The sequence below is a fragment of the Nocardia sp. CA-119907 genome, assembly GCF_050955995.1.
Taxonomy (GTDB): Bacteria; Actinomycetota; Actinomycetes; order Mycobacteriales; family Mycobacteriaceae; genus Nocardia.
The window spans coordinates 9,583,096-9,668,803 of record NZ_CP192091.1 but is presented as its reverse complement, the minus strand read 5'-3'; the positions used below and the strand labels follow the sequence as shown (position 1 = coordinate 9,668,803).

General features: G+C 66.0%; 71 protein-coding genes and 1 pseudogene. 36 read left to right on the top strand and 36 right to left on the bottom strand.

Annotated features, from left to right (window positions below; genetic code table 11):
- Window positions 1-620 precede the first annotated feature (620 nt).
- The 9 genes from rpmH (at window position 621) to ACQP2D_RS43380 (ending at window position 7,844) form a co-directional block, all read left to right on the top strand.
- Window positions 621-764, top strand: coding sequence for a 50S ribosomal protein L34 (gene rpmH / locus ACQP2D_RS43420; protein ID WP_084483849.1), 144 nt, complete (start codon window positions 621-623; stop codon window positions 762-764).
- A 21-nt stretch (window positions 765-785) separates the two neighbouring features.
- Complete coding sequence (gene rnpA, locus ACQP2D_RS43415; RefSeq protein WP_433681682.1) at window positions 786-1,217, top strand: ribonuclease P protein component; 432 nt, start codon at window positions 786-788, stop codon at window positions 1,215-1,217.
- On the top strand, window positions 1,214-1,564 hold the full coding sequence (gene yidD / locus ACQP2D_RS43410; protein ID WP_354960264.1) for a membrane protein insertion efficiency factor YidD: 351 nt from the start codon (window positions 1,214-1,216) through the stop codon (window positions 1,562-1,564). The genes rnpA and yidD overlap by 4 nt, the downstream gene beginning before the upstream one ends.
- Window positions 1,565-1,568: 4 nt before the next feature.
- Window positions 1,569-2,666, top strand: coding sequence for a membrane protein insertase YidC (gene yidC, locus ACQP2D_RS43405; RefSeq protein WP_433681681.1), 1,098 nt, complete (start codon window positions 1,569-1,571; stop codon window positions 2,664-2,666).
- Window positions 2,667-2,762: 96 nt separating this feature from the next.
- Entirely contained in the window at window positions 2,763-3,338 is a 576-nt protein-coding gene (locus tag ACQP2D_RS43400) for a protein jag (protein ID WP_433681680.1), read from the top strand.
- Between the two features lie 117 nt (window positions 3,339-3,455).
- Complete coding sequence (gene rsmG, locus ACQP2D_RS43395; RefSeq protein WP_433681679.1) at window positions 3,456-4,184, top strand: 16S rRNA (guanine(527)-N(7))-methyltransferase RsmG; 729 nt, start codon at window positions 3,456-3,458, stop codon at window positions 4,182-4,184.
- A 665-nt stretch (window positions 4,185-4,849) separates the two neighbouring features.
- Window positions 4,850-5,803 (top strand): ParA family protein, encoded by a 954-nt coding sequence (locus ACQP2D_RS43390; protein WP_433685952.1) that lies wholly within the window; start codon window positions 4,850-4,852, stop codon window positions 5,801-5,803.
- Between the two features lie 65 nt (window positions 5,804-5,868).
- Window positions 5,869-6,897, top strand: coding sequence for a ParB/RepB/Spo0J family partition protein (locus tag ACQP2D_RS43385; RefSeq protein WP_433681678.1), 1,029 nt, complete (start codon window positions 5,869-5,871; stop codon window positions 6,895-6,897).
- Window positions 6,898-7,112: 215 nt separating this feature from the next.
- Complete coding sequence (locus ACQP2D_RS43380) at window positions 7,113-7,844, top strand: GNAT family N-acetyltransferase (protein ID WP_433681677.1); 732 nt, start codon at window positions 7,113-7,115, stop codon at window positions 7,842-7,844.
- Window positions 7,845-7,953: 109 nt separating this feature from the next.
- Here the strand turns inward: ACQP2D_RS43380 and ACQP2D_RS43375 are convergent, their stop codons facing one another.
- The 8 genes from ACQP2D_RS43375 to ACQP2D_RS43340 form a co-directional block, all read right to left on the bottom strand.
- Window positions 7,954-9,150, bottom strand: coding sequence for an N-acetylmuramoyl-L-alanine amidase (locus ACQP2D_RS43375; protein WP_433681676.1), 1,197 nt, complete (start codon window positions 9,148-9,150; stop codon window positions 7,954-7,956).
- Window positions 9,151-9,336: 186 nt separating this feature from the next.
- Window positions 9,337-9,663: a thioredoxin gene (gene trxA / locus ACQP2D_RS43370; protein WP_433681675.1), complete on the bottom strand. Its 327-nt coding sequence runs from the start codon at window positions 9,661-9,663 to the stop codon at window positions 9,337-9,339.
- A 32-nt stretch (window positions 9,664-9,695) separates the two neighbouring features.
- Window positions 9,696-10,682, bottom strand: a complete 987-nt coding sequence (gene trxB / locus ACQP2D_RS43365) for a thioredoxin-disulfide reductase (RefSeq protein ID WP_433681674.1) — start codon at window positions 10,680-10,682, stop codon at window positions 9,696-9,698.
- Between the two features lie 234 nt (window positions 10,683-10,916).
- Window positions 10,917-11,741: a hypothetical protein gene (locus tag ACQP2D_RS43360; protein WP_433681673.1), complete on the bottom strand. Its 825-nt coding sequence runs from the start codon at window positions 11,739-11,741 to the stop codon at window positions 10,917-10,919.
- 101 nt (window positions 11,742-11,842) lie between these two features.
- Window positions 11,843-12,427: an RNA polymerase sigma factor SigM gene (gene sigM, locus ACQP2D_RS43355; RefSeq protein ID WP_433681672.1), complete on the bottom strand. Its 585-nt coding sequence runs from the start codon at window positions 12,425-12,427 to the stop codon at window positions 11,843-11,845.
- 411 nt (window positions 12,428-12,838) lie between these two features.
- Window positions 12,839-17,326: a lipid II flippase MurJ gene (locus ACQP2D_RS43350; RefSeq protein WP_433681671.1), complete on the bottom strand. Its 4,488-nt coding sequence runs from the start codon at window positions 17,324-17,326 to the stop codon at window positions 12,839-12,841.
- Window positions 17,327-17,510: 184 nt separating this feature from the next.
- Complete coding sequence (locus tag ACQP2D_RS43345; RefSeq protein ID WP_433681670.1) at window positions 17,511-20,222, bottom strand: DUF6049 family protein; 2,712 nt, start codon at window positions 20,220-20,222, stop codon at window positions 17,511-17,513.
- Window positions 20,219-20,755 carry an NUDIX hydrolase gene (locus ACQP2D_RS43340; protein ID WP_354960251.1) on the bottom strand — a complete coding sequence of 179 codons (537 nt, stop codon included), beginning with the start codon at window positions 20,753-20,755 and terminating at the stop codon, window positions 20,219-20,221. The genes ACQP2D_RS43345 and ACQP2D_RS43340 overlap by 4 nt, the downstream gene beginning before the upstream one ends.
- A 491-nt stretch (window positions 20,756-21,246) precedes the next feature.
- On the opposite strand from ACQP2D_RS43340, the gene ACQP2D_RS43335 reads away from it, so the two are divergent.
- Complete coding sequence (locus ACQP2D_RS43335) at window positions 21,247-22,677, top strand: CCA tRNA nucleotidyltransferase (RefSeq protein WP_433681669.1); 1,431 nt, start codon at window positions 21,247-21,249, stop codon at window positions 22,675-22,677.
- A 33-nt stretch (window positions 22,678-22,710) separates the two neighbouring features.
- Here the strand turns inward: ACQP2D_RS43335 and ACQP2D_RS43330 are convergent, their stop codons facing one another.
- The 3 genes from ACQP2D_RS43330 to ACQP2D_RS43320 form a co-directional block, all read right to left on the bottom strand.
- Complete coding sequence (locus ACQP2D_RS43330; RefSeq protein ID WP_433681668.1) at window positions 22,711-23,526, bottom strand: hypothetical protein; 816 nt, start codon at window positions 23,524-23,526, stop codon at window positions 22,711-22,713.
- Between the two features lie 211 nt (window positions 23,527-23,737).
- The gene (locus ACQP2D_RS43325; RefSeq protein WP_433681667.1) at window positions 23,738-27,349 is read right to left on the bottom strand and encodes a hydantoinase B/oxoprolinase family protein; all 3,612 of its coding nucleotides are present in this window, start codon (window positions 27,347-27,349) and stop codon (window positions 23,738-23,740) included.
- A gap of 73 nt (window positions 27,350-27,422) precedes the next feature.
- Window positions 27,423-29,096, bottom strand: a complete 1,674-nt coding sequence (locus tag ACQP2D_RS43320; protein ID WP_433681666.1) for a DUF4185 domain-containing protein — start codon at window positions 29,094-29,096, stop codon at window positions 27,423-27,425.
- Window positions 29,097-29,251: 155 nt separating this feature from the next.
- Between ACQP2D_RS43320 and ACQP2D_RS43315 the strand changes: the two genes are divergently transcribed.
- Window positions 29,252-29,806, top strand: coding sequence for a hypothetical protein (locus tag ACQP2D_RS43315; RefSeq protein ID WP_433681665.1), 555 nt, complete (start codon window positions 29,252-29,254; stop codon window positions 29,804-29,806).
- On the opposite strand, the gene ACQP2D_RS43310 is transcribed toward ACQP2D_RS43315, so the two are convergent.
- Together ACQP2D_RS43310 and ACQP2D_RS43305 are read right to left on the bottom strand one after the other, a co-directional pair.
- Window positions 29,796-31,148, bottom strand: a complete 1,353-nt coding sequence (locus tag ACQP2D_RS43310) for an MFS transporter (protein WP_433681664.1) — start codon at window positions 31,146-31,148, stop codon at window positions 29,796-29,798. The two genes, ACQP2D_RS43315 and ACQP2D_RS43310, sit on opposite strands and share 11 nt — an antisense overlap.
- Window positions 31,149-31,184: 36 nt before the next feature.
- Window positions 31,185-31,652, bottom strand: a complete 468-nt coding sequence (locus tag ACQP2D_RS43305) for an NUDIX hydrolase (RefSeq protein ID WP_433681663.1) — start codon at window positions 31,650-31,652, stop codon at window positions 31,185-31,187.
- A 260-nt stretch (window positions 31,653-31,912) separates the two neighbouring features.
- Here ACQP2D_RS43305 and ACQP2D_RS43300 point away from each other — a divergent pair, with 260 nt between their 5' ends.
- A complete protein-coding gene (locus tag ACQP2D_RS43300) occupies window positions 31,913-32,698 on the top strand; it encodes a pirin family protein (RefSeq protein WP_433681662.1) in 786 nt (261 codons plus the stop codon).
- A 115-nt stretch (window positions 32,699-32,813) separates the two neighbouring features.
- Entirely contained in the window at window positions 32,814-33,296 is a 483-nt protein-coding gene (locus ACQP2D_RS43295; protein WP_433681661.1) for a DUF4190 domain-containing protein, read from the top strand.
- On the opposite strand, the gene ACQP2D_RS43290 is transcribed toward ACQP2D_RS43295, so the two are convergent.
- Window positions 33,274-33,825, bottom strand: coding sequence for a hypothetical protein (locus tag ACQP2D_RS43290; RefSeq protein ID WP_433681660.1), 552 nt, complete (start codon window positions 33,823-33,825; stop codon window positions 33,274-33,276). The genes ACQP2D_RS43295 and ACQP2D_RS43290 overlap by 23 nt on opposite strands.
- 132 nt (window positions 33,826-33,957) lie before the next feature.
- On the opposite strand from ACQP2D_RS43290, the gene ACQP2D_RS43285 reads away from it, so the two are divergent.
- The 3 genes from ACQP2D_RS43285 (at window position 33,958) to ACQP2D_RS43275 (ending at window position 37,294) form a co-directional block, all read left to right on the top strand.
- On the top strand, window positions 33,958-34,809 hold the full coding sequence (locus ACQP2D_RS43285; protein ID WP_433681659.1) for a Scr1 family TA system antitoxin-like transcriptional regulator: 852 nt from the start codon (window positions 33,958-33,960) through the stop codon (window positions 34,807-34,809).
- A 10-nt stretch (window positions 34,810-34,819) separates the two neighbouring features.
- A complete protein-coding gene (locus tag ACQP2D_RS43280) occupies window positions 34,820-35,197 on the top strand; it encodes a DUF397 domain-containing protein (RefSeq protein WP_433681658.1) in 378 nt (125 codons plus the stop codon).
- Between the two features lie 69 nt (window positions 35,198-35,266).
- Complete coding sequence (locus tag ACQP2D_RS43275) at window positions 35,267-37,294, top strand: M13 family metallopeptidase (RefSeq protein WP_433685951.1); 2,028 nt, start codon at window positions 35,267-35,269, stop codon at window positions 37,292-37,294.
- Window positions 37,295-37,342: 48 nt separating this feature from the next.
- On the opposite strand, the gene ACQP2D_RS43270 is transcribed toward ACQP2D_RS43275, so the two are convergent.
- The 8 genes from ACQP2D_RS43270 to ACQP2D_RS43235 form a co-directional block, all read right to left on the bottom strand.
- The gene (locus ACQP2D_RS43270) at window positions 37,343-38,422 is read right to left on the bottom strand and encodes an ABC transporter ATP-binding protein (RefSeq protein WP_433681657.1); all 1,080 of its coding nucleotides are present in this window, start codon (window positions 38,420-38,422) and stop codon (window positions 37,343-37,345) included.
- Window positions 38,423-38,488: 66 nt separating this feature from the next.
- Window positions 38,489-39,817: an ABC transporter substrate-binding protein gene (locus ACQP2D_RS43265; RefSeq protein WP_433681656.1), complete on the bottom strand. Its 1,329-nt coding sequence runs from the start codon at window positions 39,815-39,817 to the stop codon at window positions 38,489-38,491.
- 59 nt (window positions 39,818-39,876) lie between these two features.
- Window positions 39,877-40,668: a carbohydrate ABC transporter permease gene (locus ACQP2D_RS43260; RefSeq protein WP_433685950.1), complete on the bottom strand. Its 792-nt coding sequence runs from the start codon at window positions 40,666-40,668 to the stop codon at window positions 39,877-39,879.
- A gap of 71 nt (window positions 40,669-40,739) precedes the next feature.
- Complete coding sequence (locus ACQP2D_RS43255; protein WP_433681655.1) at window positions 40,740-41,669, bottom strand: carbohydrate ABC transporter permease; 930 nt, start codon at window positions 41,667-41,669, stop codon at window positions 40,740-40,742.
- A gap of 335 nt (window positions 41,670-42,004) precedes the next feature.
- Window positions 42,005-42,904: a L,D-transpeptidase gene (locus ACQP2D_RS43250; protein ID WP_433681654.1), complete on the bottom strand. Its 900-nt coding sequence runs from the start codon at window positions 42,902-42,904 to the stop codon at window positions 42,005-42,007.
- 401 nt (window positions 42,905-43,305) lie between these two features.
- Complete coding sequence (locus tag ACQP2D_RS43245; RefSeq protein ID WP_433681653.1) at window positions 43,306-44,706, bottom strand: cytochrome P450; 1,401 nt, start codon at window positions 44,704-44,706, stop codon at window positions 43,306-43,308.
- A 16-nt stretch (window positions 44,707-44,722) separates the two neighbouring features.
- Window positions 44,723-45,946 (bottom strand): serine hydrolase domain-containing protein, encoded by a 1,224-nt coding sequence (locus ACQP2D_RS43240; RefSeq protein ID WP_433685949.1) that lies wholly within the window; start codon window positions 45,944-45,946, stop codon window positions 44,723-44,725.
- Between the two features lie 85 nt (window positions 45,947-46,031).
- Window positions 46,032-46,586 (bottom strand): DUF6764 family protein, encoded by a 555-nt coding sequence (locus ACQP2D_RS43235; RefSeq protein WP_433681652.1) that lies wholly within the window; start codon window positions 46,584-46,586, stop codon window positions 46,032-46,034.
- Between the two features lie 258 nt (window positions 46,587-46,844).
- Here ACQP2D_RS43235 and lppU point away from each other — a divergent pair, with 258 nt between their 5' ends.
- Both lppU and ACQP2D_RS43225 read left to right on the top strand, forming a co-directional pair.
- Window positions 46,845-47,513 carry an LppU family putative lipoprotein gene (lppU, locus tag ACQP2D_RS43230; protein ID WP_433681651.1) on the top strand — a complete coding sequence of 223 codons (669 nt, stop codon included), beginning with the start codon at window positions 46,845-46,847 and terminating at the stop codon, window positions 47,511-47,513.
- Window positions 47,514-47,552: 39 nt separating this feature from the next.
- Window positions 47,553-49,004 carry an MFS transporter gene (locus tag ACQP2D_RS43225; RefSeq protein ID WP_433681650.1) on the top strand — a complete coding sequence of 484 codons (1,452 nt, stop codon included), beginning with the start codon at window positions 47,553-47,555 and terminating at the stop codon, window positions 49,002-49,004.
- A 48-nt stretch (window positions 49,005-49,052) separates the two neighbouring features.
- Here ACQP2D_RS43225 and ACQP2D_RS43220 read toward each other — a convergent pair whose 3' ends face one another.
- Window positions 49,053-49,727, bottom strand: coding sequence for a S1 family peptidase (locus ACQP2D_RS43220; protein WP_433685948.1), 675 nt, complete (start codon window positions 49,725-49,727; stop codon window positions 49,053-49,055).
- A gap of 632 nt (window positions 49,728-50,359) precedes the next feature.
- Here ACQP2D_RS43220 and ACQP2D_RS43215 point away from each other — a divergent pair.
- From ACQP2D_RS43215 to ACQP2D_RS43175, 9 genes are all read left to right on the top strand, one after another.
- A complete protein-coding gene (locus ACQP2D_RS43215) occupies window positions 50,360-51,178 on the top strand; it encodes an MlaE family ABC transporter permease (protein ID WP_433681649.1) in 819 nt (272 codons plus the stop codon).
- Between the two features lie 4 nt (window positions 51,179-51,182).
- A complete protein-coding gene (locus ACQP2D_RS43210; RefSeq protein WP_433681648.1) occupies window positions 51,183-52,046 on the top strand; it encodes an ABC transporter permease in 864 nt (287 codons plus the stop codon).
- 6 nt (window positions 52,047-52,052) lie between these two features.
- On the top strand, window positions 52,053-53,546 hold the full coding sequence (locus tag ACQP2D_RS43205; protein ID WP_433681647.1) for an MCE family protein: 1,494 nt from the start codon (window positions 52,053-52,055) through the stop codon (window positions 53,544-53,546).
- Window positions 53,543-54,586: an MCE family protein gene (locus ACQP2D_RS43200; protein ID WP_433681646.1), complete on the top strand. Its 1,044-nt coding sequence runs from the start codon at window positions 53,543-53,545 to the stop codon at window positions 54,584-54,586. Before ACQP2D_RS43205 ends, ACQP2D_RS43200 begins: the two co-directional genes overlap by 4 nt.
- The gene (locus tag ACQP2D_RS43195) at window positions 54,586-55,581 is read left to right on the top strand and encodes an MCE family protein (protein ID WP_433685947.1); all 996 of its coding nucleotides are present in this window, start codon (window positions 54,586-54,588) and stop codon (window positions 55,579-55,581) included. The genes ACQP2D_RS43200 and ACQP2D_RS43195 overlap by 1 nt, the downstream gene beginning before the upstream one ends.
- The gene (locus tag ACQP2D_RS43190) at window positions 55,578-56,684 is read left to right on the top strand and encodes an MlaD family protein (RefSeq protein ID WP_433681645.1); all 1,107 of its coding nucleotides are present in this window, start codon (window positions 55,578-55,580) and stop codon (window positions 56,682-56,684) included. The genes ACQP2D_RS43195 and ACQP2D_RS43190 overlap by 4 nt, the downstream gene beginning before the upstream one ends.
- Window positions 56,681-57,787: an MCE family protein gene (locus ACQP2D_RS43185; protein WP_433681644.1), complete on the top strand. Its 1,107-nt coding sequence runs from the start codon at window positions 56,681-56,683 to the stop codon at window positions 57,785-57,787. The genes ACQP2D_RS43190 and ACQP2D_RS43185 overlap by 4 nt, the downstream gene beginning before the upstream one ends.
- Window positions 57,784-58,962, top strand: coding sequence for an MlaD family protein (locus tag ACQP2D_RS43180; RefSeq protein ID WP_433681643.1), 1,179 nt, complete (start codon window positions 57,784-57,786; stop codon window positions 58,960-58,962). The genes ACQP2D_RS43185 and ACQP2D_RS43180 overlap by 4 nt, the downstream gene beginning before the upstream one ends.
- 169 nt (window positions 58,963-59,131) lie before the next feature.
- Window positions 59,132-59,842: a hypothetical protein gene (locus tag ACQP2D_RS43175; protein ID WP_433681642.1), complete on the top strand. Its 711-nt coding sequence runs from the start codon at window positions 59,132-59,134 to the stop codon at window positions 59,840-59,842.
- 109 nt (window positions 59,843-59,951) lie between these two features.
- Here ACQP2D_RS43175 and ACQP2D_RS43170 read toward each other — a convergent pair whose 3' ends face one another.
- From ACQP2D_RS43170 to ACQP2D_RS43140, 7 genes are all read right to left on the bottom strand, one after another.
- Window positions 59,952-60,557, bottom strand: a complete 606-nt coding sequence (locus tag ACQP2D_RS43170) for a ribonuclease H family protein (RefSeq protein ID WP_433681641.1) — start codon at window positions 60,555-60,557, stop codon at window positions 59,952-59,954.
- A 10-nt stretch (window positions 60,558-60,567) separates the two neighbouring features.
- Entirely contained in the window at window positions 60,568-61,038 is a 471-nt protein-coding gene (locus ACQP2D_RS43165) for an SRPBCC family protein (RefSeq protein ID WP_433681640.1), read from the bottom strand.
- Window positions 61,039-61,186: 148 nt separating this feature from the next.
- Entirely contained in the window at window positions 61,187-62,365 is a 1,179-nt protein-coding gene (lhgO, locus tag ACQP2D_RS43160) for an L-2-hydroxyglutarate oxidase (RefSeq protein WP_433681639.1), read from the bottom strand.
- Between the two features lie 19 nt (window positions 62,366-62,384).
- Window positions 62,385-63,116, bottom strand: coding sequence for a hypothetical protein (locus tag ACQP2D_RS43155; protein ID WP_433681638.1), 732 nt, complete (start codon window positions 63,114-63,116; stop codon window positions 62,385-62,387).
- Window positions 63,117-63,466: 350 nt separating this feature from the next.
- Window positions 63,467-64,258: a TIGR03084 family metal-binding protein gene (locus tag ACQP2D_RS43150; protein ID WP_433681637.1), complete on the bottom strand. Its 792-nt coding sequence runs from the start codon at window positions 64,256-64,258 to the stop codon at window positions 63,467-63,469.
- A gap of 191 nt (window positions 64,259-64,449) precedes the next feature.
- On the bottom strand, window positions 64,450-65,805 hold the full coding sequence (locus ACQP2D_RS43145; RefSeq protein WP_433681636.1) for a hypothetical protein: 1,356 nt from the start codon (window positions 65,803-65,805) through the stop codon (window positions 64,450-64,452).
- Between the two features lie 143 nt (window positions 65,806-65,948).
- The gene (locus ACQP2D_RS43140) at window positions 65,949-67,694 is read right to left on the bottom strand and encodes a bifunctional 3-(3-hydroxy-phenyl)propionate/3-hydroxycinnamic acid hydroxylase (protein WP_433681635.1); all 1,746 of its coding nucleotides are present in this window, start codon (window positions 67,692-67,694) and stop codon (window positions 65,949-65,951) included.
- Window positions 67,695-68,000: 306 nt separating this feature from the next.
- On the opposite strand from ACQP2D_RS43140, the gene lon reads away from it, so the two are divergent.
- Complete coding sequence (gene lon, locus ACQP2D_RS43135; RefSeq protein WP_433681634.1) at window positions 68,001-70,424, top strand: endopeptidase La; 2,424 nt, start codon at window positions 68,001-68,003, stop codon at window positions 70,422-70,424.
- Window positions 70,425-70,533: 109 nt separating this feature from the next.
- A complete protein-coding gene (locus tag ACQP2D_RS43130) occupies window positions 70,534-72,162 on the top strand; it encodes an FAD-dependent monooxygenase (protein WP_433681633.1) in 1,629 nt (542 codons plus the stop codon).
- Window positions 72,163-72,234: 72 nt separating this feature from the next.
- Here ACQP2D_RS43130 and ACQP2D_RS43125 read toward each other — a convergent pair whose 3' ends face one another.
- From ACQP2D_RS43125 to ACQP2D_RS43115, 3 genes are read right to left on the bottom strand one after another with little or no spacing between them, the layout of a single operon-like run.
- Complete coding sequence (locus tag ACQP2D_RS43125; RefSeq protein WP_433681632.1) at window positions 72,235-72,678, bottom strand: PaaI family thioesterase; 444 nt, start codon at window positions 72,676-72,678, stop codon at window positions 72,235-72,237.
- 22 nt (window positions 72,679-72,700) lie between these two features.
- The gene (locus tag ACQP2D_RS43120; RefSeq protein ID WP_433681631.1) at window positions 72,701-73,261 is read right to left on the bottom strand and encodes a TetR/AcrR family transcriptional regulator; all 561 of its coding nucleotides are present in this window, start codon (window positions 73,259-73,261) and stop codon (window positions 72,701-72,703) included.
- 60 nt (window positions 73,262-73,321) lie between these two features.
- Entirely contained in the window at window positions 73,322-73,921 is a 600-nt protein-coding gene (locus ACQP2D_RS43115; RefSeq protein ID WP_433681630.1) for a DUF1707 domain-containing protein, read from the bottom strand.
- A 123-nt stretch (window positions 73,922-74,044) separates the two neighbouring features.
- On the opposite strand from ACQP2D_RS43115, the gene ACQP2D_RS43110 reads away from it, so the two are divergent.
- Together ACQP2D_RS43110 and ACQP2D_RS43105 are read left to right on the top strand one after the other, a co-directional pair.
- The gene (locus ACQP2D_RS43110) at window positions 74,045-75,115 is read left to right on the top strand and encodes a DNA polymerase IV (protein ID WP_433681629.1); all 1,071 of its coding nucleotides are present in this window, start codon (window positions 74,045-74,047) and stop codon (window positions 75,113-75,115) included.
- Between the two features lie 89 nt (window positions 75,116-75,204).
- On the top strand, window positions 75,205-76,200 hold the full coding sequence (locus ACQP2D_RS43105) for an oxidoreductase (RefSeq protein WP_433681628.1): 996 nt from the start codon (window positions 75,205-75,207) through the stop codon (window positions 76,198-76,200).
- A gap of 164 nt (window positions 76,201-76,364) precedes the next feature.
- Here ACQP2D_RS43105 and ACQP2D_RS43100 read toward each other — a convergent pair whose 3' ends face one another.
- The gene (locus tag ACQP2D_RS43100) at window positions 76,365-78,245 is read right to left on the bottom strand and encodes an ABC transporter ATP-binding protein (RefSeq protein WP_433681627.1); all 1,881 of its coding nucleotides are present in this window, start codon (window positions 78,243-78,245) and stop codon (window positions 76,365-76,367) included.
- Between the two features lie 628 nt (window positions 78,246-78,873).
- Between ACQP2D_RS43100 and ACQP2D_RS43095 the strand changes: the two genes are divergently transcribed.
- Both ACQP2D_RS43095 and ACQP2D_RS43090 read left to right on the top strand, forming a co-directional pair.
- Window positions 78,874-81,789 carry an FAD-binding and (Fe-S)-binding domain-containing protein gene (locus tag ACQP2D_RS43095; protein WP_433681626.1) on the top strand — a complete coding sequence of 972 codons (2,916 nt, stop codon included), beginning with the start codon at window positions 78,874-78,876 and terminating at the stop codon, window positions 81,787-81,789.
- A gap of 329 nt (window positions 81,790-82,118) precedes the next feature.
- Window positions 82,119-83,066: a DNA-3-methyladenine glycosylase family protein gene (locus ACQP2D_RS43090; RefSeq protein ID WP_433681625.1), complete on the top strand. Its 948-nt coding sequence runs from the start codon at window positions 82,119-82,121 to the stop codon at window positions 83,064-83,066.
- A gap of 179 nt (window positions 83,067-83,245) precedes the next feature.
- On the opposite strand, the gene ACQP2D_RS43085 is transcribed toward ACQP2D_RS43090, so the two are convergent.
- Both ACQP2D_RS43085 and ACQP2D_RS43080 read right to left on the bottom strand, forming a co-directional pair.
- Window positions 83,246-83,452 (bottom strand): hypothetical protein, encoded by a 207-nt coding sequence (locus ACQP2D_RS43085; protein ID WP_433681624.1) that lies wholly within the window; start codon window positions 83,450-83,452, stop codon window positions 83,246-83,248.
- Window positions 83,452-83,742: a hypothetical protein gene (locus ACQP2D_RS43080; RefSeq protein WP_433681623.1), complete on the bottom strand. Its 291-nt coding sequence runs from the start codon at window positions 83,740-83,742 to the stop codon at window positions 83,452-83,454. Before ACQP2D_RS43080 ends, ACQP2D_RS43085 begins: the two co-directional genes overlap by 1 nt.
- Window positions 83,743-84,311: 569 nt before the next feature.
- Between ACQP2D_RS43080 and ACQP2D_RS43075 the strand changes: the two are divergent.
- From ACQP2D_RS43075 to ACQP2D_RS43065, 3 genes and pseudogenes are all read left to right on the top strand, one after another.
- Window positions 84,312-85,187: pseudogene (locus tag ACQP2D_RS43075) on the top strand (helix-turn-helix domain-containing protein); the annotation flags it as partial.
- Window positions 85,184-85,381, top strand: a complete 198-nt coding sequence (locus ACQP2D_RS43070; protein ID WP_433681622.1) for a DUF397 domain-containing protein — start codon at window positions 85,184-85,186, stop codon at window positions 85,379-85,381. The pseudogene ACQP2D_RS43075 and the gene ACQP2D_RS43070, both read left to right, overlap by 4 nt.
- Before the next feature lie 14 nt (window positions 85,382-85,395).
- Window positions 85,396-85,620, top strand: coding sequence for a DUF397 domain-containing protein (locus tag ACQP2D_RS43065; protein WP_433681621.1), 225 nt, complete (start codon window positions 85,396-85,398; stop codon window positions 85,618-85,620).
- The last annotated feature ends 88 nt before the right edge of the window (window positions 85,621-85,708 follow it).

Here is an 85,708-nt window from a genome sequence, read left to right as displayed (position 1 = left end):
GCAGTTTCCTCCCCGGAGAAGTAGGCGATAGGAGCAGACGGTCGGGGCATGCGGAGTATCAACCGTGGATAGGTCGATGTTGTGATTCCGCGTACGTCCGTAACCGGTTCGGACGCTGCCGGGTCCCCCATCCGGGCAGCGGCGTGGCACCGTCGGCCCTACGAATATGCCACTCCAGGGGTCTTTCCACACAATTATCCACAGATGTGGAGAACCCTGGGGAAATGTGAAACAAGGTTGCGCTCCGCTGTTATATGGCCCGGACCTGCGGTTCTGCAGCAATCTTCTGGCTACGTACCCTAGTGGGTGGAGCGGCCGACGGCTAGGGGTGTGGACGAACTCACGGTTATACCCAGGATGCGTGAGTCCGGCTCGCGCTCGGGAGCGGGCAGCGGAACGGATGGGCCGAGTTTGACCCGTACTTTGCCGATCAGTACCCTCGTACAGTCACCCCTTGGTGCGGTGGCGGTCTTGTGCTGACCGTGTCAGGTCGTATCGACCTCGTGCGCCAGGACCGACGCGCATCGATGATGACCACTTCGCGATTCATCGCGCACAGACGTATCACCGAACAAGCTTTGGGCGCCGAACGGTGCCCACCTACTCGAGGAGTGTTGACCGTGGCCAAGGGCAAGCGGACGTTCCAGCCGAACAACCGTCGTCGGGCGCGTGTCCACGGCTTCCGTCTCCGGATGCGCACCCGCGCCGGTCGCGCCATCGTTTCCGCGCGTCGCAGCAAGGGCCGCAAGTCCCTCACTGCCTGATCCTCGCTCTCGGACGCTCGGGTGTTGCCTGAGCCGTATCGGTTGCATCATCGTGCCGACTTCTCCCGGACGGTGCGCCGCGGCCAGCGAATCGGGAGGCGAGATCTGGTCGTACACGTGCTCGTGCACGGGTATGACGGAGTCATGGGCGCGAGTGGACGACAGAGCGATGCGGCAGTGGCCGGAGCGTTGGTCCGCGTGGGCGGTCCGCGGTTCGGGTTGATTGTCAGCAAGGCGGTGGGCAACGCGGTGGTTCGACACCGCGTCGCCCGCCGCCTGCGTCATATGTGCGTCAAGGTGATCGCCGAGTTACCCACCGATGTCGATATCGTGATTCGTGCCCTGCCCGGTGCGGCGACCGCGGATTCCGCGGATTTGCTCCGCCAGCTGCGTGGCGCGCTGCGCAAGCTCGATATCGCCCGTCCATCGGCTACCGTGGCCGGTGCGGGATGAGTGCCCGTGCCACCGTTGCTCGGCTTCCCGCGAACACGGTGATTTTCCTGATCGAGCTGTACCGAACGTACGTCTCCCCCATGCGCCTGCCGGTGTGCCGTTTCACCCCGACCTGTAGCGAATACGCGGTGACCGCGTTACGCACCCGTGGCCTGTTCGTCGGCCTCGGATTGACGGTCGTGCGATTGGCGAAATGCGCGCCCTGGCACCCTGGTGGGTGGGACCCCGTTCCGGAGCGCAAGAAACGCGGACGGAACGAGGCAGCCGCCGACCCGGAGTCGGCGCCACACGCTTGTAAAGGATCACCGCGCGCGGTGATCGGCGACACGAACGACGGGAGTGCATAGAGCCGTGCTCGACTTCATTTATTACCCGGTGTCCTGGATCCTCTGGTTCTGGCATCGGGTCTTCGGGTTCGCGTTCGGCGCGGACAACGGACTCACCTGGGCACTCGCCGTGGTGTTCCTGGTGTTCACGCTGCGCCTGGTGCTTTATAAGCCGTTCGTCAAGCAGGTGCGCACCACCAAGCAGATGCAGGAGCTACAGCCCCAGATCAAGGAGCTGCAGAAGAAGTACAAGAACGATCGCCAGAAGATGGCGACCGAGATGCAGAAGCTGCAGAAGGACCACGGCTTCAACCCCCTGATGGGCTGCCTGCCGATCCTGGCGCAGGTGCCGGTCTTCCTCGGTCTGTTCCATGTGTTGCGCTCGTTCAACCGCACCGGCACCGGCATCGGCCAGCTCGGCATGTCGGCCTACGACAACGCGCATACGCCGAACTACGTCTTCAGTGCCGCCGACGTCCAGTCGTTCCTGAGCGCGCGCATCTTCGGCGCACCCATCTCGGCCTACATCACCAGCCCGCCGAGCCAGCTGCAGGCGTTCGCCGATTACGGCGGCGTGCCGACCAAGCTGAGCATCGCGCTGGTCTCCATCCCGCTGATGGTGATCGCCGGTCTGGCGACGCATTTCAATGCGCGTGCCTCGGTCGCACGGCAGAGCCCGGAGGCGGCGGCCAACCCGCAGTCGGCCATGATGAACAAGCTCGCGCTGTGGGTCTTCCCGCTCGGTGTGCTCGTCGGTGGTCCGTTCCTGCCGATCGCCATCCTGCTCTACTGGGTCTCCAACAACATCTGGACCTACGGACAGCAGCACCTCGTCTTCGGCCGCATGGCGAAGGAAGAGGAAGTCAAGAAGCAGCAGAAGCTGGAGCAGCGCGCACAGAACGCGCCGAAGCCGGGCGCCAAGCCGGTCAATGTCAAGAAGAAGCAGTCTCCGTCCGACGCGACATCCGTCGATGCCGGTTCCGATGCGGCCGTTGACGCGGTCGAAGGGGCACCGTCGACGAACGGCACCGCGAAGTCCCCGACCAAGGCGGGACAGCGGCGCTCTGGCGGTCAGAAGCGACCGGGCAACCGTGGGCGACCCAACCAGAAGCGACGGCGCTGACCGATCGCGCGTCCACGGGATCTCTGAGCAACCCTGTTCGCGTTCTCCGATCGGCCCGTCGCCGGTCGCGCGCGATGAGCAGATGAAGGAAATCAAATGACTGTTGAAACCGACGGAGGGGACGCCACTGTGGCGACGACGATGGTGAGTGACGCGGCCAGTCGCGACGCTGACGCGGAAACCGAATCCGCCGACGCCGCGAACGATGCCGAGGAAGCTCTTATCGAAGAGGGCGAAATCGCGGGCGACTACCTCGAGCAGTTGCTCGATGTGCTCGACTTCGACGGCGATATCGATCTCGATGTCGAGGGCGACCGCGCCATCGTGAGCATCGATGGCGGCCGGGATCTGTCGAAGCTGGTCGGCCGCAACGGTGAAGTGCTCGACGCACTGCAGGAGCTGACTCGCCTGGCCGTGCAGCAGGCCACCGGGGTGCGCAGTCGGCTGATGTTGGATGTGGCGGGCTGGCGGGCCAAGCGCCGCTCGGAGCTGAGCGCGCTCGGCACGGCCGCCGCGCAGCGGGTGCTCGAATCGGGTAAGCCGGAGCCGCTGGCGCCGATGACCCCATTCGAGCGCAAGATCGTGCACGACGCCGTCGCGGCGGTCGATGGCGTCAGCAGCGAGAGCGAAGGCGTGGAGCCGAACCGGCACGTTGTCGTGGTGCCTTCCTGACTCCCGCGTTGTGATTGGATAGGGCCTCTGGTCTTCGGACCGGGGGCCTTCTTCATGTCTCGGATACCCGCCCCTCCCCTGCCCCGCCGCCGCACTGAACGACTCGAAGTCGGAAGGATGTTTCACGTGGAACGAGATCTCGGTGGAATCACCGCTCTGCCGGATGAACTGGAGCCCCCAGCCGCGGCCGCGGTGGTATTCGGCGACCGGCTGGATCTCGCGCGCCGGTACTGCGCCGCACTCGCCACGGCCGGAGTTGAACGTGGGCTGATCGGTCCGCGCGAGGTGCCGCGGCTCTGGGATCGGCACATCCTCAACTGTGCGGTGGTTGGTGAGTTGATGGCTGAGGGCACGACGGTGGTCGATATCGGCAGCGGCGCAGGGCTGCCCGGAATCCCCTTGGCGATCGCACGTCCGGATCTCCGGATCACCTTGGTCGAGCCGCTGCTGCGCCGCACCATCTTCCTGAGCGAGTTCATCGAGTCGGCCGGTCTCGACATCACTGTGGTGCGCGGGCGGGCCGAACAATCGGGCGTGATGAAGGAAGCGGGCGGCGCGGATGTGGTGACCTCCCGCGCGGTCGCCCCACTGGCGAAGCTCGCCCTATGGTCCCTACCTCTCCTCCGCGACCATGGGCGGATGCTCGCGCTGAAGGGAGTCAGCGCGGCCGAGGAACTCGAGCGTGACGGCGAGGCATTGGTGAAGGCGGGCGCGGGGAATGCGAAGGTTCTCGAATGCGGCGCCGGACTCGTCTCCACCCCCACTCTGGTGATCAGTGCCGAGCGGCTGCCGCGGGCCGGACGTCCCTCGCGACGCGCAAGCAGGTCGGCACGGAAGTCGAAGTAGCGCTATCCGATTCGGGGCAATGCTCCGGCGGCAGTGTTTCATGTGAAACAACGCGCCGGGCCGCCCCCGGATCGAGACGACATCAAACGCTAAGCCTCACGTGACGTTTCGAACCTGGTGCCATCGTATGGGGAAATCGATGACCCGGATTGCGCCAGCCTGATCGAGCGCGAGAGCGCCCCGCGTGTAGGACATGCTGACGCTCCAGGCGATCGCGGCCGGACGGTCGCGACGCCGAGGTGCGCCCCATGTTTCATGTGAAACAGGATCGGGGCGTCCGATCCACGACTTCATGTTTCATGTGAAACAGCGATTCGGGCGCGTCAACCTTGTGCGCGACAGCGAGATTCGACACAGATTTGCGTGTCCTTTGCGCGATGCAGCGATTCAGCTTTCTAATCGCGCTCAGTGCTGGCAAGCTAGTGAGCGTCGGGCGTGAGCGTTGGTGCCACGGAGGGATGTGGGTGTCACAGCGGCGAGAGCTCCGCTCGGTCGATCGGGCGCCGCGGTCCCGATTGAGCATCATGTTCGATCCGACACAGCTATTGATGACACGGCGCCAAATTTGGTCGGGCGCACGTGATCTGAGGTTCTCGCGTTAGGAGCTGTCTATGTCGAGCGGTCCGGCGAATGTTTCACGGGAAACGACGTCGCGCGTGCCGGGGATGCTGGACTCCAGCACCTTCGACGCGGAGGCATTCGGAAGCACACCGTTCGGGCACATCTCCCCCAGTGAGACCCCGATAGCAGCCGAAGCCCAACGTGCCAGCCAAATACTGCATCCAGGAAAGGTGACAGTGCCGAAACCGCACGAGCAACGGATCATCACCATCGCGAACCAGAAGGGCGGCGTCGGTAAGACGACGACAGCGGTCAATCTTGCGGCCGCGCTGGCGCATACCGGGATGACGGTTCTCGTGATCGATCTGGACCCTCAGGGCAATGCCAGCACCGCGCTCGGTATCGAGCACCACTCGGGCGTTCCGTCGAGCTATGAACTCCTCATCGGCGAGGTGTCGGTGAAGGACGCGATCCAGCAGAGTCCGCACAGCGAGCGGCTGCTGTGCATTCCGGCCACCATCGATCTGGCCGGCGCGGAGATCGAATTGGTCTCCATGGTGGCCAGGGAGGGACGACTCAAGGCCGCCATTCAGGAGGCCAATATCGCCGGGTACGACATCGACTACGTGATGATCGACTGCCCGCCGTCATTGGGTCTGCTCACCGTCAACGCGCTCGTGGCGGCGAAGGAGGTGCTGATCCCGATCCAGTGCGAGTACTACGCGCTGGAGGGTGTCGGGCAGTTGCTCCGCAATATCGGTCTGGTGCAGGCGCATCTGAATCCCGAACTCCATGTGTCCACGGTGATTCTCACGATGTACGACGGCCGGACCAAGTTGGCCGATCAGGTCGCCGAGGAGGTTCGCGGGCACTTCGGTGATGTGGTGCTGAAGTCGGTGATCCCGCGCAGTGTGAAGGTGTCCGAGGCGCCGGGCTACGGCATGACGGTGCTCGATTATGATCCAGGCTCCCGGGGCGCGATGAGCTATCTGGACGCCGGTCGTGAGATGGCCGCGCGGTCGGTGGTTCGGCCGGGTGCGGCAGAGCGGGCGCAGTGATCCAACGGGATCACATGATTGATCGGATCGAGCGTGGTGGCGAACGAGGAAAGGGTCGGTAACCGATGACTCAGGCGAAGAAGGGCGGCTTAGGCCGCGGGCTTGCCGCGTTGATTCCGACGGGGCCTGCGGCCACACCGGGTCTCGGTGCCACACCCGGACTCGGCAGTGCCGCAGCCAATGTCGTCATCGGAATCGACCCGATCGGGCCGCAACCGGCCTCGGCATTCCTGCACCGGGTCCCCGACCCCAGCGATGAGCAGCTGTCGGATGGTGGCGCGACCTATCGCGAGATTCCGCCGGAGCAGATCGAACCGAATCCGAAGCAGCCGCGCCACGTCTTCGAGGAGGAGGCGCTCGCCGAGCTGGTGCACTCCATCAAGGAATTCGGCCTGATGCAGCCCATCGTGGTGCGTCGGCTGGAGCCGGGGGTGGACAAGTATCAGATCGTCATGGGCGAGCGGCGTTGGCGTGCTTGCCAGGAGGCCGGGCTCGCGGCCATTCCGGCCATTGTCCGCGAGACCGCCGACGATGCGATGCTGCGCGACGCGCTCTTGGAGAACATCCACCGGGTGCAGCTGAATCCGCTCGAAGAGGCGGCCGCCTATCAGCAGCTGCTCGAGGAATTCGATGTCACCCATGAGGAATTGGCCGCGCGAATCGGTCGATCTCGACCGGTCGTGACGAATATGATTCGTCTGTTGAAATTGCCGATCCCGGTGCAGCGCCGGGTGGCGGCCGGTGTGCTCTCCGCCGGACATGCCCGCGCACTGCTCGGTCTCGAGGCAGGTGCCGACGCCCAAGAGGTGCTCGCCGCCCGTATCGTCGCCGAGGGATTATCGGTCCGGGCCACCGAGGAAGCCGTCACCCTGGCGAACCGGGATCCGGATAAGGCCGCTCCCCCGACGCCCCGCCGTAAGCCGATTCATATGCCAGGGCTGCAGGATGTGGCCGAGCGGTTGTCGGAGTCGTTCGACACCCGTGTCACCGTGAGCCTCGGCAAGCGGAAGGGCAAGATCGTCGTCGAATTCGGTTCTGTCGAAGACCTCGAGCGCATTGTCGGAATGATGCAGCAGCCGCAGCTCGACACGTGACGGAAGTGGCAAAAATAGCCCTGTGTTCTCGGTAGGCACGAGCCCGACGTCGAAACGTCACTGTGACGGCGCGGAAAAACGGCCACCGGACAGGCTCCTTACCAACAGCACAGCGACGTGGAATGAGGCGGGTTCGCATTGATCGCTTATTCTTGCTGGCGAGTGAAAACAGCGTGAGTGTGGACGAATCGGACAGCTGGAGGCTGAGCAGAGCGGTGTCGACCAGCGTCACAGCACTAACCCTCGGTGGACTCGACAAGCTGCCGGCGCATGCGCGGCGTTGCGTGTTCTGGGAGATTGATCCGGCCCTCGCGGCGACGTCTCGCGAATTCAGTGATCCGGTCTTCGAGAAGGAGGCCTGGCTCTCCACCGTCATGCTGGAATGGGGTTCGTGCGGTCAGGTCGCGAACGTCGACGGCAATGTCGCGGGGTGTGCGCTGTATTCGCCGCCGAGCGCTGTACCGCGCGCCGCCCTCTTCCCCACCTCACCGGTAAGCCCGGACGCGGTCCTGCTGACCACGCTGCGGGCCGAATTCCCCTACCAGGATGCCGACATAGCCAACCAGCTCATAACGGCCGTGGTGGCCGATCTGGTGCGCCGTGGTGTGCGTGCGCTGGAGGCCTTCGGGATTCGCAAGGATCCACCGGCGACGGCGATGTCGGATCGTTCGCTCGGGTCGATGCGATTGATGGAGCGGATCGGTTCACCGGTCCGGGATGCCGCCTCGGCCGGTTCGGCGACCGAATGTTCGCCGGAGACCTGCATGATCGAGGCCGACTTCCTGGAGGACGTCGGTTTCGAAGTGGTGGCGCCGCATCATCGTTTTCCGCGGTTGCGCTTGGAGCTCAACTCCGATCACGGCTGGAAGGAAGATGTGGAGCGGGCGCTCGATCAGCTGCTCGCGGCCGCCTCGCTGACGGTTCCCTTCCGTGTCGGAGCACCCTGAGGCTTCCCGGACAGAACAGTGCGCCCCTGCTGACGGATTGTCGGCAGGGGCGCACTCGTATGGGGCTATTGATCAGTTGATCGTATGTATTGGATCAGAATCTGATTCACTACATGCGGTCGGCGGCAGCCAGCTCCTCGGCCAATAGTTCGGCGAAAGTGTATGTGCCCGTTGGCTGATCGTCCTGCCCGAGCAGGTAGAGCCGCTTCACCGAGATGAGGATGGCTTCGGCGATCACATCGCGCATCCGGGGATTGGTGAGCACCGAAGCGTCGTATTCATTTGTCAGATAACCGATATCGACCTGCACGGTCGGCATCTTGGTGAGCCGCAGCAGATCCCAGGTGCGTGAGTGAGTTCGGCAGTCCTGCAATGAGGTTCGTGCGACGACCTCACGCTGGATGAATCCGGCGAGCACCTGGCCGATCATCGATACCGAGCCGTGCGAATTGCCGAAATGGAAGCTCGCGACACCATTGGCGGACGGGCTCGGATTGGTCGCGCAGCGCAGCGAGATCATCAGATCGGCGTCGAAGGCATTGGAGGTGTCGGCGCGCTCGGCGTCGGTCGGATTGGCGCCCCACGGCCGCGACAGGAAGGTTTCCATGCCGGTGGCGGCCATCCGGCCCTCCAGCCTGCTGGCCAGATCCCAGAGGATCTCCGACTCGTAGACGTCGCCGTATTCGGTCGGCACCGCGAAACCCTTATCCGGGCCGCCGAGACCTGGATCGATGACGATCCGCTTACCGGTCAGCTGTGGACCGGCCCGGTGCACGACCTCCTCCTCGGCGATCCGGTGCGGATTGCCGCCGGTGACGCGCGCGCCGAGCAGTTCGAGCGAACGTAGCGTGTCCGGACCACAGATACCGTCCGCGGCCAGGCCGATCTCCCGCTGGAATGCGGTGAGGGCGTCATGGGTGTGTGGACCGAAGTAGCCGTCGACCCGGTGCACGTAGAAACCGAGGTCCTGCAGCCTGCGCTGCAGGGTTGCCACATCGTCGCCGTAGAGCGGCGCGGAGAGCTGGTAGATCAGCGTGCGGGCGCCGAGCCGGTAGGAGGCTTCCTTGAGCGCCCGGTACGTGGCCGGTCCGACGACGCCGTCGACCAGCAGTCCGCGGTGCTGTTGGAAGGCGCGAACCGCCGAGTCGAGCTGGCGATCGAAGGAGGCGTCGGTGTCCTTCCAGTACTCTCGCGCATCAGTGTGATCGGTTGCGGCGGAATGCGTGTGCAGGAACCCGAGACTTGCCAGGGTGCTCCGAACCTCGGCGACGGCTGGACCGGTATCGCCGTGACGAAGTCGGTGCATGCGTGAGAGCCCTTTCCTTCCGTCAACCCGGGTACCCACTCATGCGATGGCTACACACCTTCGCACGACCGGAGGTCGGTCGATTGTCTCAGACCCGGACCGGAATTCGGCAATTCCCGGCGTCCAGGCATCCTACGGCGCGTCGTGGAATGACGGCGTTGTTTGGACGTGTCAATTTATGAAACGTCAGATAATGCCGTCGAGTTCACGCAAGAGGGCGGCTTTGCCCTTCGCTCCGACGATTTGCTTAACCGGCTTACCACCGGAAAACAGCATCATAGTTGGCAGCGAAAGGATCTTGTAATCGCGGGCGGTATCCGGGTTGGCGTCCACGTCCAGCTTGGCCACGGTGAGCTTATCCGCGTGCGCGCCCGCGATCTCCTCCAGTACGGGGGCGACCATCTTGCACGGACCGCACCAGTCCGCCCAGAAGTCGACGAGGACGGGCTTCTCGCTGAGCAGCACGTCATCGGCGAAAGACGCGTCGGTCACGGTGACCGTGTTTTTGGACATGGGTATCTCCTTGCAGTGCAAAAGTGATGAGATCAGTTGGCGGGCACGGCAACTGGGTTGCCGGCGTGATCCAGGGTGTTCGCGGTGATATCACCCTGTTCGGCCAGCCAGCGCTCGGCGTCGATCGCTGCGCGGCAGCCGGTGCCCGCGGCGGTGATGGCCTGACGGTAGGTGTGGTCGACCAGATCGCCCGCGGCGAAGACGCCGGGCACCTTGGTGGCCGTCGACGGGTGCTCCACCTGCACGTAGCCCTCGTCGTCCAGCTCCACCTGGCCCTGTACCAGCTCGCTGCGCGGGTCGTGGCCGATGGCCACGAACAGGCCGGTCGCGGCCAATTCGGAGGTCTCGCCGGTGCGGGTGTCGCGCAGCGTCAGGCTCGTCACGCTGGTATCGCCGTTGACCTCGGCGACCTCGGCATTGAGTACGAACTTGATCTTCTCGTTGGCCTTGGCGCGCTCCAGCATGATGCGTGAGGCACGGAACTCCTCGCGGCGGTGCACGATGGTCACGGTGTTGGCGAACTTGGTGAGGAAGGTCGCCTCCTCCATGGCGGAGTCGCCGCCGCCGACAACCACGATGTCCTGGCCCTTGAAGAAGAAGCCGTCACAGGTGGCACAGGCGCTGACGCCGCGGCCGAGCAGCTTCTGCTCACCGGGGACGTTCAGATAGCGCGCGGCCGAGCCCATGGCGAGGATCACGGCGTAGGCCTGGTAGGTCTCATCGCCGACGGTGACCGTCTTGATCGGGCCGCTCAGGTCGATGGCATCCACATCCTCGGTGCGGATATCGGCGCCGAACCGCTTGGCCTGCTCGCGCATCTCCTCCATCAGGTCGGGGCCCATGATGCCCTCGCGGAAGCCGGGGAAGTTCTCGACCTCGGTGGTTGTCATCAGCGCGCCACCGAACTGGGTGCCCTCGAAAAGCAGGGGCTGGAGTTCGGCCCGGGCGGCGTAGACAGCGGCCGTGTAACCGGCGGGTCCGGAGCCGACGATGATCAAGTCGCGAACTGCGGTGCTCATGTGACCCTTCCGAGGGAGACTTCGTTAGACGTGACGGTCAACAACAGGGTAAACGGTGTTGTTCCCGCGATTGCGGCCGCTTCCGGCCGCCGGACAGTGGGCTATGACACGTGACGACTGGTTCCGCACGTAACTGCCAGCACTGAACCGATCCGTCGAGCGCCCGTCGGAAAGGCAATTGTCGTGGCACCTACGATGGCGCCGAAGGTTCGGGGAGGCGGAGGAGCCCACTCGCTAACCGATATCGGTGCGTGCCAACTGTTGGGGATCGTCGGTGCCGCAACCGATTCCGACGACCAGTGCGGTGATCTTGTGCGGGCGTGGACCGGTCAGCAGGATCAGGACGGCTTCCTTGCCCTGGAAGGTGGTATTGGTCGAGCCGAGCACGGTGCGGTCGAGGCCATTGGCGTGTACGCAGCGATTCAGGGCCGCCGGGGTGCCGAGCGCGCCGGTGACATCGTTGCGGCCGAGTGCGCTGAGTGCGACGGTGGCGTCGAATTGGTCACCGAGGTCGACATTGCCGGTGGTCGGCTGTGCGGTCGGTGCGACCTCGTGTCCGCGCATGGTCGCCACCGCCACGGCGGCGCAGGCCGCGGCCGCGATGACGGCCGCGGCGGCGGCGAGCCAGCGGAGCCGGCGCGGGCGATGGTCCGCGAGCGGGATCGGTGCGGTGGTGGTTTCCGTGGGTGCGTCGGAGACCGGTGGCTGCTCGGAAACCGTTGCGTCGGAGGTGGATTCGGACCACTCGACGGTCGAGGGTAGGTGGTGGACGGTCGCGACCCGCTCGGTGGGCTCCTCGGCCGGGTCGAGGCCGTCGACGAACTCTTCCAGCCGGGCCGCGATATCGGCGGGCATCGGGTGGATGATGCGCTCATCGCGGCCCAGCGTGCGCAATTCGGCGCTCACGTCGTCGAGCGAATTCAGGAAGCGCAGCGCCTCCGGATCGCTGCGGACCACGGCCCAGAGCTGTTCGCTGAGTTCCGGCGCGACATTGTCGGCGTGCAGGTCGGCGAGCAGTTCCGGCGAGAACGGAGGCTGCGGAACGGATCGGGTCGCCATCGCACCTCCATGGTCCTCGAGTAGGTATCGCGGGGCCCACACGTCGCGGGCACAGCATTTACATCGTCTGGTTGTCCGTCACTATTAATGACGCAGCTCAGCTACTTCCGGTTCCCAGGATCACGCAGAAATTCCAAACGTTCTTGCAGCCGCTGCCGACCGCGCGCGCATCGGCTCTTGATCGTGCCCTCCGGGACGCCGAGCAGCGCCGCCGTCTCGGCGACACTACGCCCCTCCAGTTCCACCGCGACGAGTGCGGCTCGCTGATCCTCCGGCAGCGTGAACAGGGCGCGGTCGATGACCAGCGACATCTCCAGCTCGGCGATATCGTCCCTGGTGTCCTTCGGTTCCGGCATGGTCTCCGGTGACAGCGATACCGCTCGGCGGGTCCTATTGCGCCGGATCCGGTCCAGGCAGGCGTTCACCACGATGGCGTGCAGCCAACTGCGCACCTCGGCCTCGGCGCGAAAGGAGGCGGCGGTGCGGTGCGCGGACAGCAGGGCGTCCTGCAGCGAATCGGCGGCATCCTCGCGGGTGTAGGAGGTGCGCAGGGCGGTCTGCCAGAGGTGGTCGTTATGGCGGCGCAGGAGTTCGGCGAAGGCGTGCCGCTGGCCACGCACATGGGCCTGCAGCAGTTCGGCGTCGGTGAGCTCTTGCGGGACGAACGAACGTTCACGAAACACCACAGGCCGCGCCTTCCCCCCGTGGGAATCGTCGTTCAGTTCGGACGGCAAAACCAACCCCTTGGACAGCTCTCGCGCCGACGACGGACGTGACCGACCATCATCGAAGATTTCGCAGCATCCAGGATCGAACAACCAGAACCCGGGGAGCTCCCCTGCCGAGAGCGCGGGATGATCATATCCTCAGTAACGAAATGGCAGCAACCAGAGCGGTCGGCATGGGGTGCACGCTCAATCGGCGCGATGTGCCCGGGGAATCGACACCGGCGGGCGAATTCGAGGACGCGACAACTGGTTTCGCAAGAACGTAGGTAACTCGTCGAGTACGTCCAGATGTCGGTGGGCACTCGGCGCCGGATCTGTACGCGGGCCTAGCGGGTCTTACTTGTACGGCCTAAATATGCGGTGCGGCGGTCACGCTGCGGCGTCGAAGCGGATTTCGGCGATCGAGGTCTGGAACTGGCCACCGGAGTTACCCAGACCGGTGATCCACACGAGCACATAACGGGCCGCCTGATCGGCGTGGACCGGGATCTCGGTGATGCCGTTCTCTAGTCGTGCCGAGCCGATCAACTGGGTCTGGTCCAGGGTCGGCGATGCCGTCGGCGAGGTGCGGATCTCGACCGAGGTGCCCACACTCGGCGATTCGATCGAGACATTGGTCAGCTTGGCCGGACTCGGCAGTGTGGCCAGCAGCCCGACGCCCTTCTTCAGCGCCGGGAACTGCTGGAAGTACTGATCGGTGCGCCAAGCGGTGCCCGAATCGTGATCGAGCACCGCCCCCGTACCGCCGACATTGTCCGGCGTGCCCTCCGGGGAGAAGACCGTCACGCCGGTCACCGGAACCGGCACCCCGCCCGTGGGCGTACCCGTGGTGCCGCCGGTCGTCGGCGCGGGTCCGGGCGCGCTGTTCGTGGTGAGACCGATATTGCGCTGCTCGTTGAGCGGGGCGTCCGAGGCACCCGGTGCGAAGACACTCACCATCCACCAGATGATGATGCCGACCACCAGCGCGGCCAGGATGCCCAGCCCGACCATGATCCACATCATCCGCTGCGAGCGTTCCCGTTCCGCCGCAAGCAATTCCGGATCGGCGAGCGATTCGTCGGCGCCGCTCTGCGGACGCTGACCGAGGCGCAGTACCGGGATGAAGTCGGTTTTCTGATCGACCACCGAGGCCTGTTCGAGCACATGCTGCACGGTCGCCGCGGTGCGCACACCCTTATTCGATTCCAGCGAGCGAACCGCGACCGCCGAAATCTCGAACGGCACCTCGGGCCGGATCTGCCGCGGCTCGACGGGAGTTCCGTCCGAGCCGAAATCGGCCAGCCGCAATCCGCCGACCGTCGCGGCGGTACCGGTCATACCGCCGGCGCGGATCGGCCAGCGCGCGGTGATGAGCGCGTAGAGCATGGCGCCGAGGCCGCGCACATCGGACTGTGCGTCGGAATCGGACAGCGTGCCGGGGAATGCGAGCACCGCATCACCGGTCGCACTGATCCGGACCCGATCCGGATGATCGATGGACAGCGAACCACCGCCGCGGTGCGCCAGTTCGGCGGCCGAAGCCAGTGCCCGGATGGCTCTGGCGGCACCGATCGGTGACGGCACCGTCTCGGCCATCTCGCGCAGCGACCGACCCGGCGTCCACTCGGCGACCACGATGCCGCCGGAGCTGCCGCGGACCACATCCAGCACGCGGGCCAGGCCCGGCGAATTGATCCGGCCGAGGCGCAGCGTGCGCGACAGGATGGCCTGCGGACCGTCGTGGCCGGAGTTGTCGGTGGCCTTCTGATCGGCGTCGACGAAGGTGAGCGCGACCTCGCGGTCGAGCTTGATATCGAGCGCCTGCCAGAATTTGAGCCCACGGGAACCGCCGTGGCTGGCCAGCAGCCGGTAGCGGCCGCCCGCGACCGATGCGCCCGGAATCAGCTTGGGACCGCGCGGTGTACGTCGACCGGCCGGATCGCCGCCGCCCATCGGCGGCAGCTGCGGCGGGATCGGGATCATCCCGGTGTCGTACATCGGATCGCGCTGCGGTGCCTCCCGCGGTTGCTCACCGGATCCGGGCTCCGAATCGTGCCCCGGCGGCCCGTCGGCCGCCGGGCTCGCGTATGCGGGATCGGAGGCCTCCCCGGTGGACGGAACATCTGTGGAGAGCCCGCCTGCCTTGGTCGCAGCGGATTCGGCGGCTGGGACGCCGCCCGGCGCCGCGTCGTCGCTCACCCTCGTTCCTCCTTCGCCCTGATATGTCGAAGTTTCGGCGAACTCGCCACTTGTGCTTCTCTGCCGAACAGGGTACGGGAACTCACCCATACCGGTGCTGTCAACGGTATGAGCTCTGATCACGGGCAGCACCATGGTCTGGGCATCCATGTACGGGTCGAAGCCCGGGTATGCCACATAGGGCTCGGGCCGCCGGAACACCTGCGTCGCGTATTCGTCCTCGACCGGACCCTCGAGGTCGAGATCCGGTGCGGGCGGGGTGAACCCGAGGCGCCGGGAGATGGCCACGGTGATCGCGACGATCTCTGGAATACCAGCGAGTCGCATCAGCCCGAAAGCGACCGCGAACATGACGATCGCCGATATCGTCACCCGGATCAGCGAACCGGGTCCGCCGGAGAGCCGGTCGAGCCCGAGCACCTTGTCCACGATGAGCATGACCGCGCCGCCCGCGATCGAGGCGAGCAGGACGCGGGTCACCGTGCGTCCGACATTGACCATGCGCAGATCGCCGAGACTCTGGTGCAGCAGATAGCCGCCGATGATGGCACCGGCCAGGAAGCCGAGACCGGTCGCGACACCGAGGATGATCACGACCTGATCGCTGCTGCTCGCGAGGAACGGCGCCAGCGCCGAGAACAGGATCTTGATCGTGGTGATGCCGAGGATGATCCAGGTGGGCGTCCAGGCCTGCTCCCTGGCGTAGAAGACGCGCAGGTGGATCAGCACCAGCGAATACGGGATCAGCGCGAAGGCCGACCAGCTGACCGCCTCACCGAGACGTTCGGCGTCACCGGAGAAGCGGGCGTAGCCGAACAGCGCCTCGCCGACCTGTGGTCCGGCGAGCGTCAGGAAGGTGACCACGGGGACCAGCGCGATCATCGTCAACCGGGTCGCGACGGACAGATCGTCCACCACGGCCGGGGTGTCGTCGGCTGCGGCGTTGCGGCTCAGCCGGGGCATGATCGCGGTCAGCAGCGTGACACCGAGTACGCCGTACGGCAGTTGGAGCAGCAGCCAGGCGTTGGTGTAGATCGCCGGTCCGGCCGCATCGGCCGCCGAGGCGATGTGGTTCGAGACGATCAGCCCGACCTGGCTGATCACCACGTACACGATGATGGCCGAGCCCATCTTGCCGAACTGCCTGAGCCGCGCGTCGATGCCCCACAGCGGACGCAGATCGATATTGTTGCGCCGGATCGCGGGCAGCAGGCTCAGCGCCTGGGTGGCGACGCCGAGTGTGATGCCGCCGCCGAGGACCAGCAGTTTCGGATCACTCATCCGGACCGGATCCAGGGTGATCTCACCCGGTGTCAGGGCGTAGAGGGCCAGCACGACCAGCACGACGACGTTGTTCAGCACGGGCGCCCAGGCACCCGGTTTGAAGTTCTGTCTGGTATTCAGGATCGCCGTGAACAGCGCGGACATGCCGTAGAACAGGATGGCGGGTACCAGCAGATAGGTCAGCGCCGTCGTCAGCTCGGTATTGACCTTGCCGTCGGAGGACACGAAGACCCGGGTCGCCAGCACCGGCGTCGCCGCGGCGGCGAACAGTGTGGCCGCGGCGAGTACCGCGAAGGCTGCGGTCACCAGCCTGCGGACGAAGGCGGCGCCGCCATCGTCGTCCTCTTGTTCGGCGCGCACCAGCGTCGGCACCACCATCGCGGTCAGCACCGCGCCGAGCACGAGCTCGGTGATCATATTCGGGATCAGGTTGGCCGAGGTGTAGGCACTGGCGATGGCCGGGCCGAGCGCGGTCAGCAGCAGCAGCTGTTTGCCGAAGCCGGTGACTCGGCTGATCAGTGTCGCGATCGCGATCGAACCGGAGTCGCGCAGCAGTCGCGAACTAGCGCTCTGCTTGGTGTCGGTGGCGACCGGCTCCGCGGCGGGTTCGGCGGGCCATTCCTGGGTGCGCGGGCGGCTGCCCGGCTCCCGTGGCGGGCGCTGCTGTTCCACCGGGGGCAGCCCCCGATCGACGTGCGGTCGCTCCGGTCGCGGTCGCTCGATCGGTGGCTGCCGCGTCACGGGGGGCTGCGGCGGCGGTGTCTGATAGTTCGGCCGCGGCGCTTGATAGTTCGGCGGCGGCGCGAAACGCTGTGGCGGCACTCGGGGCGGCTGCCCCTGCGGTCCGGGGGCCGGCTGGCCGGGCGGCATCGGGCGCGGCCGGGCCGGGCCGGGTGGTGGTCCGGCCGGGTATTGGCGCTGGCCCGGATGCGATTGCTGGCCAGGATGTGGCCGGGGGTCAGGATACTGCTGGCCGTCCGGGTACTGCTGGCCGTCCGGGTACTGCTGGGGCCGGGGCCCAGGCCGCTGCGGCGGCGCGGATTGGCGGGGCAGTGCGCCCGATGGTGGCGCCACCGGTCCGTTGGGCTGCGGTGCGGGTTGGCGGGGCAGGGCGCCGGAGGGGGGCGCCATCGGTCCGGTAGGCGGCTGGACGACGCGCGGTGCCGGGCGGGCCGGTGGCACCGGACGCGGTGGCTGGCCGGGGCGGCTCACCTGGGGTACGCGCGGCGCATCGCCGTAGCGGTCATCGGGAGTCATATCCGCGTCCTCCGGTTCTTCCGGTGACTGCGCCAGGCGCCGCTCCCAAGGTGCCGCGGGCGCCCGGCGGGCCTGGGGTCCGTCGGGCCGATCAACAGGTCGTTGCCGATGAGCGGATAGGTCATCGTCGCTCATCGTGCCTCCTGCGCCATGCTGTCCCCCCGCCACCCGGCCGATGGCGTCCAGGCTGTTACGCGATTGTCCTCCACGATGCCACGAGAGGTGCCGGGTCGGCACCGATCAGGGGTGGTCGACTGCTTGCGGGTCGGTCGAACAGACTCAGCGACGACAGCCGCGCACGAGCGAGGTGTCGTCGTCCTCATCTCGCCTCCTGCTGCTCCTGTTGCCGTAGTACGCGCTGACGCGCTCGCCGATACCTGTTCACCCGGCGCCGGGTGCCCGGATCGAACCCTTCGTCGGCCGGATCCGGCTGTCCGCGGAACCGGCGCCACAACCGGCGCCCGGCCAACAGGAACAGCAGTATTCCGGCACACGCCGTAATTATCGCCAAGGTCTGACCGTAAGCGTTAGAACGCACCGAGACCGAGGTGGGATTGCCGAGTGCGACACCGTCGGGCGTGGTAAGGGAGATCGGAATGACCAGGTTACGGCTATCGCTGACCTCGGTCGGAATCTGGAACGACCGACTCCCGGTAGGCGGCAGCGTTTCCTCGCCGGGATCGGTGATCTTCGTCTCCGTCGGCGCTTCGATCCGGAACCTGATCCGGATGGCAACCGGCAGCTCGTTGCGGGCGACCAAGAGCAATGGGCTCTGTTCGGAGGCCAGCGTGTACACCCCGCCCGGCGGCAGCACGGTGACCGAACCATAGAGCCGGTCCGTCGTGCGCGTGGTCTGGTCGAGGCGGCGCTGGGCATAGGTGTCCGGCTGCGCCGAATCGCCGGAGCGGCGATCCGAGAGCGTCAGTACGCGCAGCAGATCGTCGCGCAGCGGGGTCAGGAATTGGCGCGGCGTCGGCTCGTTCTCGGGCACCTCGACGAGGGCGCGCATGAGTTCGGTGATGCGGTGTCCCTGGTCGCGGACCGGGACTACGAAGCGATCCGGGACGGCGTCGTGGGCGGCCTGCGGCAGATAGTCGGGTTCGTGCGGCTGCGCGTCGGGCGGCTCGGCGACCAACTCTGCGAGCGTGCGCGGCGTGGCGAGATTGTTGCGCAGCAGCAGCTCGACCTGTTTGAGGATCGCGGTGGCCTCTTCCCGGTTCGCCCCCCACTGCTGGGGTGGCACCAGCAATAACGAACGCGGGCGGTTCGGCTCCGGGTTCAGCGCGGTCCAGGTGATGGCGCCCAGTGCGTCCTGCAGCCGGGCCATCCGTGAGTCGTTGGTGACGTCGTAACGCACCCGGGACGGGGTGAACGACGGTGTCGGCGGGTTGGAGCCGACCGCGGCGAGGGCGGTCGCGGACCAGATGTCGAAGGTCGCCGCGTGCAGGGCCGGATCGGCGGGCGGGGTCACCGGTTGGGTCGCGGCTCCGGGGGGCGGCGTGGTCGCAGTGGTGGTTGTGCCGGGCGCGGATGTGCTGGGCGTCCCGCTGGCCTGCGGTTCCGGTTCCGGAGTCGCCTCCGCCGTACCGTTCGGTGTGACCGGTGCCGGGGCGATTTCGGCGAGGCGGACCACATCGGGGGTGCTCGTCTCCGGCAGCGGCGGACTCGTGGTGTAGGTCTGGTTGGCGGTGCTCTGATTGCCGTTGATGCGTCCGGTGGTCGGCTGTTGCGACGCCGCTGTGGTCCCGGCGGTGCCGAGCGGGACGGCGGCGGTGTCGGCCAGTACCGCGGTGCCGAAACCGTGGCTGCGCAACAACATTCCCGCGCTGTCATCGATGGAGCCGGAATCGGGCACGCTCACCCCGCGCACCGATTTGGTGGCCAGGATCGAATCGACGATATCGGCGGGGGCGTCCAGCGCGCGGGCGGACAGCTCCGGATCGTTGACCGCGGCCAGCGCCGTCACATCGACCTGCGCGAACGGCAGCGCGACCGTGCAGACCGAGGACGCGACCGCGCGCAGCCGGTCCAGCCAGGTCTGGGCCTGCTCGGCACCGGAGCCCGCCCTGGTCGCGCCGTCCGGATCGGACGGGCTGGCCAGCACCCGGTAGCCCCTGGTCATCGCCTGTGCGGTGATCAGCAGATCGGGATCGACCGCGACGCAGACCGCCGAGGTGAGCGTCCGATCGCGAGTGGCCGGATTGGTGCCGAGCACCGATTCCAAGGCGCCGAGCAATTGGTCGAGGCGTCCGCCCTTGCCCAGCGATGCGGCCAATTCGTCGTCGGTGAGCTCGGCCTTCCCATTGACCGAGCCGGGGACGCCCGCCACCAGTCGCGGGCGATCGGCCAGCGGCCAGAGCAGCGTCGTCGCCGCCGGCGTATCGGGCACCGGCTGGGTCGCGGCACCGGAGGCATCGGCCGCTGGCGGGACGCCGAGCACCGGGAGCAGGAACCGGGCATCGTCGAGGCGGGCCTGCGTGCCGTAGGCCGGTTCCCCGTTGACGTTCAACAGCAGCGGATAGACGCCGGGCTTGGTGATATCGAGGGCGGCCGAGCTGGCCGAGTGCAGCGCGATGCTGATCGTGAACTGTTTGCGCTGGCCCGGGCTCAAACGTTCGGCGACATCCTCGAACGGGCCGGTCACGTCGTAGTTGACCTGGTCGAGCCGCAGTGTCGAGCGCAGCGCGCTCGGTGTCGCGACCGCGGCGGCGCGCTGAATGCGGACGCTGATGTCCTCGACCACCCGGTCGCCGATATTGGTCACGGTGCCCGCGACCGTGAGGATCGGGTCGCTGGTCGTGGTCACCGCGGACGGATTCACCGAATCCAGGGTGAGCTTCAAAAATTTCGGCGATGACGAACTATTCGGCGTCGTCGGCTGGGCGGCGGCGTGCTGAGTGATCAACACCGGTAGCGCCGTCGCCGAGCCGAGAATGGTCAGGACCGCCGCGATGATCCGGAACAGGCCCACCCGTCGCCCGGCCACCACCCCCCACGGAATCGCTGCGCGATGCCGAAAAGTCTGGGTCATCGCTTGCCGGTCTCCATCCGGTCGATCATCCGGTTCGCCACTTCGGCGAGGCGCCGCTCATCGGCGTAGGCCAGCCGAGAATCCAGTTCGCTCAATGGAACCCACGCGACCTGTGTGACCTCGACATCGGCGTCGGAGAGTTCACCACCGATGGAGCGCAGCAGATAATGATGCACGGTCTTGTGTACCCGGCGACCCTCGGTGACGAACCAGTAATCGATGCTGCCGAGTTCGGCGACCACGATTCCGTTGATTCCGGTCTCCTCGGCGACCTCGCGGATCGCCGTCTGCTCGGGCGTCTCCCCCTCTTCGATATGTCCCTTGGGCAGCGACCAGAGCAGTCTGCCACGTCGATCGGTCCGCCCGATCAGCGCCGCACTGCGATTCTCGCTCGGCCCGTCCAACCCGTCCACGACAAGTCCACCCGCCGAGGTTTCCCGTACCGTGCGCATGCGCGGTTTCGCCGCGTTGGCGGCCGAACCGCGGCGCCGGGGTTGGCGGCGTCGACTGTTCGCGCGATCGGCCGGAGACACCACGCAATCCTACTGTGCTGAATTGCCGCGCCTCCGGCGCGGCGTGTTGGCGGCCCCCTGTTGTCTCGCGTCCGAGCCGCCGAGACTCGCGACTTCGTCGCATGCGCTTCGACGACCCGGACGCGAGACGGGCCGCCAACGGTCGCTCGTAGGACTCGCTCCGTGGTGGTCGCTGATGTGCGGATCGTTCGACATCGGGCGTACACCGCCCAGTGGTCGCGACTTCGTCGCATGCGCTTCGACGGCTCGGCGCGAGGCGGGCTGCGAACTCCTCCCTAGTCAGACTCGCTCCGTGTGGGCTGGGTATCGCGAGCTGGCGTTGTGCCGATCCGGGGGTGCTGGGTCTTCATGTGCGGCACGCGGTAGCCGGCTTGCCGCATGCGTTTGGCCTTATATATCTGGGGTGGCCGCGTGGGTCGCGCTGGAATATCGGTTGGGCGGGCTCGGTAAGCTGCTACTTCGTGGTTTCGCCCAAGTCCGAGGATGCAGCGTTGGATCGACGTACCCGATTGCTGGCCGCGGCCGCGGTCACGCTCGGACGGCTATCCGATGTGCTGACGCCATTGGGCGAGTTGTTCGCCGCGCGCGGTCATGAGCTGTACCTGGTCGGGGGCAGCGTGCGCGACGCCGTGCTCGGGCGGCTGGGGACCGATCTGGATTTCACCACCGATGCCAGGCCGGAGCAGGTGCAGGAGTTGCTGCGCGGCTGGGCCGATCATCTGTGGGATACCGGTGGGCTGGCCTTCGGCACGGTGAGCGCGTCGAAGGCCGATCAGCAGTTGGAGATCACCACCTTTCGCAGCGATACTTATGACCGGGTGTCGCGCAATCCCGAGGTGACCTTCGGTGATTCGCTCGCGGGCGATCTGGTGCGCCGCGATTTCACGGTCAACGCGATGGCGGTGAAGATCGGCGCCGAGGGGTCGCTGGAGTTCGTCGATCCGCTCGGCGGCATGGACGCGCTGCTCGCCGGCATGCTGGATACCCCTGCGGCGCCGGAGGATTCGTTCCACGACGATCCGCTGCGCATGCTGCGGGCGGCGCGCTTCGTCGCACAACTGGGCTTCGAACTGCATCCGCGGGTGCGGGCCGCGATCACCGCGATGGCGGGTGAGATCGAGCGGATCACCGCCGAGCGGGTGCGCACCGAACTGGATAAACTCATCGCCTCCGCACATCCGATCGACGGCATCAACGTCATGTGTGAGACCGGTCTGGCCCAGCTGGTGCTGCCCGAGGTGCCCGCAATGAAGCTGGAGATCGACGAGCACCACCAGCACAAGGATGTCTACTGGCATTCGCTCACCGTGCTGCAGCAGGCCATCGACCTGGAGGAGGGCGATCCGGACCTGGTGCTGCGCTGGGCCGCGCTGCTGCACGATATCGGCAAGCCCGACACCAAGCGCAATGAACCGGGCGGCGGCGTCAGCTTCCACCACCACGAGGTGGTCGGCGCGAAGATGGTGCGCAAGCGGATGCGAGCGCTCAAGTACCCCAAGCAGTTCACCGAGGACGTGGCGCGACTGGTGTTCCTGCACTTGCGTTTTCACGGCTATGGCAAGGGGCAGTGGACGGATTCGGCGGTGCGCCGCTACGTCACCGATGCCGATGATCTGCTGCTCCGGCTGCACAAACTGGTCCGCGCCGACTGCACCACCCGCAATAAGCGCCGGGCCGCCGCGCTGCGCGGCACCTATGACGAGCTAGAGGCGCGCATCGCCAGGCTGCAGGAGCAGGAGGATCTGGATCGGGTCCGCCCGGATCTGGACGGCAACGCGATCATGGAGCTGCTCGGCATTCCCGCGGGGCCCGAGGTCGGCAAGGCGTGGCGGTTCCTGAAGGAGCTGCGCTTGGACCGCGGACCGCTCGGCCGGGACGAGGCCGAGGCCGCGCTGGTGGAATGGTGGAAGTCCCAAGGCTGAGGTCGCGGGTCGGGAACATGATTCGCAGCCGGGTCAGAAGACGATCAGCGTGGTCCCGGCCACGATCGCCGAGCGGATCTGCGCCAGATCGAACGAACCGGTGATCTGCGGCAGCTCGACCCGGAAGCGCACCAGATCACCCTCGCGGGTGGCGTGCACGATGCGCGCGTCGTTCGGCAGCCGATCCAACAGGATCGCCGGGGCGGTGGGGATATTTCGCGGTATCGGTATGCCCAGCCAGTTCGCCCGCTGGATCTCGACGGTCACCAGGTTGTCGCGGACCTGCGCCTCCACCAATGCGGTGATGCGGCGGCGTCGATGTTTCGCCCGGATCAATCCGGTCGCGTCGATGCCGAGCTGCCAGTCGAGCTGTTGGGTATTGAGCCAGCCGACCAGTGCCTCGGTGGTGACGGTCCCGTTCAGGTCCAACTGCTGTGCCCGCACCTTGGTCGGCACGCCGGGTACCAGGCGGACCCCGTGCGCGATCACGGTGACCTGCTCGATCGGGTGATCATCCCAGCGCATCCTGGACAGCACGGTCTTGGTCTGGAAATGCGCGCCGCGGCGGCGCACCTTGAGCACCTGCAGTGTCGCGTGCAGGTCATGGCCGAGCAGAGTGGCGCTGACCTCTTGGCCGCCGAACCGGCTGAGAATGCCCTCACTCAGCACGGTCATCAGCACGTCCGGCATCAGCGCGGTGACCGTGCCCGCACCGAGGTCGGCCACCGGATCGACCCAGGCGGTGGTGAAGGAAAGCCACTGCTCCAGCAGCGATTGGTCGAAGAGTCGCTTCCCCAAGTCGACGGCCCGCATCGGTGACCATGACGTCGGATCGAAATACGTGGCCATGATTGCTCCGAGCGTACTTGGCGTGGGCGAACACGACTATGTGCGCAGCTGTGACAAAGTGGGCAATACTGCGTATCGACGCAATGACATGATCCAACGCGGCGGCCATTCTGCCGTATCTGCGGATCGATTCGCCTATCTTGTCCGCATCTGCGGAACAATGCTGACACGACGACTCTTTGGCACCGTGATGCGGCCGAACTGCCCGGTTTCAGCTGCCGTATCCCCCACCGCCGGGCGTCTCGATGACCAGCACATCACCGGACTCCAGCTGCGCCGAATCCGCGCCGCGCAACTCCTGCACCGTGCCGTCCGCACGCTCGATCCGGTTGCGGCCCATAGCGCCCGGCGCACCGCCTGCCATGCCATAGGGCGGCACCCGGCGGTGACTCGACAGCGTCGATACCGTGACCGCCTCGGTGAACCGCAGTCGGCGCACGGCGCCGTCACCGCCGTGCCATCGACCCGCGCCACCGCTGCCGGTGCGCACCGAGAATTCCTCCAGCAGTACCGGCAGCCGCCACTCGAGCACCTCCGGGTCGGTCAGCCGGGAGTTGGTCATATGGGTCTGTACCACCGGCGCGCCGTCGAAGCCGTCGCCCGCGCCGGAACCGGAACCGATCGTCTCGTAGTACTGGCTGCGCTCATTGCCGAAGGTGACATTGTTCATCGTGCCCGATCCCTCGGCCTGCACGCCGAGCGCCGCGTACAGCGCGCCGGTGATCGCCTGGGAGGTCTCGACATTGCCAGCGACGACCGCGGCGGGCGGTTCGGGCGCGAGCATCGAGCCGGGTGGCACGATGATCTTCAGCGGGCGCAGGCAGCCGTCGTTGAGCGGGATATCGTCTGCGACCAGCGTGCGGAAGACATAGAGGACCGCCGCGTTCGCCACGGCATAGGGCGCGTTGAAATTGCCGTCCAGTTGCGCCGAGGTACCACTGAAATCGATGGTGGCGCTGCGGTTTTCCCGATCTACGGTGACCCGGACGTGAATGACGGCACCGAGGTCGGTCTCATAGGCGTATTCGCCGGCGTCGAGCGCGTCGATGACGCGGCGCACCGATTCCTCCGCATTGTCCTGCACATGACGCATATACGCCTCGACGACATCGAGCCCGAAGTGCTCGATCATCTTCCCGACCTCGTCCACACCCTTGGCATTGGCGGCGATCTGTGCACGCAGATCGGCGAGATTGGTGGCCGGATTGCGGGACGGATAGGGCGCTTCGGTGAGCAACCGGAGGGTCTGCGCCTCCCGGAACCGGCCGTTCTCGACGAGCAGCCAGTTGTCGAAGATGACCCCCTCCTCCTCGATGCGACGGCTGTTCGCTGGCATCGAGCCGGGGGCGATGCCGCCGATCTCCGCGTGATGGCCGCGCGAGGCGACATAGAAGAGAATCTGGGTGCCCGCGGTATCGAATACCGGCGTGATCACCGTGACATCGGGCAGATGGGTGCCGCCGTGGTAGGGATCGTTGACGGCGTAGGTGTCGCCGGGGCGCATCGTCGCCCCGGATTGCCTGCGTCGGATGACCTCCTTGACGCTGGTTCCCATCGATCCGAGATGTACCGGAATATGCGGCGCATTGGCGACCAGGTTGCCGTCGGGGTCGAACAGCGCGCACGAGAAGTCCAGGCGCTCTTTGATATTCACCGATTGAGCGGTCGACTCCAATCGCGCGCCCATCTGTTCGGCGATGGACATGAACAGATTGTTGAAGACCTCGAGCAGCACCGGATCCGCCTCGGTACCGGCCTGCGGTCCGGTCGCCACCGCAACCCGTTCCATGATCAGATGCCCGAGCTCGTTCAGCACCGCCTGCCAGCCGTCGTCGACGACCGTGGTGGAGTTGTCCTCGGTGATCACGGCGGGTCCGAGCACCGCCTTACCGGGCACCAATTCCGCACGCCGGTACAGGAATGTCTCGCGCCAAGCGCCGTCGGTGTGCAACCGCACGGACTCCGGCTCGCCGGTGGCCTCGGATGGCCCGGCCAGATCGGCCAGATCGGGTGGTTCGGTGAGCCCGGTCGCCTCGACCGAGAGCGCCTCGATGACGATCGGGCGGTCCAGTACGAAGGAGTAGGTCTTGCGGTGACGCTCGACGAAATCCGTTGCCATGCTGGACGGTTCGGTGAGTTCCACGGTCAGCGTGGTGTCGGTGCCGTCATAGCGCAACTGGGCGCGGCGCACGATGCGCACCCGGTGTAGGGGCACATCCTCGCCCAGTAGTTCGGCGCGGGCGACGGCCTCCAGATCGTCGGCGATTTCGCCGACGCGCGACATGGACTCATCGCGCAGCGGCAATTCCACCGATTGCTCCCGCATGGCCGTGGTATCGGCCAGACCGATGCCGAGTGCCGAGAGCACACCGGCCATCGGCGGCACCACCACGGTGCGGATGCCGAGGGAATCGGCCACCTTGCAGGCGAGTTGGCCGCCCGCGCCGCCGAAGGTGGTCAGCGCGTACCGGGTGACATCGTGGCCCTTCTGCACCGAGATCCGCTTGATCGCGGCGGCGATATTGGCGACCGCGATCTCGAGATAGCCCTCGGCGACCTGTTCCGGGGTGCGATCGTCGCCGGTGCTTTCGGCGATTTCGCCGGCCAGTTCCGCGAATCGGTCGCGTACCAGCGCATCGTCGAGCGATTCGGTACCGCTCGGACCGAAGACCCTGGGAAAGTAGTCGGATTGGATGCGACCGAGCATGACGTTGGCATCGGTGACGGTCAGCGGTCCGCCGCCGCGATAACAGGCGGGTCCCGGTACCGCGCCCGCGGAATCGGGGCCGACCCGGTAGCGGCTGCCGTCGAAGTGCAGGATCGAGCCGCCGCCCGCCGCGACCGTGTGGATATCGAGCATCGGCGCACGCAGCCGGACCCCGGCGATCTGGGTGGTGAAGACCCGCTCGTATTCGCCGGCGAAATGTGAGACGTCCGTCGAGGTTCCGCCCATATCGAATCCGATGACACGGTTGAATCCGGCGAGTTCGGACATTCGCACCATGCCGACGATGCCGCCCGCCGGACCCGACAGGATGGCGTCCTTACCGCGGAACTGGCCCGCCTCGGTGAGCCCGCCATTGGACTGCATGAACATCAGTCGCACGCCGGCGAGCTGGTCTGCGACCTGCTGGACATAGCGGCGCAGCACCGGCGAGAGATAGGCGTCCACCACCGTGGTGTCCCCCCGCGGCACGAGTTTCATCAGCGGGCTGACCTCGCTGGACAGCGAGATCTGCGGAAATCCGATATCGCGGGCGACGCGGCCGATCGCCTGTTCGTGCGCGGGATACAGGTGCGAATGCATACAGACCACGGCAATGGCGCGAATACCGCTGTCGTACAGCGGCTTCAGTGCCTCGGCCAGGGCGTCCAGGTTCGGCGGGGTCAGCACCGTGCCATCCGCAGTGACGCGTTCGTCCACCTCGATCACGTGCTCGTGCAATAGTTCCGGCAGCACGATCTCCCGTGCGAAGATCTGCGGGCGATTCTGGTAGGCGATGCGCAGTGCGTCGCGGAACCCCTTGGTGATCACCAGCACGGTGCGTTCGCCCTTGCGCTCGAGCAGGGCGTTGGTGGCGACCGTGGTACCCATCCGGACGGCTTCGATCTTTGCGCCGCCCTGTCCCGCGTCGGCGAGGATTTCCCGAATGCCGGCCACCGCGGAGTCGTCGTAGCGCGCCGGATTCTCCGAGAGCAGCTTATGGGTGACGAGACTGCCGTCGGGCCGCCTGGCCACCACATCGGTGAAGGTGCCGCCGCGATCGATCCAGAACTGCCAGCCCGGTCCGTCCGCCGGGCGTGCGGCGGCGCTGCCCGTCATCGGCGCCACCCGTGCTGAATGCGCTGGTCGGTCACATGCGCACCATACCGAACCGCCGGTGCGTCGACCCGAATCAGCGCGGCGGATCGAGTTCGGCGTGCATCAGATACACGTTGTAGGAATCCCACGCCGAGATGGTGAAGTACAGATCCTCGGCGGTGGACCACGGGTGGATGAAGCCGCCGTAGGCCTTCGGATAGTCGTCGGTCGAGACCAGCGCGACACCGTCGGTCCACGCGCCCTGCGGTGTCGCCGCGGTCCGCATCACGATCGCACTGCGGGCGGAGTCGAGGTAGACCATCTGCCACTGCTTGCTGTCCTTGTCGAACCGCACCGACAGTTCGCTGGCCATGCCGAGAACCAAAGGCGTGGCCTGGTTTTCGGCGCAGGGGGCCCAGCTGCCGCCGACCCAGTACTGGTAGGCGGATTTGTTCAGCACCTCGGTCTTCGGCACCCTGGCCAGGCCGATCACGCCGATCCGGCCATTGGGCGTGCCGAACATGTAGACGTAATCGCCCTGCGGCACCATCGCCGCCACCTGGAAACGGCCGAGTCCGAAGAAGTTGTCCCACTTGGTATGTTGGTCCTTGACCCAGGTGCGGCCATTGTCGTCGGAGTACGCGAGTCCGCCGTAGTTGGTCGACCACAGGCCCGGGATCCGGCTCCAGTGATTCACCGACATATAGCTCATGAACTGGCGCGTTCCGATCGCGAACCCGGAGGTCGGAATGGTCGTCGTCTCCCAGTTCTTGATCTTGCGGCTGGACAGCAATTCGGCCGCGTGACAGCGGCTGTCCTGCACCATGGTGTCGATGCTGAGGCCATCGGCGAGGTCGTGGTCGGTGCTATAGCCGAGCACATTGCTGCGCCAGTCCGGTCCGCCGACACCGCCACTCTGCCAGCCCTCGCCGAAGGTGTCGCCGAAGGCGACGGCGACCTCGCCGGGTTTGGTCTCCCACATGATCCCGAGATCGGTGCCGTCGACCTGCCAGCGCATATCGGTGCGATTCTGCGAACCGTGCCCGGTCACCTGACCGACCAACTCCACCGATTCCACCAGCGGCGGGGCAACAGCCGCGGCCAGCGGCCCCGGCTCGATCGGGTGCACGACACGCGGCGGCGCGGGCTGTGGTTCGGGTCCGTCGCCGCCGGGCACCGGGATCGGAACGGGTTCGATCTCCGGGCGGATCTCTATGCGCGGCAGCTGGATCGATCCGGAACCCGATCCGGACCCCGAACCCGAACCGGACCCCGAACCCGAACCGGACCCCGAACCGGATCCGGAACCCGAGCTGGACCCGGTGTTCGGCGCGGTGTTCGGCGCGGTGTTCGGTTCCGGATCGGTGGCGGGCTCCGGCGGTTTCGGGGTGTCGCGCACATCCGGGCACGGGTTGCGGCACGGGTCATCGGGCAGCGGCTCCGGATCGATCCGGGTGTTGTCCGGCACCGGGTCGGGCACCGGCACCGGCGTGATCTCCGGAACCGGCACCGGGATATCGATCTGCGGGGGCAGCTGGGGCAGCGGCGGAGGCGGTGGTGCGTTCGGGTCCGGCGCGCGGTTCAACGGATCGAATCCGATCTCGCCGCAACTGTTCACCGGCGGCGGCGCCCAGGGATACTGTGCGGCCTGCGCGACGGGCGTCGGTATGGTCAGCGCCCCGGCCAGCAGCAGGCCGAACAATGCGGGTGCACCGGGATAGGTGGCCGCCGCCGCGGATATCCGCGTGCCGCTCGGCCGAAATCCCATCCTGTTGGCTCCCTGTCGATTCGGGTCGATGCAGGATCAACTTACTCGACCGTGCTGTTCGAATGCGGTATCGCGAGCGGGTGCGATGGTATCGAATTCGCAGTGGCTTCGCGCGATGACGGAACCGGATGGGCGGGCGCCGCGTCCAAATAGATATGAACGAGATCGAGTACGTGTTCGGGACCGGCGACGGCACGGTCCACGTCTGGACCAGCCAGGCGGACCTGGATCTATCCGGATCGGGTGTGGGTGACGCGGTCGGACTCGACTTCGATGGCGACGGCCTGGCCGATGACGTGCTGTGGGATTCGCACGGCACCGGCATCGCCGATGTGGTCGGGTTGGATCTCGACGACGATGGCATACCCGACCACTTCTTCACCGATCCGACCGGCAATGGCACCTGGAGTCACGAGATCACCGGCAATCCGGCCGATGCGGACAGTGAACACCTCGACTGGATCGTGCGCACCGATCCGGAACCGGATCACTCGGCCGCCAATGGGTTCGGCGCGGCGCTGCTGAATCATGATGAGCCGCTATTGGATTCGGCGCCGTCGGAATCGCATGCCCCGACGAACAGCATCGCGCAGCGATTCGACGAGGGATGGCGGTCGGGAGACGGGTGGGCACAGGTGGCCGCGCTCGGCGAGCATCGCACCTGGTCTGCCGATGAACCCGGTTACCCCGCAATGCCGTTCAGTGAATGACCGGTGCACGCCGGTTGTTCAGCGCGATGGCCGCGATTCCGGCGCAATAGATTCCGGCGCCGACCAGCACCACGCCGATCGAGCGTCCATCCGCCGGTATCACCACCGCGGTAACCGCGATCGCCGCTACGAACGCGATATTGAAGACGGTGTCCTGCAAAGCGAATACCTGGCCGCGCCTGGTGTCACCGATGTCGATCTGCATCGTCGCGTCACCGGTCAGTTTGATGGTCTGCCCCGCCAGCCCGAACAGGAACGCACCGACGAGCAGCAGTTGATGCGCCCGGTGCGCCGCGGTGCCGGCCGTTGCGATGGCGGTCGGCGTGACCAGCGTCAACTGGACCACGGTCGCGGTGCACAGACCGAGCACGACCGTGCGTGACCGACCCAGGCGTGGAATCAGCAGCGGTGCGACGACCGCCGCGACCAGCATCCCCGCCGCGGTGGCGCCGATGGCGAGCCCGAAACGGGTCAGCCCGGTATTGGCCCCGCCGCCGTCTACCGGCGCCTGCCGCAGCACCAGCACCATGATCAGGGTGTTGGTTCCGAAAACGATCCGGTGCGTGCCGATGCCGACCATCGCGGTGGTGACCTGAACCGCCCCCCAAACCGCCGCCGCACCATGGCGCAGGCCGGTGACGACCGCATGTATCGCACTGTCGCGCATCGCCGTTCCCGGCTCCGGACCCAGCACCCCGGCCCCGAATCCGGCCGCGAGCACCGCGCCGAAGACCGACCAGACCGCGCTGATCGCCACCGCGATCGCCGAGGCGAAATCACCGGCGCCGATCAGTCCGATGATCGCGACCGCGGCGGCGGCACCGACACCGGCACAGCCCGACGCCACCGTGGCGAGCACCGAATTCGCAGGCACCAGCCAGTGCTGGTCCAGCACCCGGGGCAGGGCGGCGGACACACCGGAAAGCACGAATCTGCTGATCCCGACCACGGCCAGAGCCAGCAGCAATAAGGGTGTCGAACCGCTACCCGCCAAGAGCCCGACGCTGACCGCGCCGATCAGAATCGCCCGCAGCACATTGGCGACCAGCAGCACCGCCCGCCGGTCCCAGCGGTCCAGCAGCGCGCCGGCATAGGGGCCGATCAGCGAGTACGGCAGCAAGAGCACCGCGAAGGCGGCCGCGATGGCCAGCGGATCGGTCGCGCGCTCCGGATTGAACAGGATGGCGCCCGATAGCGCCGCCTGGAACATGCCGTCGCCGAACTGACCGGTGAAGCGGACCAGGGCCAGGCGCAGCACGCCGGGACTCTCGCGGAGCGCCGTCGGTAGCGATACCGGTCGCTCGTCCGCGGGAGTGGAGCCTTCGGGGCGACCAATGGACACCTGGGAAGGCTACCCGCCGCACGGGGAAAAGCCCGATCAGCGAATCCCGTCCGTGATCAGCGCGCTGACCGCCGCACGCATATCAGGGGCCATCGGCAGCTCGTCCAGGGTGGCGGCATCGATCCAGGCGAAGGCATCGTGTTCGCCGGGTGCCAGCGCCACCTCACCCGGCTCCGCTTCGACCACGAAGCTGTACTTGCGGACCCTGGCCTTGGTCCGGGTGGCGTAGTCGAAGCCGCCGAGGAAGTCGGTGATATGGCGCACACGCAGACCGGTCTCCTCGAACAGTTCGCGTGCCACGCATTCGGCCAGCGTCTCCCCGGATTCGACTCCGCCACCCGGCAGTTCGTACATTCCGCCGCGATAGTCGTCCGGTACGCGGCGGACTACCAGAAGTTTGCCGTCTCGGAAAACCGCGACGCCGACGACGAAATCGCTGATCCCATCGCGCTGCGCGGCGTTGCGGAGTTGTCGCTCGATGCGGGCCAGTACCTCGGGTCGCATCTGGTCGTCACCTCCGGTTGCGTTGTGGCGCATGGTGTTACGAATCCGCCCTGGGTGCGGGCGGCCGCTTCGGTGCGGTAGCGGCTGGATCACGGTGACGATTCGACGAACCGGTTGGTACTGCTCGCCTGCCGTTCACCCGCCGGTCGCTCGCGTAAAATGCCGAGTGCAGGACAATTTACTAGGAATTCGGAGTACCGCGTCGTAAGTGCTCCTACCCTGAAAGGTGATCGGTGCACGGTCCCGAGAGGAGGACCATGATGTCCACACTCACGACACCACACATCGATGTCCATCGCGGCGGCGATCGCATGAAAACGCGCGTGTCCTGGTTGGATTCGAAGCACTCGTTCTCCTTCGGGGAGCATTACGATCCCGAGAACACCCATCATGGACTACTGCTCGTCAATAACGAGGATATTGTTTCCCCTGGTCAGGGCTTTGAAACCCATCCGCACCGGGATATGGAGATCGTGACCTGGGTGCTCGGCGGCAGCCTGGTGCACCAGGATTCGCTCGGTCACAGCGGCGTCATCTATCCCGGCCTGGCGCAGCGGATGAGCGCGGGCACCGGGATCCTGCATTCGGAGAAGAACGACTCCTGGCGGCTGGACCTCGGCACCGAGCACAACGAGCCCGTGCATTTCGTGCAGATGTGGGTGGTGCCCGACGAGCCGGGCCTGGAGCCGGGCTATCAGCAACTCGAGATCGATGACGAATTGGCGGGTGGCGCGCTGGTGACCGTGGCCTCCGGCCTGCCGCGTTATCGCGACCGGACCGCGATCGCCATCGGTAGCAGTCATTCGGCAATGCACGTGGCGCGGATGGCGGGCACCGGTGATATCGAGCAGTCGGTCGACCTACCGGACGCGCCGTACCTGCATCTGTTCGTCGCCAGGGGCGAGGTGGAGATGGAGGGTGTCGGCCCGCTGTACGCGGGTGATGCGGTGCGGCTGACCAGGTCGGGGGGGCAGCGGGTGATCGCCCGCGGACCCGCGGAGATTCTGGTCTGGGAGATGCACGCGCGGCTCGGCTCGCAGCCCTAGCGATAGCTCGCAGGTCGCTGGGAAGGATAGGCCGGGCTCGGCATTAACATCCCAGGTCAGGTAGTGCGATCAGTAGCCGATTGCCGCGCAAGCGCACCGGTTGAGAGGAAGCCCCATGTCGCAGTATCCGCCGCCAGGTCAATATCCGCCGCCCGGTGACTACCCACACCCGGGGCCGTATCAGGGGCAGCCCAACTACTGGCAGGAATCGCCCAAGCGGACCGGTCTGGCCATCACCACCTTGGTGCTCGGCATCCTCGGCTTCCTGAGTTGCTGGACGCTGATCGGCGGCTACCTGTTCGGCCTGTTCGCACTGATCTTCGGCATCGTCGCGTTGTTCAAGATCCGTTCCGGCCGCGCGGGCGGCACCGGCATGGCCGTCGCCGGTCTCATCCTCGGCGTACTCGCCCTGGTCGCGGCGATCCTGCTCAGCATTGTCGGCTGGAGTTTCTTCGTCGACTCCGGTGGCAAGGACTATCTGGACTGCGTGCAGAAGGCGGGCAACGATCAGACCAAGATCAACGAATGCCGGGATAAATGGCAGCACAGCATCGAGCAGAGCTTCAGCGTGACGCTCACTCCGCGCCCGACCCCGTGATGTGGGTGACCACCGACCGTTCGAGTTCGTGCCCGCCTTTGCTGGCACACGCCCTGGTCGCGGCGATGACATCGCAGAGTTCGGGGCGGTAGTCGCCCTCGGGTGGCGCGACCCAGACCCGGTAGCCGCTGTTCTCGTCGGTCGGCGAGGGCAGCACGATCCGGCTGCCGGGTAATGCCACCGAGGCGCAGACCCGGAACAGTTCCGGGAACAGCGTCATATCGAGATACGAGTTGTCGGTCGGACCGGTGAGGAAGGACCAGCGGCTGGAGCGCGGGTGCGCGATGATCGGTCCGGTGCGCCCGCAGGCGGCCAGCAGGTGGGCGCGGACGCGCTTGCCGAGTACGGCGGGCATGACGACCGCGCCGACCGCGCCGATCTCCAACAGGATGCGCCCGAGTGCGGCATCGACGACGCCGTAGAGTCCGTTGTCCTTGCGGTAGCGGCGACAGCGGGCCAAGGCGTCCTGGGCCGCCGCGAAGTCCTGGGCCGCTGGGTAGCTACCCGGTTCCATTCGCGACGTACTCATGACGAACCTCGCCTCGACTGTGAGTGGATCGACGTGAAAAGCAAAGTTGCCGCTGAATTCGACCATAGACTGGCACAACTGGGATGACAATAGTCACACGCCGAGAAATTCTCCGGCGTAGCATCCTTAGCCATGGCACCCGTTTCCCCCACAGTTGCTCGATGGGAACTGGTGCTGCGTCTGCGGGAATTGCGCGAGCAGCGCGGCTTCGATTCCGCCACTTTCGCCAAGCGGGTCGGCTTCACCCCGGCCAACTGGTCCCACGTCGAGAAGGGGCGACGAGTCCTCACCACCAACTCCATCGGACCGGTACTCGAACTGCTCGAGGTGGACGCCGAGGAGCGCGAGGAGTTGCTTGCACTGCTCGAGGAGAGCAAACAACGCGGTTGGTGGGCCAAATCGTCGGCCCTGATCGGGCCGGAACTGCAGCGGCTATACGGCATGGAATTCGGCGCGCAGAGCATTCGCAGCTATGACAGTCTGGTGTTTCCCGGACTGTTGCAGACCGAGGATTACGCTCGCGCACTCATCCGTGCTGACGTAATGATCCGTCCGGTACAGGTCGAGCAACTGGTAGCCATCCGGATGCGTCGCCAGGATCGGCTGCGCGGTAAGGGGGCGGTCGAGTTGACCGCGGTCGTCGGCGAGGGCACCCTGCTGCAGCAGACCGGCGGTCCGGAGGTACTGCGCGGACAGCTGGAATATCTGGCGAAGTTGATCGAGCAACTCGACAATATCGAGGTGCGGGTCATCCCGTTCGCTGCCAAGGCGGGTGCCGTGCTGGGCGGTTCCAGCTTCCACCTGATCGACTTCGCCGGCGAACAGCTGCCGACCTTCGCCTGGGCCGAGAGCGCCGTCTTCGGCGGGGCGGTCGACGATCCGGAACAGGTACGCGATTTGAGCTTCGCTTATGTTCGCGCGCTGGAGCAGTCGTTGACTCGTGACGAGTCATTGGCCCTGATCAGCCGCTATGCACGAGTGTAAAATCCTGCCCATGGCCACCACCGCTACCCTCCGGTCGGTTTTCACTGACTGGTTCACGTCGACTCGATCGAACAACGGCAATCAATGCGTCGAGGTCCGGTTCGATGGTGACGCGGTGCTCATCCGTGACAGCAAATACCGCCGCAACCCGGCCAACCGCCCCGCCGAAGAGCCCATCATCACCGTTACCGCGAGCCTTTGGACCTCGTTCATCAACCTCCTCAACAGCGGGCGATCGCACAACGAGTTGATCGCGCACACTCTCGCCGACGGCAGCGCCACCGTGCGCCACGGCGACATCACTCTCACCTATACCCCTGAAGAGTGGGATGCCTTCGTCGCCGGAGCGCGCGACGGCGAATTCGACCGCATCATCCTGCCCGCCTGACCGTTCCTCCCCGGCCGTCCGCGCGGCCGGGGCAAACCACGGCGACGGCATTCTCGCCACCTCGGCATACTGGAGATCGTGACTTCCGATCTGAGCAGTCCCTCCGGTATCGATCTGTCCTACCTCGACCAAGCCGTTCGGGTGCAAGACGACCTGTTCGCGCATGTCAACGGCGCTTGGCTGGATACCCACCAGATACCCGCGGACCGCGCGGTCGACGGTGCCTTCCGGGCGCTGTACGACCAGGCGGAACTGGATGTCCAGGCGATCATCCAGAACACGGCTGGCTCATCGGCCGAGCACGGCACTGACGCGCGCAAGATCGGTGATCTGTATTCGAGCTTCATGGACACCGGCACGGTGGCCTCGCTCGGACTCGCGCCCATCGCGGGTGAACTCACCGAGATCCGCGAGATCGCCGATCGCGGCGCCTTCGCCGCGCTGCTCGGCCGGTTGCAGCGCACGGGCGTCGGCGGCGCGCTCGGTGTGTACGTCGACACCGACGATAAGAACTCCAACCGGTATCTCGCGCACGCCACCCAGTCCGGGATCGGGCTGCCCGACGAGTCCTATTACCGGCAGGACGAATTCGCCGCGATCCGCGCCGAGTACATCGCGCATATCGGGCGGATGTTCGCCCTGGCCGCGGCGGAACCGCAGATCGCCGCGCTGCTGCCGGAGGATCTGGCGACGGTCGGGCAACGGGTGTTCGAACTGGAGCGCAAACTCGCGGCCGGGCACTGGGATGTGGTGCGCCGTCGCGATGCCGAACTGAGCTACAACCTCACCACCTACGACGCGCTGGCCGCGGAGAACCCGGAATTCGATTGGCATGCCTGGACTTCCGCGCTCGCCGAGGGCGTGTCGAAGTCCGGACCCGAGCTGTTCGCCGAAGTGGTTGTGCGCCAACCGGACTACGTGCGCACCTTCGCCCAGACCTGGGCCGCCGAATCGCTGGCCGACTGGCAGGCATGGGCGACGTGGCGGCTGTTGCGTTCGCGCGCGGCCTATCTCACCGATCCCATGGTCGAGGAGAACTTCGACTTCTACGGCCGCACCCTCACCGGGGCGCAGGAGAACCGGGAACGCTGGAAGCGCGGTGTTTCGCTGGTGCAGGATCTGCTCGGTGAGGCGGTCGGAAAGCTGTATGTGGCCGAACACTTCCCGCCCGAGGCCAAGGCGCGGATGATCGAGCTGGTCGCGAATCTGCGGGAGGCCTACCGTCGCAATATCGCCGATCTGGACTGGATGGGCCCCGAGACCAGGGCCGCGGCACTGGCCAAACTGGAGAAGTTCACCCCCAAGATCGGCTACCCGGACAAGTGGCGCGACTATTCCGCCATCGTGATCGTGCCGACCGATCTGGTCGGCAACTACCGCCGCGGCTACGCCGCCGAACACGACCGGGATCTGAACAAGCTAGGCGGACCGGTCGACCGCGGCGAATGGTTCATGACCCCGCAGACGGTGAACGCCTACTACAACCCGGGCATGAACGAAATCGTGTTCCCCGCGGCCATTCTGCGGCCGCCGTTCTTCGATATGCACGCCGACGCCGCCGCCAACTACGGTGGCATCGGTGCGGTGATCGGCCACGAAATCGGGCACGGCTTCGACGATCAGGGCGCCAAATACGACGGCGACGGCAATATGGTCGACTGGTGGACCGATGCCGACCGCGCCGAATTCGGTAAGCGCACAAAGGCCTTGATCGATCAGTACAGTGTGCTGTCGCCCAAGGCGCTGTCCGATGACCACACCGTCAACGGCGAGTTCACCATCGGCGAGAATATCGGCGACCTCGGTGGTCTCTCCATCGCTTTGGCCGCGTACCAGATCGCCCTCGAAGGCGCGCAGCCGCCGGTGCTCGACGGCCTGACCGGCTTGCAACGCGTCTTCTACGGCTGGGCCCAGGTCTGGCGCACCAAGGCCCGCGACGAGGAGGCCATCCGTCGTCTGGCCACCGACCCCCACTCCCCGCCGGAATTCCGCTGCAATGCGGTGGTTCGCAATATCGACAGCTTCCACGAGGCTTTCGATGTGCAGCCCGGCGACGAGCTGTATCTGGAGCCCGCGCAGCGCGTCAAGATCTGGTGAGCATCCGACTGCCGGGTCGCCGCTCACGGCGGCCCGGCAGGCCGGGCTTCAGCGCAGGCGTTCCTCGGATTCGGCGTCGAAGAAGAAGACCTCGTCGAGTTTGGGGCGCAGGCGCAGGCGGTCGCCGAGCGCCACTTGGAAGCGGCGGTCCACCCGGGCGACCACCTTGCCGGAGCGGCTGTTCCATTCATCGGTGACGCCGTGGCTGTAGATGAACGATTCCGCGCCGAGCTCTTCGAGGAGTTCGGCGGCCACGGCGAGGCTGTTGTCCGTATCGGTGGTGGCTTCCCAGGATTCCGGACGGATGCCGACAATGACCCGTTCGCCGGTTGCGGTGCGGGGCAGGGGAATGCGCAGCTCACCCAGGACGGCGGCACCGTCGCGGACCGGGGCGTCGAGCAGGTTCATCCCGGGTGAGCCGATGAAGCCCGCGACGAAGGTGTTCACCGGATTGTCGTAGAGCTCGCGGGGTTTGGCGATCTGCTGGAGTTTGCCGTCGCGCAGCACCGCGACGCGGTCACCCATGGTCATGGCCTCGACCTGGTCGTGGGTGACGTAGACGGTGGTGGTGCCGAGCCGCTTCTGCAGTGCGGCGATTTGGGAGCGGGTGCTCACCCGCAGTTTGGCGTCCAGGTTGGACAGCGGTTCGTCCATACAGAAGACCTGTGGGCGGCGCACGATGGCACGACCCATCGCGACGCGCTGGCGCTGTCCACCGGAGAGCTTCGCCGGTTTGCGGTCGAGCAGATGCTCGAGTTCGAGCATTTTCGCCGCTTCCTGGACGCGAACCGCGGTGTCCGCCTTGTTCATTCCGGCATTGCGCAGCGCGAAGCCCATATTCTGCGCGACGGTCATATTCGGGTAGAGCGCATAGCTCTGGAACACCATCGCCACATCGCGGGCGCGCGGCGGCAGCCCGGTGACATCCTTGCCGCCGATCAGAATCCGACCCGCCTCGACCGATTCCAGTCCGGCCAGCATGCGCAGGCTGGTCGATTTGCCGCAGCCCGATGGGCCGACGAGGACGATGAATTCCCCGTCGGCGATATCGAGCTCCAGGCTGTCGACAGCAGGCGTCGGCGCACCGGGATACAGATGCGTCACCCCGTCGAAGTGCACTGTTGCCATGCTGTCACTCCCTGTGTCGGATTCGCGGCGCGCCCGGGCCGGATGCGCGCCGCGGTTGGTCGGTACTTACTTGGGCAGCTTCGGCGTGATCTGTCGATCGATAATGGCCTGTAGTTGGCTGGCCACATTGGCGAAAGCCGTTGCCGGATCGGCGTTCTGCAGACCGATCTGCTCCAGCCCGGTGCCGATGATCTGGTCGCCGCCGGGCACGAATACCCGTGCGTAGTCCTGCGATTTGGTCACCGCGAGCTGCTCGATGGCCACCTTCGACTTCGGATTCTTGGTGAGGAAGTCGACCTCGCTCGGATCGGTCACCGCCGACTTGCGCACCGGCATATATCCGGTGCCCTGCGAGAAGTACGCGGTATTGGCCGCATTGGTGATGAACTCGATGAACTCGAGCGCATTCACCTTCCGCTGATCCGAGATGCGCGATGGAATCGCCAGGCCAGCACCGCCGGTGGTGACGCCCGGTCCGTTGGGGTGCGGCAGGAATGCGGTGCCGAACTCCAGCTTGCCCTCGGCGTTCTTCTGGATGCCCTTCAGATCGCCGGTGGAGGCGATGGTCGAGGCGATGACACCGGTGCCGAAGTCGACGGCGATCTGCGGTTTGATGCCCGCGTACTTCTTGGTGTGGATCATATCGCGCAGGAACTGGCCCGCCGCAATGGTTTTGGGGTCGGTGAACTTCAGCGTCCACTGATCGGAGTAGGCGCCGCCGAAGGTCCAGTTCGGCCCCTGGAAGGTCCAGGCCAGGTAGTTCTTGGCATCACCCCAGCCGTGTGCGAGCTTGCCGTCACCGACCACCGACTGGATCTTCGGGCCCCACTCGTCGAATTCCTGCCAGCTCTGCGGGCCGCGGTCGGGCAGACCGGCCTTCGCCCATACGTCCTTGTTGTAGTAGAACAGCGGTGTCGAGCGCGAATACGGCAGCGCGTAGTGCTTACCGTTGAACACATAGTCCGCGGCCAGCGAATCGACATAGTCGGCCAGCTGCACCCCGGCCTCGGCGAAGTGTCCGTCCAGCGGCTCGATGGTGCCGTTGAGCGCGTAGTTGAACCACCAGACATCCGAGAGCACAACGACATCGGGCAGTTCCCCGCCGGACAGCGCCGCATTGAACTTCTGCGACACCTCCTCGTAGTTCTTGCCCGCGTCGACCAGAACGACCTTCAGGTCCGGATATTTCGCCTGGAACCGGTTGATCAGCTCGGTCTCGAGGTCCTTGGAGGTGCCAGGGTGATTCGACCAGAAGGTGATGGTGTTGGCGTCACCGGACTGCTTGCCGCCACCGCCGCTGCCCGCACACGCGGTCAAGGCGGTACCCGCGGCGAGCGCACCGGCCAGTCCGATGAATCCGCGCCGCGACAGTGCGGGGAACTGTGAAGTGGACACTGGTTTCTCCTAGTTGGTTCCGTATCGCGTAGCGATTCCTCGAAGGGCGGCGGGTGGACTCAACCTTTGACCGCACCCGAGGTGAGGCCCTTGATCATGTGGCGCTGCAGCAGCAGGAATACGACGAGAATCGGCAGCATGGTCAGCAGCGTGCCCGCCATCACCGGTCCCCAGTTGGTGACGCTCGGATTCTCGGTGTTCTGCAACAGAGTGAGGCCGACCGGCAGGGTGGCGACCCTGGTGTCATCCGCCATCAAGAACGGCCAGAGGTATTCGTTCCACTCGTTGACCAGCGTGACCACCGCGAAGGCCACCATGGTCGGTCCGGACATGGGCAGCACCACCCTGGTGAGCAGCCGCCACCAATTGGCACCGTCCATCCGCGCCGCCTCGATCACTTCCGAGGGCAGCGAGAGAAAGTGGTTGCGCATCAGGAAGGTGCCGAAGGCCACCCCGCAGAGCGGAACGATGATGCCCTGGAAGGTATTTCGCCAGCCCAATTGCGCGATCAGGGCGTAGTTGGAGATCACCGTGATCTGGTTGGGCACCATCAGCGCCGCGATGATCACCAGGAACACCACGGTCTTGCCGGGAAAACGCAGGAACACCAGGCCGTACGCGCTGAACACCCCGAGTACGAACTTCACCAGCGCGACGATCCCGGTGACGATCAGCGAATTGCGCAGGAATGTCCAGAACGGCAGCGCGGTGGTGGCCTCCTCGTAGTTCTCCGGATGCCAGCTGTGCGGCCAGTACACCGCGGGCTGGGTGTAGATATCCGGACGCGTCTTGAACGAGGTGATGAAGATCCAGAACAGCGGAACGCCGACGATGATCAGTACGCACACCATCGCGGCGTAGCCGAGCAGGGTGACCGCGCGCTGTCGGCGCCGATACGAAAGTGTCTCGATACCAGCGTGTTTCACTGCTCGCCCCGATCCATGATGCGCACCTGCACCAGCGTGATGACCAGCAGCACGAGGAACATGATGGTGGCCACCGTCGCGCCGTATCCGGCCCGGAAGTTGCGGAAGGACTCCTGGTAGACCTGGTAGACCATGGTCGTGGTGCCGGTGCCCAGCGGTCCGCCGCGCGTCATCACATTGATGATGTCGAAGACCTGCAGCGAGTTCAGCAGCACCGTGATGGACAGGAAGAATGTCGTCGGGCGCAGTTGCGGCAACAGCACTTTGGTGAAGGTGGTCCAGCGGCTCGCGCCGTCCATTTCGGCCGCTTCCATCAGATCGGCGCGAGTGCCCTGCAGTGCGGCCAGATAAATGACGAAGGTGTAGCCCAGGTTCTTCCAGATATAGGTGACCGTCACCATGAACAGTGCCCAGTGCGGATCCTGGTAGAAGTCGGGCACCTTGTCGACGCCGATGCGCTGCAGCACATCCTGGACCAGTCCGAAGCTGGGATCGAAGATGAACTGGAACGCCACACCGATGGCCGCGCCGGAGATGACGAACGGCGCGAAGATGGCCGAGCGGACCACATTGCGCCCGAACAGCTTACGGTCGAGCAGCAGGGCGAGTGCCAGGCCGAGCACCATGCTCCCCACCACCGCGGCCAGGGTGAACACCACCGTGTTGGTGACGATCTGCCACGAATCGTCCCTGCGCCACCACTCTTCGTAGTTCGCGAACCCGATGTAGTTGACGAACGTATCGGAGATATTGAAGTCGGTGAACGAGAGCCGGATATTGTCGGCCAGCGGGCGGTAGACGAACAGCGTCAGCAGCGCCAGATTCGGCCCGAGCAGCACCAGGAACAGCGCATAGTCCTGCCACGGCCGGTGGCGCAGTCCACGCCCCCGCGGCTGCGGCAGCACTCGTTCCGGCCTGGTTCGCACCGCCGCGACTTTACGTCGCGCAGCAAACAGCCGGTTAATGCCGAGCGCCGACCCGCTGAACTTCTCGCGCGCTCCCCGAACCTGGTGCCGGTTGTGCGGTGGCGCGAATGTTTCGTCGCGGGCCGACGGTCGTGTCGGCGGCTGGAATCTGGGCGTACCCGGCGAGTTACCCATGTTCTCCCGAAATCAGTTGTAGCGTTGCGCCACTCGGGAGGTTATCCGGCAACTGGTCTGTCGTCCGGAAAATCCGGAACACCATCTGCTGAACAAAAAGAACTCAGCCCAGGCCGCTTGTGCCTGGGCTGAGTCGGGCTCGGGAGCGTCCGGGTCGGGGCTCAGTCGTTCCAGTCGCCGTAGCCGTCACGCACGTTCAGCGTGCCGCCGTTGGTGTTCTCGACGATGACCGGATCGCCCTTCTTCGCGTTCTCGAAGAACCACTTGGCGTTCTCGGTGCTGACGTTCAGGCAGCCATGGCTGGCATTCGAAACGCCTTGCTGCGCAACCGACCACGGCGCCGCGTGCACGAAGATGCCGCTGTTGGAGATCCGGGTGGCGTACTCGACCTCGACCTTGTAGCCCTCGGGATCGGTGGTCGGCACACCGTAGGTGGACGAATCCATGGTCATCTTGCGCAGCTGTTCGCCGACGAAGTAGGTGCCGTTCGGGGTCTCGTGCTTGGTCTTACCCATCGAGGTCGGCATGGTCATGATCTCCTCGCCATTGCGAGTGATCGTGATGGTGTGGGTGGTGTCGTCGGCGGTGGTGATGAATGCGTCGCCGATCCGATAGGCGGTACGGGTGCCGCCCGCCTCGACGGTCACATCGGTATCGGCGGGCCAGAACTCGTTCGGCCGCCAGCGCACCTGCTTGTCGCTGAACCAGTAGAAGTGTCCGGGCGCCGGATTCGAGGAGGTGATCTTGATGGCCTGCTCGGCGGTGGCGTGATCGGTCACCGGTTCCTTGAAGTTGATGATGATCGGCTGCGCGACGCCGACGGTCTCACCGTCGCCTGGGCTGATGGCCGGCGGCGCGAAATTCGCCTGGACGCCCGGATCGGTGGTGGGCGAGGTCGACGAACCCGAGCCGAAGCCGAGCGGATCGGCCTGTGCGGGCGCGACAGCGGTGACACCGATCGTGGCGATCGCCGCCGACAATAGGACGCCCTGCCGGAGTCGGCGGGCTAGCGCTCCGCGACGAGGAGCAGTCGACGTCCCGGTGTTCAAAGCGGCATGCATAGGTTTCTCGTCCAATCCATCTCTCGTCGACGCCGGTGGCGCAGCGAGATCTCTCATAGCTGTGGTGCGCGCATGGTGGTCCCACGAAGATCGATGTGGAATCCGCCGCGCATACGCCCACGGAAAAACGGCGCGGGGAACATGGAGCACCCCACGGGTATTTATGACGCAACCCGACCCTGACGTCCTTCCTACCGTCCCGAGGCGGTCCGAAGCCAGTGGTGTTTCGGATTAATTCGGTTCGAGCATCAAATGTGGCGTAGGACACATATGCCGTTGTGGGTCACCATCTTTCGTGATAACTGCCGGTCACGACGGTGAATGTCGATGCATTCGAAGGGCGGATCGCCGGCAGTCTCGCGGGATTTGTCAAACTTCTTCGTGACATAAATCACGAATGCTCACGCCACGATTTCGAACGGAATCGACCGATGCGGACCCGTCGCGATGTTGTGTGGCACCGATAGCGGCGCCCGCCCCCGCGCATACCGCGGCGTGAGCCGCAGCCGCACCCGGCCCAGGACCGTGGCCAGCGCGATCCGCAGTTCGTAGTCGGCCAGCGACGCCCCGACACACCGCCGATGTCCGCCGCCGAACGGCGCGAATTCGAACGGCCGGTACCTGCGGTCGAGGAATCGCTCCGGCCGGAACCGCTGCGGATCCGACCACACCGCGGGGTCGGAGTGCAGCAGCGGTACCGCGACCCCCATCGTCTCGCCTGCCGCGAGCGCGACGCCACGCAGTGTGAACGGCGCGGTCAGCCTGCGCAGGACGATCGGCACCGCGGGATGCAGCCGCAGCGTTTCCTGACAGACGGCGTCCAGATACGGCAGACCGGCCAGTTCGAGCGGAGTCGCATCGGGGCCGGCCGCCCGCAGCTCGGCGCGCAGGCGATCCAGCGCCGCGGGTTCTCGATGCACATGGAACAGCGCCCACACCAGGGTCGTCGCGGTGGTCTCGTGCCCGGCGACGAGCAGGGTGCGCAATTGCTCGCACAGCTCGGCATCGGAGATCGCGGTGCCGTCGTCATAGCTGGTCGTGAGCAGCATGTCGAGAATGTCCGTGCGCACCGCGCGGCCGTCGGCCGCTGCACGTCGGCGCTCGATATCGGTCAGGATCAGCTCGTCGAGCCGTTCACGCGCCACCCGGAACCGGTCCCACGGCGCATGGCCGAACACTCCGCGGCGCAGGGCGGGCACCAGCATCAGCGGTCCGGAGAAGGCGGTGAGGAATTCCGCGACGGCGGTGGTGTATTCGGCGCGCCGCTGGTGGCTGTCCACTCCGAATACCGCCTCCAGAATGACCCGCAGTGTGATCGCCCTGGCCGCTGCGCGCGAGTCGATGCGGGTGCCCGGTAGCCAGGCGGGGCGGGATTCGCTTGTGCTGCCGGACATTTCGTCTATGACAGAGTCGCGGATGAGCTCGCCGTAGGCGCGGATCCGGGCGCTGTGGAAGGCGGGCACGAGCAGTGCCCGATCGAGCCGGTGTCGTTCACCGGCGGCCAGAATCAGCGAGGCGGTGCCGACCAGCGGTTCGATCGGATTCGGCCGTGGCGGTTCCAGCAGTTCGATCGGCGCGCGAAAGATTTCGCGGGCGCCGATGGCGGTTCCGGTGAACAGCACCGCGCCGAAGCCGGGAAACCGAACATAGAACGGATCCCCCTCGTTGCCACGTCGCCACCGGAAGTACCGCTCGAAATCGATGCCAGCGGCCAGCGCGTGCGCGAGGACCATCCGGGGTGCGCGCGGCGTCGAATGTGCGCCGTCCAGCGCCGTTTCGGGTGGTGCGTCCGCCTGCTCCATATCTATAGCAACGAATTCACCGCTCGCCCGGTTCGACCGCCCTCTCCGGTTTCGCCCTGCGCGCGATGTGGCTGGCAATGGCGGCCAGGCGCGCCAGGCGGGCGTCCCCGAGCGCGGTCACCGCATTGCCGAGGCGATTGGTGACGAAGGCGATGGACATGCCGAGATCCGGATCGGCATAGGCACCCGAACCACCGAGACCATAGTGGCCGAAGGCATTTCGCGGCTGCTGCTTGGACATCACCACCGGTCGGTGATAGCCGAGGGTGAATTTCAGCGGCAGCCCGAGCACATAGTCGCGGCTGTCGGCCCGCTGCGTCTGGTTGATGAGCTCGATCGTCTCCGGTTTCAGCAATTGCACCGCGCGGATGCCCGGTCCACCGCGTCCCGGAGCCAAGGCCTCGACCCGGCCACCATTGGCAAGCGCCCCATACATCCTGGCCAGTGCGCGCGCCGAGAAGACGCCGTTCCAGCCCGGCATCACCACATCGTGCACGCGCGGATCGCGGACCAATTCGTCGAAATTCTCCGGCATACCCGCCTCGGCGAGCCCGCGCACCGGCCGCACCCAGGACAGCACCGATGACGCGGTATTCCAACGGATTCCGGGCGGGCTCAGATGCGGAAAGATCTTGGCGATCCGGTAGCGCTCGGATGCCGGTACCTGGAACCAGAATTCGTCATAGCCGAGTGGCTCCGCGATCTCGCGCCGCACCAGATCGGTGAACCGATCACCTGTAGCGCGCTGCACGATCTCGGCCACCAGCCAGCCGAAGGTGATGGCGTGATAGCCGGAGGTGCGGATCCGCCGCGGATCGGCCGGGCTCTCGGCCAGTGCCGCGACGACGGCGTCGTAGTCGAGGATGCCCTCGCGGCCGGGGACCAGACCGCGGACCCGATGCAGTCCGGCGCGGTGCGAGAGCACATCGCGCACGGTGATGTCATCCTTGCCGTGCGCGCCGAACTCCGGCCAATACGTCGCGACCGGGCTGGCGTAGTCGATCAGCCCCCGCTCGGCCAGCCGGTGCACCACGGTCGTCGCGACGCCCTTGCCGGTGGAGAAGGTGAGTGCCACGTTGTCGCCGTTCCAGCGGCGATCCTTGGCCGCCCAGCCCGCCCAGATATCGACGACGGGCCGACCGTCGAGATAGATGGCGAGGGCGCCGCCACCGCGCGCAGGCTGGGTGAACATGCCGAAGAAATGGTCGGCGAGTCGGACGAATCTCGGGTCGACGAGCATTTCCCGTGGCGTGCCCGGCCGCCGGTCCGGTGCCGGGATGGCAGAAACCACGGTCGCACCTCCTGCTGGTCAGCGGGCCGAAATATCAGCCTAGCTCGGATTTCGGGGTTTGCCAGCGCCCGAAAGGCGTGGTCAGACAGGTCGTGCCGGTCGCCGAATTCCAGGCGAAGGCCGCCGTGCCGAGGCACACCACCGAACTGTCGGCGGTCGAGACCTGGGCGCGCGAGCCTTCGAAGGCGATCGATATCGCGAACAGCGGTATGGCGGCCTGGGACTTGCCGATGTCGGAATCGGTTGCCGCAGCGGTGATCGTGGTCAGCGCGACCGCGTCCGGGCCGTAGCCGAAGGCGATCGGGATTCCGCCGACCCCCTCGCTGGCACCGACCCCGCCCGCCGCGCCGACACCGAGTGCCGCCGCGCCGGCGGCGGCGTGCGCGTAGCCGACCCCGTCATATCCGGCCGACCGTGCCCGGCCGGAGGTTTCCGCCGCGGCCCGGCATGCGGTGTTTCCGTCGACCACGGTCACATCCGTACCGTTGTCGGACGCGCAATGCACATCGGTTGCTGATGCCACCGCGGGCAGTATGAGCGAGCTGCCGACCGCGGCGGTGGTGTAGGCGATTGCGCTGATCAGCTTCACGGACGGGCTCCTCTCACACCGGAATCCCCACCATACCCAGATCGGTTGCTGGCACACCGATTCCGCTGGTACGCCGCCTTACCGGGGTGATCGGCCGATGTCTCGGCCCGCATCGTGCGGCTGCGGTAGCGAAGCTGTCGACTCGACGCACGCGCGGTCGGTGGTGTATGCATTGCGTGGTATCTCACGCACTGCTAGATCAACTTCGGATTCCGACGGGGGTATGAGTTCGGAGCGTTACAGCCGGGAGGACTGTACGTGTCTCGTCAACTTATCTCGGGTCGCCTCGCGATGGCGGCCGTCGCCGCGGTCGCGGTGGTCGCCGCGCTCTCGCTCGCGGGCTGTGGCAATAAAATTAGCGGCACCGCCCAGCCAGCGATAGGGAACGGGACCATTGATGCGGTCTCGTCCACCAATACTCCGAAAACCTCAGGAGCCAGGCCCACTTCGGGTCGGCCGACGACCGGCGCCCGCCCGACCTCGGGCAAGCCGACCACGACCACCTCGGCGACCAAGGGTGGCAATACCGACTTCCAGGCCAATGTCGGTGATTGCGTAACCCTCGGCGGTACGACCGATAACGCCACCATCGCCAAGGCGTCGTGCGGCAGCCGGGCGTCGAACTACAAGGTGATCGGCAAGGCAGCGACCAGTTCGCAGTGTGTCGCCGACCGCGACTCCGCCTACTTCGAAACCCTCAACGGCACCCAGCAGGGCGCGATCTGCCTGGATATCGACTGGGTTGTCGGCGGCTGCATGGATATCAGCGGTGAGGACCCCAAGCGCATCGATTGCACCGAGCGCGTCAGCCAGGGTGTGAAGGTCACCAATATCCAACAGGGTGCCGACGATGCGAGCGTCTGCGGCAGCAACAGTGGGTTCGAGTACCCGACGCGGCACTTCGTGGTCTGCGTCCAGAATCTCTGACCCGACCGAAAACCGGCCCATGGAGGTTACGTTGGGCCGGTGAGTACGCAAGATTTACCGCGGTTGAGTTCGGCGACCGGCCGCTGGATTCTGCTGGCCACCATCCTCGGATCCTCGGTGGCCTCGCTGGACGCCACCGTCGTCAATATCGCGCTGCCGCGGATCGGTGAATCTCTCGATACCGATGTCGCCGGATTGCAGTGGACGCTCAATGGCTACACGCTGACCCTGGCCTCGTTCATCCTGCTCGGCGGTTCGCTCGGCGATCATCTCGGTCGCCGCAAGGTCTTCGTCTGGGGTGTCATCGGTTTCGCGCTGGCCTCGGTGCTCTGCGGTGTCGCGGTGAATATCGAGATGCTGGTGGGCGCGCGGATTCTGCAGGGGGTGGCGGGTGCGCTGCTCACACCGGGCAGCCTGGCCCTGATCTCCTCGTCCATCGATCAGCGCGATCAGGGTGCGGCGATCGGCCTGTGGTCCGGTTTCGGTGGTGTCGCCGGCGCGCTCGGGCCGTTCCTCGGCGGCTGGTTGATCGAGCTGGCGGGTTGGCAGTCCATCTTCTTCATCAATGTGCCGCTCGCGCTCGTCGTCGTGCTCGTCACGCTGAAGCAGGTGCCGGAGAGTCACGACCCGAATGCCGCTGCGCGACTGGATATTCCGGGCGCGGTGGTGGTCGCGCTGGCCTTGGGCGCGTTGACCTTCGGTCTGATCGACAAGATGGCGCTGCTGGTGGTCGCCGGTCTGCTGCTGCTCGCCGTCTTCGTGGTGATCGAACTGCGCAGCGATCATCCGCTGGTACCGCCGTCGCTGTTCGCCTCTCGGATCTTCACAGCGGCCAACTTCGTCACTCTCGCGGTCTACGCCGCCCTCGGCGGTGTCTTCTTCCTGCTGATCCTGCAGTTGCAGCTGGTGGCGGGGTATTCGCCGCTGATGTCGGGGGTGGCGACGGTCCCGGTGACGCTGATCATGTTGGCGCTCTCCGCGCCCGCGGGCCGCTGGGCGCAGGTGCACGGTGCGCGCCTTCCGATGACAGCCGGTCCGCTGCTCGCCGCGGCCGGACTGGTGCTACTGCTGCGCATCGGACCCGACGCCAGGTATCTGACCGATGTCCTGCCCGGCGTGCTCGTCTTCGGGCTCGGTCTGTCGGTGCTGGTCGCCCCGCTCACCGGTGCCGTACTCGGCGCGGTGCCGTCGAGTGAGGCCGGTATCGCCTCCGGTGTGAACAATGCCGTCGCCAGGACGGCCCAGCTGCTCGCCGTCGCCGCACTGCCCGGACTCGCCGGAATCTCCGGATCCCTCAGCGATCCGGTCGAATTCGACCGGGGCTTCGGCGTCGCGATGTGGATCTGTGTCGGCCTGCTGGTGACCGGGTCGCTGCTGGCCGCCGTACTGCTGCGGGCGCCACGGCACACACCGACGCTGGACAATGTCGACTGCATGCCACAGTGCGGGGTGGCGGGTCCGGCGCTGGCCCCACTCCATAAAACAGAGTGAGCGGGTCGTTCGACCCGCTCACTCGGCATTACTGATCCGGGCAGTCGGCTAGATCGGGTTGAAGCCGGCCCCGATGCTGCCGCGGGCATTGATGTCACCCATGATCGAGCTCATATTGGTGCCGACCTCGGGTCCGAAGCAGGCGATGGCGAGATAGGCGTTCACCATGCCGACCAGAGTGGTGCCGACGACGACCGGCGCGCCGGAATCACCCTCCACCACACACATCTGCGCCCAGGTCTCCATATTCGTGCCGAAGACATCGCCGTAGGCGAGGCCGCAGGTGTTGCCGGTGGTGCGGCCTTCCTTGCAGACGATCATCGGGAACTGGGCCGGGCCGCCGATCCCGGTGATGGTGACGTTGCCGATCCGGTTGACGGGGACCATCTTGGCCGGATCGAACTGGATGATGGCGTAATCGAGGTCGTGGTTGGAGTAGACGAACTTGCCGATCACGCCGGCGCCGCGGTCGGCCTCGGCCCACACCTGAGCGCCGGGGTCGCCGCAGTGTCCGGCGGTCAATCCGACCAGCCGGCCCCCGCCGTCGTAACCGACCGTCGTGACAGTGCATTCGAACTGATTATCGATGATGATTCCCGACCCACCGCCGACAACGGGCGGTCCCGGCGCGGCATCCGCGGTCCCTGACCCCGTTGCGACCAGCGCCGCACCGAGAGCTACGGCGAAGGCGGCGTTGGCCACCTTGGCGAGTTTGCTGAACATGTCCCTCCAGACGTCGGAAGTCCGCACGATATCAATCTGTCGCACCCATCGTGTCAGTATTCGGTTCCGGGCGCGTGTCGTATCTGTCGCGATCCGCTCGCGAGTCGCCTCAGAGGGTACGTGGCGATCGCTCGTGGGTCGCTCGAATGGATCTGCTCTTCGGTGTCGATCGCGGCGGCGAGGCCTCACTTTTCGACATTTCGGATGCAGCGTCTCATTCTGCGCAATAGCGAATCTCTATAACAGTGTGCATCAGAAAGCGCGCAATAGTGTTTCGGTTCTCTTCGAACGGTGATTGCGCGGGCCATTCCAATCGGCCTTTATTTTACATGAATATTATCCGCGCAAATAGTCGAACATGCCATATGCGGGGCAGATAGGGCCTGGTCGAACTGTAACTTGTTCTAGAAGTATCACGGTTAACTTTGGGACCGGTCCCAAGCGACGAGGCACTGCTCATAGCCTTTCTCCAACAGCGGCTTCGATCTATGACTGCAATCACACCGGGATGGTGTGTTCTGCGCTACTCCGTAGTAAGGTGCGTCAAGCAAACAAGTCGTCGGGGTTTGGTTACCGGCGTCGAGAGGGGTTAGCCAGTGCAGTCGACCAAGAGTCCACCAGCGCGGTCACGGATGAGTGACGCGGTCGATTGGACGAAGGCCTACTGGGAAGACCATCCGAAGCGTTCATTGGAGACCTTCGGCAGACAGATCTCGATGGGGTTCGCGGCAGTCGCGGAGTTGTTCATCGCAATATTCCGCCGCCGCTTTCCTTATCGGGAGTTCATCCGTCAGTGTGCCTTCATGTCGAGTGTCGCCGCGGCACCGACGCTACTGGTCGCCATCCCCATCGGCGTCATCGTCTCCATCCAGGTCGGCGCGGTCGCCAGCCAGGTCGGTGCTACCTCGTTCATCGGTGCGGCGAACGGCCTCGGCATCATCCAGCAGGGCGCACCGCTGGTCACCTCGCTGATGATCGCGGGCGCGGTCGGTTCGGCGATCACCGCCGATCTCGGTTCACGCACCATCCGCGAGGAGATCGACGCGATGCGGGTGATGGGAGTGGATCCGCTGCGCCGCTTGGTCGCGCCCCGGCTCGGCGCGGCCATGCTCGTCAGTGTGCTGCTCTGCGGCTTCGTCGTTTTCGTCGGATTCTTGACCGGCTACATTTTCAATATTTTCGCGCAGAACGGCACCCCGGGTTCCTATGTCGGCACCTTCTCCTCGTTCGCCGTCACCATCGATCTTCTTGTCGCACTGGTGAAATCGTTGATCTTCGGGTTGCTCGCGGCGATCATCGCCTGCGATACCGGACTCAATACCCGTGGCGGTCCCGGTGGTGTCGCCAACTCGGTGAACTCGGCGGTCGTCAGTTCCGCGATCATGTTGTTCGGCGTGAACTTGATCATCACCCAGATCTACAACGTTCTCCTCCCCCCACAGGTGGTCTGAGCCGGTGTCTTCAACCTACGTACCGCCGCTGCTGCGGCCACTTCAGCAAATAAAGAAGTCCGCGCAGGCCCCGGTGGACATGGTTGCGCGCCTGGGTCACCAGGTGTTCTTCTTCCTGCGGTCGGTGGGCTCGATCCCGTTGGCGCTGCGGCACTATCCGAAGGAAGTCTGGCGGCTGCTTTCGGATGTCACCTGGGGCAACGGCAGCCTGGTCGTCGGTGGCGGCACCATCGGCGTCATTCTCATCCTCAGCGCGTTCGGCGGGATGACGGTCGGCATCCAGGGCTACACCTCGCTGAATCTGCTCGGCCTCAGCCCGATCACCGGCGCCATCTCGGCATTCGCGACCACCAGGGAATTGGGGCCGCTGCTCGCGGCGCTGGCCTTCGCGGCACAGGCCGGATGTCGATTCACCGCCCAGCTCGGTGCCATGCGGATCTCCGAGGAGATCGACGCGCTCGAGTCGATCGCGATCCGGCCGCTGCCCTATCTGGTCAGCACCCGGATGTTCGCGGCGATGATCGCCATCGTCCCGCTCTACTGCCTCGGCCTGGCCATGGCCTACATCTCGTGCTCGCTCACGGTGCAGCTCATCGGCAACACCTCCAGCGGTACCTATGCGCACTACTTCTACCAGTTCCTGATTCCAGGAGATGTGCTCTACTCGCTGCTCAAAGCGATGGTGTTCGTCGCGATCACCACGTTCATCCAGTGCTACTACGGATTCTTCGCCTCGGGCGGTCCGGAGGGTGTGGGTGTCGCGGCCGGTCGGGCCATCAAGATGTGCATCATTGTCGTGGTATTCGCTGACCTGTTCATGACATTGGCGATCTGGGGCGTCAATCCCGGCATCCGGATCTCGGGGTAGGACGAGATGATCATCGATCCCAGTGGGCGCGGGCCCACCATGCGACAGCTGCTGATCGCGGGCGTCTGCGGACTCATTGTCTTCGCGCTGGTCCTCGGCTTCCTGATGGCGAGGTACCGCGGCTATTTCGTGCCCAAGGTGCATGTGGTCGCCGATCTGAGAACCACCGGTGACGGGTTGCCGAGCGAGGCGGATGTGAAGTTCCGCGGCGTGCTGGTCGGCGCGGTCAAGGAAGTCGAGGTCGCCAACAAGGGCGCGCTGCAGAAGGTGCAGATCGACCTGAAGCCGGAGTTCGCGGGCGACATTCCGTCGAATGTGACCGCGCGGGTGGTGCCGAGCAACCTGTTCGCCGTCACCTCGGTGGAACTGGTCTTCAACGGTCCCGCGGACCAGTACCTGCACGAAGGCTCCGTCATCCCGGAGGACCAGAGCCAGGGCACCATCGCGCTGCAGGACACCCTCACCAACGTGCGGAATATCCTCGCCAAGCTCGACCCGGTGCAGTTCGGCCGGGTGCTCGGCACGCTCTCGCAGGCACTCGACGGCAGCGGCCGGATGCCCGGCTCCACCGTCGAGCGGTTGGACCGGTGGCTCACCTCGGTGGACGCGTCCATTCCGAATCTCGGCGTGCTGCTCGATGATTTCTCGGCCTCGTTCCGCGCGCTCAACCAGTCCGCGCCCGAACTGCTCGATGTGCTCGGCAGTTCGGTGAAGACCGCGCAGACCATCGCGGATCACCGTGCCGCCCTGGTCGCGTTGATCAGCGGCACCGCGGGCACGGTGGATACGGTCAACGGTCTGTTCGCCCGCAACGGTGATATCGGCAAGCAGATCACCGCGGGCACCAGCGATATGTTCGGCGCGCTCGCCTCGGATGCGAATTCGATTCCGGAAACCATTGCCTCGCTGAACAACTCGCTGCGCAAGTTGAGCACGACCTTCCACTGGGGTCCGCAGCGGCAGATGGTCTGGAATGCGGGCGCGACGCTCACCCCGTACCGGCCCTACGAACAGGCGGACTGCCCGCGCTACGGCAACCTGCCCGGCCCGAGCTGCGCCACCGCACCCGAGGTCTCCGATCCCGGATACCTGCCACAGTCGATGATGCCGCGTTCGCTGGAAACGGCACAGGGTCTGGCGAAACTGCCACTGCCCGCCGGCTTCCCGGAGATCCCGGGTCTGACCTCGCCGGGTGATGCGCTCGCGACGGCCGAGCCGAAGCCGGTCAGCCCGTTCGCCGGTACTCCGCTGGAGGGTCTGTTCCCGAATCTGGTGCAGCCAGCGTCGGGTGCGCAGCCCTCCGCCGGTCAGCCCGCGGCCCCGGCCGCGCCCGCGCAACCGGCGAGTGCGCCCGTGACCGCCGGTCCGATTTCGTACGAAGGAGATGCCGCGATCGTGGCGCTGCTCGGTCGTCGGCCGACGACGGCCGAATATCTGCTGCTCAGCTCGGCAATGCGCGGCGGCACCCTGCAGGTCGGCGAAAGCGGTACTGCCAAATGAGCATTCGTAAACCACTGATCGGCTTCGGCCTCTTCGCGATCGTCTCGATCCTGGTCACCGTCGTGGTCTGGAATACGCTCGCGCGGGTCGTGGAGGGTGATACCAACACCTACACCGCGACCTTCAGCGATGTGCTCGGCCTGCGCGAGGGCGATGACGTCCGGATGGCCGGCGTGCGGGTCGGCAAGGTCGAGAAGATCGAGCTCACCCGCGATTCCAAGACCAAGAAGGCCCTCGCCAATGTGACCTTCATCGTGCAGCGCAACCAGACGGTGTACGACGATACGAAGGCGCTGGTGCGCTACCAGAACCTGATCGGCCAGCGCTATATCGCGCTGGCTCCCGGCAAGGCGGCGAGCCCGGCGGCATTGAAGAACAAGGCAACCATTCCGCTGGAGCGCACCGAACCGTCGTTCGACGTGTCCGGACTGCTCAACGGATTCCAGCCACTGTTCCAGGTGTTGCAGCCCGAGCAGGTGAACCGGCTCTCGGAGACCTTCATCCAGGCATTGCAGGGTGACGGAGTTTCCTTGAGCGCGTTCATCTCTCAGGCCGCCACCCTGGCCACGGATTTCCAGCGCCGAGACGGAATTCTCAGCGATGTGATCACCAACCTCAGCGGCGTGATGTCCGGGTTGGCCAAGCGAGGTGATGAATTGGAGACCCTGGTTACCCAGACCCGGGCACTGATCGGCGGCCTGTACGACCAGGGCCAATCGTTGCAGGCGTCCACGGAGCAGATCGCGGATGCGACCAGCGGCCTGGTCGCCATGATGAGCAAGATCCAGCCGAAGCTGGCGACCGCACAGGATTCGACGAGCGCCGCGCTAACGCTGCTGATCGCCAACGGCGCGAAGCTGGACCAGGCCGCGATCGACCTGCCCGCGGTACTGGCCGACATCGGCAAGTTCACCCAGGATGGCGCCTACGCCAACGCGTACTTCTGCAAGCTGGACGTCTCGCTGTACAACATCCTGCTCCCCCGCGGTCTGCTCCCACAGATCGGCGGCAACGGACAGTCGGCGGTGTGCCGCCCATGATGACCAAGATCAAGGACAGGTTCAACAGCAACCGGTACTTCTGGTTGGGTGTGATCGGCGGCATCCTCATCATCGCGCTGCTGATCGGCTCGAGCGTGTACAAGCTGATCGGCGTCGGCGAGAAGACGGTCAAGGCCGAGTTCGTGCAGACCGCCGGGGTCAAGGTCGGTGACAAGGTCAATGTGGCCGGTGTCCCGAGCGGCCATGTGGCCGGCGCGAAGCTCGAGAACGGGCACATCCTGCTCACCCTCAGCGTGGACAACGATGTCAAGCTCGGGCCGGACGCCAGGGCCTCGATCAAGATGGCGACGCTGCTCGGCGCACGCTATGTCGATCTGGACCCGGGTGACGGCTCCGGCCTGAAGAACGGCCGAATTCCGTTGTCCAACACCTCGGTTCCGTACAACCTGGCCGATGTGGTCGAGTACGGCACGCCGAAGTTCGAGGCGCTCGACACCAAGCAGCTGGCCACCTCGCTCGACCTGATCAATAAGCAGATGGGCGATTCGCCCGCGCTGACGGCGCAGGCGCTCGACAGCGTCGGCGCGCTGGCGAAGGTGTTGGATTCGCGCAAGGCGGAGGTCGACAGCCTGCTCAAGGATCTCGACCGGGTCACCAGGATTCTCGGCGATAACCGCAACAGCGTGCTGTTGGTGATCACCCAGGGCGAGGCCATCGCCAACCGGGTGATGGAACGCCAGAACCTGCTGCGGCAGCTGCTCGACAATGTGGCGACGCTGAGCCGTCAGCTGCAGGAGATCGGCGCGGCCAATAACAATCAGCTCGGCCCGACCATCGAGCAGCTGAACACCATGGCGGAGGGTCTGCAGAAGAACAAGGACAACCTCGACCGGCTGCTGCAGATCATGCCCGTGTCGGTGCGCACCTTGAACAACGCGTTCGGCAACGGTCCGTACGGTGAGGTCGGCCTGCCCTGGCTCTTCCCCGACAACTGGTTGTGCTTCGCCCACATGATCGAGGGGTGCCGGGGATGAAACTGACCCGAATCAACCTGCGGCGCTTGGCCAAACCACTGATGATCAGTGTCGCGGCCCTGGCTGTCGGCAGCTGCTCGCTGGTACCGAGTTCGGTGAACAGCGCACTGGGCAACACCATGACGATCACCGCGGACTTCGAGAACATCGCCGGTGTTTTCGAGGGCAATCCGGTCACCGTGCTCGGCCTGCAGGTCGGCAAGATCGACAAGATCATTCCCAAGGGCACCATGGTCGAGGTGCACATGACGATCGATAAGGACGTCAAGATCCCGAAGGATGCGATGGCGGCGATCGTTTCGCCGTCCATCGTGACCGACCGGCACGTCGAACTCACTCCGGTCTACACCCAGGGCGAGACCATGTCCGACGGCGCGCATCTGCCGAAGGCGAAGACCAAGACGCCGGTCGAACTGGACACGATGCTCAAGACCATCGATCAATTCGCCGCGGCGCTGAAGCCGGAACCTGGCACCGAGGGTATCGGCCCGCTCTCCGGCCGGGTGCTCTATCCGATGCTGAACGGCAATGGCGAGAAGATGCGCGACACCCTCAATGCGCTCTCCGGTGCGTTGAAGGTCGGCGTCGACAATAAGGACGCGGTCGCCAGCATCATCGTCAAGCTGAACGAGCTGACCACGATGCTGGCCGAAAACGACCAGTCCGTACGCGATTTCAGCAACCGGATGACGCAGCTGACCGGACTGCTCGCCGATCAGGCCCCCGGTTTGGAGGCCACGCTGCAGCAGCTCAACGACTTCCTGTCCAATACCAGCTCGGTATTCGTGCAGTACCAGGATCAGCTGGGCAGCTCGCTGGCCGGTCTGACCAAGGTGACCGATCAGTTGCGCGCCAATGCCCGCGGCGTCACCGAGGTCGTCGACCTCGCGCCGCTGCTCATGCAGAACCTGGACCGGTCGATGAACCGGCAGCTGGGCTACGTCCGGCTGCACGGCAACCTGCCGACCTTCCTCAACGGTGAACTGCTGAGCGTGTTCTGTGAACGGATTCAGATGCGTTCGGATGGTTGCCGTAGCGGCAAACTCGAGGACCTCGGTCCGGACCTTGGTGTTACGGCGGCACTGCTGGGGATGACCAAATGAGCGACCGGTTCACATTGAAAGCGCGCCGCGCGGTGATCGCGCTGGCCGCGGCCGCCGGGGTGGCCATCACCTCCGGCTGTGGTCTCACGGTGGAGAACCTGCCGCTGCCCAAACCGGGCGTGACCGGTGAAACCTACACCGTGCAAGCGAAATTCGATAATGCGCTGAACCTGCCGGACCAGGCGAAGGTGAAGATCGGTGGCTCCGATATCGGTGTGGTCTCCAATATCAAGACCAAGAACTTCGAGGCCATCGTCGATCTGAAGATCAGCAAGGACATCGAACTGCCGGTCGGCAGTACGGCGGAACTGCGCCAGGCCACCCCGCTCGGCGATGTGTTCGTCGCGTTGTCCAAGGGCAAGGCGGAGCCGGGTGCGCCGATGCTGCACGACGGCGACACCCTCGGCCGGGACAAGACCTCGGCGGGCGCCACCGTCGAGGAGTTGTTGATCTCGATTTCGCTGCTGTTCAACGGCGGTGGCGTGGCCGCGCTGACCAAGCTGACCTCGGAGATGGATTCCATCGTCGGCGGTCGCGGTGATCAGATAGCGCATCTGATCACCGAAATGACCGGCGTGGTGGGCAGTTTGAACGACAACAGCGCGCGCGTGGACAGCGTGCTCGCCCAGTTCAGCTCGCTGGCCAACACCATCGAGGGCAGGCATGCGGAATTGGGTCAGGTCGCCGACACGCTGCCGCAGATGATCGGCGCCATCGCGGAGAACAACCACGCCATCGGCGATCTGCTGCAGAAGATTTCGGTGACCAGCGCGGCGCTCGGCGACTATGCCAATACCTCCAGCGATCAACTGAGCGATCTACTCGACAACGTGCACAAGCTGATGAACGCCCTGTCGCAGACCGAGCAGAACTTCGGTCCTGCCCTGGATGCGCTGCGCGAAATCCGCGGCCCGCTCGACGCGTCCTTCCGCGGTAACAGCCTCGCGGTCTACGCCACTGTCACCAATATCCACAACTTCAGCTTGTTGTCGGATCCGGCGCAGGGCAAGTTCTTCGACGGACGTGATCTCAGCGACTTCGCGGGCAGCCTGATCACCGTCCTGCAGGCAATTCAGGGACGACTGCAGGGGGGTCACCGATGAGTTGGCTCGGCAAACTGATGCAGCGCAAGACGCTGCTGTCCACCATCGGCCTGGTGCTGGTATTCATTGTCGGCGCCAGTTATCTGCTGGTGAGCGTCATGCGGGTGAATCCGCTCAAGTCGACCTATGCCGTCACGGTGAATCTGGACCGCTCCGGTGGTCTGCAGCCGGGCAACGATGTGACCCTGCGTGGCTATCGCATCGGCAAGGTGACCTCGATCGAATTGGTCGATCGCGGACAGTCCATCGCCGCGAAGACCGAAATCGACGCGAAATACAAGATTCCCTCCGACACCAATATCTCGGTGGGCGCGCTTTCCGGCGCCGGTGAGCAGTACATCGACTTCCGGCCGAATGTCGAGCAGGCGCCGTACCTGCGGGACGGTTCGGTCATCACATTCGATGCGGCCAAGATCAAGACCCCGACCCCGATCTGGGCGGTGCTCGACAACTCCAGTGCGCTGATCTCCCAGATCGATCCGGATAAGTTCAGTGTCATTCTGACCAATCTGGACATCGCGCTCAGCGGTGGTCCGGATCAGTTGCGCGGCATGGTGAACGGCATCAGCCTGGCCGTGGCCGGCTTCGACAATCTGCTGCCGCAGACCACGAATCTGATCTCCAACCTGCGCACCATCGCGAACACCACCTCGAACGCGCAGCCCGATCTGCAGACGCTGACCCGCAATTCGGGCCAGCTGTTCGACCAGTTCAACAATGCCAACGCCGAACTGCAGGCGGTGCTGGAGAAGGCACCGGGACAGGTTACGAGTCTCGGTGCGGTACTGGACAAGACGGCCGATCCGATCACCAGTCTAGCGGCCAACTTCGCGGCGATGACGCGGGCGGCGCAGTTGCGGGTACCCGCGCTGCAGGCGTTGTTCCCCTCGCTGAATATCGGGTTGTCCGCGGCCGGTGTGCCCGCGCACGACAACGAGTTCCACGCCGTCGCGGATATCTGGGTTCGGCCGATCTGCCAGTACAAGCACACGCCGATTCGCAATGAGGTGGTCCAGGACGGCTCGCTGCCCAAGTGGAACTACTGCGAGAATCCGCCGCCCGGGCTGCAGGTTCGCGGTTCGGCGAATGCGCCGCGGCCGAATGTGCCGGATAACGGTGCGCAGATGCCGCCGGGCGTGAATCCGAATGACCTGACCCCGCCGCCGCTGCGGTGAGTCAGTTGACACAACGAGCGGTACGTATTCGACGGTGAGTTACCCCGGCCCGGCAGTGATATCCGAGGCCGGGAATACTCCCCCGCAGAGTGCGAACGGTTCGTCCGGTGCGGACCGACAAGGCAATATCGGTGCGCTCGGGTGCGCCGGGAAAGTGCAGGATTTATCGATGTCCACTGATGATGTCGGCGCCGAGAACCAGAACTCGGATGCCCCGAAAGCCGACGTGCCCGCCGAGGACAAGACCGTCGAGATCGGGAAGTCGGGCGATGCAGCTGCCCCGAAGTCCGAGCCGAAACAGGCCATGGACACGTCGGCCAAGGGCGCGGCGCAGCCGGGTCCCCAGAATGGCGGCAAGGAGCGGGGCGCGCTGGTGCCCATCGTCGCCGCATTCGTCGCCGGAGTGCTGCTGGTCGCGGCGGTGACCGCCGTTATCGTCTTCTACCGGCAGGCGAGCAATCGCGGCGACCAGTTGGACGCGCACGAGGCGGCCACCACGGCCGCGTGTGAGTACGGCAAGCTGATCTCCACCTACGATCCGCAGACCATCGACGACTACCTGAAGAAGGTGGACGCCGCATCGACCGGTGAATGGAAAGACCAGTTCGCCAAGCTCGGTCAGGATCTCAAGGGTGTGGTCGTCGACGCCAAGGCCACGTCGTCCACCTACGACATGCAGTGCGGCTTCCAGTCCGGTGATACCGAAAGCGCGAAGGTGCTGGTGGTGATCGGTCAGACGACCACCAATGTGAATATCGCCGCCGCGAACAAACCGCCGAGCAAGGTCGAACTCGTGGTGGTCGCCGGTCTGAAGAAGGTCGGCGACAAGTGGCTCGTCGACAAGTTCGACCTGCCGATCCTCAAGCAGATGGGCAACTGAGCAAGCGCGTCGGCAACCGAATACGAAGACGCCTCCGGGCGGGTGGGAATGGCACCACCCGCCCGGAGGTCTTTTCCGGCGGTCTTGCGCCCGGTCGCGCCCGGCGCTCTCAGAACAGGGTCAATGCCTGAGGTGCTGGTGCGACCGGCTTCCCCGCGGACCGCGGCCGGGAGGTTTTGGCTGCCCTGGCCGAATTGCCGAGGGCGGTGGTCTTTTCGGTCTTGTCCTCTACTACCGGCGGCAGCTCGGGGAGTTCCGCGGTCGGCACCTCACCGGCGGCCGCGGAGGCCGCGGCCTGTCTGGCCGCCTCGCCCGCGAGGGTATCGGCCATCTCGTTGAAGTAATTGCCGACATGTCCACGCACCCAGCGGAACCGGACCGGTCCCGGCCGGGAGGCGATGGCCCGGTCGATCTGCTTGATGAGTTCGACGTTCTTCACCGCGCCGCCGGTGGCGGTGCGCCAGCCATTGGTGCGCCAGCCGAAGATCCACTCCGAGGCGCATTTGATCGCGTATAGCGAATCGCTCTCGATGAACAGCGGTTCCTCGCCGGGATGGGCGACTATCGCCTCCAGCAGCGCGCGCAACTCCGCGACCTGATTGGTTCCGGTGGCGGCTCCCCCGCTGCGCGAGCCGCCCTGATGATTGACCCAAGCCCAGCCGATGGCGCCGCCGGGATTGCGGAGGCAGGATCCGTCGGTGCTCACGATGATCATGGCTGGCACCCTACGCAATCCGACCGACAAGATCGGTACCGTGGAATTCCTCTATCTCCCTTCGCAACTGGGACTCGGTGCGGCGCAGCGCCGAGCGCACGGCGGAATCCACCAGGCGCAGGCACAGGCGGCCGAAGAGCCCACTCGGTGGAGCGTACTCCGCTTCCGAGGTCAGCACCGAGCGTCCATAGCCGAGTGGATCGAAGCGCAGCGTCAAAGTTCCCGACAACCGTCCGCGTAGCGTGTAGCCGATCACCACATTGCGCCGGTATTCGGTGATCTCGCATGTCAGGGTCGGCCGCCACGGACCGAACCTGGCGCGGGTCGTGAAGGCGGCGCCGAGCCCCTGGTCGAGCTCGCCTTTCGGCTCGAACGCGGCGACGCCGAACATCCAATCCGGCACGAACTGATGGTTGTCCGTATAGGTGAAGGCCACCTCGACCGGGGCTCCGACGTCGCTCGCGTACTTGATGTGGCCCATAGGCCCTCCCTGTTGGCTGCCGCTAAAAGTACTACAGCTCTCCTCTTTATTGGAGTGGTTGCCCGGAATTTGGTTGGACAGCTTTCCACATTGGCGACCGGGTGGTCGCTTGGTTTGCTGGGAGGGGCGACTCAGCTACCGAATCGGGTCAGAGTTGGTCGACGATGTACTCGGCGATCGGCATGGCGGAGGTGGCCGCCGGTGACGGGGCGTTGAGCACGTGGACCGAGCGCGGCGTGCGCTCGATCATGAAGTCGTGCACCAGGGTGCCGTCGCGCAGCACCGCCTGCGCGCGGATTCCCGCCTCGCGCGGCCGCAGGTCCGCGACCGTCAGCTCGGGGCAGTACCGACGGCATTCGGCCAGGTAGCCGCGCTTGAACAGCGAGTTGCGCAATTCCCGCAGCCCGGTCCGGACATGCGCGCGGGCAACCCGGTGGAAGCCGGGAAAACCGAGTACCGCACGGACGTCGCGGGCGTCGAAACTGCCCTTGCGATACCCCTCCCTGGCCAGGCCGAGCACCGCATTGGGGCCCACTGTCAGCGCCCCGTCGATTGTCGGACTCAGGTGTACGCCGAGGAACGGCAGTGCCGGATCGGGGATCGGATAGATCAGCGTGCGCACCAATCCGGTTCGGCTGGGCGGTAGCTGGTAGTACTCGCCGCGGAACGGAACGATGCGAAAATCGGTTTGCAGGCCGGCCAGCGCGGCCATCCGGTCGGCCTGCAGACCCGCGCAGACCACCAGGGTGCGCGCGGTCCAGGAGCCCGCGGGGCCGGATGCGGTGACCGCGTCCGTGGTTTCGGTGAGCTCGGTGATCTCCGCGCCGAGCACGATCTCGCCGCCCGCGGCCCGGACCTCATCGGCGAGTGCGGTGGTGACGCGGGTGAAATCGATAATGCCCGTAGCGGGCACGAACAGCGCGCCGACGCCGGTCACATGCGGTTCCCTGCGGGTGAGTTCGGCGGCGTCGACCAGTTCGACATCGACGTCATTGGCGACCGAGCGTTCGTGCAGCGCGAGCATTCGCCCGTGCTCGGCGGCATCGGTGGCCACCAGCAGTTTTCCGCAGACCTCGAACGGTATGTCGTGTGTCGCGGCGAATTCCTTGGTCCAGGCGGCACCCTGCCTGCACAGTCGTGCCTTCAGACTGTCCGGCGGGTAGTAGATGCCGGAATGGATGACACCGCTGTTGTGCCCGGTCTGGTGCGTGGCCAGGGCGCCGGCCTTGTCGACGAGCACGAGGCCAGCGCCGGAGTGGCGTTGCAGAATCCGATGCGCCGTGGCGACTCCGACGATCCCGCCCCCGATGACACAGAAGTCGTACATGGGACGCAGAGTAGGCGGACTACACCACGATGGTGCGGTTCGCGGTCGTCGTGGCGGGATTCGGTGTCGCGTCGGCCGTGGTCGGGGTGTCGGTGGCGGGTGTGGTCGAGTCGTCAACGCTCGGCGCGTGTTTCGCGGTGGGTGCGGGATTGCGCTGGAGCCGGAGTCCGTGTTCGCCGAGGGTCGGATCCGAGAAGGCCAGTGTCACTTCGCCATTGTGCATATCGACCTCGGTGCGCAGCTGGGTGACACCGCCGGGATCGGCGTGGATGCCGAACCGCTCCCGAACCGGTTCGGAGAGCAGGAGATCCGCCAGTGTGGTCAGCGCATCGGTATCCACGGTGAAGGCGACGGAATCCGCGCGGCCGGTGGCCACCTGCGCGCCGACATAGGCGGTGCCGACACGCAGTTTGCCGCCGATTCCGGGGGGCACCGCCGTCGGCGAATCGGCATTGGCCTCAGGGGTTTTCGCGGTGCCGTCCGAGGTCTCGGCGGGAAAACGGGCGAATAGTGCGGGTAGGTCGTGACTTCCGCCGGTCAGCAGCGCATCGGGGAGCTCGGGTCCGCGGTCGGTGCCGATATCCAGGATGTTGCGCGCCGGTGGTGCGGCGATTTCGCCGGTGGTGTGCTGGGTTTCGGCCATCTGGTGGACGATGTAGGCCCCGGAGGCCACGGTGAGGCTGAGGCTGGCGGTGCCCGCGAGGACAATGGCGGCGTGCCGCGCGATCTGGGCAGGCTTGTGAGCTGCCACGATGCGTTCCTTTCCTCCGCCCCTGATCCCCTCGTCGGCACGGCCCGCATCGTTGAAAGCCGTACAGGTGTCCAGATTACAGGGGCGGCGGCAGGCGGCGCCGCATGGGGGAGATCAGCATCACAGTCTCAGGGCGGCCGACACGCTGGCGGACTCGGGCCACTCGGCGTCATTCATGTTTCCACCAGCTGACAAAGGGGTAAATAGACATAGCTGGCGAGCGTCATTCTCGACTGCCACATCGAGACACCCGGCCAACGGCGTCCGGCCGACACGAACGGCGCACCCAAGTGTGGCGCTCGCCCGCTCCGATTCTCCATTGTTGAACCGGGTGGTCGGGTTTCGGCGGGTCAGTCGAACTGACCCGCCGTCCGGCCCGTTCCGGTCGGTCCCGCGAAAGCCTGTGCGATGGTGAGCCATTCGGCTGCCTCCGCACCTACGGTTTCGAGTGCGAGGTCATCGCGGTGGCGGCGCTGCGTCACCAGCAGACAGAAATCCAGGGCCGGACCGGTCACGCGCTGCGTCGCGTCGTCGGCTCCCCACGACCAGATGTCGCCGTCGGGTGCGGTGAGTTCGACCCGGAATTCCTCGACCGGCGCCGTCCTGCCGTGCACGGCATAGGCGAAATTTCTGGTCCGCACGCCGATATGCGCGACCGTGCGCAGCCGGGCGGTCGGTGTTCTGGTCACCCCGAGCGCGTCGGCGATGTCCTGGCCGTGTGCGAAGGTCTCCATAATGCGGGCGCTGACCATCGACGCCGCGCTCATCGGCGGTCCGAACCACGGCAGCTTGGTGCCGGACGGGACCGCGCGCAGGGCGTCGATCAGATCGTCGCGGCCCCGGCGCCAGCGGTCGAGCAGTTCGGCGGCGGGTGCGGTCGCCGCCTCCTCGGCGGCCTCGTCGACGAAGGTCAACACCTTCGGCGCGGCATTCTCGAGCAATTTCGCGAAGCCGTCGGCATCGGCGGCGGCCATGGTGGCGACCTCATCGGTCCAGGCCAGATGCCCGATCTGATGGGCGATGCTCCAACCGGGGGCCGGCGTGGGCTGCGACCAGTCCGCCGCCGCCAGCGCGGCCACGATGCGTTCCAGTTCGGTGCATTCGTCGGAGAAGTCGCGCAGCAGCGCTTCGAGGTCGGCCATCGGTTTCCTGTCTCGTCCGCGGCGTGCTCGAATCCCTACGCAGGCTGCCTCCTCCGGGCCCGTCGCTCGCGCCCGTCGAGGCGCACTACTTCGTACGCCGTCGCGGTTCAGCATCGCAGCGGCTCCGAAAAAATGCAAGCATGCGTGCTTGTATTTGGGACGGACTGCTCCGCTGCCCCGGGTCGGGCCGGTTACCAGCCGAAAATCGTCAGGTGGGCGGCGCCGACCACCAGGCCGAGCAGCGCGCCGTGCAGGTACAACAGCCAGGCATCCTGCTCGACCGAGGCGTAGAACATCTCCATGAACTCCCCCGGGGTGAGGTCCTGGAGCTTGCGCGCCGCGAACTCATCGATCTTCTCGGCCTGTTCGAGGGTGAACGCCTCGTCCTCGATCAGGCTCGGGGCCAGACCGACCGCGGCCCCGGCCGCACCGACCTTGAGATTGTCGAACTGGCGGCGGCCGAAGGCGACGCGCACGATCGAGGTGGTCGGGCCGAGCTGGCGATGGATCTCATCGGAGACCAGCCGCTCGATCAGCTGCCGGGTCTTATCGCCATTGGGGCCCTCGAGCAGTTCCTTGGACAGATTCGGCAGCGTGAGCACCTGGTAGGCGAGGATATGCGCGAGATCGGTGGCCGCCTGCGGCTGCCGCTTGGCCAGCAGCGCCTGCTTCCACAGGTATTTGTAGCGCGGCTGCGGATCACCCGGTTCGAAGACCATTTTGACGGCGATGACATTGACGATCACGCCGATCGCCGCGGAGGCCAGCAGCACGATCACCCAGCCCGGCACCCAGCCGAGCGCCGGAATGGTGTGGTGCACATGCATATACAGTGCGAGCAGCAGGCCGAACGGCGCGCCGAGCAGGCCGATCCGCACCATGAAGCGCAACTCCGGGGCGGCGATGGTGGTGGTCAGATCCTTCAGGATGTACGGGTTTTCCCGCAGATAGCGGATGACGAAGGATTTGATATCGATGAGCTGGTCGACATTGTCGCCGAGCGATTCGAAGGCCCGCTCGGTCAATGCCGGCAGTTCCCGATCCACCCGCTGATAGATGATCTGTTTCATGGCCTTGGGCACGCCGCGCCACAGATCCGGATTCTCCCGATACATCAACTCGTCGACCAGGGGCTGCACCTGCTTGCTCGCGAGTACCGCGATGTAGTCGGCAATACCCTGCAGATCCAGTTCGTGAATGAAATCGCGCGGACTGCCGATGCGCATGAGCGCCTTGTCGACACAAATGCTGGCCATCTTCTCGGCACGCGCCGGAATGAAGCCCTGGAATCCGAACCGGCGGCCGTCGCCGGAGAATGTCGGCAGCACCTGGACCCGACGCGGAAAATACGGATACAACACCTGTAGGCCCGGAATCCGGATGCCGCGAAATACGACGGGCCAGAACAGCATCAGCACACCGGTCCAGTTGGTGAGCCATCCGGCCAGCGCGCTGAAGATGGGGAAGGTGATCAGATCGACGCTGAACTTGGACAGGCCGGTCAGCTGTTCCCAATTGATGAACACTCCGGATGCGAGTGTTGTCATCGTGGGATCCCCCTAAGCCTTAGCGACTGCCTGCGGGTCGCTCGAAAAGATCAGCGGTCCGATATCCCGGTCCTGAGATATCCAGCTGCCAACATTCTCATCGGCTCGGACGGGGTGTCAATGCAGGCCCGTCATCGGTGGGGTTATCGGGCCTGCTCGAGGGGGCGGTCCGCATCCGCCTGCGCATCGGATTCCGCTGGGGTGGGCGGCCGTACGGCCGAACCCATCAGTTGGCGCATGAGTTCCGCGGTCAGTGCGCCGCCGCGGCCGGGTTCGGCTGTGCCGAAGACGTACCTGTCCGGGCGCAGCAGCAACAGACCGCCGATGCCGACACCGGCCTTGGCGAACCACCGGGCCAGCGCTCCGGTGTGGTCTTCGGTATCGGCGAAATCGGCACCGGTGCTGCGGCCATCGCCCGGTTTGCCCTGTGGGCGGCCGCCCAGGGGATAGACGGTGACGAATCGGGTGCCCAATGCCCGCAATGCGGCCTGGTCAGCGGCGCTGAGTACGGTGCGCGGGTCGACGCCGTAGCCGATCAGGGCGAAGCCGATGCCGAGGACATCGTCGAGGCGCTGCCGATGGCCGTCGTAGGTCCGCACATCCGGTTGCGGGGCCAGCGTGCCCGCCGCCCTGCGCAGACCGTGCCGCGGCAGGCCGAGATAGGCGCCGCGGCGGAAGCGCGGCGCGGGCTTCATCTTCGCGCCACGCAACCAGCCGCTCAGACCGGGTAGGCGCATCGCGGTGATGAGCGCGATATCGCGGGCCGCGGCGAGGAGTCTGTTATCGATCGAGACCAGGGTCTTGTTCAGCACCGAAAGATCGATCATCGCCTTGGCGTGCGGGCGGCGCTCGGATTCGTAGCTGTCCAGAATCGCCTGGCTCGCACCGTCTTTGATGATCGCGGTCAGCTTCCACGACAGGTTGTCCGCATCGCGCACGCCGGAGTTCATGCCCTGCCCGATGAACTGCGGGGTCATATGCGCGGCGTCGCCGGCGATCAGGATCCGGCCGTCGCGCCACCGGTCGGCGACGACGGCATTGAAGGTGTAGACGAGCTTGCGCAGCACCTCGACCTCATCCGGATCGACGAAGCGGGCGATACGGCGGCGGACGGTGTCGGAGTCCTCCATCTCCGCTTTGGTCTGGGACTCGCTCAGCATGAATTCGAAGCGATGGTGTCCGTCCGGCTGCGGACAGGACACGATCGGCAGTGCGGGATCACAGACGAAGTTGAAATACGGCAGGTGCCGGAAGGCGTCCACGCCGTCGCGGGCCTTCAGATCCACCACCAGCCAGCGTTCCGGAAAGCTGGTGCCGGTCATATCGATGCCGAGCTTCGTGCGCACCACACTGCGCCCGCCGTCGCAGCCGACCAGGAACTTCGCCCGCACCCGCTCCGCGGTGCGCGGATCGGTCTCCGGTGCGCGGCTGCCATAGCCGGTGCCGCGGCATTCGGCGTGTTCGACGCTCACACTGTTGTCGTCCTGGTCGAAATCGACGACCTCGCGGCCGCGGCGGACGGTGACGTGCGGATAGCGTTGCAGCGCTTGTTCGAGGGTGTTCTCCAGGTACGGCTGGTACAGGAAGTTGGCCACCGGCCAGCCCAGCGGCCGGTCGGACTGGTTGAACTGCGCGAGCAGCCGACCGTCGCCGCGCACCCACTGCACGGTGGAGTCGATATTCATATCCGCGGCGAGTTCGTCCGCGGCACCGGCGGTTTGGAAGATCCGCATGCCTTCGTCGTCGGTGTACACCGCGCGCGCCATGCCGTAGTACTCCGGCTCACGCTCGAGCACCAGCACGCGCACCCCGCGCCGCCCCAGCAGGTTGGCCAGGGTCAGTCCGGTCGGCCCGAGACCCACGACCACCACGTCGTAGTCGGTGTTCATCGCGTGAATCCTCCAGTCGGTTCGGGGACATCCACAGTTTTCTGATGAAATCATCAGCCACGACGACCTTCGCTGTCAAGCAGAGATGATGAAACCATCAGATAAGCAGGCGGAAGTGTTCACGCGTGCGATGCGCCGTGCCACCGGATGCGCCCAGGTGACCCGCCTCACTCGATGGGTTCCAGGTATGGAAGGCGGCTGATGTGGGGGTTATTCGCCGAGAGCGAACGAGCGGAGAGAGCCGGAACAAACGCGATCGCCCTGGGGTTGACTGGGCATCGCTCAACTTTTGGAAGGGTCGAACACGTGACTACACCACAGAACCTGCCGGTGCTGTTCCTGACCGATCCGATCGTGCTGCCGGGCATGGTCGTGCCCATCGAACTGGACGAATCGGCGCAGGCCGCCATCGACGCCGCGCGCGCCGCGAATACCGACGCGGTGCTGCTCGCACCCCGATTGACCGAGGGCTACGCCTCCTACGGCGTCGTCGCCACCATCGAACAGGTCGGCCGGATGCGCGGTGGCGCACCCGCCGCGGTGCTGAAGGCCGAACGGCGCGCCAAGATCGGCCATGGGGTCACCGGGCCGGGCGCCGCGCTGTGGGTCGAGGCCGAACCGGTCGAGACGCCCGCCGCGGACGGGCGCACCAAAGAGCTTGCCGCCGAATACAAGAAGCTGGTCGTTTCGGTGCTGCAGCGCCGCGAGGCCTGGCAGATCATCGACGCGGTCAATCAGCTGACCGATCCGTCGGCGATCGCCGATACCGCGGGCTACGCGCCGTACCTGACCGCGGACGAGAAGCGTGAGCTGCTCGAAACTCCGGACACCGCACAGCGTTTGACCAAGCTGATCGAGTGGACCAAGGCGCATATCGCCGAGGCCGAGGTCACCGAGAAGATCAGCGAAGATGTCCGCGAGGGCATGGAGAAGAGTCAGCGCGAATTCCTGCTGCGCCAGCAGCTCAATGCCATCCGCAAGGAACTCGGCGAGGACGAGCCCGACGGCGCCGACGACTACCGCACCCGGGTCGAACAGGCCGATCTGCCCGATGACGTGCGCGCCGAGGCGCTGCGCGAGGTCGGCCGGCTGGAGCGGGCCAGCGATCAGAGCCCGGAATCCGGTTGGATCCGCACCTGGCTCGACACCGTGCTCGAACTGCCGTGGACGGTGAAAACCACCGACAGCACCGATGTTTCGGCCGCTCGCGCGGTACTGGACGCCGATCACCACGGGCTGGACGAGGTCAAGGATCGCATGGTCGAGTACCTGGCCGTGCGCTCCCGGCGTGCCGCGCGCGGACTCGAGGTCGTCGGCGGCCGCGGCTCCGGCGCGGTGCTGGCGCTGGTCGGTCCGCCCGGTGTCGGCAAGACCTCGCTGGGTGAGTCCGTGGCACGGGCCATGGGCCGCAAGTTCGTTCGCGTCGCGCTCGGCGGCGTGCGCGACGAGGCGGAGATCCGCGGTCACCGGCGCACCTATGTCGGCGCGCTGCCCGGCCGGATCGTGCGCGCCATGAAGGAGGCGGGTTCGATGAATCCCGTTGTCCTGCTGGACGAGATCGATAAGGTCGGCTCGGACTTCCGCGGCGATCCGGCCGCGGCGCTGCTCGAGGTGCTGGATCCGGCGCAGAACCACACCTTCCGCGACCACTACCTGGATCTGGATCTCGATCTGTCCGATGTGCTGTTCATCGCGACCGCGAATGTCATGGAGACCATCCCCGGCCCGCTGCTGGACCGGATGGAACTGATCACCGTCGACGGTTACACCGAGGACGACAAGGTGGCCATCGCCCGCGACTTCCTGGTGCCCCGGCAGCTGGAGCGCAATGCGCTGACCGCGCAGGAGGTGTCGATCACCGACGAGGCACTGCGTGAGGTCGCGGCCAACTACACCCGGGAAGCCGGTGTGCGGCAGATGGAGCGGTTGATCGCGAAGGCGTTGCGCAAGGCCGCGACTCGGCTGTCCGAGGACGGGAGCGGGAGCGGTTCGGCCGCCGACGACACCGTGGTGTCGCTGGGTTACGACACCGAGCTGGGCTACGACTCGTCGGCGGAATCGGAGTCGTTGACCATCGATCTGGGCAATCTGAAGGATTACCTGGGCCGTCCGCGCTTCACCCCGGATTCGGTGGAACGCACCGCCGTCCCCGGTGTGGCAACAGGTTTGGCGGTCACCGGTCTGGGCGGCGATGTGCTCTACATCGAGGCCAATGGCGCCGAGGGCGAGCGCGCGCTCACCCTGACCGGTCAGCTGGGCGACGTCATGAAGGAGTCGGCGCAGATCGCCCTCACCTACGTGCGCTCGCACCTGGCGGAGATCGGCATCGAACCGTCGGTGCTGGATCGCAATATCCACATCCACTTCCCGGCGGGTGCGGTGCCGAAGGACGGTCCTTCGGCGGGCGTCACCATGGTCACCGCCCTGGTGTCGCTGGCGCTGGGTCGGCAGGTGCGCGCGGATGTCGGCATGACCGGTGAGGTCACGCTGAACGGCCGGGTGCTGCCGATCGGCGGTGTGAAGCAGAAGCTGATGGCCGCTCAGCGCGCGGGTCTGAAGACGGTGTTCATCCCGGCCCGCAATGAGCCGGATCTGGACGAGGTGCCCGCGGAAGTGCTGGCCGCCCTGGATGTCCGACCCGTCGCCGATGTGGCCGACATCCTGGCCTACGCCATCGAACCAGTTGCCGAACCGGCCCTGGACACTCCCGTCTTCGCGGCGAGCGCCTGATATTCGGCCGAACGGGCCGTGCACGTGTGCACGGCCCGTTTTTTCGCGTGCATGGTCACCGTGATCGCGACGCAAGGGCGATGCAAGCCCGCGCGCACACGATCGGGACATGACTACTACAGAGCAGACTCCCGTACTCGTTGTCGGCGGCGGACTCGTCGGGCTGTCGGCCGCGCTGTTCCTCGAGTACCACAGTGTCCCTTATGTTCTGGTCGAACGCCGGGCCAAGGCGTCGGTGCTGCCCAAGGCGCGCGGTCTGCACACCAGGACTACTGAGCTGTTCCGCCAGGTCGGGGTGGCGGATCGGGTCGAGCGGGCCGCCGCGACCGCACTGCGGGCGGGCAGCTTCGGCGGTGCCAGCACGGGCACCAGCCTCATCGCGGCCCAGCCGCTGGATATCAGTCATTTGGCGCGGGCAATGACGGCTGCCGATCCCAGTCCATCGCGGTTTTGCTTTCTGCCGCAGGTGCTGCTCGAGCCGGTGCTCGCCGAGCAGGCCCGCGAGCGCGGCGGTGATCTCCGATTCGGGGTGGAGCTGGTCGAATTCGAGCCCGACGATGCCGGCGTGACGGCAACCTTGCGCGACACGGCGGGCACTACTTCGGTGCTCCGGGCCGACTATCTCATCGCCGCCGACGGCGCGGCCAGCCCGATTCGTCGGGCATTGGGTATCGAGGGCTGGGAAGTGCCACCGACGCACCACTACATCAATGTCTTCGCGCGGACCGATCTCACGGGTGTACTGGGCGGTCGCACGTTCAGCCAGTGTGAGATCAGCAATGACACGGTGCGCGGACTCGTCCTGTCCAAGAACAACACCGACGAATGGTCGTTCCACCTCGAATACGATCCGACGCGCGAGAGCGCCGCGGACTATTCGGACCGGCGATGTATCGAGCTGATCCGCGCCGCGATCGGCGTGCCCGATATCGCGGTCGAGCTGCTGGCGCGAAGTGCTTGGGACACCGGCAGTTTCGTGGCCGATGAGTACCGGCGCGGCCGGGTGTTCCTCACCGGCGACGCGGCGCACCGGCACGCACCGTGGGGTGGCTACGGTGGCAATACCGGTGTCGCCGACGCACACAATCTGGTGTGGAAGCTGGCGATGGTCCGCTCCGGCGCGGCCGCGCCCGCACTGCTCGACTCCTATCAGGTCGAACGGTGGCCGCGTGCGATCATCGGCGCCGAACAGGCCAATCTGGGCGCCGACTTCCGCACCCGCTACGGCATCGAAACCCCGGACAATGCGGACCGGATGGCGCGCATGTTGGAGTTCGGGGCGGTGATGTCGCGCTTTCGCTACTCATCGGATGCGGTATCGCACCGGGCCGTTCGAGGCGTCGAATGGGTCGAGCCGCATGTCGATCGGCTGACGGGTCAGGTTGGCACGCGGTTGCCGCACGTGTGGATCGATGCCGAGCAGACCACCTCGACCCTGGATCTCTGCGGGCCCGGCTACGCGCTCCTTATCGCGGGCACCGCTAGAGCCTGGCGTGATGCCGCGGCGCACACCCAGCGGGAGACCGGAATCGACATCGCCGTGCACGGGTTGGCCGCCGAATGGAGTGCCTGCACCGGTCTGCCCGAAGGCGGTGCGTTGCTGGTGCGTCCCGACGGACATGTGGCCGCGCGCTCGGATGAGGGTCTGTACCCGAGGTCGCTGTGCGAAACCATACGGTCGCTCACGGGCTGGTCATCGGATACCGCATCGGCGCTCGACACCAAGGCCACTGCTTGATTTCGAGGTGGGTGGTGCATCGGAGGTTGTGCACCACCCGAAGTCGACCGTGCCGCGAGATGACCCGCGGCGTCAGTTGCCGTTCGCCGCCAGTTCGCGCTCGACGGAACGCGCGGTGCCCTGGGCGACCGCGCACAGGACCGGCTCCGCATCCGCGCTCTCGGCATAGATTTCGCAGGAGACGACGGCTTGGCGGCGCGTCGATCCGGTGACGGTGGCCTCGGCGCGCAGCCGGGTGCCCGCCGCCGGACGCAGGTAGGTGATGGTGAAACCACCGGTGAGGACATTGGCGCCGAGTACCGTACCGGCCGCGAAGGTGAGTGCGTTATCGGCCGCATACGACACCACACCGCCGTGCACGAAGCCGAATTGCTGGCCCAACTCGGGCCGGATGGGAATGATCAGGGTCGCGGCGCCGTCGCCGAATGCGGCGATCTCGGTGCCGACCAGCTGTGCGAACGGCTGTGCGGCGAGTACCTGCCGCGCCAAGTCCAGGTCGAGGGTGATCGTGGGCATGAGGTCTCCGTTGGCGAGTGGTTCAGTTGTTCGTGATGCCCAGCGTCTGCCAGGCGGCGTCGGCGAGTTCACCCGCGACATCAATGGGGGCCGTGCGGATTTCGCCGCCGAGCCAATGCCGGGAGTACTCCTGCGCCGGGCCCAGCCACAGGGCATAGAGGAGATCGAAATCGAGATCGCGCACCGCGCCGTAGCCGGCGTGGGTGCGCCACCAGCGCATGACATTGCGCAGGAATTCCCGGTTGCTCTCGCTCTCGCGCACGCCGGGCGGCCGAGCGGAATTGAGAACCGTTGCGCGGTACTGATTTTCGGTGACCCAACGCAGATGTTCGACGACTCCGGCGGTGACTCCGGCTCGCGCGTCGGTACTTTCGCCGACGACACCCCAGAAGTGCTCCTGATAGTCGGCGAGCGCATGCGCCCATACCTCGCGATACAGGTCCGCCTTGTCCGGGAAGTGGTGGTAGAGCGCGCCGACGCTGGCGCCCGCCGCATCGCGGATCTGGGTCAGTGTGGTCTCCAGCGGCCCCTGTTCCGCGAACTGACGCTCGGCTGCCAGCAGCAACCGATCTCGAATCTTCACAACCAGAATTTAGTTCTGTTTTGCGGACGGCGCAATGCCCGGCCGGTCACCGTGGAACGGTCAGGCAGTCGGACGGGGCCGACGCAGCAGCCAGGCCAGGAAGGATCGCCGCGGCGGGCGCGGATACTTCGCGACCACCGTCCCGGAGCCGATCTCGCCATCGACCCGCAGCAGCGGCGACCCGGGCAGACCGCCCTCGGTCACCTTGTTCTTGATGGCGCCGCTCTTGGCCTGTACCCGATCGAGATCGACCCGCCAGCCGCGCGGCACGATCAGCTGGACGGTGCCGGACCCAACCGATACGTGCACCGCGACCTCGCGATGCGGGCACAGCGCCCGGGTGAAGTCGAATGTGATACCGCCGGAACTGCATTCGGCCGTGATCTCGGCCGGGACGATCCACTCGCCGTCCTTGACCCGCGCGCCACTTCCGGTGCGCAAGTCGATCGGTTCGCGGGCCGCCGCGACCACCGGCAGATCGGCCGTGACGGCGACGAGTTCGGCCGTTGTCTGCGCCGAGTACACCGCGACCAGCCGCTTATCCAGCTCGATCAGGTCGAGCTGGCCCTCGTCGACGGCGAGCTGCAGCTGCCGGGCCGCCACTTCGCGATCGATATCGTCGACCCTGAGCGCGGGCAGGTTGTCCGGTGCGTCGGTCATGCATGCTCCCCTGTTCGTCCTCGGGAAAGCGTACGTCGGTTCGCCGGACTCGTTCCCGCTCCATCAACCGATGTTCGCGGCGAATTTCCGCTACCTGTCATGGCGATGCGGTAAGACGGACATATGCCCAGGTGGCTGTTGCACGTTGATCTCGACCAGTTCCAGGCGGCGGTGGAGTTCCGTCGCCATCCCGAGCTGCGCGGCCAGCCGGTCATCGTGGGCGGCAATGGCGATCCCGATGAGCCACGCAAGGTGGTGACCTGCGCGTCCTATCCGGCCAGGGCATTCGGGGTGCGCGCGGGGATGGCGCTGCGCTCGGCCAAGCGCAAATGTCCCGACGGGATTTTCCTGCCGCTGGATATGGCCACCTACGAGGAGGCCTCCGATGAGGTCATGGCGCTGCTGCGGACCTTCCCCGGCCGCGTCGAGGTATGGGGTTGGGACGAGGCCTTCCTCGCCGCCGATACCGACGATCCCGAGCAGTTGGCGCGCGAAATCCGAAGCGCCATTGCCGAGTTGGATCTGACCTGCGCCATCGGCATCGGCGACAACAAACTCACGGCCAAGCTGGCGACCGGTTTCGCCAAATCCGCGGGCAAATCCTCGGCCGCACCCGCCGATACCGACGGCGCGGCGGCGGGCATGTTCCGGCTCACCGCCGCGAACTGGGTCGAGGTCATGGCGCATCGTCCGACGAATGCGCTGTGGGGCATCGGAAGTCGGATCGCGGCCCGGATGGCCGAACTCGGCATCGAAACCGTCGCCGATCTGATGGCCGCCGACCGACATCGCCTCGCCGCCGAATTCGGCCCGAATACCGGGCCGTATCTGTGGGTTCTCGGTCACGGCAAGGGCGATACCGACGTGACGACCGAACCGCGAGTTCCGGTGGGGCGCAGTAAATCCGAGACCTTCCCACACGATCTGACGGATCCGGCGGAGATCCGGGCCCAGGTCGCGCGCCTGGCCACCGAGGTGGCCGAGGAGATGGCCGCCGCCGGTCGCATCCCCCTGCGCGTCGCGGTGACCGTCCGCACCAATACCTTCTACACCCGCAGCAAGCAGGAAAAGCTGTCCGAGCCGACCACCGATATCGCGATGATCGTCGAAACCGCCCTGCGCATCATCGATCGCTTCGAACTCGATCGCCCGATCCGCCTCCTTGGCGTCCGACTCGAACTGGTTCCCGAATGAGGCATAAGCCTTCGTATCGACACGGCGGACGGGTCGATGTGGTCGCGGGATCTGTCCCGGGAGGCGCCCACGCTCGTATGCTCGTCGGCATGGAGTTCTTGGCGATGGTGGCACACGAATCGGACAGCGGGATCGTGCTCACTCGGCAGCAGGTCGACGAGGACTTCCTCGGGCCGGGCGAAGTCACGATCAAGGTGCATTACTCGAGCGCGAACTATAAGGACGGACTGGCGATCACCGCGGGCGGTGGCGTGGTCCGCAACTATCCGATCATTCCCGGCATCGATATCACCGGTGAGGTCTTCTCCTCCGAGGTCGACGATTTCGCCCCGGGCGACCTGGTGGTGGCGCACGGCTACGATATCGGCGTTTCGCACAACGGCGGTTTCGCCGAATACGCCAGGGTGCCCGCCGACTGGGTGGTCAAGCTGGACGGTCTGGACACCCGCGACGCTGCCGCGCTCGGCACCGCCGGATTCACCGCCGCACTGAGTGTGCAGGGCCTGCTCGATCACGGACTCACCCCGGAGACCGGCGCGGTGCTGGTTACCGGCGCGACGGGCGGCGTGGGCAGCGTGGCCATCGATATCCTGTCCGGTCTCGGCTTCGAGGTAATCGCCTCCACCGGTAAGACCGATGCGGGCGATCTGCTCGCCGAACTCGGCGCCAACGAGGTGATCGGCCGATTGCCGGAGGATCCCGACGCCAAACTCCGCCCGCTGACAAAGGCCACCTGGGCGGGTGCGGTGGACAGCGTCGGCGGCAAATCCCTCGCCTACATCCTCAGTGCCATCGGCTATGGCGGCTCGGTCGCGGTCAGCGGCCTCACCGGGGGCTCGGATCTGCCCACCACCGTCATGCCGTTCATCCTGCGCGGCGTATCGCTGCTGGGCATCGACTCCGCCTATGTCCCGATCGAGAAGCGCCGCGCCCTGTGGTCGCGACTGGCCAATGAGCTACGGCCCCAGCACCTTTCGGCCATCGAGAACTTCGCCCCGATCACCGACGCCGAAAAGGTGCTGCGCGCCATCCAGCACGGCGCCCATTCCGGCCGCACCGTCTTCGGTGTCGCTGGCGAATTCTGATCGCAACCGGAAGCCCGGCACGATGTGATCGAGCCGGGCTCGAGTGTTCGGACGGCCTGCGCCCCGCCGCCGAACAGGCCGCCCAGGACTTCCCGCATCTGCGCTCGGGGCCGCCGCCGAGAACTGGGACCAGGACCCGAGCCGGGCTGCGCGGTGCGCGCGAATCAGGCCGCGACGGTGACCGGTTCCTCCGCGAACTGCGTGCGGTACAACTCCGCATAGCGGCCGTCGGCGGCCAGCAGCTGAGTGTGCGTGCCGCGCTCCACGATTCGGCCGTCCTCCAGCACCAGGATCTGGTCGGCGGCGCGGATGGTGGACAGGCGATGGGCGATCACCAGTGCGGTGCGGCCGTCCAGCGCCTCCGAAAGCGCCTCTTGGACAGCGGCTTCCGAGGTCGAATCCAGCGATGCGGTCGCCTCGTCGAGAATCACCACGCGGGGTTGCTTCAGCAGCAGCCGGGCGATGGTCAACCGCTGGCGTTCACCGCCGGAGAGTCGGTAACCGCGCTCGCCGACGACGGTGTCCAGACCGTCCTGCAGTGATTCGACCAGATCACGCAACCGGGCCCGCTGCAACGCATCCCACAGTTGTGTCTCGGTCGCCTCCGGGCGGGCCAGCAGCAGGTTGGCGCGAATCGTGTCGTGGAACAGGTGGCCGTCCTGGGTGACCAGGCCGACGGTATCGCGGATCGAGGTCGTGCTCAGCGCGCGCACATCGGTCCCGTTCAGCCGCACCGCACCGCCGTCCACGTCATAGAGCCGGGAGACGAGTTGGGCGATCGTGGATTTCCCGGCGCCCGAGGAGCCGACCAGCGCGACGAGCTGACCGGGTTCGGCCCGCAGCGACACATTGTGCAGCACCTCGACCCCGCCGCGGGTGTCCAGCGTCGCGACATCCTCCAGCGAGGCCAGCGACACCTTGTCGGCCGAGGGGTATCCGAAGCTGACATCGTCCAGCTCGACCGCGACCGGACCCGCGGGCACCGCTACGGCATCGGGCGCGTCCTCGATGAGCGGCCGCAGATCGAGCACCTCGAAGACCCGCTCGAAGCTCACCAGCGCGGACATGATCTCCATCCGGGCGCTGGCCAGTGCGGTCAGCGGAGTGTAGAGGCGGGTCAGCAGCAGCGAAAGCGATACCACCGCACCGGCATCCAGCTGTCCGCGCAGCGCGTACCAGCCGCCGAGTCCGTAGACCAGGGCCAGCGCCAGCGCCGAAACCAGGGTCAGCGAGGTGACGAAGACGGTCTGCAGCATCGCCGTGCGCACTCCGATATCGCGCACCCGACGCGCCCGCAGCGCGAATTCCTCGGACTCCTGCTGTGGCCGCCCGAACAGCTTCACCAGGGTCGCGCCCGGTGCGGAGAACCGCTCGGTCATCTGGGTGCTCATGGCCGCATTCAGGCCGGCCGCCTCGCGCTGCATGCCGGCGAGCCGATTGCCCATCCGCCGCGCCGGAACCACGAATACCGGCAGCAGCACCAGTGCGAGCAGGGTGATCTGCCAGGAGATGCGGACCATGACGGCGAGTGTGAGCGCGAGGGTCACCAGATTCGTGACCACACCGGAGAGGGTGTCGCTGAACGCGCGCTGCGCCCCGATCACATCGCTGTTCAGCCGGCTGACCAGCGCGCCGGTGCGGGTCCGGGTGAAGAACGCGACCGGCATCTTCTGCACATGATCGAAGACGGCCGTCCGCAGATCCAGGATCAGTCCCTCCCCGATCCGCGAGGACAGCCAGCGAATCAACAGTCCGAGTGCGGCATCGACCACCGCGAGCCCGCCGATCACCAGCGCGAGGATGACCACCACCCGCGGCGCGGCCCCGCCGACAATGTCATTGACAACCCGACCGGCCAGCACCGGCGTCGCCACAGCCAGCAGTGCGGATATCACGCTGAACAGCAAGAACGCACCGATCCGGCGGCGATGCGGCCCCGCGAACCGCAGGATGCGCTCGGCCGTCGCCAGCCGGAACGGCCGCTGCTCCTGTGGCGCGTTCGCCCGTCGGTACATCTGGCTCCACGCCACCGATTCGATACTCACCTGGGTACTCCCTCTCGCTCCCCACCCATCGAACTACTGGCCACCGACACTAAGACCTCAACAAAGGTTGAGCGCAAGCCGATTCCGCGCCGATTCCGCGCACAGCGAACGGCCACACGCTTTTGTAAAATCCGCACACAGCCTGTTGCCGAATCGACTGTCGCCCCGAAGCCGCCGAACCGCCCGAGCCGCTGAAGCGCCGGGGCTGCCGACCGGAACCGCCAGAACCGCCAGAGTCGCTGCAGCCTCGGGACCGCCGAGCCGGTGAAACCACTGGATCCGCCACTAAGGCGACTCCCTCAGCTGACTCGGCGCGCCTCGTCCGAGATACCGATGCCGAGGGCCGCGCCGAAAGCAATTCCGGTGTTGCACCTGGCAGTCAGGCTGCTGGGCCTGGCGTTGCCGCAGGCCGCTTGGTACCGAGGCACTAGAAGCGTAAGGCGACTGCGCGCCCAGACTCGATCGCATCGGCGAGTGCGCGCAAGACACGCCGCAGACAGAAGGGGATCGTGTCGTAAGGGCCGAAATTGCGCTCGAATTTCGGCACGTCCCGCTCGAATTTGGATCCGGTAGCAGTGCGGATCCCGATAGCTCGCGGTGGTGGCGCGGACGTGCATAGGCTGGCGAGGTGGACGAGGAGCGGCTGGTCGAGGGGTTGCGGCGCACGATCTCGGGTGAGGTCGACGCGTCCGCACGCAGACGCGCGGAGTACTCCTCCGATGCGTCGAACTACCGCGTCCTCCCGACCGCCGTGGTCTTCCCGCGTGCGGATGAGGATGTGGCGCGCACTCTCGAGTTCGCCAGGGACAACGGGCTGTCGATTACCGCGCGGGGCGCGGGAACCTCGGTGGCGGGCAATGCCGTCGGCCCGGGGATCGTGCTCGACTTCAGTCGATATATGAATGCCGTCCGCGAGCTGGATCCGGAGCAGCGGGTGGCACGGGTCCAACCGGGTGTCGTCCTGTCGGAACTACAGCGTCGGGCGGGGGCCTACGGGCTGCGGTTCGGGCCCGATCCGTCGACGCAGAATCGGTGCACGCTCGGCGGGATGATCGGCAACAACGCGTGCGGACCGCATGCGGTGGCGTGGGGGCGTACCTCTGACAATGTGCGTGAGCTGCGCATTCTCGATGGGACCGGTGCGGCGCGGACGCTCGCGGCCGATCTGTCGGTAGTCCCCGGGCTGCCCGAATTCACCAGGGCGAGTCTGGCCGTGCTGCGCACCGAACTCGGCCGATTCGATCGGCAGGCCTCCGGCTACGGCCTCGAACATCTACTGCCGGAACGCGGTTCGGCGGTCGCCAAATCGTTCGTCGGCAGCGAGGGCACCTGCGGCATTTTGCTCGAGGCCACGGTGGCGCTGGTCCCGCTGCCGCGGGCCACGGTGCTCACGGTGCTCGGCTATCCCGATATCGCCAGCGCTGCGGACGATGTCGCGGCCGTGATGGCATGTGACCCGATCGCGGTCGAGGGCATCGATGCGCGACTGGTCGATATCGTGCGGGTTCACCGCGGCGCCACCAGCGGCGTACCGGAACTGCCGCGCGGTAGCGGCTGGCTGTTCGTCGAATCCGTCGCCGATACCGCCGCCGAGGCATATGCCGCCGCCGCAAAGCTCTGCCGGACCGTCGGTGCGATCGATGCCAAGATCGTCACCGATGCCGGTGTCGCCGCGGCACTCTGGCGGATCCGGGCCGAAGGGGCCGGATTGGCCGGTCGCACGCCGGGGGGTCATCCGGCGTGGCCGGGCTGGGAGGACGCGGCCGTCCCGCCGCAGCACCTCGGCGCGTATCTGCGCGATTTCGCCGCGCTGACCAGCGACCACGGTGTGGACGGTCTGCTCTACGGCCATATCGGCGACGGCTGTATCCACGTCCGGCTCGATCTGCCCATTGTCGATGCGCCGCAACGCTTTCGGGCATTCCTGCACGACGCGACCGAACTGGTGGTCCGCTATGGCGGATCACTGTCCGGTGAGCACGGCGACGGCCGGGCGCGCTCGGAACTGCTCTCGACCATGTACTCCCAGGACGCTCTCGACGTATTCGCGGGATACAAGGCACTTCTCGATCCGGACGGGGTATTGAATCCGGGCGTACTGGTCGCCCCGCGTCCGATCGATGCGGATCTGCGGCTGGTCGGTGTGCGTCCGATCGGACGCGCCGGTGGTTTCGCGTTTCCGGAGGACAACGGTGATCTCGCCGCGGCCGTACATCGCTGTGTCGGTGTCGGCAAATGCCGTGCCGATACCCGGGCGAGCGGTGGCTTCATGTGCCCCTCCTATCTGGCCACCGCCGACGAGAAGGACACCACCCGCGGCCGAGCGCGGGTGCTCCAGGAGGTGGTGCGCGGCGCACTCCCCTGGTCGTCCGAGGCGGTCGCCGAATCGCTGGATCTGTGCCTGTCCTGCAAGGCATGTCGCTCCGACTGTCCGGCGGGGGTCGATGTGGCGACCTATAAGTCCGAGGCGCTCTACCGCCGGTACCGGCGCCGCCCGCGCCCGATCGATCACTACACGCTGGGCTGGCTGCCGCGCTGGCTTGCCGGCATGAGTCGGATGCCGCGTGCGGTAAACGCATCGGCGGATATCGGATGGCTGCGCCGAATCGGTTTGCGCGCCGCCGGAATGGATCCGCGCCGCGCGGTTCCGAGGCTGGCGGACCGCAGTTTCCGCCGGATCTGGCGTGAGCTGAGCGAGCAGGCGGATTCATCGAGTCGTCCGCGAGCAGTTCACCCCGCGACCGGGCGAGCGCCAGCAATCGCGTCGACCGACATCGCCCGATCGCCGGAGTCGACCGACGGCCTGTCATCGGCGGACGGCTCGCACGCGCAGGGTGTCGCGTCTCGGGAGGTCATGCTGTGGGTCGATACCTTCACCGACGTCTTCGACCCCGAAATAGGCTTGGCCGCAGTGGAATTGATCGAATCCCTCGGCTATCGCGTGCGCATCCCACAGCGGCGCGTGTGCTGCGGACTCACCTGGATCAGCACCGGTCAGCTCGACGGCGCCCGAGCCCGACTGCGGGCGACATTGAATGCACTGGATGAGCACGTGCGCGGCGGTGGCATTGTCGTCGGCCTCGAACCGTCGTGCACGGCCGTGCTGCGCGCGGACCTGCCGGAACTGCTGCCGGAGGATCCCCGCGCGGCCGCGACCGCCGCGGCCGTGCGCACCCTCGCGGAATTCCTCGCCGAACAGCCGAACTGGCGACCGCCACCGCGGAGCGGACAATCCGTGGTGGTCCAACCGCATTGCCATCACCATGCCGTACTCGGCTTCGATGCCGATCGCCGAATATTAGCCAGCATGGGTACAAATGTGACCGAGGTCACCGGATGTTGCGGCCTCGCGGGAAACTTCGGAATGCAGTCGGCGCATTACGACATTTCGGTCGCGATCGCCGAGAATGGCTTGCTCCCCGCGCTGCGAAACGCGGCCCACGATTCGATCTTGGTCGCGGACGGTTTCTCATGTCGCACCCAGGCGGCGCAGTTGAGCGGCCGCCGCGGGCTACACCTTGCGCAATTCCTGCTCGGCGAGTGAGTGTCAGCTGCCGAACGGCAGGGCGCCGGGCGGAATCTGGTAACCCGAGCTGCCCGCGGAAACCGCACCCCAGGCATTGAGCAACCAGTTGAGCACAGTGGTGATCATTAGAAACCTCCGTTATGGCGACTGCCAGCTGTTTGCCGAACGCAACAATATCGCCCCAGTTATTTGTCGCGTTACAAAATGACGGCGTATCTGGGATTATGTCGGATCTCTATCAAGAATCGCACACTTGGGCCGGAACTCCGGTGCGCCACGCAACATTCCGGCATGCGCAAACAGTGGGCGGGAGGACCGCGCGCAGGCCCTGCGGGCACAATGGGTCCGTGCGCAATCAGACGGCCGAACCGGACCAGAGCCGGTCCGGTCCGACCAGGACGGTCACCGCCGACGGCCCGATCGACCTCGCGCCGACCCTCGCGCCGCTGTCCCGTGGTCGCGGTGACCCCTGTCACCAGGTCACCCCTGACGGTGCGCACTGGCATGCCTCCCGGATGCCGACCGGTCCGGTCACCTACCGCCTCGCCCAAGCCGGTAGTCATGCGGTCGACGCCCGCGCCTGGGGTCCCGGCGCGGCCGAATTCCTCGATGGCCTCGACCACATGCTGTGCCTGGACGAGGACCTGTCCGATTTCGCCCCGGAACATCCGAAGATCGTCGACGCGCACCGCCGCTTCCCCGGACTGCGGATGCTGCGCACCGGCCTGGTCTTCGAGGCATTGGTGCCCGCGGTACTCGAGCAGAAGGTGCATACCGTCTCGGCCCGCGCGTCCTGGCGAAAACTGGTGCGGCAGTTCGGTTCGCCCGCACCGGGGCCTGCGCCCGCCGGATTGCTGCTGCCGCCCGATGCCGATACCTGGCGCCGGATCCCGTCCTGGACCTGGCATCGCGCCAATGTCGGGCCGCAGCGCGCGCAGACCATCGTGCGCGCGGCCCGGCTGGCGGATGCGCTGGAGCGGGCGGCCGCCGAGGACCCCGCGGTGGCCGCGCGATGCCTGCGGACGGTGCCCGGAATCGGTGTTTGGACCGCGGCCGAGATCGGCCAGCGTGCCTTCGGTGATGCCGATGCCCTCTCGGTCGGCGACTACCACCTCGCGGCCATCGTCGGCTGGACCCTGCTCGGTGAGCCCATCGACGATGCCGCGATGGTCGAATATCTGGAACCGCTACGGCCACACCGCTATCGGGCCATCCGCCTGCTGGAGATCAGCGGTTACGCGCACAAGCCGAAGTTCGGCCCGCGCACCCCGCTCACCGATCACACCTGGCACTGACCGGATCCGCTGCTGGACAACACGTTTCGCCAGACCATCCGGCGTACGGTCGGCGGCGTGCCGACGATGGGCCACCGATTCGGCAGTCACCCACCGCAGCACCCGAAGGCAATCCAGCAGCACAGCCGGAACGCCGTGCTGGCGTGTGGTCGAGACGATGGCTGTCGGCTCGGCGGCGCTCATAACTGCAGCGCGCGTTCGTCCAACACACATTTGCCCGCCTCGACCAGTGTCGTGCGGGCCGCGCGGCGGACCCGGCATCGGTCGACGGTGCAGTCGATATGCAGTTGCATTGCGGCGTGGGCTTGTTCGGTCGTCAGCACACCAGGGTCGCTGCCACAGGCCAGGAGCGAGGCGACATGCATATTCAGGTTGGTGAGTTGCATCACGCCACCTCCGCCCGGCGGCGCACCGAGCGGACATGTCGGCTGTATCGGGAGACCGGCCCGTCGTCCCACGGGGCCTGTTGGATCGCCATCCCCAATGCCTCGAGCGGGGTGAGTCCGATCCCTTCGGCGAGATCGCCGACCGCCCCGAGCAGCGCTGGCACCACCTCAGCAACCTGGAGGGCGGCAACCGCTTGGGCGCAGGTCAGTGTGCGCCCGGGCAAATAGGAAACCACCCAGCTCTGGTGTCCGACGCTGCGGGCCCGATGCGGGGTCAAATCGCTGGTCATCAACGACGACGCTATGACACTTACAGCCATGACTCCTCGTTCCTACGTGCGATTCCTGCGACGCTCGCGACGCGCTCCGGCGGCGGTAGCTTGCGTGACCACGGAGGGCGCCGCGAACGTCGCCATCGAATACGGTGTGTGCCCGGAGCTTTCACCAAAGGAGGGGAATGTCGCGTATTCACTCCGGGCACATTCCCAGCACACCACCGTGACATGTCACGAACGACGTCCTTGGTGGATATCCAAAGATTTGGCGCGAATTCCCAGCACAAAACCCAACCGGGAAGGGAGGATTCTCCATAGTGGACGAAAGAACCCTCTGCCCAAGCGAAGTGACGGGGAACCGAGCTTGTGAGGTCGCCCCGGAGCAAACCTTTGGGTCTGTATCCGGGCCCGCGGCGTGCGCTGCGGGTGCGGAGGCGGAAGCCTGCGTGATGACCTAGGGACCCGCGAACATCGCAATTGAATACAGAACGGAGCGTGCTGTGTCAGCGAGTTCGGCAAGACCGTCAGACAGTTCCCGGGATGTCGCACAGGGGAGCGAACCTTCGGACCGACTATCCCCCGACAATGCCGCCTCTACCCTACCCAGACGCCAACTCGGCAGATATCTTCGGGACTGGCGCACGCAGGCGGGCCTCACCATCGCCGAAGCGTCCCGACTTATGGAGTGGGGCGCAAGCACCTTGCAGCGCTTGGAAAAAGGCCAGGCAGATCGCATACGCACCATCGATATCCAAGAGCTGTGCCGCATCTACGGCATCCCGGACGAACTGTCCGACGGCCTGAAGGGCTTGGCCCAGCAGGCCGCGGTCAAGAGCTGGTGGCACGCCTACGGCGACCTCATCCCGGAGAACTTCGACGTCTACGTCGGATTGGAGGCATCGGCCCAGCGACTCAACTCCTACCAATCCGAACTCGTACTCGGCCTACTCCAGATCGCCGACTACGCTCGAGCCCTGAATCGCCTTGGCTATCCCGACGATTCGGATGCCGAAATCGAGCGCCGTGTCCAATTGCGGTTGCAGCGTCAGGCATTGATCACCCGCAAGGCCGCACCGGCGACGGTGGATGTGGTGTTGCACGAATCGGTCCTGCGCCGGGTGGTCGGTGGCGCCAAAGTGATGGCGGCGCAGCTACGTCATCTTGCTGATATCAGTACCCAACCCAATATCTGCCTGCGTATCCTGCCGTTCGCGGCCGGTGTTCCACTCGGGGTTTCCACCGGACCGTTCACGGTTCTGGCGTTCGGAACCGATAGCAAGGGCCAGCCGGTCGAGCCGCCGGTGGTGTACGCCGAGGGCTTCACGGGGGATCTGTACCTCGAAAGACATGCTGATGTACGGCGGTACGATCGTGCGCACGAGTGCCTCCAGCGCAGTGCGCTGGATATTCAACCCAGCAGACATCTGCTACGGCAGGTAGCGAAGGAGTATGTGGCATGAGTTTGGATCTGGTTGGCGCGCAGTGGTTCAAGAGCACCCGCAGCGGCGCGGGTAAGGACTGCGTAGAGGTCGCCTTCCTCGACGGCGGTCGGGTCGGCCTACGCGACAGCAAGAATCCGAGTGGACCCGCCCTGGTCTTCACCCGGGGCGCATGGGATGCCTTCACCGCCGGTGTGGCGGGCGGCGAGTTCTGAGGGAGTTGCGAGGCGTGAGCATCAACAAGGACGCGAATGTGGATCTGTCCGAAGCGATCTGGCGCAAGGCCGGTGATGGCACCGGAAAGGACAGCGTGGAGGTGGCGTTGCTAGCGGAGGGGCACGTCGCACTGCGCGACGGTAAGAATCCCGATGGGCCGGTCCTGGTCTTCACGCCCGGTGAATGGGCCGCCTTCACCGCGGGTGTGCACGATGGGGAGTTCGACCGGCCCGAATAGTGCGACCGGCCCGGCGGATAGCCCGCCGGGTCCAGTCACGTGACGGCAGAGTCGTTGCGATACACGATGATCAGATGTGATCGGGAAG

Coding starts and splice junctions, on each gene's coding strand:
- ACQP2D_RS43165 (WP_433681640.1), bottom strand. CDS start 61,038: ATGGGCCACATCAAGTACGCGAGCGACGTCGGAGCCCCGGTCGAGGTG.
- ACQP2D_RS43400 (WP_433681680.1), top strand. CDS start 2,763: ATGACTGTTGAAACCGACGGAGGGGACGCCACTGTGGCGACGACGATG.
- ACQP2D_RS43320 (WP_433681666.1), bottom strand. CDS start 29,096: ATGGGATTTCGGCCGAGCGGCACGCGGATATCCGCGGCGGCGGCCACC.
- ACQP2D_RS43245 (WP_433681653.1), bottom strand. CDS start 44,706: ATGGAGCAGGCGGACGCACCACCCGAAACGGCGCTGGACGGCGCACAT.
- ACQP2D_RS43115 (WP_433681630.1), bottom strand. CDS start 73,921: ATGACCGACGCACCGGACAACCTGCCCGCGCTCAGGGTCGACGATATC.
- ACQP2D_RS43150 (WP_433681637.1), bottom strand. CDS start 64,258: ATGGCCGACCTCGAAGCGCTGCTGCGCGACTTCTCCGACGAATGCACC.
- ACQP2D_RS43185 (WP_433681644.1), top strand. CDS start 56,681: ATGAGCGACCGGTTCACATTGAAAGCGCGCCGCGCGGTGATCGCGCTG.
- ACQP2D_RS43330 (WP_433681668.1), bottom strand. CDS start 23,526: ATGGCCACGTATTTCGATCCGACGTCATGGTCACCGATGCGGGCCGTC.
- yidD (WP_354960264.1), top strand. CDS start 1,214: ATGAGTGCCCGTGCCACCGTTGCTCGGCTTCCCGCGAACACGGTGATT.
- ACQP2D_RS43195 (WP_433685947.1), top strand. CDS start 54,586: ATGACCAAGATCAAGGACAGGTTCAACAGCAACCGGTACTTCTGGTTG.
- ACQP2D_RS43145 (WP_433681636.1), bottom strand. CDS start 65,805: ATGACAACACTCGCATCCGGAGTGTTCATCAATTGGGAACAGCTGACC.
- trxA (WP_433681675.1), bottom strand. CDS start 9,663: ATGTCCAAAAACACGGTCACCGTGACCGACGCGTCTTTCGCCGATGAC.
- ACQP2D_RS43215 (WP_433681649.1), top strand. CDS start 50,360: ATGAGTGACGCGGTCGATTGGACGAAGGCCTACTGGGAAGACCATCCG.
- ACQP2D_RS43110 (WP_433681629.1), top strand. CDS start 74,045: ATGCCCAGGTGGCTGTTGCACGTTGATCTCGACCAGTTCCAGGCGGCG.
- ACQP2D_RS43325 (WP_433681667.1), bottom strand. CDS start 27,349: ATGACGGGCAGCGCCGCCGCACGCCCGGCGGACGGACCGGGCTGGCAG.
- ACQP2D_RS43175 (WP_433681642.1), top strand. CDS start 59,132: ATGTCCACTGATGATGTCGGCGCCGAGAACCAGAACTCGGATGCCCCG.
- ACQP2D_RS43200 (WP_433681646.1), top strand. CDS start 53,543: ATGAGCATTCGTAAACCACTGATCGGCTTCGGCCTCTTCGCGATCGTC.
- ACQP2D_RS43170 (WP_433681641.1), bottom strand. CDS start 60,557: ATGATCATCGTGAGCACCGACGGATCCTGCCTCCGCAATCCCGGCGGC.
- ACQP2D_RS43125 (WP_433681632.1), bottom strand. CDS start 72,678: ATGCCCACGATCACCCTCGACCTGGACTTGGCGCGGCAGGTACTCGCC.
- ACQP2D_RS43305 (WP_433681663.1), bottom strand. CDS start 31,652: ATGCGACCCGAGGTACTGGCCCGCATCGAGCGACAACTCCGCAACGCC.
- ACQP2D_RS43300 (WP_433681662.1), top strand. CDS start 31,913: ATGTCCACACTCACGACACCACACATCGATGTCCATCGCGGCGGCGAT.
- ACQP2D_RS43130 (WP_433681633.1), top strand. CDS start 70,534: ATGACTACTACAGAGCAGACTCCCGTACTCGTTGTCGGCGGCGGACTC.
- ACQP2D_RS43080 (WP_433681623.1), bottom strand. CDS start 83,742: ATGACCAGCGATTTGACCCCGCATCGGGCCCGCAGCGTCGGACACCAG.
- ACQP2D_RS43260 (WP_433685950.1), bottom strand. CDS start 40,668: ATGGTGTGCGTACTGATCATCGTCGGCGTTCCGCTGTTCTGGATCTTC.
- ACQP2D_RS43345 (WP_433681670.1), bottom strand. CDS start 20,222: ATGACCCAGACTTTTCGGCATCGCGCAGCGATTCCGTGGGGGGTGGTG.
- ACQP2D_RS43180 (WP_433681643.1), top strand. CDS start 57,784: ATGAGTTGGCTCGGCAAACTGATGCAGCGCAAGACGCTGCTGTCCACC.
- ACQP2D_RS43105 (WP_433681628.1), top strand. CDS start 75,205: ATGGAGTTCTTGGCGATGGTGGCACACGAATCGGACAGCGGGATCGTG.
- ACQP2D_RS43285 (WP_433681659.1), top strand. CDS start 33,958: ATGGCACCCGTTTCCCCCACAGTTGCTCGATGGGAACTGGTGCTGCGT.
- ACQP2D_RS43295 (WP_433681661.1), top strand. CDS start 32,814: ATGTCGCAGTATCCGCCGCCAGGTCAATATCCGCCGCCCGGTGACTAC.
- ACQP2D_RS43240 (WP_433685949.1), bottom strand. CDS start 45,946: ATGCTCGTCGACCCGAGATTCGTCCGACTCGCCGACCATTTCTTCGGC.
- lhgO (WP_433681639.1), bottom strand. CDS start 62,365: ATGTACGACTTCTGTGTCATCGGGGGCGGGATCGTCGGAGTCGCCACG.
- ACQP2D_RS43070 (WP_433681622.1), top strand. CDS start 85,184: ATGAGTTTGGATCTGGTTGGCGCGCAGTGGTTCAAGAGCACCCGCAGC.
- ACQP2D_RS43205 (WP_433681647.1), top strand. CDS start 52,053: ATGATCATCGATCCCAGTGGGCGCGGGCCCACCATGCGACAGCTGCTG.
- ACQP2D_RS43190 (WP_433681645.1), top strand. CDS start 55,578: ATGAAACTGACCCGAATCAACCTGCGGCGCTTGGCCAAACCACTGATG.
- ACQP2D_RS43140 (WP_433681635.1), bottom strand. CDS start 67,694: ATGAACACCGACTACGACGTGGTGGTCGTGGGTCTCGGGCCGACCGGA.
- ACQP2D_RS43385 (WP_433681678.1), top strand. CDS start 5,869: ATGACTCAGGCGAAGAAGGGCGGCTTAGGCCGCGGGCTTGCCGCGTTG.
- ACQP2D_RS43085 (WP_433681624.1), bottom strand. CDS start 83,452: ATGCAACTCACCAACCTGAATATGCATGTCGCCTCGCTCCTGGCCTGT.
- ACQP2D_RS43280 (WP_433681658.1), top strand. CDS start 34,820: ATGGCCACCACCGCTACCCTCCGGTCGGTTTTCACTGACTGGTTCACG.
- ACQP2D_RS43390 (WP_433685952.1), top strand. CDS start 4,850: ATGCTGGACTCCAGCACCTTCGACGCGGAGGCATTCGGAAGCACACCG.
- rsmG (WP_433681679.1), top strand. CDS start 3,456: ATGTTTCACGTGGAACGAGATCTCGGTGGAATCACCGCTCTGCCGGAT.
- ACQP2D_RS43220 (WP_433685948.1), bottom strand. CDS start 49,727: ATGTTCAGCAAACTCGCCAAGGTGGCCAACGCCGCCTTCGCCGTAGCT.
- trxB (WP_433681674.1), bottom strand. CDS start 10,682: ATGAGCACCGCAGTTCGCGACTTGATCATCGTCGGCTCCGGACCCGCC.
- ACQP2D_RS43270 (WP_433681657.1), bottom strand. CDS start 38,422: ATGGCAACAGTGCACTTCGACGGGGTGACGCATCTGTATCCCGGTGCG.
- ACQP2D_RS43290 (WP_433681660.1), bottom strand. CDS start 33,825: ATGAGTACGTCGCGAATGGAACCGGGTAGCTACCCAGCGGCCCAGGAC.
- ACQP2D_RS43250 (WP_433681654.1), bottom strand. CDS start 42,904: ATGCATGCCGCTTTGAACACCGGGACGTCGACTGCTCCTCGTCGCGGA.
- ACQP2D_RS43315 (WP_433681665.1), top strand. CDS start 29,252: ATGAACGAGATCGAGTACGTGTTCGGGACCGGCGACGGCACGGTCCAC.
- ACQP2D_RS43360 (WP_433681673.1), bottom strand. CDS start 11,741: ATGGCGACCCGATCCGTTCCGCAGCCTCCGTTCTCGCCGGAACTGCTC.
- ACQP2D_RS43350 (WP_433681671.1), bottom strand. CDS start 17,326: ATGAGCGACGATGACCTATCCGCTCATCGGCAACGACCTGTTGATCGG.
- ACQP2D_RS43375 (WP_433681676.1), bottom strand. CDS start 9,150: ATGCACCGACTTCGTCACGGCGATACCGGTCCAGCCGTCGCCGAGGTT.